This window comes from Brevundimonas vesicularis NBRC 12165 (assembly GCF_001592205.1).
In the GTDB taxonomy this organism is placed as follows: Bacteria; Pseudomonadota; Alphaproteobacteria; order Caulobacterales; family Caulobacteraceae; genus Brevundimonas; species Brevundimonas vesicularis.
This window is the reverse complement of record NZ_BCWM01000013.1, coordinates 1-106,406: the sequence shown is the minus strand read 5'-3', so window position 1 is coordinate 106,406 and position 106,406 is coordinate 1. Positions and strand designations below refer to the sequence as shown.

Here is a 106,406-nt window from a genome sequence, read left to right as displayed (position 1 = left end):
TGCTCTATCCGGTTGAGCTATGGGCGCTCTGGCAAGACGTCAGGCGTCAGTGCGTCCAGGACTGTTTGCGGTTGGTGGCGAAATTGTCGGCATAGGCCTTGATGATCACCGGCGGATCGTTCGGCTCGTGCAAACGGAAGGCGATGCCGTGACGTTCGGCATATTCGATCGCTTCTTCCTTCGATTCGAAGCTCAGCCGAACCTGGCCGTTCATGTCGGTGGAGCTGGTCCAGCCCATCAGCGGATCGATGGTGCGCGCCGACGCCGGTTCGAATTCCAGCCGCCAGTCGCGGCTCTTGGCCTTGCCCGACTGCATCGCAGTTTTGGCCGGGCGGTAGATGCGAGCCAACATGGCGAAATCCTCAGTGACGGCAGGGCCTGTGACCCTGCCATAACGCGCGCCGGACATATGATCCAGCGGCCTTCCGTTGGTCGGGGCGAGAGGATTCGAACCTCCGACCCTCTGGTCCCAAACCAGATGCGCTACCAGGCTGCGCTACACCCCGGACCGAACGGAGCGCTCTATTGGCACTTCGCGACGCGATCCGCAATCAAGGCTTGAAATAAGGATGCAAAACTTTGTCGCCGGGCTTGGCGTTGATTTCGGCCGCCCGCCCTGCCCGCAGTTCCAAGACGCCGTTGGCGGCGCCATTGGAAGGGATCGGCGCCTCGGAGAAAGGCGTGGCGTGCGAAGCGATGGAGACGATCCGGCCCTGTGGATCGATATACAGAATGTCCAGCGAACTGGGCGTGTTGCGCATCCAGAAGCTTTGCTCGCGCGGCGCTTCGCCCGGCCATTGGAACAGCATCCCGCGGTCGGCCTCGAGCGGCGGACGGAACATCAGCCCCCTTTGGCGTTCGGGCTCTTCGTCGGCGATCTCGACCCAGAACTGATGCTCGCCCGACGTCGTCACGACGGCCAGCTTCTGCAGCGGCTCGCCATTTGGGCCGACCGGCGCCTTGGCCGCGCATCCAGCGAGCGCGAGCATAATAAGCCCCGCCATTGCAAAACGTCTTGTCGCCTTGAACATACGCCTCTCCTGGGCGCTCGATCAGTCGCCCGTTCTGATGTCTGCAACCACCAGACCCTTGGGCCCGTTGGCGAATCGCACCCGCACCGCATCGCCAGGAATCAGATCATCCAGGCCGCAGCGACGCAGGGTTTCGATGTGGACGAAGATATCGCCCGGCTCACGATCACGCACGACGAATCCGTAGCCCTTGGTCCGATTGAACCATTTGACCAGGGCGGTCTCCAGCTGTTCGTCACTTTCGGCGACCGGCCGCGGCGGCGGCGAAGTCACGGGTCGACGCACGGCGGGCGTCGCTTCGCCCTCGCCCAGGTCATGGATCTCGATCGTCTGCCAACCCTTGGCGCGTTTGACGCAGTCGCAGGTGATGGTCGCACCTTCGTCGGCCGCATCACGGCCGAGATCCCGCAGGCTGCTGATGTGCAGCAGGACATCTCTCGTTTCGGTCAGGGTCGGATCGTCAGGGACGATGAAACCGTAGCCCTTGACGGCGTCGAACCACTTCACGCGCCCAGTGACGCGAACGGTCTGCGCCGTTTCCGTCTCTCTAAAGTCAGACACTTAAAAAACCCCCGCCCGCGCCTCCAGCGGACTCGTTTTATATTTAACACCGTTCCGCGAAATTTTGAAAAGCGGAAAATGCGCGCCTATGCAGAAGCTTGCGTTTGGGGGAATACAGACGCGCATCGTTGGCACCGGCGAATGACCGCCAGTTTCGTCCGCAATCTGAGTTAAGCCTTTTCTCGGGAGCCTCAAAGGCTCAACCATAATACTGCCCGCGTGGCAGTCCCTAGGGGAGTCGAACCCCTCTTTTCAGGTTGAAAACCTGACGTCCTAACCGATAGACGAAGGGACCGCTGCGCGGGAGAGCCGGCGATATAGCCGCGCCCTCGGAGCGGTGCAAGCGTGGATTTTCAGTTTTTTGGAGCCGCCGTCAGATCATTCGAGGATCGGCGACATCCTCGATCTCGAACTGCACGCCCTTGCGGCCATTCCAGTCATCAGCCTTCAGCCGGCCCACAATGCTCAGCCCGCCCTGCCCCGACAGCAAGGCCTGGCCCGTCGGCAGATCGGCGCAGCGCCAGGCGATGGCCTTGACCGAAGCGCCATCCGGACCGACCAGCCGGCACCGCACGTGACCGCCATTCATGGCGACGGGTTCGCGGGCTTGAACGCCGCTCAGGGCGAAGCTGGGTTCAGGGTTGGCGGGGCCGAATGGGGCCAGACGCTCGAACGATTCGAGCAGATCGCGCGTCGCCGCCGCCGGGTCGATCAGCGCGTCGATCTCCAGCACATCGTGTGCGACAGCTTCGACCCTTTCGGTGGCAAGTTTAGCGTTCAGGAAGGCGGTCAGCTCGGACACGCGCGCACCGTCCATCGTCAGGCCTGCCGCCATGGCATGACCGCCGCCAGCGAGAAGGATACCGCTCTCCCAGGCCGCCTGGATCGCGCGTCCCAAGTTCATGCCTGGCTGGGACCGGCCTGAGCCCTTTCCGAGACCGGTGACGGGATCGACGCCGATGACGATCACCGGCTTGCGCCAGCGTTCGCGAAGCCGGCCGGCGACGATCCCGACGACGCCTGGATGCCAGTCTTCGCCCGCGACCACGACGACGGCGCTTTCGTCGGCATGGGCGCCGGTCGCCTCGACCCGACGAACGGCGGCGTCGGTGACGGCCCGCTCCACATCGCGCCGCGAGAGATTCAGTGCATCGAGTTCGATCGCCAGGGCCTCCGCCTCGGCCGGGTCGTCCGTCGACAGCAGCCGTGCGCCGAGGTCGGAGCGACCGATGCGTCCTCCCGCATTGATGCGCGGTCCCAGGATGAAACCGGCGTGATTGCTCTTGGCCGGTCCCGGTTCGGCGCCGGCCGCCGCCAACAGCGCCCGCAGACCCGGATTGCGCCAGTCGCTCATGACCTTCAGACCAAGGCCGGTCAGCGCGCGATTGAAGCCGGTCAGGCCGGTCACGTCGCAGATGGCGCCCAGGGCCGCCAGATCCAGCCACTGACGAATGTCCGGCTCGACCCTCTCGGCGAACAGGCCCCGCCGCCGCCCCTCCCGGTTCAGCGCTGCTAGAAGCACGAAGACAACGCCCGCCGCCGCCAGATTTCCTTGACCCGAGTTGCAGCCCGGCCGGTTTGGGTTGACGACCGCCAACGCCGTCGGCGGCTCGCTGCGCATCAGGTGGTGATCGATAACGACGACGTTAAGGGCGATGGCGGCCGCATGGGCCAGGGCTTCGTTCGCCGCCGCGCCGCAATCCACGGTAATGACCAGATCGGCGCCCGACGCCTTCAACGTGTCGAAGGCCTTGGCGCTTGGGCCGTAACCTTCGGTCAGACGGTCGGGGACATAGATCGACAGTTCGTGGCCCATCGCCCGAAACCAACGCATCAGCAGCGCCGCGCTTGAGGCGCCGTCCACGTCGTAGTCGGCGAACACATGAATGTTCGCCTTGGCCTGTAACGCGTTCAGGATCGCATCGGCCGCTGCGTCCATACCCATAAAGCTGGACGGGTCGGGAAACAGGGCGCGCAGGGTCGGGGTAAGGAAATCTTGGCCCTGGTCGGCGCGTACGCCCCGCGAGGCCAAGGCTCGGGCCAGCGGTTCTTCCAGGTTCAGGGTTTGCATGTGCGCGCGCGTCGTTGCGGCGTCGGCCGGACGTTGACGCCAGGCGCGCCCGGACAGGGATCGAGACACGCCGAGGAATGCGTTCAGTGTCTTTGCGCCGCTGTCGTCTGCCATCAGCGTATTATCGCGGGATTCTGCCTCCCGCGCGACCGCTCATCGCGCCGGGCGACGGTCGAGCGGCGGCGGAGCCTTGGCCCTATCACGCAGGCTTTGAGCGAAGGCCTCGATATCCGCCTGGGTCCGGACGGCGTCGGGCGACACCGGAACGGCGTTCACGGCCGCGCGTGTTTCGGCGGCGAGCGCCTCGGCGTCGCCGAGCGTCCAGTAGATGCGTGCGATCTCGCTGGTCAGCGTCGCGCTGTCGCCTTGGAGACGCTGCACATTTGACGCGACCTGAGTGACCGGCGGCAGATCGGTCGGCGCTGCCGGAAAGTCTTCCCAGCGCGGATAGCGCCGATTGGCGTCGACCAGTTCCTGGATACGCGGCGCCAGCGGCGAGACAGCCTCCGTCTTCGAGCCGGATGCGCCGATACAGCCGCTCAATGGCGTCGCGATCGCGACTGCGGCGATCAGGATCATCTTTTTCGAGTGCGACGCGTTCATTTCCTTGATGGTCTTATGCCATCATCGCGGTGCGCGGAAGGGCGGATGAACCGCCCTCTGACGCCGGAAGCGCGAAGGACGATCATGGCCAAGACTCCCAGAACGCCGGCGGACGCCCCCGATCGCCCCGCACGCAAAGCCGGACGTCCGACGTCCGCCAAGCCCCGCCCGCCTCGCCAGCCCAGGTCGAAACCTGCCGAAACGCGGGAGGCCGCCTCTGAAACCCATGCGGAGCCGACGCCTGAACCGACCGCACCAGCGTCCAACCAGGCCGAGGTGATCGAAACCCTGTCGATGAATCTGGCCAAGGCGGCCATGATGGCCCAGAGCGCGATCGCCGAGGCGGCGCTGACCCAGGCCGATCGGCCGGCCGCCCTTTCCGCCGATCCCTTCAACGTCGCGCCGGCCATGACGTCAGTCATGACCAGCCTGGCCGCCCAGCCCGACAAGATGATTCAGGCCCAGGCCGACCTGTTTGGCCGCTATATGCAGCTCTGGTCATCGACGGCGCGTCAGGCGGCCGGCGAGGCGCCCGATCCCGCCCCGGTCGACAAGCGGTTCAAGGACCCGGCTTGGTCCGAAAACCCCATGTTCGACATGATGCGGCGATCCTATCTGCTGACGTCAGACTGGATGAACGGCCTGATCGCCGGGGTCGAGGACGTCGATCCGACGCTCAAACGTCGCGCGCAATTCTTCACCCGCCTGCTGACAGACGCCTTCTCGCCGTCGAACTTTTTGGCCTCCAACCCCGTCGCGCTGAAGGCCTTGGCGGAAACCAGCGGCGAATCGCTGGTGAAGGGCATGCAGAACTTCGCCGCGGATCTTGAACGTGGCGGCGGATCGCTGCGCATCAGCCAGGCCGATTACGGCAAGTTCGTCGTCGGCGAGAACGTCGCCACGGCGCCGGGCCAGGTCGTCTGGCGCGATGAGTTGTTCGAACTGATCCAATACGCGCCGACGACCGAGACCCAGCACGAAATCCCGCTGCTGATCTTCCCGCCCTGGATCAACAAATTCTACATCATGGATCTGCAGCCGGCGAACTCGCTGATCGGCTGGCTGTCGGCTCAGGGCTTCACGGTCTTCGTCTGTTCCTGGGTCAATCCGGACAAGGACAAGGCCGGCCTCGGCTTCGACGACTATCTGGAAAAGGGCATCTATCGCGCGGTCGAGAAGACTCTGGAGCAGGCGGGAACCAAGCAACTGAATGCCGTGGGATATTGCATCGGCGGCACCCTGCTTGGCGCTGGTCTGGCGCATATGGCGGCCAAGGGCGACAAGCGCATCGCCGCCGCCACCTTCTTCGCCGCTCAACATGACTTCGCCGAGGCCGGCGACCTGCTGCTGTTCACCGACGAACACTGGATCGCCGAGATCGAGCGTCAGATGGATGCGGCGGGCGGCGTCTTGCCGGGCGCAGCCATGGCGGAAACATTCAACGCGCTGCGGTCCAACGACCTGATCTGGTCCTTCTTCATCAGCAACTATCTGCTGGGCAAGGATCCGCCCGCCTTCGACCTGCTGTTCTGGAACGCCGACCAGACGCGCATGCCCAAGGCGCTGCATCTGGACTATCTGCGTCAGATGTATGGGGCCAACGCCCTGGCCAAGGGGCGGTTCGAGATCGGCGGCCTGACGGCGGACCTGTCGAAGGTCGAGATCCCGCTCTATTTCCAGGCCAGCCGAGAGGATCACATCGCGCCGATGAACTCGGTCTACCGGTCCGCCAAACTGTTTGGCGGCAAGGATGTGACCTTCACCTTGGCCGGGTCAGGTCACATCGCCGGCGTCATCAACGCCCCCGCCGCAAAGAAGTATCAGCACTGGACCAACCCTGCCCTGCCCGCAACCTTGGCCGAATGGCAGGCTGACGCCGTCGAACATCCCGGCAGCTGGTGGGAGCATTGGTCGGCCTGGCTCGGCGCGCGTTCCGGCGCTCAAATCCCCGCCCGCGACCCCGCCAAGGGCCCACTCAAGCCCATCGAGCCGGCGCCGGGCAGCTATGTGAAAGTGAAGTCTTGAACCGTCTCGAACCCAACGCCCTGCTCGCCCTCAGCACAGGCGTCGCCTTGATCCTGCTGATCATGACGGCCAGCCTGTTCGGAGAACCGGGCAATACGGTCAAATATGTGATCTCGGCCGTCATCTGCGCGGCCGCCTTTGTCCTGCTCAACGAACGGATGGCGCGCGTGATGAAACGACCAGTCGCCCAGCCGCTGATCCACGTCAGCGCGCCGGGCACGGCGGTCTGGGCCGGACTGTTTCCACTGATCGTCATCGCCATGGCCTGCGCGCCCGTATTCTTCGTCGGTCACGACTATGGGCTGCTGGTGATCATCGCCTCGGTCATCTTCGGCCTGACCGTCGATTCAGCCGTGCGCGCGCGTCGCGCCTAGGCCGAGACGAACTTCAGCGCCACGCCGTTGTTGCAGTAGCGCAGCCCCGTCGGACGCGGACCGTCATCGAACACATGCCCCTGGTGTCCCAGGCAGCGTGCGCAATGATATTCGGTGCGTGGAATGCCGATGGCCAGGTCACGCTTCTTGCCGACATTGGCGGCGATCACGTCATAGAAGCTGGGCCAGCCGGTGTGGGAATCGAACTTCCACTGCGATCGGAACAGCGGCAGATCGCAGCCCTTGCAGACGAAGGTCCCGCGAGCGTGCTGATCGTTCAGCGGGCTGGAATAGGGACGCTCCGTCCCCTCGTGCCGCATCACGCGCCAGGAGGCGTCGCCCAAGCGTCGTCGCCAATCCGCATCGGACACCCGACGATAGGGCGAGGCTGCATACTGCCCCTCCCCGGCTTCGGACGTCTCAGGCGAACAGGCGGACAGGGCGAGCGCGCCGGCGCCCATTAGAAGGCCCCGGCGATGCAGGATCAGGGACTGGGTCATGTCCCTGATACGACGAAGGTCGCGGAATGGTTTCAGGGCTCAGACCAGCCCGGTCGCCTCATCCAGGCCCAGCATGATATTCAGGTTCTGCACCGCCGCGCCCGACGCGCCCTTACCTAGATTGTCGAGCAAAGCGACCAGCCGAGCCTGCTCGCCATTGCGATCGCCGAAGACATGCAGACGCAGTCGGTTGGTGCCGTTCAGGCCTTGGGGCTCGATGCCGGTCATGGCTTCGGTCTCCTCCAGGTCGGCGACCTCGACGAACCGCTGGCCGTCATAGGCCTCGACCAGGGCGCCGTGCAGCCGTTCGACAGAGGGGGTTTCCGGCAGGGCCGCCAGATGCAGCGGAACCTCGACCAGCATGCCCTGGCGGTAGTTGCCGACCGCCGGCGTGAACAGTACGTCTCGGCTCAGACCTGTGTGTTTGGTCATTTCGGGCACATGCTTGTGCCTCAGCGTCAGACCATAGGCGCGATAGGCGGTCGTAGCGCCCCCGCTGTCTTTTGGGGCCGCCTCGAACTCGGCGATCATGGCCTTGCCGCCGCCAGAATAGCCTGACACCGCATTGACCGTGACCGGATAGTTGGCTGGAACCAGACCCGCCTTCACCAGCGGCCGCACCAAAGCGATGAAGCCCGTGGGATAGCAGCCGGGGTTTGACACGAACTGAGAGCGCGCGATCAGCGCACGCTGCCCGGCATCCATTTCAGGAAAGCCATAAGCCCAGCCCGGCGCGACCCGATAGGCGGTCGAGGCGTCGATCACCTTGACCGATGGGTTGTCGATCATGGACACGGCCTCTCGGGCCGCATCGTCGGGCAAACACAGGATAACCGCATCGGCGCCGTTCAGGGCCTCACGCCGTGCATCCGCATCCCGACGTCTGTCGCCCAGCAGGATCAGCTTCAGATCCGGGCGCGCTTCCAGCCGCTCGCGGATTTCCAGCCCCGTGGTGCCGGCCTCGCCGTCGATGAAGATGGTATGGGTCATTTGTCTCTCCCGTCCCTTCTCCGCTTAAGGAGCAAAGGCGCAAGAAAAAGGGCGCTCCGGGTCTCCCCGAAGCGCCCCAAATCCAAACCGCGTAAACGCGATTAGCGCTTCGAGAACTGGAAGCTGCGGCGAGCCTTGGCGCGGCCATACTTCTTGCGCTCGACGACGCGGCTGTCGCGGGTCAGGAAGCCATGCGGCTTCAGGACCTTGCGCAGTTCCGGTTCGAAGTGCGTCAGGGCGTGCGACAGGCCGTGGCGGATGGCGCCGGCCTGGCCCGACAGACCCGAACCTTCGACGGTGCAGATCACGTCATACTGCGTGGCGCGGTCCGAGACGGTCAGCGGCTGAGCGATCATCATGCGCAGCACGGGACGAGCGAAATACTGCTCTTGGTCCTTGCCGTTGATGGTGATCTTGCCGGTGCCGGGCTTCACCCAGACGCGAGCGATGGCGTTCTTGCGCTTGCCGGTCGAATAGGCGCGGCCTTGAGCGTCCAGCTTCTGGACATAGACGGGCGCGTCGTTCTCGACCGAAGAGCTCAGGCCCTTCAGGGCGTCGAAGCCGGTGGCGGTTTCGGTGTTGGTCACGTCGGTCATGCTCAGACGCTCCGGGTGTTCTTGGGCGACGCCGACTTGAAGTCGATCGTTTCCGGTTGCTGGGCTTCGTGGTCGTGCTGGTTGCCAGAGAACAGGCGCAGGTGCGTCATCTGCTTGCGGGCCAAGGGACTTTCCTTGGGCAGCATGCGCTCGACGGCCTTTTCAAGCACGCGCTCGGGGAAGCGGCCGCCCAGAACCTTCTCAGGCGTGGTCGACTTGACGCCGCCCGGGTGACCGGTGTGGCGATAGTAGATCTTGTCGGTGTTCTTCTTGCCGGTGAACACCACCTTATCGACGTTGGTGACGACGACATAGTCGCCGCAATCGACGTGCGGGGTGTAATCGCCGCGGTGCTTGCCGCGCAGACGGTTGGCGATGAAGGTCGCAAGGCGGCCCACCACGACGCCTTCGGCGTCGATGTGGATCCACTTCTTCTCGACCTCGGCCGGCTTCAACGAAGCCGTAGTGCTCTTCAGCATGAGGGGGTTCCTGGAGACGAAAATCGGGTCCGGCCCCCGAGGGAACCGAATGAAGGCGCGCTGATACAGGAGACGATTGGTCGCGTCAACGCACACGACAACGCCGCACTCACCTCAACGTATTGTTAAAACACAGTTTTTCAAATACGGTATTAAAATACCCAGCGCAACTGGTGTGAGAAGCGTTACGGCGTAACACAAAACGTCATCAAACCATGATTATAGGCGGGCATCGCAACGGCGACAGCTTTGGAGCCCTTCATGATCCTTCATCGTCGTGGTCTGATCGCCACGGGCGCAGCCGCCGCCTTCTCGGGACTGGCGCGTCACGCCGCCGCTCAGACGGCGGGCGAAGAGACGTACGTCAACGAGGTCCATGGCTACGGACCTCTGCTGCGCGATCCCAATCGTCTGCTCGATCTGCCCGAAGGCTTTTCCTATCAGGTCGTCGCCCAGAGCGGCGACACGATGGACGACGGCCTGTTCGCTCCGGGGCAGCCCGACGGCATGGCCTGTTTCCCGCTTGAAGGGTCTCGCGTGGCCCTTGTCGTCAATCACGAGCTGAAGGGCTCCAGCGGCCTGCATCGCAACTTGGGTCCTGGCGGCCTTCGTGAGGAACGGCTTGACCTGCTGGACGCCAGCCGAGGCTACGACACCTACAAGAATGGCCGCCCGCTGCCCGGCGGCTGCTCCACCGTCATCTATGATCTGGCGACCCGCCAGATGGTCAGCCGGCATCTGACGCTGGCCGGCACCTCGACCAATTGCTGCGGCGGCCCGACGCCTTGGGGCAGTTGGCTGACCTGCGAGGAGACGCTGGAGACGCCGGCCGACGCCGATGTGACCAAGAGCCACGGGTGGGTCTTCGAAGTGCCGGCTACCGCGACCGGCCTGGTTGATCCCGTGCCTCTCAAGGCGATGGGCCGGTTCGATCACGAGGCCGTCTGCGTCGATCCCCGCACCGGCGTCGTCTATCTGACCGAAGACGACAACGCCGGTCTCTTCTATCGCTTCATTCCCAATGCGCCCGGCAAGCTGATTGAGGGCGGCCGGCTTCAGGCGATGGCCTGGAAAGACGCGCCCTCGGCCGACACGCGCAATCAGGACGGTCGCACCTGGGCTGTCGGCGACTGGAGGGAGATCGAATGGATCGATCTGGACGACGTCGAATCTCCTAATGGCGACCTGGCCAAGCGCGGTCATGCAGCCGGCGCGGCCTGGGTGGCGCGGGGCGAAGGCGTCTGGTGGGGCGAAGACGAACTGTATTTCACCGCAACTTCGGGCGGACCCATCCGCCGCGGTCAGGTCATGCGGCTGGTTCCCGGTCTGAACGGCGCGGCAGACCGGCTGCAGTTGTTCGTGGAAAGCACTGATCCAAAGACGATGAACATGGCCGACAACATCACCGTCGCGCCCTGGGGACACCTGATCCTGTGCGAGGACAACTACTCCTCGGACGTCCGCAACCACCTGAAAGGCGTCACGCCAGAGGGCAAGGTCTATACGATCGGCCGCAACGTCTTCACCGGCAACTCGGAATTCGCCGGCGCCTGCTTCTCGCCGGATGGCGAGGTGTTGTTCGTCAACATCATGTACCCCGGCATGACTCTGGCGATCAGAGGCCCATGGTCCTCGGTCCGGACATGAAGATGCGCGGCTGAGCCCGCAGCACCAACCATAGGTTCACGGTAGCCGTCGCCAGCACGATCGCGGCGCCTGCCTGGTGCAGCACGCCCAGCCACACCGGAACCGCGTGCAGCAGGGTCACGATCCCCAGCAGAGCCTGGAACCAGATCACACCCGCAAGCATGAAGGCGCCGAGCCCCATTCCTTCCGCCACGCGCCAGCGCCAGGCCTGGAAAGCATAGATGCTGACGGCGATCAGCAGACCATAGGCGACCAGTCGGTGATTGAACTGCGTGAGCGCCTGATCATGCAGGAAGGCGGCCGCGCCCAGGCTCCAGTCGGCAGGCGGCAAAACGGCGCCGTTCATCAGCGGCCAGTCGGTATAGACCAGTCCCGCATGACCGCCCGCAACCAGAGCGCCCAGCAGACATTGCAGAAAGACCGCGCCCAGCAGCAGGCCGGCGCCCCTCGCCCAACCCGACGGCGGGCGGCCATGATCTTCGCCATTCCAGGCCTCTAGCCCCGTCCAGATCAGGGCGGCGAACAGGACGAACGCCAGACCCAGATGTGTGGCCAGACGCTCGGGCGCCACGCTGACACGCTCGGACAGGCCGCTGGACACCATCCACCATCCAATCAGGCCTTGAAGGCCGCCCAGCGCCAGAAGCAGGACACAACGCAAGATCAGGCGGTTGGGCATCGCCCACTGGTGGAATACCGACCGGGCCGGCGCCAGACGGCACAGCAGGAAGACGATCAGCGGCAGGGCGAACACCATACCCACCAGGCGCCCGATCAGCCGGTGCAGCCATTCCCACCAGAAGATGCCCTGAAACTCGCCCAGGCTCATGCCGGCGTTGACCTGCGCGTACTGCGGGATCTGCTTGTACTTCTCGAAGGCCTCGGCCCACTGCGCGTCGTTCAAAGGCGGAATGGCGCCCATGATGGGCTTCCACTCCGTGATCGACAGGCCAGAGCCCGTCAGCCGCGTGATGCCGCCGATCACCACCATCAGGAAGACGACGGCGGCCGTGGCGAACAGCCATACGGCGACGGCGCGGTTACGATCTGGATTTCCGAAACGGTTCATTCGACGCCTGACACTGACCCGGATATGGTGTCGCGTGGAAAGAAGACCAGACGCGACCGGTGCGGTATGCCCGCCCCAAGCGACAAGATCGAGTCGGATTGAGTTAACGGCGCTGTCGCCGCAGGAGATCAGGGTTGCAATACGCCGATATCGCCGCCGCCGTCGCAGGCGGCCTGCTGCTGGCCTGGATCGCGGACCTTCTGACGGGCCGGCGCGGCTTCGGCGGCACAAGCCTGGTGTCCGGGATCGGCCTGGCCTGCGGATGGTTTCTGGCGGTGCGGGTCTTCGCGGTCAGCACGATGGACAGTTGGGTCTGGGTGCCGTGGGCGCTCGTGGGATCGGGCATCTGTCTGGTCGCCTTCTTCCTATTCCGGAACAAGCGCTGATGCCGCCGCGTCTGCGTCGCTTCGTCGCCGCGATCGGCGTGTTGCTCTTTCTCGTTTTCTGGGTCTGGGGCCTGATCGCCCTGCGCGGAATGCTGCCGCCGTCGCAGTGGATTGACTTCCTGTTCTTCGGCATCGGCGGGACCGCCTGGGGCTTGCCCCTCATCCCGTTGCTGCGATGGGCCGAGCGGGGCTGAGCGCCGAACGTGCCCCCAGATACGGCGATGGGGCCGCCCGCAAGGACGACCCCACCATCATCATTCTTTTTCAAGAATGGTCGGAGCGACAGGATTCGAACCTGCGACCCCTTGACCCCCAGTCAAGTGCGCTACCAGGCTGCGCCACGCTCCGAAGGCGCTCCCTATAGACGGGGGGATCGCTGTCCGCAAACGCTAAAACGACTTTTCCACCTACCGTGAAAGAACGGCGTCCAGACGCGCTTTGGCCTGCTCCAGATCGGCTAGAACCTGATGCAATTTCGAGGTTTCAGCCTGCGCGACATCGGAAGGCGCCGTAGAGAACGTGACATCGCCGTTGTCGATCAGTGCGGCGGCCTCCGCTCCGATCAGCTTTTTCAGCCCCTGTTCCTTGTGCAAACGCTGGACGCCGCGAATCGTCAGCCCGTCGTCGTGCAGAAGACGTTTGACCGCCTTCAGCACCGCGATGTCCTGAGGCCGATAAAAGCGCCGACCGCCGGCTCGTTTGACCGGCGTGACGAAATCGAACTTTGTTTCCCAGAACCGCAGGACATGCTGCGGCGCACCGACCTCTTCGGCCGCTTCGGAAATGGTTCGGAAGGCGTCGGCGCTCTTGGCCACCGCGATCAGGCCTCGACGACGGCGTCGTGAACCCGGCTTTTCATGATCTGTGAGGCGCGGAAGCTGATGATCCGGCGCGGATTGATCGCCGCCGGTTCGCCCGTCTTGGGATTGCGGCCCATCCGTGCGCGCTTCTCACGCACCTGGAAGACGCCGAAGCCGGACAGTTTCACCGTCTCGCCGCGTTCCAGCGATTCGACGATCAGTTCCAGGGTGCGCTCGACGAGGCTGGAGCATTCCTGACGCGACAGGCCGACCTCTTCATGCACAGCTTCGCACAAGTCGGCGCGCGTCACGGTCTGTTGGCCTGCCATCGTATCCCCGCTGTCATGCGATCCGCTCGCATCCATAGGGGCGCAAAGCCCCCGAAAAATCAATGCCTCGATGTCGATTAGAGCCGAAGCGCGCAGGCGCCCCAGGTCAGGCCGCCACCCATGGCTTCAAGCAGCACCATATCGCCCTTCTTGATTCGCCCGTCCTGGATCGCAGCGTCCAGCGCGAGCGGGATCGAGGCGGCCGAGGTGTTGGCGTGGGTGGCGACGGTGGAGATCACCTTGTTCTCGTCCAGACCCAACCGGTCGCCGACACCCTTGATGATTCGCTGGTTGGCCTGGTGCGGCACGAACCAGTCGACATCCGCGATCTGGATGTTGGCGGCGGCGCAGGCGGCGGTGATGCCTTCTGCGATGTTCACGACGGCATGACGGAAGACCTGGTTTCCAGCCATGCGCAGGTGGCCAACGGTCCCCGTCGTCGCCGGGCCGCCGTCGACGTAGAGCAGATCGGTCTTGGATCCGTCAGCGCGCAAGGCGAAGCCCAGCATGCCCTGATCGTCCGATGTCCCCTGCCCTTCGCGCGGTTCCAGCACCACGGCGCCGGCCCCGTCGCCGAACAGGACGCAGGTGGTCCGGTCGGTCCAGTCCATCAACCGCGTCATCTCCTCGGCCCCGATCACCAGAGCGCATTTCGACAGACCGCGCGCCACGAAGCCGTCGGCGACGCTGAGCGCATAGACGAAACCGGAGCAGACGGCTTGAACATCGAAGGCGATGCCGACGCCCGCACCCAGCTTGGCCTGGACGATCGACGCGACCGCCGGGAAGGTCATGTCGGGCGTCGTGGTGGCCACGATAATCAGGTCGACGTCGGACGCTGCCTTGCCCGCGTCGGCGAGCGCCTTCTTGGCGGCCTCGACCGCCAGATCGCTGGTCGGCTGGTCGTCGCGCGCCTTGTGACGCTGTTTGATGCCGGTGCGCTCCTGGATCCATTCGTCGGAGGTGTCGACGAACTTGGCCAGGTCGGCGTTGGTGACGATCTCGTCCGGCAGATAAGAGCCGACGCCTGTCACGGCGCTGCGGGTGACGATCACTGGAGGGGTTCTCCCACGGCTGCGGCGGGCTTGGCGGCATGGTCGAACACCGCGTCCAGCTTGCCCAGGTTGTCCCCCACCTTGCTCATATAGTCGCTGCGGGCCAGATCGACAGCGATGCGGATCGCGTTGCCGAATCCCTTGGCGTCCGCGCCGCCATGGCTCTTCACCACGATGCCGTTCAGGCCCAACAGGGGGCCGCCGTTGATGGCGCTGGGGTCGATCTTCTGGCGCATTTTCTTCAACGCCGGCATGGCGATGACGGCGCCCAGCTTGGATTGCAGGTTCGAGGTCAGGGCCTCTTTCAGCAGGGCCGAAATATAGCGCGCCGTGCCTTCGGCGGTCTTCAACGCGATATTGCCTGTGAAACCGTCGGTCACCACCACGTCCACCGTGCCCTTGGCGATATCGTCGCCCTCGACGAAGCCGTGATAGTTCAGATCGAACGGCCCGTCGCGTAGGATGGCGTGCGCCTCCTTGACCTGTTCGTTGCCCTTCATGTCCTCGGACCCGACGTTTAGCAGGCCGATTGTCGGGCGGGCGATGCCGCGCACCGCGGATTGGAACGCCTCGCCCATGATGGCGAACTCGATCAGTTGCTCCGCATCGCTGCCGATGTTGGCACCGACGTCCAGAACCGCCGTATGGCCCTTGAAGGTGGGCCAACTGGCGACGATGGCCGGACGCTCAAGCCCGGGCGCAGACATCCGCAGAATCAGTTTCGAGATCGCCATCAGGGCGCCGGTGTTGCCGGCCGAGACGACGCCGCCGGCCTGACCCGTCTTCACCGCTTCGATGGCGTTCCACAGGCTGGAGCCCTTGCCGCGGCGCATGGCCTGGGCCGGCTTTTCGTCCATGGCCACGACCTTGTCGGTGTGGCGGATCTCGCAGAGGTCCGCCGGCAGCCCGCAACGCGCCAGTTCCGGAACAATCTTGGCCTCATCGCCATGCAGCAGGAAGCGAACTCCCTCCCCGTCATGGGTCCGGATATAGCTGCGGATGCCGGGAACGACGACGGAAGGCCCGTGATCGCCGCCCATGGCGTCAAGCGAGATCGTAACTGGGGCTGGCAAATGGACCTCTTGTGGCCGCGTCGTCTTGTCGCGCGACGCTTGGCAGGATGCGCTGGACGATAGCGCCGACGCCGGGGGATGCAACCACCCGGCCCCTACGTCAACCTCAGCCTTGGTCGTCTTTGGATTTGAGCGCCTTCAAGGCCGCGAACGGAGAAATCTCCGTCGGCTCCTCAGGTTGCACGAACTCCGCGCCGGGCTTGCGCGGGAACGGATCAAGCGACAGCACCAATTGCTCGACCGCATATTGACCCAGATCGATCTTGCCGTCCTCGATCACGTCGGCGTCTTCTTCATCCAGCGTGACCTCGATCTCGTCGGTTTCCTCGGGCTTGGCTTCGACAAGCTGAATGGAGAACCGGCGATCCACATCGACTGGCAAGGGCTCCAGCGTCAGGCCGCAGGTCTGCACCGCATGTGCCGTCACCCTGCCCTTCATCGTCCATTCGCTGGTCGACGGCGTCGGCTTGATCTCCAGATCGACGACGAAATCGTCCAGACCCTGAAGATCAAGGCTGCGGGCGATTCGCTTGCGTGTCTCCGCATCAGGTTCCAGCCGGCGGTTCAGGCTCGCGCCGATCTGATTGACCCGCACCGTTTCACTGTAGGGGAGCGTCGCGCTCATCTCTTTCAAACTTCCGCCCAGGCCGGCGTCGCCAGCACCTTGTTGAAATCCTGCGCCGCCAAGGCTGCGCGTGTCGTCAGCGCATAGCGCGCCAATGTGTCCGCATGGGGCGCTTGCGGATCCGCATAGACATTCTTCGCCATAGCCTCGGCCAGAACCGCCGCATCGCCGGCGCGCAGCGGCTGCTCATAGGCGTTCATCCGGCCATACAGGGCCTCTCCCAGTTTACGCATCTTCTTGCCGACGGCGACGTCGCCCACGCCTTCCTCCCGCAAGACGTGATCCAGCGCCGAGACATAGACGTCGAAGACCGCCTGAGCCGCATCCTGGCCCTGAGCCGTGTTCTCATCGCGCAGCCGCAGCACCAGCAACAGCACATGCAGCGTGTAGAGTTCGAATCGCGCGTCGATGCGGTCATCGACCGCCAGACGCGTGTAGAAGGCCGAATTGCGGGCCTGGCTGACGGCCTTGGCGTAGAGATCGTCGCCGAGACGGACGCCGGATTGGGGTTTGAACAGGTTTTTCAGCATGGGTTCCAACGGCCCCTTTTCCGCCGCGCCGTTGAACTAGGACGCAGGTCCGTCTAGGTCAAAGACCTTGTTCTCTCGCAGGCGCCCGACCATGTCCCGTTTCGTCCCGCTTTTCGTCGCTGTTTCGCTGGCCGGCCTGTCCGCCGCCTGCGCCCCGACCATCGGCTCCAACGGCTTCCAGGCCATCGACGCCAAGCCGCAAGACGTGGTCGCCGGCACCGACACCAAGGAAACCGTCCTCGCCAAGCTGGGTTCGCCTTCCACCACCTCGACGTTCGAGCCGGATCAGGTCTGGTACTACATCAGCCAGACGACCGAAAAATACACCTACAACCTGCCCAAGGTTTCGACGCGCACCGTGACAGAAATCACCTTCGTCCCGCAGGGCGATCAGGTGGCGTCGGTCCGCACCCTGGGCCTGACGGATGGCGAGCAGATCGCCATGAACCGCAACGAGACGCCGACGCGCGGTCGTGAGCTGACGGTCCTGGAACAACTGCTGGGCAACGTCGGTCGTGGTCAACTTCCCCGCACCGAGGACGATACACCCGGCCAGCGCCGCCCCGACTAAGGCGGCTCTTTCCCCAAAACACAGGCGCCCCGGAGATCGCTCTCCGGGGCGTTTTCGTAATGGCTGTGGTTTAGCCTAGCCGATGGTCCCGCTCGCCAGCACCGCCAGCAGCAGCAGGGCGACGATGTTGGTGATCTTGATCATCGGGTTCACCGCCGGACCCGACGTGTCCTTGTAGGGATCGCCGACCGTATCGCCGGTCACGGCCGCCTTGTGGGCTTCCGAGCCCTTGCCGTGGACGACGCCGTTCTTGTCGGTGAAGCCTTCCTCGATCACCTTCTTGGCGTTGTCCCAGGCGCCGCCGCCCGACGTCATCGAAATGGCGACGAACAGGCCGGTGACGATCACCCCCATCAGCATGGCGCCGAGAGCGGCAAAGGCGTTCGCCTTGTCCGAAATGCCCAGCACCGCGACGAACAGGACGATCGGCGACAGCACCGGCAACAACGACGGCACGATCATCTCGCGGATCGCCGCCTTGGTCAGGATGTCGACCGCCCGACCGTATTCCGGTTTCACCTGATAGGTCATGATGCCGGGATTCTCGCGAAACTGGCGCCGAACCTCCGCAACGACCGATTCGGCCGCCCGTCCCACCGCCATCATCGACATGCCGCCGAACAGGAAGGGCAGCAGTCCCCCGAACAGCAGGCCGACGACGACGTAGGGATTGGTCAGATCGAAGGCGATCTCCCCCATACCCGCGAAGAAGGGATAGTCCGCCGGGTTGGCCGAGAAATACTGCAGGTCCGACGTATAGGCGGCGAACAGCACCAGCGCGCCGAGGCCCGCCGAACCGATGGCGTAGCCCTTGGTCACGGCCTTGGTCGTGTTGCCCACGGCGTCCAGGGCATCCGTCGAATGCCGCACGTCGCTGGGCAGACCCGCCATCTCGGCGATGCCGCCGGCGTTGTCGGTCACGGGTCCAAAGGCGTCCAGCGCCACGATCATTCCGGCGACGCCCAGCATGGTCGTGGTGGCGATGGCGATGCCGAACAGGCCGGCCAGTTGGAAGCTGGCCACGATGCCGACGATGATCGTCAGCGCCGGCAGCGCCGTCGCCTCCAGCGAGACGGCCAAGCCCTGAATGACGTTGGTGCCGTGCCCGGACACCGACGCGTTGGCGACCGATCGCACCGGACGGAAGCCGGATCCGGTATAGTATTCGGTCACGACCACGATCGCCGCCGTAACGGCCAAGCCGACCATACCGGACCAGAACAGCGCCATCGGCTGGATTTCCAGACCGCTAGCCGTCACGATCGGCCCCGTCACCATCTGGTCGATCACCCACCAGACCGCACCGATGGACAGGACGCCGGTGACGATGAGCCCTTGATAGAGGGCGCCCATGATGTTGTTCGACTTGCCTAACCGCACGAAGAAGCTGCCGATGATTGAGGTGACGATGCACACCGCGCAGATCGCCAGCGGCAGCACCATCATCAGATTCACATAGGGCTGCCCCCTGAAGAAGATCGCGGCCAGCACCATGGTCGCGACAGTCGTCACGGCATAGGTCTCGAACAGGTCGGCCGCCATGCCGGCGCAGTCGCCGACGTTGTCGCCCACATTGTCGGCGATGGTCGCGGCGTTGCGAGGGTCGTCTTCGGGAATACCCGCTTCGACCTTGCCCACCATGTCGCCGCCCACGTCGGCGCCCTTGGTGAAGATGCCGCCGCCCAGTCGCGCGAAGATCGAGATCAGCGAGGCGCCGAAGCCCAACGCCACCAGCCCGTCGATCACCTCGCGGCCTGTCGAGGCCAACCCCAGATGCTGTGTCAGCACAATATAGTAGCCCGACACCCCGATAAGAGCGCCGCCTGCCACGAACATGCCGGTGATGGCGCCTGAGCGGAACGCCAGGTTCAATCCCTTGGCCAAGCTTTCTGACGCCGCCTGCGCCGTGCGCACATTCGCCCGCACCGAGATCAGCATCCCGGCATAACCGGCCGCGCCAGACAGGACGGCGCCGATCAGAAAGCCGATAGCGGCATAGATTCCGATCAGGAAATAGGCGGCGATCAGGATCACGATGCCGACGATGCCGATGGTCAGATATTGCCGCTTCAAATAGGCCGAGGCGCCTTCCTGGATCGCGGCGGCGATCTCTCGCATCTTGTCGTTGCCAGTGCTCGCCTTCATCAACACGGCGGTCTGCGCGGCGCCATACAGCACCGCCAGCACACCGGCCGCGAAGACCAGCGTAAGTGAGTTCGTCATTGGCGTTTCCATGCCCTTGCAAACAGGCGCGCAGGCCTTGGCGCGGTCGGGCGTTATCGCCTCTGTCCGCCTTCCGGTCCCCCCGCACGCGGCGAACGCGTCAGTGCGTTCTTTGGGATTTGCAAAGGGAGCCTGTCATGGCAGGCGGAGTGACGCAACAGCGGTCGGTCAGCCCGTTCAGCGGGCGGTCTGCATGCCCGTTCGGCGACGCGGCGACTGGCTGACGACCTCGACGCGCCGGACGGAGCCGCGACCCGAGATCGCCGCAGACGCCGCCACCAGCGAGGCGGACAGGGCCCGCTCGTCCAGCCGTGTCCAGTCGCCGGGCACGGTGAAGGGCGTCTTGTGGGCCGCGCGAACGACGGCGTCGCGGAAGAAGGCTTCCTTGGGCTTCATCTGCTCGACGGTCTTGCCGGCGCCCAGTTCGAGCCTGAGGGCGACGAATACGTAGTTCCGCAAACGCCCACCCTCGATGACGGGCAGGCCGAGGCCTGCGATGCTCAGGGCCGCAGGCGCAGAGTCCGTTTCGCTGCCGGAGGCGGCGGCGCGACTCGCCACGGTGCCGGTCAGGGCGGCGGTTCCGGCGGCGATCAGGGTTCTACGGTCCATGACGACATCCTGCCGGACGGGCGTTAGGATTCCCTTGCCGGGTCAGCCGTGGGTCCAGCCGTTTCTGGCCATCGGCACGGGCTGACCGTCGTAAAGGACCGTCAGGCCCTGACCTGCGGTGACTTCGCCGATGCGGGTCAGGCGAACCAGTCGCCGCTCGGCCTCGCGACGCAGGGCGTCTTCGTGGCGCGGATGGGCGGTGAACGTGATCTCATAGTCATCGCCGCCACTGGCCAAGTCTTCGAGCGACAACTGCGGATCGACCCGATCGTCGAACCAGGCCTGGGCGGCCGCAGACAGGGGCAGGACGTTCAGATTGAGCGCCACACCGACCCTGCTGGCCTGCGCGATATGGGCCAGGTCGGCAGCCAGGCCGTCCGACACATCGACGGATGCTGTAGCGAACTCGCGCACGATGTCGGCGAAGTCAGTCCGTGGCGTCGGCATCCGGTAGTGGCTGATCAAGGCTTCCATACGCTCGGGCGCCAGAGCCAGTTGTTCTTGCGCCGCCTTGAGCCCCAGAAGCCCGTCCCCGATCACGCCGGTGACGAAGACGAGGTCGCCGACCTGCGCGCCTGCGCGAGAAACGGTCTTGCCCGTCGCCGCCCATCCCAGGGCCGTCAGAGAGAAGGACAGCGGGCCGGGCGTCCTGACCGTGTCCCCGCCGAGCAGATGAACGCCGAACCGCGCCTGATCCTCGGCCAGCCCGGAAGCAAAGGCCTCGCGCTCGGGCCAGCCGCAGCGTTCCGACCAGAAGCAGGCCAGCAGATAGCCGAACGCCTCGGCGCCCTTGGCGGCGAGGTCCGACAGATTGACCCGCAGCAACTTCCTGGCGACCGTGTCCAGCGGATCGTCGGGCAGGAAATGCACGCCCTCGACGATGGCGTCCTTGGTCAGGACGAGGTCATAGCCGGGCCGTGACGGCAGCGCCGCCACATCGTCGGCCAGCCCCCTGCCCCACTCGGGATGGGCCAAGGGCTTGAACAGCCGCTCGATCGTCTCGAATTCGCCCGCGACGTCGAGCGCCGGCATTATTTGCGGGTGTCTTTGGCCACGCCGTCCAGCGCCGCGTTGACGAAGCGCGCCTCGGCGTCATCGAAGAAGGCCTTGGCCAGTTCGACATATTCGTCGATCACGACCTCGCGCGGGGTCTCGGGATGCTTGATCAGCTCCCAGGCGCCCGAGCGCAGCAGGGCGCGCAGGGTGGCATCGATCCGCTCCAGCTTCCAGTTGGAGGCCAGGCGGGCCTTGATGGCCGCGTCGATGTCGCGCTGGCTTTCGATCACGCCACGCACGATGTCGGCGAAATAGGCCTCGTCGGCCTCGGCCAGGGCTTCGCCCTCGATGTCCGTGTCGAAGCGGAAGTTGGAGAATTCGGTGATGACCGTCTCCACGCCCTCGCCCGCCAGTTCCATCTGATAGAGGGCCTGGACGGCGGCGAGACGCGACACGGTGCGGGCGCGACGCTGTTTGGAGCTCAGATTGGGCTCGGCGCGCTGCTTTTCGGCTTCGGCGAGTTGTTCGAGGACGGCTTTGACGCTGTTCGGTTCAGTCATGCGCCGACGCCATGACGCAACCGCTTCTTCAATGCAATGAGGTCCAGGCACGCCTTGGCGGCGCCGCCGCCCTTATCCCCTTCCGAAAGACGGGCCCGATACCAGGCCTGATCTTCGTCCTCGGTCGTCAGGATGCCGTTGCCGATGATGACGCCCTTGACGCCTAGCGCCATGATGCCGGCCGCCGACTGATCGGAGACGATCTCGAAATGGTAGGTCTCACCACGGATGACCGTCCCCAGCGCCACATAGCCGTCATAGCGGGGTGCGGTCGGGAAGCGGCCAGCCTCCTCGGCCAGGGCGATGGCCGGCGGCACCTCCAGCGCGCCGGGCACGGTGATGACGTCGAAGTCGGCGCCGCGCGCCTTCAGCGTCTCCTTGGCCCCTTCCAGCAGGGCGTCGGCCAGGTCGTCGTAGAAGCGCGCCTCAACGATCAGAATACGGGGGGCTTCGGTCACGCCTTTATTTCTCCATCCATGTCGCGCCAGCCGACGATGCGCAGGCCGTAGCCTTCAAGCGCAGTCGGCTCGGGTCGCGTCGAACTCATCACGATCATGTCCCTGACACCCAGGTCCAGCAGGATCTGGGCCCCCACGCCATAGGCGCGCAGCGATCGATCCATCGCCGCCGGCTTGTCCGCGCCCGCCAGCCGTTCGGCCAGCGAGGTCAGCGACGGATCGCGTAGGAAGACGACGACGCCGGGTCCGTCATGGTCGGTGATCTGTTTCAGGGCGCTGGGCACATAGTCCTGGCGCGCCTCGACGTGGCCCAGCAGGTCGCAGGCGAAGTCCACCTGGTGCATCCGCACCAAGGTCGGTTTGGCCGGATCGATGCGCCCCTTGACCAGGGCCACATGCTCGGCGCCCTCAATGGTGTTCTTGTACAGCATCAGGCGGAACGGTCCGCCGTGAACGCTCTCGAACGGCGTATCCATGATCCGTTCGACGAAGCGTTCGGTGCGGCGACGATAGGCGATCAGGTCGGCGATGGTGCCGATCTTCAGCCCATGCAGCTGGGCGAAGGCGACCAGATCAGGCATCCGTGCCATCTCGCCGTCGTCCTTGATGATCTCGCAGATCACCCCGGCGGGGGTCAGGCCGGCCATGCGGCTGATGTCCACGGCCGCCTCGGTGTGGCCGGCGCGGACCAGAACGCCGCCGTCGCGCGCGACCAGCGGGAAGATGTGTCCCGGCGAGACGATGTCGTCCATGCCCTTTGACGCGTCGGTCGCTACATGAATGGTGCGCGAGCGGTCGGCGGCGGAAATGCCGGTCGTCACGCCGTCCTTGGCCTCGATCGAGACGGTGAAGGCGGTCTTCATGCTCTCGCGGTTGTCGGCGGCCATTGGCGGCAGGCGCAGTTGCTGGGCGCGCTCGGCGGTCAGGGCCAGGCACACCAGCCCGCGCGCCTGGCGGATCATGAAATTGATCTGGTCCGGCGTCGCGAACTGGGCGGGGATGATGATGTCCCCTTCGTTCTCGCGATCCTCGGCGTCCACCAGGATGTAGGGACGGCCGTTGCGGGCGTCCTCCAGAATGTCCTCGATGGGACTGATCGGGCTGTCGTTCATGTTCGCGGCCAATTGCATCACGCGGTCTCCTGCCATCGCGCGAGGTATCGCGCCAGCATGTCGATCTCCAGATTGACGGGATCGCCCACTTTCAAGCGGCCCAGGGTCGTCACGTCCCAGGTGTGAGGGATAATGTTCAGCGAGAAGACCTGACCCTCGACGGCGTTTACGGTCAAGGACACGCCGTCCACGGTGATCGACCCCTTGGCGGCGATATAGCGATGCAGAGGCGTGGGGGCCTCGACCTCGATCCGGTGCGATCCGCCTTCGGGCGTGATCGAAACCACCCGCCCAAGACCATCGACGTGGCCGGACACGACATGGCCGCCCATCTCGTCGCCCAGCTTGGCGGCCCGCTCCAGATTGACGCCGTCGCCCGTCTTCCAGGCGCCCAGGGTGGTCTTCGACAGGGTCTCGTTCGACACCTCGACGGCGAACCAGCCGGGGCCCTTTTCGGTCACCGTCAAGCAGCAGCCCGCGTGGCTGATGGAAGCGCCCAGGTCGATGCCGTCGATGTTCCAGGCGGTCTCGATCTCGTAACGGCGGTCGCGATCGGTCTCGCGGACCTCGCGGACGCGGCCGATGTCGGTGACGATGCCGGTGAACATTTGGACTCTGGACCCCTTGGGAGAAAAATACCGTCTAATTCGTCTAATCGTCTAAATTGGACGGCGTCAGAGACGGGCGTAGCGTTCCCACAGATCGTCCCCGACGGGCTCGACGCCCAGGCGACGGAACTTGGGGGCGTCGGCCAGCTTTGCAAGAGCCAGGGCGGCGACGCAGGGCCGCCCCTCAACGCCCAGCAGGACTGGGGCGCGGAACCATTCCAGCACATCGACGGCATCGGCGCGCAGGAAAGACGCCGCGACCTGGCCGCCGCCTTCGATCAGAAGCGAGGTTGCGCCGGCGGCTTCCAAGGCTTTCAGCACGGCGGGGATGGTCGGACGACCGTCTTCGGCGGCGATCTGCACCACCTTGGCGGCGCCGATCGCGCGCGGTTCCGCGGCGGTCAGGATCAGGGTGTTTTCGCCCGCGACCTTCGCCGCCTGCGGCGTGCGCAGCCGGCTGTCCAGCACGACGCGCAAGGGCTGATCCACGCTGCGTCCCGGAAGGCGGGCGGTCAGTTCGGGATCGTCGTGCAGAACCGTCTCGACACCGACCAGGATCGCGTCGTAGGCGGCGCGCATGCGGTGACCCTCAAGCCGCGCCGCCTCGCCGGTAATCCACTGGCTTTCGCCCGAGGCCGTGGCGATCCGCCCGTCCAGGGAGGTCGCCAGTTTCAGCGTGACCCGCATCAGGCCTTGCCGGACGGTTCGTCGAACCCTTCGTCGCCCAAGAACTTGGCGAAGTCGCCGGTGTGGCGGAAATCCTTGTACACCGAGGCGTAGCGGACATAGGCCACCTCATCCACGCCCTTCAGCGCCTTCATGATGAAGTCGCCGACCGTGCTGGACGGGATTTCAGTCTCGCCCAGGCTTTCCAGCTGGCGGACGATCCGGTTGACCATCTGCTCGACCTGATCGGCCTGGACCGGGCGTTTGCGCAGGGCCACGCCCAGCGAGCGTTCCAGCTTGTCGCGATCGAAGGGCGTGCGCCGTCCATTGCGTTTCAGGATGACCAGTTCGCGCAGTTGCACACGCTCGAACGTCGTGAAGCGCCCGTTGCAGTTCGGGCAGGACCGGCGGCGTCGGATGGCCGATCCGTCGTCCGACGGCCGGCTGTCCTTCACCTGAGTGTCCTGATGACCGCAAAAAGGGCACTTCATCAGGCAGTTATCCGTAGATCGGGAAGCGGTGCGTCAACTCTCGCACCTGGGCCGCGACGCCTGCGACCACGGCCGGATCGGCTTCGTCGCCGCCGTTCATCGACGAGACGACGTCGGCGATCCAGTGACCGATCTGCTTGAACTCTTCCTCACCGAAGCCGCGCGTGGTGCCGGCCGGCGTGCCTAGGCGGACGCCCGAGGTGACGGTAAACGGGGCGGTGTCGAACGGCACGCCGTTCTTGTTGCAGGTCATCAGCGCCTTTTCGAGCTCATGCTCGGTCGCCTTGCCGGTCACGCCCTTGGGCCGCAGGTCGACCAGCGCCAGGTGGCTGTCGGTGCCGCCCGAGACGATGGCGAGGCCGCGCTCGATGAGGACGCCGGACAGGGCCTGTGCGTTCTTGACCACCTGTTGGGCATAGCCCTTGAACTCGGGCTTCAGCGCCTCGCCGAAGGCCACGGCCTTGGCCGCGATGACGTGTTCCAGCGGGCCGCCTTGCAGGCCGGGGAAGACGGCGGAGTTGATCTTCTTGCCCAGATCAACATCGTTGGACAGGATCATGCCGCCGCGCGGGCCGCGCAAGGTCTTGTGCGTGGTCGTGGTGACGACGTGGGCGTGCGGGATCGGGTCCGGATAGGCGCCGCCGGCGATCAGGCCGGCGTAGTGGGCCATGTCCACCATCAGATAGGCGCCGACGCTGTCGGCGATCTCGCGGAAGCGCTTGAAGTCGATGTGGCGGCTGTAGGCCGAGGCGCCGGCCAGAATCAGCTTGGGCTTCTCGCGCTCGGCCATTTCGGCGACGTGGTCGTAGTCGATCAGGTGGGTGTCTTCACGCACCTTGTAGGTCACAGGGCGGAACCACTTGCCCGACTGGTTCGCCGGCGAACCGTGCGTCAGGTGTCCGCCGCAGGCCAGATCCATGCCCAGGAAGGTGTCGCCGGGTTGCAGTAGGGTGAAGAAGACCGCCTGGTTGGCCTGGGCGCCCGAGTGGGGCTGGACGTTGGCGAAGGCGGCGCCGAACAGCTTTTTCGCCCGCTCGCGCGCCAGGTCCTCGGTGATGTCGACGAACTCGCAACCGCCATAGTAGCGGCGACCGGGATAGCCCTCGGCGTATTTGTTGGTCAGGACCGAACCCTGCGCGTCGAGCACCGCCTGGGAGACGATATTCTCGGAAGCGATCAGCTCGATCTGCTCGCGTTGACGGCCCAGCTCGCCCTGAATGCCCTTGAAGACATCCGGATCGGCGTCAGCGAGCGTCTTGGTGAAATAGGCGTCGTGGGTGAAGGCCGTCACGATGGAATCCCCGAAATCAGAAGCTGGCCTATCTATCCCCAGCCGGGCCCGACCACAACATCTTGTGGTCAGCCTTTGCCCAGTGCCCGCCTTAGCTTGGCGATCGCCACCCGTTCCACGGACTTGGGCTCGTTGACCGGCCCCATAGCGCTGACCTCCCGGCCTGTCGCGACATGGATGGCCGAGCATTTGAGGTAGGGGCCGTTGCGGGTGAACTCGACGATGACCTCTCCGAGGTCGTCGCCCGTCGTCATGCGGCGACGGGTCGGCGCGCCACGTTGCAGTGGGCGAACAGCTTGTCCATCGCCTGGACCAGATGATCCATCATGGCGTCGGTGTGGTTCGGCGACGGCGTGAAACGCAGGCGCTCGGTCCCCTTGGGCACAGTCGGATAGTTGATCGGCTGAACATAGACGCCGTACTCGTCCAGCAGCATGTCCGAGATCATCTTGCAGTGGACCGGATCACCGACGTGGACCGGCACGATATGGCTCTCGCTTTCCATCACGGGGATGCCGGCCGCGGCGAAGCGGGCCTTGAGCGTCGCGGCGCGCTCTTGATGCTGGACGCGCAGTTCGGGGTGGGCCTTCAGGTGACGAACAGAAGCCAAGGCGCCGGCGGTCAGGGCCGGCGGCAGCGAAGTGGTGAAGATGAAGCCCGAGGCCCAGCTGCGCACCGCATCGATGATCATGGCGTCGGCGGCGATATAGCCGCCCATCACGCCGATCGCCTTGCCCAGGGTGCATTCGATGATGTTGATCTGGTCCAGCACGCCGTCGCGCTCGGCGACACCCGCGCCGGTTTCGCCATACAGGCCAACCGCATGGACCTCGTCCAGATAGGTCAGGGCGCCGTATTTCTTGGCCAGGGCGATAGTGCCAGCCAGATCGGCGATGTCGCCGTCCATCGAATAGACGCTCTCAAACGCGATCAGCTTGGGCGCATCGGCCGGCGCCGCCGCCAGCAGGGCCTCCAGATGCGCCAGATCGTTGTGCATGAAGACGTGACGCTCGCCGCCGCCGTGGCGGATGCCGGCGATCATCGAGGCATGGTTCAGCGAATCGGAGAAGGTGATCAGGCCCGGCAAGATCTTCTGCAGGGTCGACAGCGTCGCTTCGTTGCCGACATAGCCCGAGGTGAACAGCAGAGCCGCTTCCTTCTGGTGCCAGTGGGCCAGCTCCGCTTCGAGATCGACGGCGGAGCGGGTCGTGCCGGAGATGTTGCGCGTGCCGCCGGCGCCGGCGCCCACCGCATCGATCTCATTGTGCATGGCGTCCAGCACGACGGGGTGCTGGCCCATGCCGAGATAGTCGTTGGAGCACCAGATGACGACGTCCTGCTCGGAGCCATCCTCGCGGCGACGCACAGCCTGCGGAAACTGGCCGCGCACGCGCTTCAGATCGGCGAAGACGCGATAGCGTCCTTCGCTGCGAACCTGCTCCACCGAGCTATTAAAGGCGGCCTTATAGTCAAACAAACTACGCGTTCTTTCGCTTATGGCGATGTCTTTGCGTTGTTTGCTCTCCCGAAGCGGGCTTGTCCATGTCCGCCGCATGGACAAAACGCCCCAAACCCTTAATTGATAACGGTTCTCAGTATCGAGATTGATCAGCCCGGCTTGCGGAAGCGATAGACGAACTGGTCTGTCTTGCCGCGGATCTTCTCGTCGAAGACGTTCAGGCTGTGGTCGTCTGCGGGATTGGCGACGGCCTGGCTCTCGCCCTCATAAACGAAGCCCGCCGCTTCGACCTCGCGCTTCAGATAGTCGCCTTCGATGCGGTGCAGGGTCTGGACCGCCGAGATGCCCGTGCCGGGCGCGGCTTCATGGTCGATCAGGATGTAGCGGCCGCCGGGCTTGAGCGCCGCAAACACCGCCGCGTTCATCTTAGCCACGTCGGTGTTGAAGCCGGGGATATGGAAGTCGTGATATTCCTGGCTCATGAAGATCATGTCCAGCGGCTCGGCGTAGGTCATGGAGTCCAGCAGGCCGTTGACCCGCGTCACGTTCGAATAGGCGGCGACAAGTGCATCGGCCCCGGCGTTCTCGCGCGCCATCGTCCGCTCGGGCACGAAGGCGTAGACGCGGCCGGTCGGGCCGACCACGTCGGAGAACAGACGCGTGAAATAGCCGGCGCCGGGGCGAATGTCGGCGACCTTGTCGCCCGGCTCGAGTTGAGCGAAGGCGAGAATCTCGGCCGGATGGCGCAGCGGATCACGCGCGACCTCTTCGGCCGGACGCTTGGGATCGGCGACCGCATCGGCATAGAGACTGGAATAGCCCGCCGGCTGCGCGTCGGCCGCCGGGGCGACGACGGTCCGCTCTCCGCCGTCCGAGTCGATGATGATGCAGCCGGACAGACCTGCCGCCAGAATCAGGGCCGTTGCACCCGCCGCCAATTTCCCGATCATCATCGTCTCCATCGATTTGTCGCGATAGGCTCGCATTTCGCCGATCCGCGCAAGCCGTCATCACGCACGAAACGATCCGACGCATCACGCGATTTGCGCATCGGTCGTTGCGGCGCTAGTCCGACGCTGGATTTTCCAAGGTCTCGCCATGCTTCCCTATCAGCCCGCCCCCTTCCCGCTCGCCCGTCCGCGCCGCCTGCGGTCCAGCCCGTGGGTGCGGCGGCTGGTGGCGGAAACGACCCTGACGCCGGCCGATCTGATCTGGCCGTTGATCGTCCATGACGGGGCCGAGGATCGCGTCCCTGTCGCCTCCATGCCCGCCGTGTTTCGGCTTTCCCCCAAGGCGGCGGCGACTGCGGCGGTCGAGGCGCGCGACCTCGGCATTCCGATGGTGGCCCTGTTTCCCAATGTCGATGGCGCGATCAAGGATGCGGTCGGCACCGGCGCGACCGACCCCGACGGCCTGATCCCCGACTGCATCAAGGCGATCAAGGACGCCGCGCCCGAGATCGGCGTCATGACCGACGTCGCCCTGGACTGCTACACCGACCATGGCCACGACGGAGTGATGGAAGGCGACCGGATCGCCAACGACGCCTCGCTGGACCGTCTGGCCGAACAGGCCTTCATCCACGCCCATGCCGGCGCCGATGTCGTGGCCCCGTCGGACATGATGGATGGCCGCATCCAGGCGGTGCGAGAGGCGCTGGAGGCCAACGGGTTTCAGGAAACGCTGATCCTGTCATACGCCGCCAAGTTCGCCTCGGCCTTCTATGGTCCCTATCGCGACGCCGTGGGCTCCTCGGCGATGCTGAAGGGCGACAAGAAGACCTATCAGATGGATTACGCCAACTCCGACGAGGCGCTGAAGGAGGTGGCGATGGACCTGTCGGAAGGCGCCGATGCGGTGATGGTCAAGCCGGGCATGCCGTATCTGGATATCGTCCGACGCGTGGCCGAGACCTTCCGCGTGCCGACCTTCGCCTATCAGGTGTCGGGCGAATATTCGATGATGCAGGCCTCCATCGCCAATGGCTGGCTGGACCAGGACCGTGCGATCCTCGAAACCCTGCACGGGTTCAAGCGCGCGGGTTGCGCTGGCGTGCTGACCTATTTCGCACCGCAGGCAGCACGGCTGCTGGGCTGATGGGCGTGGAGATTCGGCCGATCACGGAGGCCGACTGGCCGGGCCTTTGGCCGATCATCGAGACCGTCACCCGCGCGGGCGAGACCTATACCTATCCGCTGGACATGACCGAGGCGCAGGCGCGCGCCATGTGGACCTCGCCGGCGCCCGGCGGAACCTTGGTGGCGGTCGAGAATGGCCAGGTGCTGGGCGCCGCCAAGATCATTCCGAACCAGCAGGGAAACGGCGCCCACGTCGCCAACGGCAGCTTCATGGTCGCGCCCGAAGCGCGCGGGCGCGGCGTGGCCCGCAGTTTGGGCGAAGCCGCGCTTGCTTTTGCGCGGGATGCGGGCTTCCGATTCATGCAGTTCAACGCCGTGGTCGAGACCAATACCGTGGCCGTCACCCTTTGGAAGAAGCTGGGCTTCGAGATCGTGGGCACGGTTCCCGAAGCGTTCGATCACCCGATGCACGGCCTGGTCGGCCTGCACATCATGCACCGCCGGCTCTAGGCGTCAGTCGCGGAGTTGCAGTCGCGCCGCCAGACTGGACGTGTCCCAGCGGTTTCCGCCCATGGCCTGAACCTCGGCGTAGAACTGATCGACCAGGGCCGTCAGAGACAGGCGCGCGCCGTTCGTGCGCGCCTCGTCCAGCACCAGACCCAGGTCCTTGCGCATCCAGTCTACGGCGAAGCCGAAGTCGAACTCGCCCTTGGCCGCCGTCCTCCAGCGATTGTCCATCTGCCAGCTTTGCGCGGCGCCCTTGGACACGGCCTCATAGGCGGCGTCGGTGTCCAGTCCCGCGACCTGGGCGAAGTGGACCGCCTCGGCCAAGCCTTGGACGACGCCGGCGATGGCGATCTGGTTGACCATCTTGGTCAGCTGGCCTGACCCGGCCGGTCCCATATGTTTGATGGCCTTGGAATAGGCCTTCACCACGGGCTCGACCTTCGCCAGGGCGGCGGCGTCCCCGCCGGCCATGACACTGAGTTGTCCGTTCTCGGCTCCCGCCTGGCCGCCCGACACCGGTGCGTCAATGAACGACTTGCCCTGCTCGTTCGCCAGTTCGGCCATTTCGCGCGCCACCTTGGCCGAGGTCGTGGTGTGATCGACGATCACGGCGGCCTCCGACAGATGCGGCAAGGCCTCGGTCACCACGGCCCGCACGTCGTCGTCATTACCGACGCACAGGATGAACAGGTCGACGCCCCGGGCCGCCTCAGCCACCGTCGCCGCCGCCTTGCCGCCCGTCGCCGCAGCCCAGGCCTCGGCCTTTGACGCAGTACGATTGAAGCCGGTCACGTCGTGGCCCGCCTCGATCAGATGACGGGCCATCGGGGCGCCCATGACGCCCAGGCCGGCGAATGCGATCTTCATGACAGGCTCCTTGATCCTGCCGTCGGACTAGGCCCCGCCGCGCCGGGGTTCAAGGTCAACGCCCGGTTAACCTTGGCCAGCCCACAATGGGACACCATTCGTCGGGGTGCGCGTCCATGTCCGTGAGCGATCGTCCGATCCTCATCAAGAAGGTGAAGAAGGTCTCCGGCGGAGGCCACCACGGCGGTGCGTGGAAGGTGGCCTATGCGGACTTCGTGACCGCCATGATGGCCTTCTTCCTGCTGATGTGGCTGATCAACACCACCGACCCGGAGCAGAAGCGCGGCATCGCCGAGTATTTCGCGCCCGCCAGCGTGTCCGAGACGACCTCGGGCTCCGGCGGTATTCTGGGCGGCACATCGCTGGGCGACGACGGCGTCAAGAGCGCCGGCTCGCAGTCCGTGCTGGAAGAACTGGCGCCCGAGGCGCCCGCGACCGATCAGACCGGCTCCAGCCTGTCGTCCGCCAGCGACGCGGCTCTCCAGGCCGAGATCCAGAAGCGCGAGGCCGCCGAGTTCGCCAGCGCCGCCGAATCACTGCGCCAGGCCATGCAGTCGATGCCAGAACTGGCCGAACTGTCGAAACAGCTGATCGTAGACCAGACCCCCGAGGGGCTGCGCATCCAGCTGGTCGATCAGGAAGGCCGGTCGATGTTCGACAACAACTCTGCTCGCCCGAATGCCCGCGCCCAGGTGCTGCTGCGCGCCGTGGCCAAGGTGATCAACCAGTTGCCGAACCGCATCTCCATCACTGGACACACCAGCGCGGCGCCCGGCTCAAGCCGCGCCAGCGCCCCTGCGGACTGGAGCCTGTCGTCCGAACGTGCCAACGGTTCGCGTCTGGTGCTGCAAGGTTCGGGCGTCGATCCCGACCGGGTCTATTCGGTGGCGGGCAAGGCGGGGTCAGACCCCCTCTACCCCGACGATCCGACCCTGGCCGGTAACCGCCGCATCGCAATCGTCTTGTTGCGCGAGGCGCCGGTCCTGCCGTCGGACACCTCGCTGTGACGCGGCTCGGCTGCAACGCGAACAGGCTTGCAGCCGGAACACGGATGACGCCAAATCGAACGATGAGCGTTGTATCGTCGCAATATTGGCAAGATCGGATGCGGACCTGAGGCCGTGACCCAGCACGTACCGACCCGACAACTGCGCTTCTTCATGACCTCGGTCGCGCCCTGCCCCTATCTGCCGGGAAAGACGGAGCGGAAGGTTTTCGCCAACCTGCCCTTCTCGGACGGCGCGCACGTCAACGACGAACTGACGTTGGCGGGTTTTCGCCGCAGCCAGAACATCGCCTATCGCCCGGCCTGTGAGGCGTGCGACGCCTGCGTTTCGGTGCGGCTGCCGGTGCCGGAGTTCGCCTTCACCCGTTCGCAGCGCAAGGTTCTGGCCCGCAACGCCGACCTGTCGCGTGACCTGGTCGAAGCGGAGGCGACGACTGAGCAGTTCCAGCTTCTGCGCCGCTACCTGACCACGCGCCATCCGACCGGCGGCATGAGCGACATGGGCTGGCTGGATTACGTCGCCATGGTCGAGGATACGGCCGTGCGAACCCATCTGATCGAATACCGCCTGCCCTCTACAGACGGTGGGCCGGGCGATCTGGTCGCCGTAACGCTGACGGACCTGCTGAAAGACGGTCTGTCGATGGTCTACAGCTTCTATGATCCGACGATGGAGCGGCGCAGCCTGGGCCGGTTCGCCATCCTGGATCATGTGCGCCAGGCCGCCATCGTCGGCCTGCCGTTCGTCTATCTCGGCTATTGGGTCCAGGGCTCGGCCAAGATGGACTACAAGGCCGACTTCCGCCCGATGGAAACTCTCGGCAAGCTCGGCTGGTCACGCCGCGACGCCTGAGGCGCCCTTCGCCGCAGCCGGTTCAAATCATCATCGAAGCATCCTATGTGGGCGGCGACATTACGGAGCCGCGTCTTGCTGATTGTTCTTTCCCCGGCCAAGCGCCTCGATTTCACCGAAGCCGATGCGGCTATTCCCGGCAGTGACCGCCGGTTCGTCGAAGATACAGCCAGCCTGTCCAAGACCGCCAAGCGCCAGACCAAGGCGGACCTGCGTCGGCTGATGGGGATTTCCGACGATCTGGCGACCCTGAACGCCGCGCGCTTCAAGGCTTTCGATCCTGAATCGACCGAGGGTGTTCAGGCGGCCTTCGCCTTTGCCGGCGATGTGTATGAGGGTTTGAAAGCGCGTGAACTGGACGCCGACGCCTTGGCTTTCGCCCAGGACCATTTGCGCATCCTGTCCGGCTTCTATGGCCTGCTGCGTCCATTGGACCGGATTCAGCCCTATCGCCTGGAGATGGGCACGCGGCTGAAGACGCGTCGCGGCGCGAGCCTGTACGACTTCTGGGGCGACCGGATTTCCAAACAACTGAACGAAGACGCCGAAGGCCAGCCGGATCCGACGCTGGTGAATCTGGCCAGCCAGGAATATTTCGGGGCCGTCGATGCAAAGGCTCTGAAACTGCCGGTCGTCACGCCCCAGTTCCGGGAAGAGAAGAACGGCGAGAGCCGCATCATCTCCTTCTTCGCCAAGAAGGCGCGCGGGGCCATGGCGCGGTTCGCGATCGACGAGCGCGTGGAACGGGTCGCGGACCTGAAGGCTTTCGACCGCGACGGTTATGCGTTCGACAAGGCCGCCTCGACCGACGCCGAGTGGATATTCATCAGATCGGGAAATTCTTGATCCCGACATCGACCTCCCGCTAATCTCGCCAAAACAAACGAAGGGGCGGATTCATGTCGCAAGAGCCTAAGGACTCCACGGGCGCTGACGGTCGGGCGGCACGCGGTATCGGCGATCTGAAAGGGCAGGTCGCGGTCATTACGGGCTCGACCTCCGGCATCGGACTGGCTCTGGCGCGCGCCGTGGCGGAAGGCGGCGGTGAAGTCGTTCTGAACGGCCTGGGCGACCCCGCGGAGATCGAGCGCACCCGCGCCGATCTGGAGGCCTCATCCGGCGTTCGCGTCCTCTATCATCCGGCGGACATGACGCGCGGTGACGAAATCGCCGACATGATCGCCTTCGCTGAACGCGAACTGGGCCGCCTGGACATTCTGGTCAACAACGCCGGCATCCAACACGTCGAATCCGTCGAGAACTTCCCCACCAACCAGTGGGAGAAAATCATCGCCATCAACCTGTCGTCGGCCTTTTACGCCACGCGCGCGGCGATCCCGATCATGAAGGCGCAGGGGCGCGGCCGGATCATCAACATGGCCTCTGCGCACGGTCTGGTGGCAAGTCCGTTCAAGTCCGCCTATGTCGCGGCAAAGCACGGCGTCATCGGCTTCACCAAGACCGCAGCGCTGGAACTGGCGCGCGACAACATCACCTGCAACGCCATCTGCCCCGGCTTTGTCGAGACGCCGATCGTGACCAAACAGATCGCGGATCAGGCGCGCACGCGAAACATGACCGAGGAGCAGGTGCTGACGGACGTGATCCTGGCGGCCCAGCCCACAAAGCGGTTCGTCACAACGGAGGAACTGACCGGCATCTTCCTCTACCTGGTCAGCGACCTCGGCGCCTCGGCCAACGGGGCCAGCTTCTCCATCGACGGCGGCTGGACCGCTCAGTAGCGAAGGAAGACGGCGGTCATGGCGATTTTCAAGCGCAAGACCGCCGAAGCGGCGGACACCGTTCCCGCCTCTCCCGCCCGACGTCCCATCTGCCTTGCACTTCAGGGCGGCGGCGCACACGGCGCCTTCCAATGGGGCGTGCTGGATCGTCTGTTGGAAGACGATCGGCTTGATATTCGCGCGGTGTCCGGCGTCTCAGCGGGAGCGATGAACGGCACGGCCTTGGTGTCGGGCCTCGCGTCAGGGGATGGCCGCGCCGCGTTGGACAAGCTCTGGCGAGAGGTCAACCAGTCCGGCGGTCGCAACGTCTTTGGAGACAGCGCGATCTGGAATGCGGCGCGGACGCCCGACTGGATCAAGGATAGCCCATTCTGGCGCGCGGGCGAGACGCTGGCGATGTCGATGAGCCCGTATGAATTCAATCCGCTGAACCATAATCCTCTCAAACGAGTTTTGCAGGCCTCGGTCGATTTCGGCGCTGTTCAGGCTTCGGACATCCGGCTTTTCGTCGCCGCCACCGCTGTGCGCCAAGCGAAAGCGCGCATCTTCCAGACGAATGAGATCAACGCCAATGTCCTGATGGCGTCGGCCTGCCTCCCCCATCTGTTTCAAGCCGTAGAGATCGACGGGGAGCCCTATTGGGACGGCGGCTATCTGACCAATCCGCCGCTGTGGCCGTTGACCGGAGATGACACGCCGGACGACGTGCTGTTGATCACACTCAATCCGATGGTGCGCGACGAGACGCCTAAAAGCGCAGGCGACATCGTCGATCGGCTGAACGAGATCGTCTTCAACGCGCCGCTGGTCGCCGAACTGCGCGCCATCGCCCTGGCGGGTGAACTGATCGAACATGGGCAGTTGCGGGGCGGCGGTGCCGGGCCTTATCGGCACGTCCGACTGCACGCGATCGAGGCGGACGGCTGGCTCTCGGACCTGTCGCTGCGATCCAAGTTCAACACCGAATGGGGTTTCCTCAACGACCTGAAGGCGCGGGGACGTGCGGCCGCCGACGATTGGTTGAACGCGTGCGTGAGCAGCGTCGGACGGCAGTCCAGCGTCGATCTTCAGGCCCGCTTCGGCTAACCGACGAAGCCTGCGGCGCGTCGCAGACGGTCGTTGATGGCTTCACCCAGTCCCGTCGTCGGGATCGGCGACACGGCGATACCCGTCGGCCGTGTGCGGTCGGCCTCGCGCAGCAGTCGGAACAGATTGGCGGCGGCTTCGTGCAGGTCGCCCGACGGGCTCAGGCTCCAGCGTGGCTCGCCGGCTTCGGGGCCAAAGCCGAGCAGGATCTCGCCGTCACGCGCCGCGTCCGCCTCGATGCGAACCGGCGCATCCGGCGCGTAATGCAGGGTCAGTCGCCCGGGCGAACGATGCCCCTCTGCGCCCTCTTCAATGGGACCGACGACCGCCTCGATCTCGGATCGGGTGATGGCGCCTGGACGCAGCAGGGCGACCCGTCCCCCCAGCACCGACACGACCGTGCTTTCCAGACCGACCTGACAAGGCCCGCCATCGACAGCCGCTGAGACTGCAAAGCCCGTCTCCTCGACAGCATCTGTGAAGGTCGTCGGGCTCGGTCGGCCGGAACGATTGGCCGAGGGGGCCACGACTGGGCCGCCGAACGCCGCCAACACTTCCCTCGCCACCGGATGCGCCGGAACACGGATCGCGACGCTGTCCAGTCCGGCGCGCGCCAAGTCGCAGACGCTGCGCGTGTCCAGGATTGGCGTGATCAGGGTGAAGGGTCCGGGCCAGAAAACGTCCGCCAAGGCAAGTCCGAGCGGGCCGAGCTCGCCAATCTTGGCCGCCGCATCGACATCCGCGACATGCGAAATCAGCGGATTGAACTTCGGCCGCCCTTTCGCGGCGAAGATAGCGGCGACCGCCTCGGCATTGCTCGCGTCGGCGCCCAGTCCGTAAACGGTCTCGGTCGGCAGCAGGATCAGATCGCCATTCGCCAGCGCCTGAGCGGCTTGCAGCGGCGTTTGGCTCACGGTCGGCGCGGGATGATCGGGATCATCCGGTGCAGCACATTGTCCCGATCAATGAACTGGTGCTTCAGCGCCGCGATCACATGCAGGGCGATCAAGACATAGAGGCCCTTCACCGCCAGTTCGTGCAGCCCCATCAGGCTGCGCGCCGCTTCACGCCCGCCGCTGACGGGCAGCAGGGGCCAGGAGAAGAGGCCGAACCACTCGATCGCGCGCCCGCCCGCCGATGATGCGAGCCAACCGGTCATCGGAATGACGATCAGAGCCAGGTAAAACAGGACGTGCGTCGCGCGCGCCGCCACCTTCTGCCAGCGCGGCAAGGCGGATGGCAGAGGAATCGCCGGATGCGCCAGGCGCCATCCGATCCGCGCAAGGGTCAGCACCAGGATCGTCAGACCCAGCGACTTGTGCAGCATGACGAACTGGCCCGAAATCGGCCCTTCCGTATTCTCATGCGCAGTGATCAGCAGCACCTGAGCCAGAACGGCGGCGGCGATGCCCCAATGCATCAGCAAGGAAACGACCGAATATCGATTGCGGGGCTCGCCCATGTCTTCCCTTCCGCGACGGCACGGCGTCACCATGCATTCAGCCACTTTGCACTGAGACGGGGCGCGTCGCCAAGACGCTTGCAGCGACAGGCCCCGACGCGGCACTTAGGCCGCAAAGACGATTGAGGAAACCCATGACCTATCGCGCGCCCGTTCGAGACCTGGCCTTCACTCTGGAATCCGTCGCCGGCATGGCCGACTTGGCCGCAACCGGCGCCTTTCCCGACTATGACGCCGACGTCGCCGGCGCCGTTCTGGAGGCGGCGGGACAATTCTCTGAAGAGGTTTTGGCGCCGCTGAACCGGATTGGGGATCAGAAGGGCTCGACCTACGCCAACGGCGCCGTCACCGCCGCGCCCGGATTCGCCGACGCCTATCGCCAGTTCGCGGCCGGCGGCTGGACCGGACTGTCGGCTGCGACCGAAGCGGGCGGACAGGCCCTGCCCAAGGCGCTGGAACTGGCGGCCTACGAGACCGTCCATGCCGCCAACATGGCGTTCGGCCTGTGCCCGATGCTGTCGCTGGCCTCGATCGAGGCGTTGGAGCAGGTCGGGACGGAAGAGCAGAAGGCCAAATATCTGACCAAGCTGGTCAGCGGCGAATGGACCGGCGCCATGGTGCTGACCGAGCCGGGCGCCGGATCGGATCTGGGTTCGCTGATCACCACGGCGACGCCGAACGGCGACGGGACCTATGCGCTGAATGGGCAGAAGATCTACATCACCTGGGGCGACCACGACGCGACCGAAAATATCGTCCATCTGGTGCTGGCTCGCCTGCCGGACGCGCCCAAGGGGCCCAAGGGCATCAGCCTGTTCCTGGCGTCGAAGTTTGCAGTCAAGGAAGACGGCACGCTCGGCGACCGCAACGCCTTCCGCCCGGTCGGCGTCGAGCACAAGCTTGGCATCCACGCCTCGCCGACCTGCGTCATGAGCTATGAAGGGGCGACCGCCGAACTGGTCGGTCAGCCGAACCAGGGCCTGGCCCATATGTTCGTGATGATGAACGCGGCGCGCCTGGCCGTCGGCGTCGAGGGCGTCGGCATCGCCGAACGCGCCTACCAGCACGCCCTCGCCTATGCCTTGGACCGTCGTCAGGGTCGCTCGGTCTGGACCGGCGAGGCCAACGCTCCGATCTTTGACCATCCCGACGTGCGCCGGATGCTCAGCGTCATGAAGGCCAAGATTTCGGCGGCGCGCGCCGTGTGCCTGTCGACCGGCGTCGCCGCCGATCTGGCCAAGCACGCCGGGACCGAAGAGGAACGCCGCCGCTGGAAGGGCCGCGAAGACCTGTTCACTCCGATCGCCAAGGCCTGGTCCACCGATATCGGCTGCGAGGTCGCCTCGATGGGCGTCCAGATCCACGGCGGCATGGGCTTCATCGAGGAGACCGGCGCGGCGCAATACTATCGCGACGCCCGCATCGCCCCGATCTACGAAGGCACCAATGGCATTCAGGCCATGGATCTGGTGGGTCGCAAACTGTCGATGGACGGCGGCGATGCAGCCAAGGCGCTGATCGAGGACATGAAGGCGACGCTGGTCGATCTCGGCAAGCTCTACAGCGGCAAGCCGGTCGAACGGTTCGCTACTGCCATCGAGGCGGTCGAGGACGCGACCCTGTGGCTGCTGGATCAGAAGGCCGATCCCAACGCGGCGGCCGATGTGCTGGCGGCAGCCGACGCCTATCTGAAACTGCTGGGCGATGTGGCCGGTGGCTGGATGCTGGCCAAGGGCGCGCTTGCCGCCAAGGCGAAGCTGAACGTCAAGGACGGCGATCCGGTGTGGCTGCAGGGCAAGCTGGACCTCTACGAAGTCTATGCCGCCAATGTGCTGGGCCACGTCTCCAGCCGCCTGGCGGCCGTGGGTCAGGGCGGCGACCTGCTGCGGCGCATGACGGTGGACGCGCTGGCGGGGTGATCGGCGAAGCGTTTCTTCGTTTGACGTAGATGGGGCCGGACCTTCAAGGTCCGCCCTTCAAACAAGCAGGGAGCGTCCGATGAATCGTCGGCAACTGATCATGTCCACGGCGGCGACCGCCCTCGCCGTCTCGGCCTCCCCCGCGCTCGCCCGTCAGTCCACCGGATCCCCCATGCCTCAGCCGCCCGTCGCCAAGAAAATCCCTGTCGTCATCGAACAACTGGGCCGCACCCGGACCGACGACTATCAGTGGATGAAGGACGACAATTGGCAGGCGGTCCTGCGCGATCCGACCCTGATCAAGGCCGAGGTCAAGGAACACCTGACCGCCGAGAACGCCTACCGCGAGGCCATGATGGCCTCCACCCTGCCCTTGCAGGAGACGATGTTCGCGGAGATGCGCGGCCGCATCAAGGAAGACGACAGCTCAGTTCCCGCGCCGGATGGCGGCTGGAACTACTATGTCGAATACCAGACCGGCGATCAGCACCCCCGCTACATGCGCGTCGAGCGTCAGGGCATCTGGATGGTGGATGGTCAGCCGGTGACGAAAAACTTCGTCATGGCGCCCACGCCTCAACTGCTGCTGGACGCCAACGAGCTGGCCAAGGGCAAGGCCTATTCCGAAGTGTCGGCCGCAAGCCACAGCCCGGATCACAGTCTGTTCGCCTATGCCGAGGACGCCCAAGGTTCCGAGGTTCACAAGATCTACGTCAAGGATCTGGCGACCGGCGAGGTGCTGCCCGAGGTGATCGACAGCGCCACAGGCGACTTCGTTTTCTCGCCGGACAGCCAGTGGATCTTCTGGACCAACCGCGACGATAACGGCCGTCCGGACAAGATCTTCCGTCGCCCGGCGCGCGGCGGCGAGACCACTCTCGTCTATGAGGAAGACGACGACGGCATGTTCATCGGCGTCGGTCGCACCGCCGACGACCAGTTCATCGTTATCGGCATCCAAAATCAGGAAACGTCGGAGGCGCGCTACATCCCGGCTGCGACTCCGACGGCCGAACCCGTTGTGCTCGAGCCGCGCGTGGTGGCGACCCGCTATGACGTTGATCACTGGGGCGACCGCTGGGTGATCCGCACCAATGCGGACGACGCCATCGATTTCAAGATCGTCCAGGCCCCGACCGCAACGCCGGCCAAGGCGAACTGGACCGATCTGGTGCCGCACACGCCGGGCCGCTTCATCGAAGGCCTGGACCTGACCAACGCCCATCTGGCGCGCCAGGAGCGTGCCGACGCCAACACCCGCATCATCATTCGCGACCGCGAAGGCGCCGAGCATGAGATCGCGGTGGACGAACCGGCCTTCGCCCTGTCGCTGGCCGGCGCCTCCGAATACGAGACGACGACCACACGCTACACCTACAACTCGCCCTCGACGCCGACGCAGACGTTCGACTACGACATGGCGTCGCGCGAGCGGACCCTGCGCAAAACGCAGCAGATCCCGTCCGGTCACAACATCGAAGACTATGTGGTCGAGCGGCTGAACGCGCCGGCATCCGACGGTCAGTTGGTGCCGGTGACGGTGCTGCGCCGCAAATCGACGCCCGTCGATGGTTCGGCGCCCCTGCTGCTCTACGGTTACGGCTCCTACGGCATCCCCATGCCGGCCAGCTTCTCGACCAACCGGCTGTCGCTGGTCGATCGCGGCTGGATCTACGCCATCGCCCATATTCGCGGCGGTTCAGACAAGGGCTGGGGCTGGTTCCTCGATGCCCGGAAGATGACGAAGAAGAACACCTTCACCGACTACATCGCCTCCGCCGAACACCTGATCGACAAGAAATACGCCACGGCCGGCAACATCGTGGCCCAGGGCGGATCAGCCGGCGGTCTGCTGATGGGCGCGGTCAACAACATGCGGCCCGATCTGTGGGCCGGGATCATCGGTCAGGTGCCGTTCGTGGACGTGATCAACACCATGTCGGACACCTCCCTGCCGCTGACGCCGCCCGAATGGCCCGAGTGGGGCAATCCGATCGAGGACCCGGCCGCCTACGATTACATGATGAGCTACAGCCCCTACGATCAGGTCGAGCCGAAAGCCTATCCGGCGGTGCTGGCGACAGGCGGCCTGTCCGATCCGCGCGTCACCTACTGGGAGCCGGAGAAGTGGGTGGCCAAGCTTCGACCCGCGACCACCTCGGGCAAGCCTGTGCTGTTGAAGATCAATATGGAGGCCGGTCACGGGGGCGCGGCCGGGCGGTTCGATTATCTGAAGGAAGTCGCCCACGACTACGCCTTCGCCGTCTGGGCCATCGATAAGGGCTGGGAGCAGGCGTGAGCGCACTGACGGTTCGCGACGCTTGTTCCAACGACACCGCCGCAATCACGGCCATCTATGCCGAGAGCGTCGCGAATGGACGCGGCACCTTCGAACTGGAGGCGCCGGACGAGACCGAGATGGCGTCGCGTCTGGCCGCCGTCGCGGCCCTGGGCCTGCCGCGCCTTGTGGTCGAGATCGACGGCGCGGTCGCCGGATACGCCTATGCCGGGCCGTTTCGCACGCGTCAGGCCTATCGCTACATGGTTGAGGACTCGATCTACGTCGCGCCATGGGCCAGGGGACGCGGTGTCGCCGGCGCCCTGCTCGATGCGCTGATCGTTCGGTGCGAAGCGATGGGTCTTCGTCAGATGGTCGCGGTCATCGGTGATGCGGAGAACGTCGGATCAATCGCCCTGCACCGCACGCGCGGCTTCACCGACGCCGGCGTGTTCAAGGCGGCCGGCTGGAAGCACGACGACTGGCGCGACGTGGTGTTCATGCAGCGCGCGCTGAGCGACGGCGGCGCCACAGCGCCCGACGCATGGGGTCTGCCGCTTGTCGACAAGAAGTCGCTGCGCTGACGCATTGCGGCGTCATCACCCGACGCCTATCCTGACGCCGTGAAGATCGTTCAATCCCTGTTGCTGCTGATCGGCGCCCTGTCGGTGCTGGCGCTCGGCGCGGTCGGCGCCTCGGCGTCACCGGCAAACGCTGCGCCGTGCCATGAGACAGGCCAGTCTTCGCCCGACCAGACCCCGAACCATGCGCCCAAGGCCATGAAGGCGATGATCTGCTCCGTCGCCTGCGTTGCGGTACCGACGCTGGACCCCGCGCCGGTTTCCGGTCCGACCCTGTCGCCGTCGCGCATCGCCGCGCTTCCGGCCGCCTTGCCAGTCGGGCAACTGCTGTCGCCCGAACCCGGACCACCCCGCCTCCTGATCGTCTGACACACCTCGCGCCTCTCGCAAGGCGCACTCCGTCACGATCATCAGAGGAGGCCTTGAATGGCTATCCGTACTCTCGTCGGCGCTTGCGCCGGCGCTTCCCTGCTCGCCCTGGCTCAGGCTGCGGCGGCGCAGGATCATTCCCACCACGCGTCGAGCAAGCCCACTGCCGATCCGCACGCCGGTCACGACATGCCCATGTCATCGGCCGAACCGATGACCGATCACGCCAGCATGGGTCACACGATGACCAGCCCGTATGGCCCCTGGCCCATCAACCGCGACGCCTCCGGTACCGGCTGGCAACCGGATGCGGGCGAGCACGGCGGCATCCACACCGTCCGTGGCGACTGGATGGTGATGACCCACGCCATGCTGAACCTGGTCTATGACACCCAGTCCGGACCGCGCGGCGGCGACAAGACCTTCGTCGCCGGCATGCTGATGACCTCGGCGCGGCGCGGCTTCGACGACGGTTCGAAACTGAACCTGCGCGCGATGCTCAGTCCCGACCCGCTGATGGGCAAGTCCGGCTATCCGCTGCTTCTAGCGGCGGGCGAGACGGCGGACGGGGTCAATCCGCTGGTCGATCGACAGCATCCGCACGATCTGTTCATGGAGCTGTCGGCCAGCTATTCGAAGCGCCTGTCCGACAAGGACAGCGTCTATGGCTACATTGGCCTGCCCGGCGAGCCTGCCTTCGGCCCGCCCGCCTTCATGCACCGCATGAGCGCGATGGACAGTCCCGAGGCGCCGATCACCCACCACTGGCTCGACTCGACCCACATCGTCTTCGGCGTGACGACCCTGGGCTGGGCGCATGATCGCTTCAAGATCGAGACCTCGGCCTTCAAGGGACGCGAGCCGGACGAGGAACGCTGGGGCATCGATTCGCCACGGCTGGACAGTTGGTCGGTGCGGACCGCCTGGAATCCGAACGACGAATGGTCGCTGCAGGCGTCCTATGCCGATGTCTCCGCGCCGGAACAGCTGGAGCCCGACGAGGACGAGACGAAATGGTCGGCCAGCGTCATCCACACCCGCCGTCTGGGCGATGACGGCTGGTGGTCCTCGACCCTGGCTTGGGGCCGAAAGACCAACGATCACGGCGAATCGAAGGACGGCTGGTTGCTGGAAACGGCGGTCCATCCCAACGACCGCTGGACGGTATTCGCCCGCGCCGAACGGATCGAGACGGATGAACTGGTTCCCGGCGTCAGCGGCGGTCACGGCCCGCTCTATACGGTGGGTAAGGCATCGGTCGGCGTGGTCCGCGACTGGCGGATCGCCGAACACGTCCGGTTCGGCTTCGGCAGTCTCTATGCCATGAATCGCGTGCCGACGGCGTTGGAGGCGCTGTACGGCGGCGATCCCGACGGGGCGATGCTCTTCGTGCGGCTGAAGATCGACTGATCTAGCTCAAGGCCTGTCCGGCTTCGGCCGGGCGGGCCGGCGGCTGGTCCAGAAGCCGCAGCGCTTCATAGCCGACCAGGACCACGCCGAGCACGAGCATCAGCGCTCCGGCGATCAGCACCAAGCGCACGTGCCGGTGCAGGTGATAAAGCAACTCGCCGATCATCGACGGTCCCGCCGCATTCGGATCGTGCCAATTCGATCCGTTCCGGACAGTCTACTGCAAAACGCGGACCCGATGGAGTCTGTGAGAACCGCGTTCCGTCAGACCAGGCGGCTTTGCACCACCGCCGCGCCGATGAAGCTGGCGAACAGGGGGTGCGGCGCGAACGGACGGCTCTTCAGCTCGGGGTGATACTGAACGCCGATAAACCAGGGGTGGTCCGGGCGTTCAACCGTCTCGGGCAGGACGCCGTCAGGCGAGAGACCGGCGAAGACCAGCCCGCCCTTCTGCTCGATCGCCTCGCGATAGTTGATGTTGACCTCGTAGCGGTGGCGGTGACGCTCGCTGATCGCGGTTGAGCCGTAGATCTCGGCGATCTTGGACCCGGCTGTCAGGGTCGAGTCATAGGCGCCCAGCCGCATGGTGCCGCCCAGGTCGCCGCCCTGCTGACGCAGGACGCGTTGGTTGCCTTGGGTCCATTCGGTCATCAGGCCGACGACCGGCTCGGCGGTCGGGCCGAACTCGGTGGACGAGGCCTTAGGATAGCCGGCCAGGTTCCGCGCCGCCTCAATCACCGCCATCTGCATGCCGAAGCAAATCCCGAAATAAGGGATGTTGCGCTCGCGGGCGAAGCGGGCCGCCTCGATCTTGCCTTCCGAGCCGCGCTCGCCAAAGCCGCCCGGCACCAGGACGGCGTGCGCGCCCTGCAGCCGCTCCTCGCAGGCCTCGGGATCGCCTTCGAAGGTGTCGGCCTCGACCCAGTCGATGTTGACCTTGACGTTGTTGGCCACGCCGCCGTGATGCAGGGCCTCGATCAGGGACTTATAGGCGTCCTTGAGGACCGTGTATTTGCCGACCACAGCGATGGTGACCTCGCCGTCGGGCTGCAGGCGGCGACGCGCGATCTCTTGCCAGCCGGTCAGATCCGGCTCGGGCGCATCGTTGATGCCGAAATGCGCCAGGACTTCGCGGTCCAGACCCTCGCGGTGATAGTCCAGCGGCACGGCATAGATGTCGGCGGAGTCCATCGCCTGGATGACGCCGCTTTCGCGCACGTTGCAGAACTGGCCGATCTTGCGCTTTTCCTCGGCCGGGATCGGCTGCTCGCAGCGGCACAGCAGGATGTCCGGCTGGATGCCGATGGAGCGCAGTTCCTTGACCGAGTGCTGGGTCGGCTTGGTCTTCATCTCGCCGGCCGTCTTGATGAACGGCAGCAACGTCAGATGGACGAAGCAGCTCTGGCCGCGCGGCAGGTCCTGCCCCAGCTGCCGGATCGCCTCGAAGAAGGGCAGGCCCTCGATGTCGCCGACCGTGCCGCCGATCTCGACCAAAACGAAATCGACGTCTTCGCCCGCGTCCGTCAGGGCAGGCGTCAGGCAAAACGATTTGATCTGGTCGGTCACGTGCGGAATGACCTGGACGGTGGCGCCCAGATAGTCGCCGCGACGCTCCTTCTCCAGAATGGTCGAATAGATGCGGCCGGTCGTGATGTTGTCGGACTTGGCCGCCGACACGCCGGTGAACCGCTCGTAGTGGCCCAGGTCCAGGTCGGTCTCGGCGCCGTCGTCGGTCACGAAGACCTCGCCGTGCTGATACGGGCTCATCGTGCCCGGATCGACGTTCAGATAGGGGTCGAGCTTGCGCAGGCGGACCTTATAGCCGCGCGCCTGCAAAAGAGCGCCGAGAGCGGCGGAGGCGAGGCCTTTTCCTAGCGAGGAAACCACGCCGCCGGTGATGAACACATAGCGAGCCATGGGGGGACACCTTACTCCATGATTCGCGGCTCGGTCATGCCGCCGTCGAATCGAACTGTTGATCAAAAGAAGAAAGCGCGCCCTGCGGCGCGCTTTCGGAAACTCGGGTCTCTGTCGGAGCCCTATTGGGCGGGCTGTTGAGCCGGCGCCGGAGCGGTGGAGGCCGACGGCAGGCTGGCTTCCAGATCATCCAGCGAGGGCGTCGCCGGTTTGGCCGGCGCAGCGGGCTGCTGCTGGGCGGGTTGCTGCGTCTGGGTCTGCGGCGTCGTGGCCAACGAACCCACAGCGTCGGCGTCGATGCCGGACACCGAGGCGCGATCCATATTGCCGACAACGGTCAGAATGATCGTCAGGGCGAACAGCGCGGCCGCAAGCCACCAGGTGGTGACGGTCAGAAGATTGCCTGCCCCGCGTGCGGTCATGAAGCCCGACGGACCGCCGCCCATGCCCAAGGCGCCGCCCTCGGACTTTTGAAGCAGGACGATGCCCGTCAGCGCGATGGCGACGATGATGATGGCGACGAGCAGGATGGTCTGGAGCATGGCGTCATTCATGTGGGCGCGGATCTGCGCCGATTAAGCGGCGGCCTCTATCATCGAAGCGCGCCAGGGGCAAACGTCACGCGGCGGCGTTGACGATCGGCATGAACTCCTCGGCCTTCAAGGATGCGCCACCGACCAGCGCGCCGCCGACTTCCGGCGTAGCCAGAATGTCGCGCGCATTGTCCGGTTTGACCGAACCGCCATACAGAATGGGCGCGGTGCGAGCGCCGTCTCCCAGCTTTGCGACGATGGCGGCGCGCACGGCGGCATGGACCTCGGCGATCTGATCAAGCGTCGGGGTCAGGCCTGTCCCGATGGCCCAAACGGGTTCGTAGGCCACTGCGAAATCGCGCTCGGCCAGGCTGGACGGCAGCGAACCCGCGACCTGGCCCGACACGACGGCGATGGCGTCGCCCGATTCCCGCTGCTGCAGGGTTTCTCCCACGCATACGATGGGCTCCAGCCCGGCAGCGATGGCGGCCTCGACCTTGGCGGCGACGTCCGCATCAGTCTCGCCGAACGCCGAGCGGCGTTCGGAATGCCCCAGAATCACCACGGTCGCGCCGGCGTCGGCCAGCATTTCGGCCGACACCGAGCCGGTGAAGGCGCCGGCGGGCTTCTCATGGCAATCCTGACCGCCCACGGCCACGCCGCTGCCCGTCAGGGCGGACTGCATACGGTCGATCAGCGTCGCCGGCGGGCATAGAACCACACGGCATCCCTGCTCCGTCGTTCCGACGGCGTCCCTGATCGCCTCAGCCTGCGCCAAGGCGGCCGAAACGCCGTTCATCTTCCAATTGCCGACGATCATCTTCACGGATTGTTTCATGGCCGCCTGTCTAGAAGGCGAAAACCGCCAAGCCAAGAGGCGCCGCCGCAATCCGGACACGAAGCCATCCTTGCAGCGGCGGCCCCGGCCCGACTATACGCGACGATTGACGCCAATATCGGCCAGTCCCGGGTTTTCGAATGCTAACCGCCTTCCGCGCCTTCTCTCGATCCAAATGGGCGGCCGCCCTGCTTGTCCTGATCGCGATCAGCTTCGTGATCGTCGGCGCGCGGATGGATGTCTTCTCCAACCTGGGACCAAAACACGTCATCGACGCGGGCGACCGCTCGATGAACGAAGTCGAGTTCCGCACCGCCTTCGATCAGGTACGTGAACGGCTGCAGCAGCAGGTCGGCCGTCCCCTGACGAACCAGGAGCTGGTCGCGGAAAACATTCACGTTCGCTTCCTGACCGAGCAGACGCAGCAGCTGGGCTTCCTGAACTGGGCCTACAAGGCGGGCATACGCCCGGGCAAGGAACTGATCGTCAAGCAGATCCGCCAGATCCCGGCCTTCTTCAACTCGGTCACCGGACAGTTCGACCAGCAGGCTTATGAGGCGGCTCTGGCGCAGCAGAACCTGACCCCCGCCATGCTGGAGCAGGACCTGCGCGACCAATACGCCACGGAGCATTTCGGCGCCGCCGTCTTCGCCGGCGCCCGCGTGCCGCGCATCTATGGCGCGCTGCTGGCCGGTTCCGCCTTCGAAAGCCGCGACGGGCGCTGGTTCGAGGTGACCCCGGCGATGGCCGGTCAGATCCCCGCCCCGACTGACGCCCAGTTGAACGCCTTCATCCAGGAGAACGCCGACCGCCTGCGCGCGCCCGAGTTCCGCATGGTGTCGGTGGTTCTGTTTACGCCTGAGGCTTCGGCCAATGCGCCGATCTCGGAAGACCGCATCCGCGAGCGCTTCGAGTTCAAGAAGGACACGCTGAGCAAGCCCGAAACGCGCTCGTTCGTCACCCTGACCGCGCCGAACCGCGAGACGGCCCAGAAGATCGCCGCCGCCCTGCGCGCGGGCCAATCGCCCGCCGACGTCGGTCGCACCAACAACATCACCCCGGCCGCCTTCAACGAGACCCCTCGCTCGGCCATCGGCGACGCCGCGACCGCAGCCGCCGTCTTCGGCCTGCAAGCCAACCAAGTGTCCAATCCGGTCCAGGCCGGCGTCGGCTTCGCCGTCGCCAAGGTCACCGCGGTTCAACCCGCTGCGCCCGCCACGCTGGACAGCGCTCGCGAGGAACTGATCCAGGAACTGCGCGCCGAGGACGTGAAGACCCAGACCTACGCCAAGGTCGAGAAGTACGAAGCCGCCCGCACGGCCGGTAAGAACCTGGCTGACGCGGCGCGTGAGGCCGGCGGTCGCGTCGTCGATCTGCCGCCCTTCACCAAGGACGGCAAACTGCCGAACGGTCAGGCGCTTAACGCTCCGCCGCAAATCTTCGAGACGGCCTGGAGCCTGACCAAGGGCGGCGAAAGTGACGTCATCGACGCCGGTCAGGGTCAGTATTTCGCCGTGCGTGTCAACGACATCCGCCCGTCGGCCCTGCCGACCTTGGCCGAGATTCGCGAGCCGCTGGCGGCCCAATGGATCCAGCGGGAGACAATGCGTCGCCTGTCGGCCAAGGCTGAAGAACTGACGACCCGCGTGCGCAATGGCGAGGACATCGCCGCGGTCGCCCGCTCGGTCAATGCGCCGCTGACCGTGCGCACCGGCGTCATCCGCAATCAGCAAACCCAGGAAGCCCTGGGTCAGGGTGTGCTTCAAGGGCTGTTCGGCCAATCCAAGGGCCAGGCCTTCTCGCAGCCCGCGTCGCAGACCGCCTATGTGGTCGGCCGCGTCGACAACGTTCGCGCCGCCAATCCGGCCGTAGCCGGTCCGCTGGCCGAGCAGGTCCGCCCGCGCCTGACCCAGGAGTTGGTGCAGGCGATGGTCGAATCGTCGGTCTCGGCGGGCGCTCAGCGCTCCAAGGCCAAGAACGACCCGGCCGAGGCGCTGTCGGCCCTGGGTCTGTCGGGTGGCGCAACGCCCGCCGCACCGGCGCAATGACCGACGACGCTTCGCGCGACATCACGTTCGACGCCTTCGCCACCGGCCTTTCGGCGGGTCGGCCGCAGGTCCTGGTTCGACGGGTCATCGACGACCTGGAAACCCCGGTCTCGGCCTATCTGAAGCTGGGGCGTGATCGGCCGTACGCCTGTCTGCTGGAATCGGTCGAGGGCGGCGCGGTCAAGGGTCGCTACTCCATCCTCACGCTGGATCCTGATGTGGTCTGGCGTTGTCGATCCAACTCGGCCGAAATGTCGCGCGGCTCAGCCATAATCGAGGGTCGCTTTACGGCCGAACCCCTGCCGGCGCTGCAATCCCTGCGCGCGCTGATCGCGGCGTCGAAGTTCGATCTGCCGGAGGGATTGCCGCCGATGGCCGCCGGCCTGTTCGGCGTCTTCGGCTATGACATGGTGCGACTGCTTGAGCCGCTGGGCGCGCCAAACCCCGATCCGCTCGATCTGCCCGACGCCGTGCTGACACGGCCGTCGCTGGTGGCCATCTTCGATTCGGTGCGCCATGAGATCGTTCTGGTATCGGCCGCCTATCCCGACGCCGGCATCTCCCCGCAAGAGGCGTTCGACGCCGCGACGGCGCGGCTGGATGCGTTCGAGACGGCCTTGCGCGAACCCCTGCCCGTTCGCGCCGCTCCGCAGCAAACGCGGGCTCCCGTCTTCACTTCGCCGGTGGACGAGCCAGCCTTCGGCGAGATGGTCGCCAAAGCCAAGGACTATATCGGCGCCGGCGACATCTTCCAGGTCGTGCTCAGCCACCGATTCTCCGCGCCTTGGACTGACGATCCGTTCGCCTTCTATCGCTCGCTGCGTCGCCAGAACCCGTCGCCCTATCTGTTCTATCTGAACTTCGAAGGCTTCCAGCTCGCCGGCTCCAGCCCCGAGATCCTGGTTCGGCTGAAGGACGGCGAGGTCACGATCCGGCCGCTGGCCGGCACCCGCATGCGCGGCGCGACGCCAGAAGCGGACAAGGCGCTGGAAGTCGAGCTGCTAGCTGATCCCAAGGAGCTGGCCGAGCACCTGATGCTGCTGGACCTCGGCCGCAACGATGTGGGCCGCGTCGCGGCGCCCGGCACGGTTGAAGTCACCGAGAGCTTCGTCGTCGAGCGCTACAGCCAAGTCATGCACATCGTTTCCAACGTGCGCGGCAAGGCTGACCCCAGGCTGGATGCGGTGGACACGCTGCTGGCCGCCCTGCCCGCCGGGACCCTGTCGGGCGCGCCCAAGGTGCGCGCGATGGAGATCATCGACGAACTGGAAAGCGAAAAGCGCGGCGTCGGTTATGGCGGCGGCGTCGGCTATATTTCGGCTGGCGGCGAGGCGGACATCTGCATCACCCTGCGCACCGCCCTTTTCGCCGACGATCGGATCTTCGTTCAGGCCGGGGCCGGCGTCGTCGCCGACAGCGATCCTGCGGCCGAATATGCCGAGACCCAGCACAAGGCGCGGGCGCCGATGCGGGCGGCGGAAGACGCCTGGCGCTTTCGCACCGGCAATCGCTAGCGCGAAATCGTCATTACCGGGTCGTTGAACTGCACGCCCGGCCCGATGATGACGACGCCCGCCATCAAAACCGCCGCAGTCGCTGCGAGCGCGGCTGCGCCAAGCGCGGCGACGGGGTTGGGCTTGGTTTCGACCACGACGAGCTTCGCCTTGGCGGCGGCGATCTTGGCGGCGATGTCTTGTTCAGCGGCGAGTTTCACCCGCTCAGTCCTAGTCCCGTCGAGTTAAAATGCGCTTTAAGGCCGCGCCCGCTTGGCGCGGACGCGCGTCACGCCTAGAAGCCAAGCCATGATCCTCGTCGTCGATAACTACGACAGCTTCACCTACAATCTCGTCCACTACCTCGCGGAGTTGGGCGCGCCGACGCATGTGGTGCGCAACGACGACCTGACGGTGGACGAGGCGTGGGCGCTGGACCCCGCCGCCGTTCTGCTGTCGCCCGGCCCTTGCGCGCCGGATCAGGCGGGCATCTGCCTGCCGTTGATCACGACAGCGCCAGAGTCCATGCCGATCCTGGGCGTTTGTCTGGGTCATCAGGCCATCGGTCAGGCCTTCGGCGGCGACGTCATCCGCGCCAAAACCCTGATGCACGGCAAGACCTCGCCGATCCTGCATGAGGGCCAGAGCGTCTTCGCCAGCCTGCCGTCGCCCTTCACCGCCACACGCTATCACTCGCTGGCGGTCAAGCGCGAAACCCTGCCCGACGACCTGGAGGTCACCGCCTGGACCGCTGACGGCGAGATCATGGGTTTGCAGCATCGCACGCGCCCGATCCACGGCGTGCAGTTCCACCCGGAATCCATCGCCACCGAGCACGGTCACGACATGCTCGCCAACTTCCTCGAGATCGCCGGCGTAAAGCGCCTCGCGGCCGCCTGACCATGGGCGACGGGTTCAAGCCGATCCTCGCCCGGCTGGTCGAGGGCCATCCCCTGACGTCCCAGCAGGCGCACGACTTCTTCGCCGCCTGCCTGCGGGGCGAGCCGACCCCGTCGCAGGTCGCCGCCGCCATCACCGCCATGCGGATGCGTGGCGAGACCGTGGACGAGATCGCCGCCTTCGCGGGCGCCATGCGTGAAGCCGCCCTGACGCTGGATCATCCCTATGAGGTGATCGACACCTGCGGCACCGGGGGCGACGGTCAGCACACCTACAATATCTCGACCGCCGCCGCCTTGGTTCTGGCTGGCGCCGGTCTGAAGGTCGCCAAGCATGGCAATCGAGCGATGTCATCGAAATCAGGATCTTCCGACGTCTTGTCGATCCTGGGCGTGAACCTGATGGCGTCGCAGGCGCAGCAGAAAAAGGCGCTGGACGAGGCCGGGATCTGCTTCCTGTTCGCGCCCGCCTATCATGGGGCGATGCGTCACGTCGGACCGGTGCGGGCCGAGATCGGTTTTCGCACCGTCTTCAACCTGTTGGGACCGCTTTCCAATCCAGCGTCTGCAAAGCGACAGGTGATGGGCGTCTATGATCCGCGCCTGCTTGAGCCCTTGGCGGAAGTGCTGGGCCGGCTCGGCGCCACACGCGCCTGGACCGTTCACGGCCAAGGCCTGGACGAACTGGCGACTTCCGGCCCCACAGACGTCGCCGAGTGGAGGGGCGGCGCGGTTCGCCGCTTTCAGGTCACGCCCGAGGACGCCGGCTTGCCGCGCGCCTCTATCGCAGACATCCGTGGCGGCGACGCCGAGGAGAACGCCGTCGCCCTGCGCGCGCTTCTGGCCGGCGCGGCCGGACCCTATCGCGACATCGTGCTGCTGAACGCCGCCGCCGCCCTTGTTGTGTCAGACCGCGCGGCCGATCTGGCCGACGGCGCCGCGCTCGCCGCTGCCGCAATCGACGACGGTCGAGCCGCCGAGGCGCTGGATCGCTTGGCCCGCATCACCTCCACGCCGCAGGAAAGCGAAGAGCCCGCATGACCGACGTTCTGGACCGTATCGCCACCTACAAGCGCGAGGACGTCGCCGCCCGCAAGACGGCGACCTCACAGGACGCGATCGAAGCCCTGGCCCGCGCCGCATCGGCCCCGCGCGGCTTTCGCGCCGCCCTGGAGCGGGTCGGAGAGGAAACCGGTCGTCCCGCCCTGATCGCCGAGATCAAGAAGGCCAGCCCGTCCAAGGGCCTGATCCGGCCCGATTTCGATCCGCCGGCCCTGGCCCGCGCCTATGAGGCCGGCGGTGCGGCCTGTCTGTCGGTGCTGACCGATGGCCCCAGCTTCCAGGGCGACGACGCCTATCTGGGCCAGGCCCGCGAGGCCGTCGCCCTGCCCTGCCTGCGCAAGGATTTCCTGGTCGATCCTTGGCAGGTCGCCGAAAGCCGCGCCCTGGGCGCCGACTGCATCCTGATCATCCTCGCCATGATCGACGACACCTTGGCGGCTGAACTGCTGTCGGAAGCCGAACGCTTTGGCATGGACGCGCTGATCGAGACGCACGAAGAGGAAGAAATGGCGCGCGCCTGCGCCCTCGGCGGCGATCTTGTGGGGGTCAATAATCGCTCTCTTCGCACGTTCGAGGTCGATCTGGAAACCACGGAGCGGCTGTCGATGCTCAGCCCCGTTCGCGCTCTGCTGGTTGCGGAGAGCGGCATTTTCACGCCCGACGACGTGGCGCGCGTTTCGGCCGCGCATGCCCAGGCGATCCTGGTCGGCGAGAGCCTGATGCGGCAGGCCGATGTCGAGGCGGCGACCCGTCAGTTGCTAGCGGTCTGAGCCGAGACGCGGCTGCAAGCCTCGCCGTTAAGTTGACATTAGCAAGGAACACTTACAGAACATCGACAAATGTTCACGGCCCGTTCCGATTCGTCGGCGGGCGCATGAGGGCCTGGCGATGCTCACGCGCAAACAGCACGAACTGCTGATGTTCATCCACGAACGCATCCAGGAGACCGGCGTCTCCCCTTCGTTCGACGAGATGAAGGAGGCGCTCGATCTGGCCTCCAAGTCCGGCATTCACCGGCTGATCACGGCGCTGGAGGAACGCGGCTTCATCCGCCGTCTCGCTCACCGCGCCCGCGCGTTGGAAGTCACGAAGCTGCCCGAACAGGCGACGGCCGGTGCGCCGCGCGGTCGCGCCGGGTTCAAGCCCGACGTCATCGAGGGCGGCGGCGGTGTTCGCGCTTCGGCGCCGCTCGCGGCCAACGACACCCGCGAGTTGCCGCTGATGGGCAAGATCGCCGCCGGCACGCCGATCGATGCGATCGAGCATGAAACCGCCCGCTACCCGGTTCCGGAATCCATGCTGGGCTCGGGCGAGCACTATCTGCTGGAGATCGAAGGCGACTCCATGATCGAGGCCGGCATCCTGAACGGCGACATGGTGGTGATCAAATCGACCGATAACGCCGCCTCTGGTGAGATCGTTGTGGCTCTGGTCGAGGGCGAGCAGGCGACGCTGAAGCGCCTTCGCAAGAAGGGCGCCTCGATCGCGCTGGAACCTGCCAACCGCAACTATGAAACCAAGATCTACGGCTCGGATCAGGTCGCGGTTCAGGGCAAGCTGGTCGGCCTCATGCGCCGGTATCACTGACGTCCGGATCAGACTGACGCGTCCAGGGGCGGTCGCCGCGAACGTCGGCCGTCCACACCGCGCGCCATCGATTCGGCTCGTCAGAGCTGGCCTGCCACAACTCCACGGCTCCGCCCCGCGCAAAGTCCACGCCGTCCAGGACAAGACGATCCTGACAGGCGCTTGGGATTGACGAGACGACGGCGCGTACGCTGACAACGGGCGCTGCGCGGCATAAAGTCTCCATCTGATCTGAGCTCGGCGACTTTCGCCCCCACCAGATCGCCACGGGACCAGCCTCATCAGTGTCCGGCCGACAGGAAAAGCGGTCGCAGACCCAACCCGTCCCTGATCGATCCGCCATGGTCAGCCCCCGTCGTCGCGACCAGAGATCCACGGCAAACTCGCGCACGCCGGGCCGCACGACGACGGCTGCCTGATCACGTTGGAAGGCGGCGTTGGTTCCGCCGTCGCCGATCCAGAGGTCCGGCGTCGGCGCACGTGGCCAGATCAGGACGGCGGCTGCGAACGGCAGTCCCAACCATCGCAGGCGGCCTTGCCACAAACAGACGAACAACACGCCCAGGAACGCTACCGGCAGGACATAATTTGGTGCGCTGGCGACCGTTCTGACCGCGCCGGGCAATCCCGCCGTCCAGGCGCCGATGGCCAGCATCAGATCCACGCCCCATCCCGCAACCGCCAGGAACGGTCCCCCCAGCCCCAAGGGCTCAAGCGCTGCGCCCAAGGCCAGCGCGGGCATCAGGATAAAGTCGGCCACGGGCGACGTGCCGAGATTGGCCAGCAGTCCGTACATGGCGGTGCGGTTGAAATGCTGCATGGCGAACGGGCCCGTCGCCAATCCGGCGACGACGCTGGCCGCCACAGCCGCCGTCAACCAACCGCCCAGCCGCTGCACGGCCAGGATCGGCCAGGGCGCGGATATTTCGCGCGAGCGCTTCGGCCAGGCCTCGACCAGGGCGACCAAGGCCGCCGTCGCCGCGAACGACATTTGGAAACCCGGCGTGACGATGGCTTCAGGCTGTATGGCCAGAACGATGAAGGCCGCCACAGCCAGGCCATGCATCGTCACCGCCTGTCGATCCAGCAGGATGGCGAGAAAGGCGATGGAGGCGGTGATCGCCGCCCGCTCGGCCGGCGGCGGCGCGCCCGAAACCACCAGATAGACCCCGACCGCCGTGAGGCCCGCCAAGGCCGCGACCTTCTTGCCGTGAACCCGCAGGGCCAACCAGGCCCAGGCCGCCACGCCCAGACGCACCGCGAAGAAGACGAAACCGCCGACGATGGCCATGTGCAGTCCGGACACCGACAGGATATGCGCCAAGCCCGAATCGCGCATCACATCCATGTCATCCTGACTGATCCAGGTTTCATGGCTGGTCGTCATGGCGGCAGCGATTCCGCCCGTCCTTTCGCCCAGGCGCGCCACGATTCGCTCCGCCAAGGCATAGCGCGCGCCGTTCACGGCCATCGTCAGCCTCAATCGCCACGGCGGGGGCGCCAGATCGGCCGCGCGTGTTTCGCCCAGTGCGAACGCCACGCCGCCCAAACCCTGGAAGAAGGCGTTGCGGCCGAAATCATAGGCGCCGGGGCTGGCCGGGGCCGGCGGCGGATTGAGGATACCGAAGAGACGGATCGCCTCGCCTGGTTTGGGCGGTTCGCCCCGCACCGTCGCTCGCAAGCGCACCGGCGTCTGCTCGGGCGTCAGTCCCCGGATCCAGACCGGCGCGATCACGACCCGCGCGCCTCGCTGCCCCGGGCTGTCGACATCGACGACCCAGGCTTCGATCACGGTCGGTTCGCTGAGCACGGGCGCGATCGGCGCGGCGACGGCTTCGGTGCGCACCTTGGCCGCCGCCAGCCCGCCTGAAACGCAGGCCACCATCAACAGCAGCCAGGTCAGACGCCGCGACCAGCCGCGCCTACGCGCCACGACCCACAGCCCAAAGGTCAAGGCGGCCCCCAGCACCAAGGGCCACAAGACCGGCTCGGCTCGCAGGGCGAAATAGACCCCCCCACCCGCGCCGAATGCGACCGGCGCCCATAGCCGCCATCTCAGGGTCTGAGCGGCGACTTCGGCGTGCAGCCAAGCGCGCAATCGCGCAGCAGGGGTGGGTTTTGCCGCATCGGGGCGTATAAGGGCCTCGCTTACGGACCCTTCCCCAATGACCTCACCTTCCTCGACTGTCGTCACCCGCTTCGCCCCCTCGCCGACAGGCTATCTGCATATCGGCGGAGCGAGAACCGCTTTGTTCAACTGGCTGTACGCCAAGAGACACGCTGGACGTTTCCTGATCCGTGTCGAGGACACCGACCGTGAACGCTCGACGGATGAGGCGGTGAAGGCCATTTTCGACGGCCTGAGCTGGCTGGAGCTGTTCGCCGACGACGAGCCGGTGTTTCAGTTCAGCCGGGCCGACCGCCACCGCGAGTTGGTCGATCAACTGCTCGAAACCGGCCACGCCTACCGCGACTTCACCTCGGCCGAGGAGACCGGTCGCCTGCGTGACGAGGCCAAGGCGGAAAAGCGCACTTTCGAATCGCCCTGGCGCGACCGTCAGCCGACTGTGGACGATCTGGCCCTGCCGCACGTCGTGCGCTTCCGGCGCCCAAAGGCGACGACGGTCACGGTGGCCGATGAGGTCCAGGGCGACGTGAACTGGTCGACCGACGACCTGGACGATCTGGTTCTGCTGCGTTCGGACGGCGCGCCGACCTATAATCTCGCCGTCGTCGTGGACGACCACGACATGGGGGTGACCCACGTCATTCGCGGCGACGACCATCTGAATAACGCCGCGCGACAGAGCCTGATCTACGATGCGCTGGGCTGGACGCGGCCGACCTTCGCCCACATCCCCCTGATCCACGGACCGGACGGCGCCAAGCTGTCGAAGCGCCACGGCGCCCAGGCGGTGCATGAATACGCCGAGATGGGCTACTTGCCCGAGGCCATGCGCAACTATCTGGCTCGCCTTGGCTGGGCGCACGGTGACGACGAACTGTTCAGCGACGCCCAGGCCATCGAATGGTTCGATCTCGCCGGCATCGGCAAGGCGCCGGCCCGCCTGGATTTCGACAAGCTGGCGCACGTCAACTCGCACTGGCTGCGTCTGGCCGACGACGAGCGGCTCGCCAAGCTGACGCTGGATGCGCACCTGCAGAAGGGCCACGCCTTGGCAGAGGCGGATGAAGCCCGGCTTCAGCGCGCCATGCCTTTCGTCAAGGATCGCGCCAAGACGATCCTCGATCTGGCCGACCAAACCGCCTTCGTCCTGAAATCGCGCCCGCTGACCCTGGACGATAAGGCGAAGGCGCTGCTGTCCGGGGAGACGCTGGATCGCCTCGGCCGCCTGCGCGAGCGGCTGTCCCTGTTCCAATCTTGGGATGTCTTCGCGCTGGAAGCCGAGCTCAAGGCCTTTGCGGAATCCGAGGGCGTTGGGTTTGGGAAAATCGGCCCGCCGATACGCGCGGCGCTTACCGCAGGGTCAACATCACCTGATATTGCACGAACTTTGTCGGCTCTTGGGCGCGACGAAAGTCTCGGGCGCTTGGATGATGCGCTGCAACAGACTAAGTGATCACCCACAAACCAAAAAGCGGCCGACGCCTCCCCGCGCCTGGACGTGTGATGCAAAGGGGCATTCATGACTGAACAAGCCAAACCCGCCGGCTCGGCGACCCTGTCCTTCGAGGACAAGACGATCGAGTTGCCGGTCCTTTCGGGCTCCACCGGCCCGGACGTCATCGACATCCGCAAACTCTATGCGGGAACGGGCGCCTTCACCTTCGATCCCGGCTTCACCTCGACGGCGGCCTGTGAATCGGCCCTGACCTATATCGACGGCGACGCTGGCGTGCTGCTGCACCGCGGCTATCCGATCGACCAGCTGGCGTCGAAGTCGAACTTCGTCGAGGTCTGCCATCTGCTGCTGCACGGCGAACTGCCGACCGCCGCTCAGTACGAGAAGTTCGAGAACAGCATCACCACCCACACGATGCTGCACAGCCAGTTCGATCGCTTCTTCGAAGGCTTCCGCCGCGACGCCCACCCGATGGCGATCATGGTCGGCACTGTCGGCGCCCTGTCGGCCTTCTATCACGACAGCCTGGACATCCACGATCCGATCCAGCGTGACATCTCGGCCATCCGCCTGATCGCCAAGATGCCCACGATCGCGGCCCGCGCCTATAAATACCACATCGGCCAGCCGTTCGTGTCGCCGCGCAACGACCTGTCCTACGCCGAAAACTTCCTGCGCATGTGCTTCGCCGTTCCGGCCGAGGACTATCATGTCGATCCGGCCCTGGTTCGCGCCATGGACCGCATCTTCACCCTGCACGCCGACCACGAACAGAACGCCTCGACCTCAACCGTGCGTCTGGCCGGTTCGTCGGGCGCCAATCCGTTCGCCTGTATCGCCGCCGGCATCGCCTGCCTGTGGGGCCCGTCGCACGGCGGCGCCAACGAAGAGGCGCTGACGATGCTCAAGGAAATCGGCACCCCGGACAAGATCCCGGAGTTCATCCAGGGCGTGAAGGACCGCAAGTACAAGCTGATGGGCTTTGGCCACCGCGTGTACAAGAACTACGACCCGCGCGCGAAGGTCATGCAGCAGTCGGCCTATGAAGTGCTGGCCGCCACGGGCCGCGAAAACGATCCGCTGTTCCTGGTCGCCAAGGAGTTGGAGAAGGTCGCCCTGTCGGACGAATACTTCACCTCGCGCAAGCTGTTCCCGAACGTCGACTTCTATTCGGGCATCACCCTGTCGGCGATGGGCTTCCCGACCACTATGTTCACCGTCCTGTTCGCCCTGGCCCGTACCGTGGGCTGGATCTCGCAGTGGCAGGAAATGATGGCCGATCCGTCCCAGAAGATCGGTCGCCCGCGTCAGCTCTACACGGGCCCGACCCAGCGCGATTACGTGCCGATCGAACAGCGCGGCTGAGACGAAAGCTGAAATGCAAAACGCCGGGGAGACATCCCCGGCGTTTTTCTTTGTCGTCAGACCAGCTTCAGATCCGCGAAACGGGCAGCCAGGTCATCCAGATCGCGGTGCATATGCGCCACGCCGATCGCAGCAGCCCCCAAAGCTACGTCGTCGCCCTCGACGGCCATGGACAGGGCCAGGCTTTGGTCGATCGCGCCCATGGGTTGGGCGGCCCTGCCTTGAGACAGCGCCTTGAGTTGCTCCACCGCCCGCTCCGCGTCCTGCGACCAGGGATCCAGCCGTGCGCCTGCACCCTCGGCCTGGAAACCGCGCCCCAGGATGACGATGTCGCTGCGCACGCGCCAGAAGGCGCGCACGAGCGCAGCCCGATCCGCCGTTTCGCGTTGCGGGCCGGGCAGATCGATGACGTTCTTGGCGGACTGACCCAATGCATCCAGCCGCCGCTTCAGATCGGCATGACGGCGCGAAATCTCGGACGCATCCTCCGGGGCGGCCTTTGAGACCAAGGCCAGCAGCACCGCCGCTTCGCCCGCCGCCTCGCGCGCCTGAAGCTTGAAGGACTGCCTGGAATGGCGCGGAAACAGGGCCAGTATCGCCAGAACCCCCACGCCGCTGCCGACCAGGATTTCCATCACCCGATCCAGCGCGAGGGACGCCGGCCCCTCTGCGCCGGTCCCGCCGGCGATGACGATGGTCGCCGTCACGGGCGCGACCTTCAGCCATGGCCGCCCGGTTGCAAAGAAGGCCATCAGCCCCGCCGAGACGGCGATGCTCAGGGCCATGCTTTCCAAGCCCGGCGGGCGAAGGAAGGCGAAGACCGCCCCGGCCAGCGCTCCGGTCGCCGTGCCGATGGCCCGGTCACGCGCAACGGTGAGGACGCCGCCGCCGACGCTCGCCTGGATGACGACGATGGCGGAAATCACGCTCCAGTAAGGGTGCGGCAGGTTCAGCCAGGTCGCGAGGTAGAGCGCGGCCATCGCGCCCACCGCCATCTGCAGCGCGGCGCGGACCTCGGCCGCACGTCGCGGACTGAGCGCCCGCGCCATCGTCAGCTCCCCGACTTCTCGGCGATGACCTTGAGCACGGCGTCGGCAGCCAACTCCGACGGGTCCGGTCCTCCGCGCCCCATCAAGTCCAATGCCGCCATCTGGCGACGCGCCTGTTCGGCCGCCAGCGCTGGGTCGGCCAGCAGCCGCCCGACCGCCGCCGTCAGAATGGCCGGGGTCGCCTCCTGCTGGATGAATTCAGGCGCGATCCGGTCGTCAGCCGCGACATTGAACAGGGTGATATGTTTGGCGGTCACGAACCGCTTCATCAGCTGATAGCTGAGCCCGTCGATCTTGTAGGCGATGACCATCGGCGCGCCCGCCAGCGCCAGTTCGGTCGACACGGTGCCGCTGGTGGCCAGGGCGACGGTCGCGGCGCGCATGGCGTCATACTTTTCGGCTTCGTCGACCAGGTGAACGCGGAAGGGCCAGGCGGCGACGCGGCCTGCAACATCGTGAGCGACGGTTCCCGCGGCGACCACGGCGACTTCCAGGCCGGGGTTCGTGGTCTTCAGTTTTCTGACCGTGGCCTCATAGACGGGGCCCATTCGGGTGATCTCGCTGGGCCGGCTGCCGGGCAGCACCAAGAGAAGCTGCGCATCGGCGGCGATCCCACGACGCGCGCGGAACGCTGCGCCGTCCGCAGCATCGACATTCACATGAAGCGCCGACGAACCGACGACGGTCGTCGGCAGGCCCTCGCGCTCGAACCAGGGCGCATCAAAGCCATAGAGGGCAAGAAGATGATCGACTGCGCCCGCCAAGGTCTTGGCCCGGCCCGGCCGCGAGGCCCAGACCTGAGGCCCGACATATTTGATCAGCGGCAGGTCCGGGCGCGCGGCCCGGATCGCCTTGGCCACACGGATGGTGAAGCCCCAACTGTCGATCAGCACCACGGCGTCGGGCTTTTCCCGCTCGGCCAGCGCCGCCGTCTGCTCGACGCGCCGCTTGACCTTGCCATAGGCGCGCAAACCCTCGATCCAGCCCAGGATCGAGAGTTCGGCGATGTCGAACGGGCTGACCACGCCTTCGGCCGCCATCTTTGGCCCGCCGACGCCGACAAAGGCCACATCGTCTCCTAACCGCGCCTTCAACGCCTTGGCCAGACCGGCGCCCAGCGCATCGCCAGAAGCCTCCGCCGCCACGAGCATGATCTTCAGCGGGCGGCTCACCGGTCGTCGCCCCAGACGAACAGTCCCAGACGGTTCGCCGTCTCGACGACGGCTGCGCGATCAATCAGGATTAAACGTCCGGCCACCCCGCCGATGCCCGCCAAACCCGCCGCCGCCGCCATTTCGACGGTGCGTGGCCCGATCACGGGCATATCGACGCGCAGATCCTGAATGGGCTTGGGCGCCTTGCCGAGCGCGCCCCTAGGGCTATCAACCGCTCCACGTAAATCGGCGGACAGGCCAGCGACGCGGGTCAGCATCGCGTCCGTGCCTTCCTGCGCCTCAACCGCAAGGACAAGGCCGTCACAGACCACGGCGCCCTGACCGATGTCCAGTTCGCCTGACTTTTCTGCGACATGCAGCGCCTTCTTCAGATCGTCTAGCTGCTCCTCGGTCGGCGAGACGGCGCCCAGCGCGCCTGCGCCAAGCGTGTCGCCGCCCAGAATGTCGTCGGCGCCCTCGACGGCGAAGCCTTCGGCCTCGAACACCGACAGGATCTTGCGCAGCAGGGCGTCATCGCCTTTGGAGGCGGCGGCGACGATGCCCGGCAACAGGGTCGCCCCTTTGAAATCAGGCTTGAGCGTCTTGAAATCCGGCCGATTGACGATGCCCGCCAGACACACGGTCGTGCAGCGCTCGGCCTTCAACGCCTTCAGGATCGCGCCGATCTGCGCCATGCCGAACTCGGCGCCGGGCCAGCGCGCCAGATGCTCGTCAGCAAACCCCGCCAGACGGATCACGAAAACCGGCCGTCCCAGCGCGTCGCAACGCGCCGCTACGGCCGCCGGCAGATCGCCGCCGCCTGCGATCAGACCCAGCTTTCCAGCCGCGCTCATTCCGCGTTCGGCAGGCACAGCGGACGCCGCCCGCCGTCACGGATGAAGGCGATGATCTCCGCGATCTCGGGCAGGTCGGCATAGCGTTCCGCCACGCCATCGATCCGACCGGCGAACTCGCCCTCACCCTCGAACAGATCGCGATAGGCCGCGAGCAGACGCCGCACCTGATCCTTGCCGTATCCCTTGCGCTTCAACCCGATCAAGTTCAGCCCGCGCAGCCGCGCATGATTGCCCCAGGCCGAGCCATAAGGGATGACGTCGCGCGTCACCGCCGCCAAGCCCCCAATGATCGCGCCTTGCCCGACGCGACCATTCTGGTGCACCGCGCACAGGCCGCCCAGGAACACCTTGTCACCGACCTGAGCATGACCGCCGAGAGTCGCGTTGTTGGCCATGACCACATTGTCGCCGACGACGCAGTCGTGACCGATATGGGCGCCGGTCATGAACAGATTGTTCGAACCCACGACCGTCACGCCCGTCCCCTGCGGCGTGCCTCGATTGAAGGTGCAGTGCTCGCGGATCAGGTTGTTCTCGCCGATCTCCAGCCGAACCGTCTCACCCTTGTAACCATTGTGCTGCGGGTCGCCGCCAATGACGGCGAAGGGATGGATGACCGTCCCGGCCCCGACCGTCGTGTCCTGCTGGACCACGACATGGCTGACCAGACGCACATTGTCGCCCAGCACAACATTCGGCCCGACCGCGCACCAAGGGCCGACCTCGACCCCCTCGCCCAGGGTCGCCGTCGCGTCGATCAGAGCCGTGGGATGAACGGTCATCAGGCCGCCGGCCCAGGCGCCGGAGCAGGCACAGTCACGACCATCGCCATGAACTCGGCTTCGGCCGCCAGCTTGCCGTCGATGAAGGTCTCGCCCCGGAACTTGTAGGCGTCGCCCCGCGCGCGGATCACCTTGACCTCCATGCGCAGTTGGTCGCCGGGCCGCGCGGGCTTTCTGAAGCGAACCCCGTCAATCGACATGAACATGATGACCTTGTCGGCCACGGCCACATCCAGCGTCTTGGACATCAGCAGGGCGCCGGTCTGGGCCATGGCCTCGACGATCAGCACGCCGGGCATGACGGGATCGATCGGGAAGTGACCGGGGAAGAAGGGCTCGTTGTGGGTGACGTTCTTGATGCCGACGATCGACGTCGCGGGCACGAAGTCTTCGGCCTTGTCCACCAGCAGGAAGGGATAACGGTGCGGCAGCCGCCGCATCACCTCGGCGTAATCGATCTTGCCTTCGACGGCAGTCGTGTCGCTCATCCCTATGATTCCTTCGGAGCCTTCTTCGATGAGGCCTGTTTGGCGAGCCAGACCGTCTCGCGCAAGAACTGTCGGATCGGACGCGCCGGATAACCCGACCAGGTCTCGCCGGCGGGAACATCGGCCAGCACACCGGCCCCGGCCGCGACGCGCGCACCCTCGCCGATCGTGATGTGGTCCCCGATCCCCGCCTTGCCGCCGAAGATGACGTTGTCGCCCACGGTCACCGAGCCCGAGATGCCGGTATTGGCGACCAGCAGGCAATTGCGACCGATGACGCAGTTGTGGCCGACCATGACCAAATTATCGATCTTGGTGTTTTCGCCGATGACCGTGTCGTCATAGGCGCCGCGGTCGATGCAGGAGTTGGCGCCCACCGTCACGCCGTCCTGAAGGATCACGCGGCCCAGTTGGGGAATATCCATGACGCCCGCCGCTGTCCCCGTGGCGCCAAAGCCCGCTTCGCCGATCCGGGCGCCGGCATACAGCTTCACCCGGTCGCCGATCAGCGCGAAGGCCACGCTGACGTTGGCGCCGATCACGCAATCCCGGCCGATTTGCACGCCGGGCGCGATGACGCTGTTGGCGCCGATGCGGGACCCTCGACCGATGCGGACGCCCTGCCCCAGGATCGCGCCGGGTTCGACCACGACGCTGTCGTCCTCGCCCGCCTCGTCGCGGGTGATCGCTTTGTCCAGAAGTATGGGCCGATGCAGCGCCAACGACGCCTTGGCCCAGGCGGCTTGAGGCGTGCGCGAGATGATGACAGCGGCGGACGAAGGCGCGGCGTCCTTGGCCTCAGCCGGCACGATGACGCAACCGGCCTGTGTCGTCGCCAGCGCGGCGGCGAACTTGCGGTCGCCCAAGAACGCGATCGCGCCCCCGTCCGCAGAGGACAAGGGCGCGACGGAGGCGATCATGCGATCCCCGCCCCGCTCGAGCTCGCCGCCGATCTGCGCCGCCAGTTCGGCGACGCTGAGGGGCGGCAGGGTTTCGAAAAAGCGGAGATCGGGCATTGACGACTTAGTTGGCGGCGGCCGGTTGAGCCTGTGTCTGAGCCGGCACGGCCATACGGTTGAAGCTCAGGGTCGGCAGGGCCGTGTTCAGGCGCTGGATCGCCAGGTCAGTGACATCCATGGCCGGGTTCATCATGAAGACGCTCTCGCGGTCCAGCAGCAGGCCGCAGCCCTTTTCCTGATACAGGGCGGTCAGGATCGGCGAGACGGCCTCGGTGATGGCCTGACGCTGCATGCCCAGGGTGTAGCGCAGCTCGTTTTCACGGGTGGCTTCCAGCTGTTGGGCTTCTTGGGCGCGCTGCTGCAGGGCCTGACGGCGCTGTTGCAGTTGGTCGGCCGGCAGGCTCGAACCCGAGGCTTGCAGTTGCTGCGCGTCCGACTGGATGGACGTGGCGTAAGGCTGCAATTCGCCCTGAACTTCCTGAGCCAACTGTTGCATGCGGGCTTCGACGGCCTGACCGGCCGACGACTGGGCTAGCAGACGCGCGTTGTAATAGACGCAGACGCCGGGGATGACCGGGCCGGGGTTGGCGGGCGCGCCGGCCTGTTGCGCCGAGGCGGCGGTGGCGATGAGCGAAGCAGCGGCGGTCGCCGCGATGATCAGAGCTTTCATGGTGTTTCCTCGTGCGGTCGAAAAAGCCGCGATTAGAACTGAGTGGAGGTCGAGAAGCGGAAGGATTCCGTCTTGTCGTATTCTTCCTTGGACAGAACCTTGGAGATGTCGAAGCGGATCGGACCCATCGGCGACTTCCAGTGGATGCTGATGCCGGCCGATGCACGCAGCGACAGCTCATCGGCGATATTGGTATTCACCGTTCCGGTGGATGTCAGCTTGTAGCGGTCGTCCAGCACGCCCAGCGTACCCACATCGGCGAACAGCGAGGTCTTGATGCCGTATTGCTCGGGCAGATAGTTCGGCAGGGTCAGCTCCACCGTGCCGATGGCGTAGAAGTTGCCGCCGAGGGCGTCGGTCGTATTCAGATCGCGCGGCCCCATACCGGCTGTCTCGAAGCCGCGGAAGCTGTTGCCGCCCTTGAAGAAGCGGTCGTTGATGCGGATCGGGTCACCGTTCCAGCCGCTGACGTAGCCAGTCGAGCCCTGAACACTGACGACCCAGGCTGGGGTGATGCCGTAGTACCAGCTCGCATCGGCCTCGGTCTTCACATAGTTCACGTCGCCGCCCAGACCCGCGAGGTCCTGACGCAGCGACCCGGCCCAGCCGCGTGTCGGACGGATCGGATCGTTGGTGTAGTTGACCTGCAGCGTGTAGCCCGCCGACGAGTTGATGAAGCTGCCGATCTGATCGCACAGCGCCGAGGATCCCTGCCCCACGCCCGAGCAAAAGCCCGTCGGCACGATGATTTCGTCAGACTTCAGGAAATAGCGCGTGCTGAGCAGCATATTGCCGTTCAGAGGATAGGACAGACGCAGGCCCGCGCCGGTCGAACGATAGTCGTATGACGAATACTGGCTCAGGTCGTAGCGCGAGTGGAACAGGTCGAAGCCGGCCCGCAAATCGCGACCGAGGAACTTCGGCTCCGTGAAGCGGAAGTCGACCTGCTGGCGCAGCGAGCCCCACTCCAGACGGGCGACCACGTTCTGACCGCGCCCGCGGAAGTTCCGCTCCGAGATGCCCAGGTTGACCGTGAAGGAGTCGACGGAGCTGAAGCCCGCGCCGACGGACAGTTCGCCAGTCGGCTGTTCCTGAACGTTGACGTTGATGACCGAACGGTCCGGCGCGCTGCCGCGCGTCTCCTCGACCGTGACGTCCTTGAAGAAGCCCAGGGCGCGCAGGTTGTTGCGCGAGCGCTCCATCAAGGCGCGGTTGAAGGCATCACCCTCGGTCAGCAGCAATTCGCGGCGAATGACCGGGTCGATCGTGCGCGTGTTGCCGACCACATTGATGCGATCGATATAGACGCGCTGGCCCTCGGACACGTTGAAGGTCACATCAACCGTGTCCGTCTCGGGATTGGCCTTGTAGGTCGGATTGATCTCGACGAAGGCGTAACCGGCCGAACCGGCTGCGAACGTCAGAGCGTCGACCGCCTGCTCGATCTTGTCGCTTTCATACAGCTGGCCTTCCCTGATCGGCACCAGGGCCTTCAGGAAGTCGGCGTTGAGACGGTCGTTCTGGGTGACGACCTTGATCTCACCGAAGTTGTACTTGTCGCCTTCGTTCAGCGTCAGGGTCAGCTGGAACGCCTGATCGTCGGGCTGCAGTTCGGCAACCGAGGACACCACGCGGAAGTCGTAATAGCCGCGATTCGTGTAGAACTTCCGCAACTGCTCTTGATCGTATTCCAGGCGGTTGGGATCGTAGTTGTCGTTGTTGGAGAAGAACTTCCACCAGGTCGACTTCTCGGTGACCATCACGCCGCGCACGTCACGATCGGAAAACGCCTCGTTGCCGAGCACGTTGATGGCGCTGATCCCGGTCTGTGGTCCTTCATTGATCTCGAAGATCACATCGACGCGGTTCTGTTCCAGCTGGACCAGCTTGGGCGTCACAGTCGCAGAGATGCGGCCTTGCAGGCGATACAGTTCGACGATGGCGCCGACGTCTTCCTGAACCTTGGCGCGGGTATAGATGCCGCGCGGCGCCAGGGTCACTTCCTTGGTCAGCTTGTCCTTAGACAGCGCCTTGTTTCCCTCAAACACCACCTGGTTGATGATCGGGTTCTCGACGATCTGGACGATCAGATCGCCATTCTGGATGCCCAGTTGCACATCAGCGAACAAACCAGTGCGCGACAGGGTGCGCACCGCGACGTCCAGCACCGAGGCGTCGACAGCATCACCGGGACGGATCGGCAGATAGGACAGGACCGTCGTCTGGTCGATCCGCTGCGCGCCCTGAACGATGATGCGGTTGATCGTGATCGTCTGCGGCGCAGCGATCTCGACGCGCGGCTCGGCGGCGCTCGCCGCCGCCTGAGGCGCGGCCGTCGGAGCGGGGGTCTGGGCGGGCGTTTGAGCCGGCGCAGCAGGCGTCGTCACGGGCGCGGTCTGCGCCAGCGCGGGTGCGCCCAGACCGGCGGCGACCGCCAGAGCCAGCAGGCTGGAGCGGGCGCTCAGTCGAACGGCGGCGCGAGAGGTCATGTCATTCATTCGGGAAACCGTCGGGGGCTGGCGTCGGCTCACGAGACGAGCCCGCCGAGGAATTGGAAGATATTGAGCTTCTGTAGGTCGTTCCACGTTGCGAACAACATAAATCCCGCCAAAAGCGCAAGGCCTGCACGATAGCCCATCTCCTGGAACCGCGCCGACACAGGCTGTTTCGCCACAGCCTCATAGCCGTAGAAAAGCAGATGCCCGCCGTCGAGGACCGGAATGGGAAGCAGATTTAGAAAGCCGATTCCGATCGAAAGTATGGCGGCCAAGGTTGTCAGCGTCAGGATCAGGTTGATCGCCATGGCGCCCGGCGCTGGATTGGCCTCAACCGCAGCCGTGGTCAGAGAGCCCGTCGCCTTGGCCATACCCAGCGGACCGCTGAACTGATCGCCAGACTCGCGGCCCGTCGCCAGGCGTCCGAGGTAGGTCAGGGTCGAGCCGATGACGTCGGCCGTTTGGCGCGCTCCCTCGGCGACAGCCTCGACGGGGCCATAGCGCACGTGGCGGACATCGCCGGCCGACGAGCCCAGCCCCAGGCCGATGCGGCCGACCTTGACGCGTCCGGCGATGGGGTCGTTTTCCTCGCGGCGTTCCGGCGTCGCGACCAGTTCGACGGGACGCCCGGCGCGCTCGACCGTGAAACGCACAGGATCGCCGGTCGAGAGCATCACGGTGCGGGTGACCGCGCTTCCGTCCTTGACGGCCTTGCCGTTCACCTCGGTGATCAGGTCGCCGACCCGGAAACCGGCGGCGGCGGCTGGCGATCCCGCCTGGACCTGAGCGACACGCGCCGGGCGCAAGGACACGCCGACCGCCATAAAGACGACGGCGAAGATGGTGATGGCCAGAATGAAGTTCGCGATGGGTCCGGCCGCGACGATCAGGGCGCGCTGCCACACCGGCTTGAAGTGGAAATAGTCACGTTCGGCGCCGGGCCCGCGCTCGGCGACCACGCGGCGGCGCAGTTCGTCCAGTCCGGCCCGATCAGGCACGCTGGACGCATCCAGATCGCCCGAGAACTTCACATAGCCGCCCAGCGGCAGCCAGCCGAGACGCCATTCGATGCCGTGACGATCTGTGCGGCTGGCCACGGCCTTGCCGAAGCCGACCGCGAACCGATCCACCTTCACGCCAAAGGCGCGCGCGACAAGGAAGTGACCCAGTTCGTGGATGGTGACGATGAAGGTCAGCACCAGCAGGAACGAGGCGATGGAGATCAGGACCTGACCCAGGACGCCCAGCATTCGAAAATCGTCTCCCCTGGCCTGCTGTCAGGCCGCATTCGCAAGGCCGGCGATGACGCTCTCGGCCATTCGACGCGTCTCGGCGTCGACCGAAAGGGCCGCGCCGCAGGCGTCTCCAGAACCGAAAGCCATCCCCGCTTTCGTCGCACGCTCAAGGGTTTCGGCGACGACTGCGGCAATATTGAGAAACGCCAGCTTGCGGTCAAGGAAGGCGAAGGCGGCGACCTCATTGGCGGCATTGAACACGGCCGGCGTCGCGCCGCCCGCCTTCAGGGCCTGACGCGCCAGATCGAGGGCGGGAAAGCGCGTCAGATCGGGCGCTTCGAACGTCAGCCGACCTAGCTGAGCCAGATCCAGCTTGGGGGCCAGCCACGCGATCCGATCGGGCCAGGCCAGGGCGCAGGCGATCGGCGTACGCATATCCGGCGGTCCCATCTGGGCCAGCGTCGAACCATCCACATATTCCACAAGGCTGTGGATGATCGATTCGGGGTGCACCACGACGTCGATCCGATCCTGCGGCATATCGAACAGATAAGCCGCCTCGATCATCTCCAGGCCCTTGTTGGCCATGGTGGCGCTATCGACTGAAATCTTGGCGCCCATGCTCCAGTTGGGGTGGGCGACGGCCTGTTCCGGCGTGATGGCGACCATCTGCTCGCGCGGCGTATTGCGAAAAGGCCCGCCCGATGCGGTCAGGATCAGCTTGGCCACCCGCTCAGGCGCTTCGGCCGGAAACACCTGGAAGATGGCGGAGTGCTCGGAATCGACGGGGATCAAGCGCCCCCCTGCCCGCTTAACCCGTTCGATCAGGGCGGGGCCGCAGCAGACCAGGCTTTCCTTGTTGGCCAGCGCCAGGGTCGCGCCCGTTCCCGCCGCCGCCCAGGCGGACTTCAAACCCGCCGCTCCGACGATGGACGCCATGATCCAGTCGACAGGTCGCGTCGCCGCCTCAACGATGGCGGCGTCGCCGGCGGCGACAGCGACGTCCGTGCCGGACAAGGCGTCGCGCAGTTCGTCCAACCGCGCAGGATCCGCCGTCACGGCCAGCTTGGGCCGCCAGCGTTTGGCCTGCTCTGCCAGTTTGGCGATATTGGCGCCGCCCGTCAGAGCCTCGACCTCGAACGCGCCCGTGCCCGTCGCCTCGGCTTGAGCCATCAGGTCCAGTGTGGAGGCGCCGACCGATCCGGTCGCGCCAAGCACAGTGATGCGACGCCGGATCACGCCCCACGCTCCAGCATCAGGACGATCAGTCGGCCCGCCGCGACGACGACGACCGCGAACATCAAACCATCGACACGGTCCAGCAGGCCGCCGTGGCCGGGAATGGTGTTGCCCGCATCCTTGACCCCGAACCGTCGCTTCAGCGCCGATTCCCACAGATCGCCCGCCATGGTCGCCAAGGCCGCGGCAAAGCCCAGCACCGCCCCCCAGACGACGCTCAAGGCGCCCATATTGACCCAGGCCGTCATTACGGCGCCCGCAACCGCGCCGGCCGCAACGCCGCCGATGAACCCCGACCAGGTCTTGTTCGGCGAGAAGCGCGGCCACAGCTTGGGTCCGCCAAAGGTGGATCCCGCCAGATAGGCCACGATGTCGGCCGACCAGGCGACGGCGAAGACCAGCACGGTCCAGTGCAGCCCGATCAAACTGTCGACGTCGCGCAGCCAGATCAGCAGGACCGAAGGCCAGCCGAGATAGAGCACGCCATAGGCGGCATCCAGCGCCTCCTGCCCTCGACTACGGGCATAGACCCCGGCCGCGACCGCGCCGAACACCAGCATGATGAAGGCGACGGACATGGCGCCGAAATGGGCGCTGATCACCGCCGCCACGACGCCGAAGCTGACCGCTCCGCCCATGACGCGGCGCGCATGGGGCGCACTCATCGCCGCCCATTCGAACGCCAGGACGACGCTGGCGACGATCATCAGCGCCAGGAACCACACGCCGCCGCCCCACGTCGCAGCAACGGCGGCGGGCGCCAGCACGACGGCGGACGCAGCCCTGAGGGCGATATCCCGACCCTTGACCGCCATCAGGCTGTCGCGCGCTCAGGCGCGATCACGCGTCCGCCGAAACGGCGATCGCGCTGACCAAAGGCCGAGATCGCCTCAGCCAGCGCCTTGGGGCCATAGTCGGGCCACAGAATGTCTTGGAAGACGAGCTCGGCGTAGGCGGCCTCCCACAACAGGAAGTTCGAAAGCCGCTGCTCGCCCGACGTGCGCACGATCAGATCAAGCGGCGGCGAGCCCGCCGTGGCCAGGCCTGAGGTCAGGATCGCCTCGTTGAAAGGCTCGACCGTCTCGCCCGCCAGCACCCGCTCCATATGGCGACGCGCCGCGTCCACGAGATCCGCGCGACCGCCGTAGTTGAAGGCGACCTGCAACAGGAACCGGTCGTTATGGGCGGTCTGGGCCTCGGCCCGTTCGATGATGGCGGCGATGTCGGCCGGAAGTCCTTCGCGTCGTCCCAGAATCTTCAGCCGGACGCCGGCCTTGGTCAGCCGGGCCAGATCGCTGGCGACGTAGGACCGCACCAGTCCCATCAGGTCCGACACCTCGTCCTCAGGCCGGCTCCAGTTTTCGGTCGAGAAGCCGAACACCGTCAGGCAATCGATGCCCAGATCTGGCGCCGCCTGGATCGTGCGCTTCAGCGCCTGGACGCCCTCACGGTGGCCCAGGGCCCGCGGCAGGCCGCGCGCCTTCGCCCAGCGTCCATTGCCGTCCATGATGATGGCGACGTGGCGCGGGCCGTCCTGACCCTGCTTGTCTGGGCTTTGGCCTGAAGGCGCGGCGCGGTCTGCCGTCATCTGTCGTGCGATCCCTTCCGGACCCAGCCGTTTCGCCTCAGACCTGCATGATCTCTTGTTCCTTGGTCTTCAAGGTCTCGTCGATGCGCTTGATGGCCGCGTCGGTGTCCTTCTGGACCTCGGTCTCCATCTTCTTTTGCTCGTCCTGGCTGATCTCGCCGGCCTTCTCGGCCTTCTTCAGGTCGTCGTTGGCATCGCGGCGAACGTTGCGAACCGAGATCTTCTGCTGCTCGGCGTATTTGCCGGCCAGCTTGACCAGGTCCTTGCGGCGTTCCTCGGTCAGGGGCGGGACCGGAATGCGCAGGGTCTGGCCGTCCACGATCGGGTTCAGGCCCAGATTGGCGTTGCGGATCGCCTTTTCGACGGCGACCACCATGCCCTTGTCCCAAACGCTGACGCTGATCATGCGCGGCTCGGGCACGCTGATGGCGGCGACTGCGGTCAGGGGCGAGGCCGAGCCATAGGCTTCGACCCGCACGGGCTCCAGCAGACCGGCGTTGGCGCGGCCGGTGCGCAGACCGCTGAACTCTTCCTTCAGTGCGGCGACGGAGCGATCCATGCGGTCGCGATAGGTCTTGAGGTCAGGCTTTGCCATGGTCTTGGTCTCTCTTGTCTTTCCTGGTCAGGCGAACGTTCAGGCGACGTCCTGAATGACCGTGAACGTGCCTTCGCCGGTCAGGGTCCGGCGCAGCGAATTGTCTTCTCGAATGGAGAAGACCACGATCGGGATGCCCGTGTCGCGCATCATGGCGATGGCCGAGGCGTCCATGACGCGGAGATCTTTGGCCAGCACATCCTGATAGGACAGGGTCTCGTAACGCGTCGCGTCGGGATCCTTCTTCGGGTCGGCGGTATAGACCCCGTCCACGCTGGTGCCCTTCAGCAGGGCGTCGCAACCCATTTCGGCCGCACGCAGCGCTGCGCCCGAGTCCGTGGTGAAGAACGGTGCGCCCACGCCGGCGGCGAAGATCACGACCCGGCCCTTTTCCAGATGACGTAAGGCGCGACGGCGGATGTAGGGTTCGGCGATGGCCGCCATCGGAATGGCGCTCTGCACGCGGGTCGAGACGCCGATCTTCTCCAGCGCCGACTGCATGGCCAGGGCGTTCATGATCGTCGCCAGCATGCCCATATAGTCGGCCTGGGCGCGCTCCATACCGGCCGCCGCCTTGGACAGGCCGCGGAAGATGTTGCCGCCGCCGATGACCAGACAGATTTCCACGCCCTCGGCCGCGACGTCCGCGACGGCCTTGGCCACCGCATCGACCGTCTTCATATCGACGCCGAACGACTGGTCGCCCATCAGCACCTCGCCCGACACCTTCAGCAGGACGCGTTTGTAGCGGAAGGTCGAGGGGGCGTCGGGCATGCGGGAAGGTCCGTTTGACTGCGGCGCCATTGAATCAGGCGGCTTCTTATAGACGAAAGGCGCGCCGGCCATCAAAGCCGAACGCGCCCTTCTGATACAAAACCCTCACGAATGAGGGGAATGTTTTTTAGTTGCCGCCCATCATGGAGGCGACTTCCGACGCGAAGTCGGGGCCTTCGACCTTCTCGACGCCTTCACCCAGCGCCAGGCGGACGAAGCCGGCCAGGTGCAGGTTGGAGGAGCCCAGTTCCTTGGCCGAGTTGGCGACCAGTTGTTCGATGGTCACGTCCGGATCCATGACGAACGGCTGCTTGGACAGCACCACGTCCTTCTGGAACTTGTTGATCTGACCTTCCACGATCTTGGCGATCATGGCTTCCGGGCGACCTTCTTCCTTGGCCTTTTCGGTCAGAACGGTGCGTTCCTTCTCGATGGCAGCGGGGTCCAGGTCGTCGGTGTTAAGCGACAGCGGCGCGGTGGCGGCGACGTGCATGGCGATCTTGCGGCCCAGTTCGCGAAGCGCGGTCTTGTCGCCCTCGCCTTCCAGCGCGACCAGCACGCCAATACGGCCGACGCCCGGCGAAACCGCGTTGTGGACGTAGGTCGAGACGACGCCTTCCGACACCGACAGGCGGGCGGCGCGGCGCAGTTGCATGTTTTCGCCGATGGTGGCGATCATGTTGGTCACTTCGTCCTGGACCGTCTTGCCGGCTTCCAGTTCGGCGCCGTGCAGGGCCTCGACCGAGTGGTGCTCCAGACCCAATTGGGCGAACGACTTAGCAGCGTTCTGGAACAGCTCGTTACGGGCGACGAAGTCGGTTTCGGCGTTGAACTCGATGGCGGCGGCGACTTCGCCCTTGCCGTCTTCCTTCGACGCGACGGCGACCAGACCTTCAGCGGCGACGCGGTCGGCCTTTTTAGCGGCCTTGGACAGGCCCTTGGCGCGCAGCCAGTCGATTGCTGCTTCGATGTTGCCGTCGTTTTCGACCAGCGCCTTCTTGCAGTCCATCATGCCGACGCCCGAACGCTCGCGAAGCTCCTTCACGAGGGCGGCAGTGATCTCGGCCATGTTCTTCTCCTTGGGGGATTTCGTATGTGGGAACGGCCGGACTGATTTAGCCCGGCCGTGTGTCAGTTCGTCAGGCGGCGCTCAAGAACGCGAACGCCGCCCGGCGGGCGATCAGCCCTCGGCCTTCTCGGTTTCGGCAGCCGGTTCAGCAGCGGCTTCCAGTTCGGCGGCGGCGCCTTCCGTGCCGGCCGGCGCGGCTTCGGCTTCAGCCTTGGGGGCCGAGGCTTCACGCAGCATCGGCTCGACCGGAGCTTCCGAAGCGCCCAGGTCGATGCCCGAGGCCGAAGCGCCAGCAGCCAGACCGTCCAGGACGGCGTCGGCGATCAGGTCGCAGTAGGTCTGGATGGCGCGGGCGGCGTCGTCGTTGCCGGGGACCGGATAGGTGATGCCGTCCGGGTCCGAGTTGGTGTCCAGGATGGCGATGATCGGGATGTTCAGCTTGCGGGCTTCCTGGATCGCGATCGCTTCCTTGTTGGTGTCGATCACGAACATGATGTCCGGGATCGAACCCATGTCCTTGATGCCGCCCAGCGACAGCTCGAGCTTGTCCTTCTCGCGCTGCAGGTTCAGCAGCTCTTTCTTGACGCGGCCTTCGCCGCCGTTTTCCAGAATGCCTTCCAGCTCACGCAGACGAGCGATCGAGCCCGACACGGTGCGCCAGTTGGTCAGCGTGCCGCCGAGCCAACGGTTGTTCATGTAGTACTGGGCGCAGCGCTTGGCGGCTTCGGCGACCGGCTCTGCGGCTTGGCGCTTGGTGCCGACGAACAGAACGCGACCGCCCTTGGCGGCGACTTCGCGCACGGCCACCAGAGCCTGGTGGAACAGCGGCATCGTCTGCGACAGGTCGATGATGTGGATGTTCGAGCGCGAGCCGAAGATGTAGCGGTCCATCTTCGGGTTCCAGCGGTGCGTCTGGTGGCCGAAGTGGGCGCCGGCTTCAAGCAGGGTGCGCATCGAGAATTCAGGCAGAGCCATGATCGTTCAGTCCTTTTTCCGATCAAACGTGGCGCGGGGGATTAAAGGTCTGAAAGACCCTCGGAATGGTGCGGATCGAGATGTCTCCCCGAAGCGCGCCTCTCCCGCGTTGCGAAATGCGGGGGCCATGTAGGCCGGATGGGCCGCAATAGCAAGCGCAGCCCTGCAAATGCGAAAAGGCGGACCCTTTCGGGACCGCCTTTGGTCAGCAACGCGACGGCTGCGTTTACTTCATCGCGTCCAGCAGGGTCCGGGCGCGGTCGCGGTGTGCAGTGACGGGCGTCACCAGCTCGCGCGCGAGGGTGGCCAGGGCGGGCGCTTCGGTGTTGTCGGCAAAGCCGTTCAGCAGCGTCAGCGTCTCGTTGTGGGCGGCGACTTGTTGGTCCAGATAGACCTTGTCGAAGTCGTCCGGCGTGGCGGCGTTCAGATTGTCGATCAGGCCCTTGCGGCGTTCGTCCAACGTCGTGGGGATGGCGACGTTGGGCGCGGCGGTCGCCTGAGCGGCGGCCAGCTTCTCGCCGGCGGCGGTGTGATCCTTGGTGATCATGGCGGCCAGGGCCTTCACGTCCGCATTCTTGGACTTGGCGGCGGCGATCTTGGCGGCTTCCAACTCATACATGTTGCCGGTGCCTAAGCCGGTGACGAAACCGTCGACGGTGTTGGCGCCCATGGTCATGGCCGAGGTCTGGCCCACGACGCCGGACGTGGCGTCCTGGGTGGCGTTGACCGCCTCGCCGGTGTTCTGGGCGGCGCTGTCGCCACCCTGGTTGCAGGCGGCGAGAAGGGCCAGCGAGGCGACGCTGGCGATGGCGAGATATTTCATTGGAACAGTCTCCCTATGGACTGACCAAACCCATCACGCGTCCGTGAGGTTCCGAAAAATCAAAAGCTTGACCATATCCGAGAGGGCTTAGGCGTCCTCCAGCATCACGACGCCCGGCGCTGACTTCAACGCGCCGCGCAGGGCGCCGTCCAGGCGGTAGCGGCCGGGAATCTTGACCTCGACCTCGCGCCCCTGCTCGAGGCCCGCAATCATCAGCGACACCTCGCCCCCCTTGCCGATCGCGCCCGATCGCGCGCGTTCCAGCCGCGCCTTCAGCGCCTCCGCGTCAGCGCTGCGAGCCGAGACATGGATACGAAGGCCGATGTTGGCGTCGTCCAGCAGATTGTCCATTTGCGAGGCGTCGTCGCCGAAGAAGCGCACCTCCCCTTCCGACGACTTGGCGCGCACCCGCACCATGACCGAGGCGCCGGGCTCCAGCACCTCGCGGCATTTGCGCAGTTGTTCGGGCGGGAACAGGCATTCGAACTCGCCGGTCGGGTCCGAGAAGGTCACGAAGGCGAACTTCTCGCCCGTCCGCGCGCTGGCCCGCTCCTGTTTGCGACGCACGACGCCGGCCATCTGGAACGCCTCGTGGCCGGACTCAGCCAGCGGAATCGCTTCGGCGACGAAGGTGACGCGCTTGCGCTTCAGGGCTGAGGTCATCTCGTCCAGCGGGTGGCCCGACAGATAGAAGCCGACCGCCGACAGTTCGTGATCCAGCCTCTCCGGCCCGACCCAGGGTTCGACGCTCTTCAGACGCGGCCGAGCGGCATGGGCCTGGTCGCCGCCGAACAGCGACACCTGCGACGAGGCGCGCTCGGCCGCCACGCTCTGGCAATAGGCCATCAGCACGTCGGCCTGTTCCAGCAACTGACGCCGGTTGGGGTGGATGCTGTCGAAGGCGCCGGCCTTGGCCAGACCTTCCAGCGCGCGCTTGTTGACGCTGCGCGGATCGACGCGCTCGAGGAAGTCGAAGATGTCGGCGAAGCGGCCGCCCGTCTCGCGCACCTCGATGACGTGTTTCATCGCCTCGAGACCCACGTTTCGGATCGCGCCCAAAGCGTAGAGCACCGCCCCCTTGTCGTCGTCCCAGGCTACGTCGAAGTCGGCCGATGAGCGATTGATGTCGGGCGCCAGGACCGGCACGTCGAACCGTTTGGCGTCCTGATAGAAGACCGCCAGCTTGTCGGTGTTCGACAAGTCCAGGCTCATGGAGGCCGCGAAGAACTCGACCGGCTGATTGGCCTTCAGCCAACCCGTCTGGAACGAGATCAGGGCGTAGGCGGCGGCGTGAGACTTGTTGAAGCCGTATCCGGCGAACTTGGCGACGAGGTCGAAGATGGAGCCGGACTGGGTCTCCGGCACGGCCTTCTCGGCGGCGCCCTTGACGAAGCGGAGGCGCTGGAAATCCATCTCCTCCTTCTTCTTCTTGCCCATGGCCCGGCGCAGCAGGTCGGCCTCGCCCAGGCTGTAGCCCGCCAGGATCTGGGCGATCTTCATCACCTGTTCTTGGTAGATGATGACGCCGTAGGTCTCGGTCAGCACCTCTTTCAGGCTGGGGTGCAGATAGTCGACCTCGGCGCGCCCGAACTTGCGGTCGATATAGGTGTCGATCATCTCCATCGGCCCCGGCCGATAGAGCGAAATCAGGGCGGTGATCTCTTCGATGGAGCCGCAGCGCATCTTGCGCAGAGTGTCGCGCATGCCTTGGGATTCCAGCTGGAACACCCCGACCGTCTGGCCAGAGGCCATCAGCTCATAGGTGCGCGCGTCATCCAGCGGCAGGCTGTTCCAGTCTTTCGCTGCGCCGCGCCGTTCGAGATAGCCGCGCGCCCGATCCAGCACCGTCAGCGTCTTCAGGCCCAGGAAGTCGAACTTCACCAGGCCCGCCGGCTCGACCCATTTCATGTTGAACTGGGACGCCGGAATGGTGGAGCGCGGATCCTGATACAGCGGCACCAGTTCCGTCAGAGGCCGGTCACCAATTACGATGCCGGCTGCGTGGGTGGAGGCGTTGCGGTATAGCCCCTCCAGCTCAAGCGCGGTCTCCAACAGGGTCTTCACCGCCGGCTCGGCGTCGCGCGCCTCCTTCAGGCGCGGTTCGATGTCGATGGCCTGGGCCAGGGTGACCGGCGCGGCCGGATTGTTCGGCACCATCTTGCAGAGCCGGTCGACCTGACCCAGCGGCATCTGCAGCACACGACCCACGTCGCGCAGCACGGCCCGCGCCTGCAAGGTGCCGAAGGTGATGATCTGGGCCACCCGGTCCTTGCCGTAGCGGTCCTGAACATAGTCGATCACCTCTTCGCGCCGCTCCTGGCAGAAGTCGATGTCGAAATCGGGCATGGAGACGCGTTCGGGGTTCAGGAACCGCTCGAACAGCAGGCCGAACCGCAGCGGGTCCAGATCGGTAATGGTCAGGGACCAGGCGACCAGCGAGCCGGCGCCGGAGCCCCGCCCCGGCCCCACGGGAATGCCGTGGGTCTTGGCCCATTTGATGAAGTCCGACACGATGAGGAAGTAGCCGGGGAAGCCCATCTGCTGGATGATCCCGACCTCCCATTCCAGGCGGGTCCAGTATTCCTCTTCGGGCACGGCCGGCGTGACCTCCGTCAGGCGGACCTTCAGCCCCTCGCGCGCCTGGTGGGCCAGTTCGTCGGCTTCGGAGCGCCCGGCCCCGGTGTCGAAGCGCGGCAGGATGGGCGCGTGCGTATTGACCAAAAAGGCGCAGCGGCGCGCGATGTCGATGGTGTTGTCGCAAGCCTCGGGCAGGTCGGCGAACAGCTCGCGCATGACGGCGGCGGGCTTGAACCAGTGTTCGCCGGTGATGCGGCGGCGATCCTCCTGGCCGGTGAAGGCGCCGTCGGCGATGCACAGCAGGGCGTCGTGGGATTTGGCCTGCGCCGCCTTGGCGTAATAGACGTCGTTGGTGGCGACCAGCGGCACGTCGTTGGCGTAGGCCCATTCGACCAGCCCCGGCTCGGCGCGCTTGTCGTCCTCCAGCCCGTGGCGTTGCAGCTCGACGTAGAAGCGGTCGCCGAACGCCGCCTTCATTGCCGCCAGAGCAGCGGCGCCATCGGCCTTCTTGCCTTGGGCGAGCAGCGGATCGACCGGGCCGTCCGGGCCTCCGGACAGCAGGATCAGGCCTTCGGAGCGGGCGACGACCTGCTCCCAGGCCACGCCCGGCTCGGCCATTTCTCCGGCGTCCAGATAGGCGGATGACGACAGGGCGCACAGGTTCAACCACCCGGCCGTATCCTGGGCCAGCAGAACGACGGTCGGCACCTTGGCCCAGCGGGCGTTGATCTGGCCGCCGATCCCGAAGACCGGCAGGGCGCAGGCCACGATCGGTTGAACACCTGCATCCTTCGCCGTCTGGCTGAACTCCAGCGCGCCGAACAGGTTAGCCCGGTCCGCCACCCCGACCGCCGGCATTCCGGAGTCGGCCGCCAGCTTGCCGACCTTGGCCGCCTTGATCGCGCCTTCCAGCAGCGAATAGGCCGAGCGGACCCGCAGATGGACAAAACCCTGACTGTTCACCGGCTCGTTCACACCTTCTTCGACCCTGGCCCGCTGAAGAGCCCTACTCTACCCTGAGTCTCATATCGGGCGGCGCGCGGCCATTGCAAACCGGTCACCCCACGGATCGGCTGTGGATCGCTGGCTTCAGACGGTCCTCGAAAAAACACCGTCTAAAGTGTCTAATTCGTCTGATCTCAGGCGGTGACGCTGATCGCCACGGTCCAGACCATCCAGACGAAACCGCCGCACGACGCCAGCGACAGCATATCCCTCATCAAACGCGGCATGACCTTGGCTCCGAGACATCCGATATGTTCTGCTAATGTTCTATGTTGGCGTTTTGTTCCGGTCAAGTCGTTCTCGGTGAAACCGTTTGCGCGTCGCCGTCGTAGTCATTGCAACAGGAGATGAGACCATGTCCCTTCGCACGACCGCCCTCGCCGCCGTTGCATCCTTGACCGTCGCTACGCTGGCGATCGGCGCGCCCCTGGCCCGTCGGGCCGAGGCGCAGACGGCGTTTCAGACCGCGATCTTCGCCGGCGGCTGCTTCTGGTCGGAAGAAAAAGCATTCGACGACGTGCAGGGGGTGCGCTCGGCCGTATCGGGCTTCGTCGGCGGCCATACCGCAAACCCGACCTATGAGCAGGTGGTGCGCGGCGGCACCGGCCATATGGAGGCGGTGCAGGTGACCTTCGATCCGCGTGTGGTCAGCTATCGCACCCTGGTCGATCGCTATTGGCGCACCATCGACCCGACCGATCCTAACGGGCAGTTCTGCGACCAGGGGCCGTCCTATCGATCCGCCGTCTTTGCGACAGCGGCCCAACGCGCGGACGCCGTCGCCTCGCGCGATGCGGCGATGCGGGTGCTGAGAAAGAGCTTCACGACGCCAGTCGTCGGCGCCCAGCGGTTCTGGCCAGCGGGCGAGGAGCATCAGAACTACGCCAAGCGCCACGCCGCCAGCTATCAGGCTTACCGAATCGGGTGCCGCCGCCCCGAACGTCTGCGAGCGATCTGGGGCAACGCCGCCGTCAGCTGAGCGATAGGCGTGGCTCAGTAGGCGTGGCTCTGGGCCTCGCGCTGTTCCAGATGACCGTCTTTCAGGGCGAAGACGCGGTCCATATGGCCGGCCAACTCCATATTGTGGGTGGCGATCAGGGCGGCGACGCCCGTGGTCTTGGCCAGGTCGCGCAGGGATTCGAACACCGACTGGCTGGTGGTCGGATCCAGATTGCCGGTCGGCTCGTCGGCGAGCAGCAGGCGTGGGCCGTTGGCCAGCGCGCGGCCGATCGCGACGCGCTGCTGTTCACCGCCAGACAGTTGCGCCGGCTGGTGCGTCAGACGTTCGCCTAGCCCCAGGGCCGTCAGTGTGACCTCGGCGCGTTTGCGCGCCTCGTCCTGGGCCACCCCGGCGATCCGCATTGGCAGGGCGACATTGTCGCGTGCGTCGAACTCGGGCAGCAGGTGGTGGAACTGATAGACGAAGCCGATCCGGCCCAGGCGCAGTCGCGTGCGGGCGCGCTCGTCCAGATCACCGACCTGTTCGCTGTCGATGGCGACCGTGCCGCTGGTGGGTTTCTCTAACAATCCGGCGGCGTGCAGCAGCGACGACTTGCCCGAGCCCGACGGTCCGATCAGTCCGACCAGTTCGCCGGGATAGACGTCCAGATCGACGCCCTTCAGCACGGTCAGGCCGCCCTGGGCGGTGTCATAGGTGCGGGTCAGGCCGCGCACCGAAAGGATGGGAGCCTTACTCATAGCGCAGCGCCTCCACGGGATCGATGCGAGACGCGTTCCAGGACGGCGGCAGGCTGGCGATACAGCTCATCAACAGGGACCAGAAGGCCACCCAAGTCACGTCCACCGGATCGACCAGGGCCGGGATGGCGTCCAGCATATAGACGTCGGAATCGAACAGCTTGGTCTGCAGCACGAACTCCAGGAAATGCTGGATCGAGCCGATGTTCCAGCAGAACAGCAGACCCAGGATCAGCCCCGCGATCGTGCCCGCGACCCCGATCATGGCGCCGGCCATGAAGAAGACGCGCAGGATCGCCGAGGGGCTGGCGCCGATGGTGCGCAGGATGGCGATGTCGCGGCCCTTGTTCTTCACCAGCATGACGATGCCGGAGATGATGTTCATGGCGGCGATGGCGACGACGAGGCCCAGGATGATGCTCATGGCCACGCGTTCGACCTTCAGCGCGCCGTAGAAGGCGGCGAGGCGCTCGCGCCAGTCGCTAACGACCGAGCCGGGACCGGCCGCGTCGCGGATGGCGGCGGTCAGGGCGCCGACCTGATCGGGATCGTCGACCTTGATTTCGATCGCGTCCCAGACCCCTTCCTTGCCGAAGAAGAGCTGCTGCTGCTCCAGAGGCATGAAGATGAATGCGCGGTCGTAATCGGCGGCGCCCGAGCGGAACAGGCCGCCGACGAAGTAGGTCTTCTCAAGTCCGCCGAGGTTGCCGAAAGCGCTGTCGGCCCCGGTCGGCGAATACAGGGTCACCGGATCGCCGACGCGCAGGCCCATGGAGTTGGCCAGGGCCGCGCCGACCAGAATGCGGTCGCCGCCATAGGGCCCCTTGCCGAAGCTGGCGCGCTCCTGCGGGCTTAAGCTGTCGAAGACATACTGGGTCTTGGCCAGATCCTCAGGGCGGATGCCCTTGGCGATGGCGCCAGTCGTATAGCTGCCGACGCGGATCAGGCTTTGCGCCTCGTTCAGCGGGCTGGCGCTGGCCACGCCCGGCACGGCCTGAATGCGCTTTAGCGCGGCTTCGCGATCGGGCGAGGTCAGGACCTGCCCCTGCACATACATATGACCGTTGAACGCCAGCATGCGGCCCAGCAGTTCGCTGCGGAAGCCGGACATGATGCTCATCACGCTAATCAGGACGGCCACGGCCAGCATGATGCCGATGAAGCTGATGACGGCGATGGTGGCGACGCCGCCTTCCTTGCGCTTGGCGCGCAGGTAGCGCAGGGCCAGGCCGATCTCCCACGAGGAGAAGGCGCCGGACGGACGAGACGGCAGGCTCAAGCGGTCAGCCTTTCAATAGCTTCGGCGAGCGGCACGGAGACCTTCTCGCCGGTGGCGCGGCGTTTCAGCTCGACCACGCCGTCCGACAGTCCCTTGGGACCGATGGTCAGCTGCCACGGCACGCCGATCAGGTCAGCGGTGGCGAACTTGCCGCCGGGACGTTCGTCGGTGTCGTCGTAGAGGACGTCCTTGCCGAGCTTTTCAAGCTGGGCCACCGCGTCTTCGCAGGCGGCCGAGACGGCCTCGTCATTGGCGCGCAGATTGATCACGACCACGTCGAAAGGCGCGACCGCGTCGGGCCAGATGATGCCGCCGGCGTCGTGGCTGGCCTCGATGATGGCGCCCAGCAGGCGCGACACGCCGACGCCATAGCTGCCCATGTGGACCTCGGCGTCCTGACCGTCCGGACCGGCGACCTTGGCCTTCATCGGGGCGGAGTATTTGGTCCCGAAGTAGAAGATGTGGCCGACCTCGATCCCGCGCGCCGACAGGCGGTCGCCCTCGGCGGTCTTGGCCTCGAACTGCGCCGGATCGTGCATCTCTTCGGTGGCGGCGTAGAGGGCGGTGCGTTCGTCGAACACGGCCTGGACGGCCTCCGCGCTGAAATCGTCGCCAGGCGCGGGCATCTCGACCAGCTTGCGGTCGCAGAAGACCTCGCTTTCGCCGGTTTCGGCCAGGACGATGAACTCGTGGCTCAGATCGCCGCCGATGGGGCCGGTGTCGGCGCGCATCGGCACGGCCTTCAGGCCCATGCGGGCGAAGGTGTTCAGATAGGCGACGAACATGCGGTTGTAGGCGACGCGGGCCGCGGCCTCGTCCACGTCGAAGGAATAGGCGTCCTTCATCAGGAACTCGCGGCCGCGCATCACGCCAAAGCGCGGACGGCGCTCGTCGCGGAACTTCCACTGGATGTGAAACAGGTTCAGCGGCAGCGACTTGTAGGACTTCACATAAGCCCGGAAGATGTCGGTGATCATCTCCTCGTTGGTCGGTCCGTACAGCAGCTCGCGCTCATGCCGGTCGGTGATGCGGAGCATCTCGGGGCCGTAGGCGTCATAGCGGCCGCTCTCGCGCCACAGGTCGGCCAGTTGCAGCGTCGGCATCAGCAGTTCGACGGCCCCGGCCCTCATCTGTTCCTCGCGCACGATCTGCTCGATCTTGCGCAGCACCTTCAGACCGAGCGGCAGCCAGGCGTAGATGCCGGCGGCCTCCTGCTTGATCATGCCGGCGCGCAGCATCAGCTGGTGCGAGACGATCTGGGCGTCCGAAGGAGCTTCCTTCAGCGTGGGCAGGAAAAAGCGCGACAGGCGCATGGTCGGGAATCCTAGGCGTAGAGACGGAACAAGGCTTTAGCCGCTCGGACGGGGCGAAAGCTAGGCCGATGCGTCGTTTAGACAGCGGGGCCGCTGGCGAAGTTCGGCAGGGGCAGCCAGCCCGTGAAGATCAGCACCATCACGAACACCCAGACCAAGGCTGAGACCCAGGTGGTCGTCAGGAACTTCTTCTTCAGATTGGGCGTCTTGGGCGCGCCCCATTGTGAGCCGTCGGTCGGCGGCTCGTGCGTCTCGCTGGCCGTGCCCAGCGGCAGCACGGCGAACAGCACTGTCCACCAGGCGATGATGTAGATGCCGACCATGGTGAAGACGCCGATGGGCATGACTGACCTCTAGGGATGGGGCCGGCCGACGCCGTAGCGGGCCGCCAGATAGGGAGCGATGGCGTGATCCTGAAGAAACCGCCGGCCGGTCGTTTCGCTGACCTCGGCCTCGGGCCAATCCAGCTCGCCGTCCAGGATCAGGATGGGGCAGCTTTGATGCGCCTCGCCGACCTGTTCGATGACCGGTTGGCGTGGGCGCGGATGGTCCAGATAGACGACGTCCAGCGCGTCGCGAAGCTGAGGATAGAAGGCCAGGACACCCTCGATATAGGCGCCAGGCGGGCAGAACCACGGACCGCCCTGATCGTCGTGCCAGTCGGGGTTCAACAGGAAGAGTCGCTCGGTCATCGGCGTGGATATATCCGAGTTGAGGCCGTCGGCGCGACCGCTATTCGCATTCCGCCCCGAACCCCGGCGCCCGTAGCGCCAGAAGGATCGAAGAGCGCTCCTGCTGCGTGATCGCCCCGGCGCCTTGCAGCACGCAGCCGACGGCGGTGTTCGAGTTGGGCGCCAGAAGGCCGTAGGTCAGACCTTCCTGCGCCAGGCGAGCCTGGGCGCCCTTCAACGTCTCGACGGCCGTCGCGACGCGCGCCGGGTCATTGGTGATGCGGGTCATCTCGTGCAGCGCCTCGCCCGAGCTTGGAAAGTCATAGGCGTTCGGATCGAACGGCGCGATCTCGGCCGATAGGCGTTCGGGATGAATGTCGATGCCGAACTTGGCGTTCTGGCTGGCGGAGAAGGCGATGGCCGGCCCGCTTTTCGGCACGACCAGAATGTAGGCATGGCGCGGAAACAGCAGATACTGCGCCATGAACTTGGTCACCGGCACCAGCGGCATCCCGTCCGGTCCCAGGGCATGGGCGCCGACATAGACGCCCGACGGCACGCTGCGCGCATCGATCCGACCGTTCAGCTTCAGGATACGATCGACCATGACGTGGTCGAGCAGAAAGACGCCGTCCTCCGCCTCGCGCTCCAGATAGGCATGGATGGCGGCGGTGTCGGGCGCCGAACCCAGATCGCGACCATAGACGGTCGGAAAGGCGGTCGGCGACATCGGCTGGCCGTCGGGTGGGCTGAACCACAGAACGCGCAGCTCGTGAACCGTCCGCGCCAGGGGGTCTTCGCCCCGGAACGTCGACAGGCTGAGCACCAGATTGACCACGGCGAACAGGGCGACGAAGCCGACCAGCCCCTGCCCCGCAATCACCGCCCACCGCCGCCACCCACGCAGCGGATGACGGGCGTGCCGGATCCGCTCCAGCAGGCGGCGCGCACGGGCAGGCTTTTTCGACATGCGTTTCCCTGACCGTTCAGGCGCACGACCAATGCGCCCAAACGGTCAAGGTTGCATCAGACGCGCAGGACGACCGTCTCGACGATGGGACGACGATCCCAGATTTGCTGGCTGGCCTTTTTCAGCACGCGAGCGACAGCCTGTTCGATGACCATTTCATCGTCCAGCGCATCGCCCTTCAGGCCCTTGACCACCTGTTCGACACGCTCGGCCAGCTTGTCCAGCGCATCGCCGAGCGGCGTGGCCGTGTCGCCGGGCAGGCCGACACTGCGGATGTCGATGTCGCTGGCGATCCGTCCGCGCTTGTCCAGGGCGAAGCTGACGATCAGCACGCCGTTGGTCGAGGCGTGACGACGTTCCTTCAGGGCCTCGCCCTGTTCCGTGACCAGCATGCCGCCGTCGACGTACAGGCGGCCGTTCGGCACCTCGTCGATGATCTTGGCCGGGCCAGGGGCCAGGCGGACCATGTCGCCGTTGCGCGGCGTCACCGTTTCGGGAACGCCCATGTCCTTGGCCAGGTTGGCGTGTTCCAGCAGGAAGCGGCGCACGCCGTGGGTCGGCACCGCAATTTGCGGCCGGGCCCATTCGTACATCTGCTTCAGCTCGTCACGGCAGGGGTGGCCCGAGACGTGGATGCCGGGGTGATCCTTCTCGGTGTAGAGACGCACACCGCGATCCGCGAGGCGGTCTTGCAGATTGCCGATCGCCAGTTCGTTGCCGGGGATCTGGCGCGACGAGAAGATGCAGTGGTCGCCCAGACCCAATTTCACGACCGGATGGGTGCCGTCAGCGACGCGCGACAGGGCCGCCCTCGCCTCACCCTGGCTGCCGGTGCACAGATACAGGATCTGATCGGCGGGCCAGACGCGGGCCTCCTCGTCCGACAGGAAAGGCTTAACGTCCTTCAGCATGCCGACGTGCTTGGCCGCCGCCGTGATCCGGTGCATCGACCGGCCGGCCAGGGCCACGCGACGCCCGCAGGCCTCCGCGGCGCGGATCACGCTGTCCATCCGGGCGACGTTGGAGGCGAAGCAGCCGACGGCGACGCGCCCCTTCAGGCTGGCGATCAGCTTGGAGATGGCGACGGCGACATCGCCCTCGGACCCGGCGACGCCCGGCACGAAGACGTTGGTCGAATCGCAGACCATGGCCAGCACGCCTTCGTCGCCCAGGGCGCGGATGACGGGCGCGTCGGTCTTGGTCCCGATCACCGGCTGGTCGTCGATCTTCCAGTCGCCGGTGTGGAACACCATTCCCAGCGGCGTATCGATGGCCAGGCCGCTGGGCTCGGCGATCGAGTGGGTCATGTTGACGAAGGTCACGCCGAACGTGCCGATGTCGACGGTCCCGCCCAGCGGCACCTCGATCAGTTCGACCTCGTCCAGAATGCCGCGCTCGCGCAGCTTGTCGCGGATCAGATAGGCGGTGAAGGGCGTGGCGTAGATCGGCGCCTTGATGCGCGGCCACAGCCAGCCCAGAGCGCCGATGTGATCTTCGTGCGCGTGGGTCAGCACGATGCCCTTGATATTCTCACCCTCCAGGAAGGTGGGATCGGGCACGATCACATCCACGCCGGGCGTAGACAGGTCACCGAAGGTGACGCCGACATCGACGATCAGCCATTCACGGTTCGCCTCTGGGCCGAAGCCATAGGCGTTCAGGTTCATACCGACCTCGTCCGAGCCGCCCAGCGGCAGGAAAACGAGTTCGTCTTGGGTTTGCTTTTTCATTCAATCAGTCAAATGGGCGTTACGACGCCAGATTTCGAGGAGGCCGCGAATAGTCAGGTCGGGATCGAAGTGATCGATGCTGTCGGTCGCGCCTTCGAACAGGCTGGCGACCCCGCCAGTGCCGACGACGGTCATGGGCTTGCCCCACTCCGCCTTGATGCGCCCGACCAGGCCTTCGATCAACGAGATATAGCCCCAGAAAACGCCGGACTGCATGGCCTCGACCGTGCCCTTGCCGATGACGTTCTCGGGTTTCTGGATGGCGATGCGCGGCAGTTTGGCGGCTGCTTCATGCAGCGCCTGAAGCGACAGATTGATGCCGGGCGCGATCAGACCGCCCTCAAAGGCGCCGTCGCCCGCAACGATATCAAAGGTCGTCGCCGTGCCGCTGTCGATCAGCAGAAGGTCGCCGGGATACATCAGCGAGGCGCCCACAGCGTTCACCAGACGATCCGCGCCCGCCTCGCTGGGCTTGGCGATCCGCACCTCGATGCCCAGTTCGGCGTTCTCGCCGATGACCAGAGGTTCGATATTCAGATAACGCCGCGCCAGGTTGCGCAGGTTGAAAATCGACTGGGGCACGACGCTCGAGATGATGCAGCCGCCGAGCGCGTCGAACTTGAGCCCCTTCATCACCATCAGCTGGTTCAGCCAGACGGCGTATTCGTCGGCCGTGCGACTGGCCTCGGTCGCGGCCCGCCATTGGGCGATCCAGTCCGAACCGTCGTGGACGGCGAACAGCGTATTGGTGTTGCCCTGCTCAATGGCGAGAAGCATCAGGCGGCTTTCCCGAAGAAGACGTCGCCGGCGGAAATCAAACGCACGGAGCCGTCGGCCAGACGCAGGCGCAGGGCGCCATCCTGCTCCACGCCCTCGGCCTGTCCCTCGATCGTCTCGTTATCTAGTCGCGCGACGCACGGTCCGTTCAGGCCCGTCAGGCGGCTGGTCCAGGCGTCCAGCACAGGCTCAAATCCCATCGTCTGCCAACGCCCCCACCAGACGGCGAAGGTCTCGGCCAGGATTTCGGCAGCGGCCTCGATCGGCGGGACATAAGCCAGGTCGGCGCGCAGTCGTTCGGCAACCGAGGTCGCCCCCCGTTCGGTGCCCTCGGGCGCATGGGCAAGGTTCACGCCGATGCCGACCGCCAGCCAGAGGTCGCCGTTCGCGTGCCGGCCGGATTCGACCAGGATGCCCGACACCTTGACCCCGTCCAGCAGGACGTCGTTGGGCCATTTGATCGAAACGAACGCGGGCGAGACGAAGACGTCCAGCAGGTCTGCGACGGCCAGGGCCGCGATGAAGGTGGCCTGGGCCGCCTCGGCCGCCGACTTGGGCGTGGTGATCAGAAGGGTGGCGGCCAGATTGCCCTGATCGGTGTCCCACTTGCGACCCCGCCGACCGCGGCCAGCGGTCTGACGGCGCGCCACAATCCAGCGCGGGCCCGCCTCTCCGGCCTCGGCAAGACGGCGCGCCTCGGCGTTGGTCGAGTCGATCTCGTCGAGGATGACCAGTGGGACGGGCGCCAACGCCCTACCCGTTCCCGAAGCCGGCGCTCGCAGCCTTGGTCAGCGGCTCCAGCCACGTCAGACCGACGATGACCAACGGGAAGGCGAAGGCGGCGCAGGCCCAGCCGATCCACTTCGCCTCGACCGGGGCGGCGTCTGTGGCGATGTCATCCACCGGCGCATCAAACCACATCAGCTTGAGGATGCGCAGATAGTAGAAGGCGGCGACGACCGAGGCGACCAGACCGGCGGCCGCGACGGGCCACAGTCCTGCATCAGCGGCGGCCCCGAACACATAATATTTGCCCCAGAAGCCCGAGAACGGCGGCATGCCCAGGACCGACAGCGACAGGATGGTCAGGGCCACGGCGGTCAGCGGCCGATCCTTCTTCAATCCGGCCAGATCGGCGATGCGGCGGATAGGACGGCCCGACTTGGACAGGCTGAGCAGGATGGCGAAGAAGCCCAGTTGGTCGATGACATACAGCGTCATAAACATCAGCATGGCCTGCAAACCCTCGGCCGTGCCCGCCGCAATACCCAGCAGCGCGTAACCGATGTTGGCGATCGAGGAATAGGCCAGCAGGCGCTGGATGTCCTTCTGCGCCAGGCCGCCAAAGGCGCCGACGACAAAGCTGATCAGCGAGATGGCGATCAGGACCTGCGACCATTGAGCGTGGGCGTCGCCGAAACCGTTTTCCAGCGCGCGGGCGATCAGCACCATGGCAGCGACCTTGGGCGCCGTGGCGAACAGGGCCACGACCGGCGTCGGCGCGCCTTCATAGACGTCGGGCGTCCACATGTGGAACGGCGCGGCCGAAACCTTGAACGCCAGGCCGCAGATCAGGAAGACAAGGCCGAAGACCAGGCCCGGGCCGGGATTGTCGGCGGCGACGGCGGCGATGTCCTCGAACCGCATCGAGCCGGCGAAGCCGTAGATGAGGCTGGCGCCATACAGCAGCAGGCCCGACGACAGCGCGCCCAGGACGAAATACTTCAGGCCCGCTTCGGACGCCTTGACGTCGTTGCGATGGAAGGCGGCCAAAACATACAGGGCCAGCGAGTGCAACTCGATCCCGACATACATGGAGATCAGGTCGCCCGAGGACGCCATCATCCCCATGCCGGCCGAGGCCAGCACTATCAGGACCGGATATTCGAACTTAGCGATGCGCGTGCGCTTCATCCAGCCGTCACCCAGCACGACCGCAACGGCGGCCGACAGATAGATCAGGCTCTTGGCGTAGATGGCCAGCGGATCGGCGACATAGGCGCCGTTGAAGGCGACGCCCCACGGTCCGACGATCGAGATGACCGACGCGGCGATCAGCAGCAGGACCGACAGGATCGAGACCAGACGGGCGCTCTTGTCGCCCACGAAGGCGCCGACCATCAGCAGGACCAGGGCGCCGACCGCGAGGGTGACTTCCGAGGCGGCGAGATGCAGGGCGGAGGATAGATCAGGCATCTGTAAGTCTCACCCGCCGATCGCGGCGCGATACGCGCTGGTCAGGGCCTCGACGGCAGGCCCGGTGTAATCGAGGACGGAGGCCGGATGGACCCCCAGCCAGATGGTGCCGACGATCAGCGGCACGAACAGCAGCAGTTCGCGCTTGTCGATGTCGGTGATGGTCTCAAGCTTCGGATTGGTGATCTCGCCGAACATGACCGCGCGGTACAGGGTCAGGGCATAGACCGCCGAGAAGATGACGCCCGAGGCTGCAACCAGCGCCGCCCAGGTCGAGGCGTTGTAGGCGCCCGTCATGGTCAGAACTTCGCCGATGAAGCCCGAGGTGCCCGGCAGACCGACGTTGGCCATGGTGAACATCAGGAAGATGGCGGCGTACCACGGCATCTTCGACGTCAGGCCGCCGTAGAAGGCGATCTCGCGGGTGTGCATCCGGTCATAGACGACGCCGACGCACAGGAACAACGCGCCCGAGATCAGGCCGTGGCTGATCATCTGGAAGATGGCGCCCTGCATGCCGATGTTGTTGCCGGCGAAGATGCCCAGGGTCACAAAGCCCATGTGGGCCACGGACGAATAGGCGATCAGCTTCTTGATGTCTGTCTGACGCCAGGCGACCAGCGACGTATAGACGATGGCGATCACCGACAGGGTGAAGACCAGCGGCCGGAACATCTCCGACGCCATCGGGAACATCGGCACGTTGAACAGGATGAAGCCGTATCCGCCCAGCTTCAGCAGAATACCTGCCAGGATGACCGAACCAGCCGTGGGCGCCTGAACGTGGGCGTCGGGCAGCCAGGTGTGAACCGGCCACATCGGCATCTTGACCGCGAACGAGGCGAAGAAGGCCAGCCACAGGATCGGCTGGACAGCCGGATCGAAGGCGAAACGCTTCAGCTCGGGAATGCTGGTGGTGCCCGCCTCATGCGCCATCCACAGCATGGCCAGCAGCATCAGGACGGACCCCAGCAGGGTGTAGAGGAAGAACTTGTAGGCCGCATAGATGCGGTTCTGACCGCCCCAGATGCCGATGATCAGGAACATCGGAACCAGGGTGCCTTCGAAGAAGATGTAGAAGAGGAACAGGTCCAGCGAGGTGAACACCCCGATGACCAGCGTCTCCAGCACCAGGAAGGCGATCATGTATTCGACGACGCGCGTTTCGACCGACTTCCAGCTGGCCAGGATGCAGATCGGCATCAGGAAGGCCGTCAGGAGCACCAACAGGATCGAAATCCCATCGACGCCCAGGTGATAGCTGGCGCCCGCGAACCACGGGACCATCTCCACGAACTGATAGCCGGTGTTAGCCGGATCGAAGCCGGCGACCAGCACGACCGACACCGCCAGGGTCACCAGGGTGGTGATCAACGCGATCCAGCGCGCGGCCGGCGCGGTCGCGTCGGCCGACTTTGACGTCAGCCGGGCGGCGAAGATCGCCAGGGCCCCGACCAAGGGCAGGAATGTAACGAGGCTCAGGATGTAGGGCACGAGATCAGGCTCCCCACGCGAGGATGGCGAAGGTGAGCAGACCAGCCACCCCGAGCAGCATCACGAAGGCGTAGTGATAGACATAGCCGGACTGGATCTTGCCCAGTCGAGCGGCGGATTTCAGCGACACCCAGGCGGCGCCGTTCGGGCCGAGACCGTCGATGATCTTCACGTCGCAGATCTTCCAGAAGAAGTTCCCGATGGCGCGGAAGCCGCGCACGAAGACGAAGTCGTACAGCTCGTCGAAGTACCACTTGTTGTAGAGGAAGCGGTAGATGACGCCGTTCCGCTCGGCCATGCGACGGCCCATGCCCTCGCGAGCGACGTAGATCCAATAGGCGAAGGCGGTGCCGATCAGCGTCAGGATCAGCGGCGACCATTTCACCCAGGTCGGAACGTCGTGGCTTTCGTGCAGGACGTGGTTGTTTGCACCGGTGAAGATCGCGCCGCGCCAGAACTCGCCCTCATGGTGGCCGATAAAGTGCGGCGCGAAGACGAAGCCGGCGGCGACGGCGCCGACCGACAGCAGGATCAGCGGAACCAGCATGACCAGCGGGCTCTCATGCGGCTTCAGCGGACCATGATGACCGTGGTCATCATGCGCATGATCGTCGTGATGATCGCCGACCGGCTCGGAATGGGTTTCCAGCTGGGCGTGGGAAGCGTGGTCGTCAGCATGATGGGCGTCGCCCTCTTCCTTCCACACCGGCTTATTGTGGAAGGTCATGAAGACCAGGCGCCACGAATAGTAGGCCGTCAGACCGGCGGCGATGATGCCGACGAAGAAGGCGAACAGGCCGATGGCCGAGTGACCCGAGGCCGCCGAGGCATAGGCGCTCTCGATGATTGAATCCTTGGAGTAGAAGCCGGCAAAGCCGCCGACGCCGGGGATGCCCAGGCCGGTGATGGCGATGGTGCCGATGGTCATCACCGCATAGGTGACCGGCAGCAGCTTCCACAGGCCGCCCATCTTCCGCATGTCCTGCTCGTGGTGCATGCCGTGGATCACCGAACCGGCGCCCAGGAACAGCAAGGCCTTGAAGAAGGCGTGCGTGAACAGGTGGAACATGGCCGCCTGATAGGCGCCGACGCCCGCCGCGAAGAACATGTAGCCCAGTTGCGAACAGGTCGAATAGGCGATGACCCGCTTGATGTCGTTCTGGGTCAGGCCGACCGTGGCGGCGAACAGGGCCGTGATGGCGCCGATGATGGCGATGATCTGCGACGCGCCCGGCGCATATTCATAGATCGGGCTCAGCAGGCAGACCATATAGACGCCGGCGGTGACCATGGTCGCGGCGTGGATCAGCGCCGACACCGGGGTCGGGCCTTCCATCGCGTCCGGCAACCAGGTGTGCAGGAAGAACTGGGCCGACTTGCCCATGGCGCCGATGAACAGCAGGAAACCGGCCAGATCCAGGGCAGACCACTGGACGCCCAGGAACTCCCACGTCGTGCCGGCCTTGGTGGCGATCAGCGGGAACAGCTCGGCGAAGTTGATGGTGCCGTACATCCAGAAGATCGTCATGATCCCCAGCACGAACCCGAAGTCGCCGACGCGGTTGACGACGAAGGCCTTGATGGCGGCGGCGCTGGCCGTCGGCTTCTTGAACCAGAAGCCGATGAGCAGATACGACGCCAGGCCCACGCCTTCCCAGCCGAAGAAGATCTGCATGAAGTCGGCCGCCGTCACCAGCGCCAGCATCATGAAGGTGAACAGCGACAGATAGGCGAAGAAGCGCGGCCGACTGTCGTCCTCGGCCATATAGCCCCAGGAGTACAGGTGAACCAGCGACGACACGCTGGTGACCACGATCAGCATGGTCGCCGACAGGGCGTCGATGCGGATCGACCAGGCCGACTGGAAGTCGCCCACGTTGATGAAGGGCGCCAGGCGGATCGTGAAGGGCTCAAGATGGCCCCAGGTCCACTGGCCGAACACCGTCCAGGCCACGGCGCACGAGAAGAACAACAGGCCGGTCGTGACGGCTTGCGACGGGATGTTGCCGATCCGGCGTCCGAAGAAGCCGGCGATGGCCGCGCCCAGCAGCGGGGCGAAGATCCCGAGAATGACGAGGGTATGGAAGGTCACGCTCAGCCCTTCATCACGGAGGCGTCGTCCACGGCGATGTCGCCGCGGTTACGGAAGAAGGTCACCAGGATCGCCAGGCCGACGGCGGCCTCGGCTGCGGCGACGGTCAGGACGAACATCGCCATGATCTGCCCGCTGATCTCGTTCAGATAGGCCGAGAAGGCGACGAAGTTGATGTTCACCGCCAGCAGGATCAGCTCGATCGACATCAGGATGATGATGACGTTCTTGCGGTTCACGAAGATGCCGAACACGCCGATGGTGAACAGGATCGCGGCGACCGTCAGATAGTGGGTCAGACCGATCATCAGAGAAGCTCCTCGGCGCTGACGCCTTCGCCCGTGGCGGCGGACTTGATCTCGACCGACTTGCGACGGTCGCGGTTCACCTGGTCGCCGGGGTTTTGGCGTTTGATGTGCGGCTTGTGGCGCAGGGTCAGGGTGATGGCCCCGATCATCGCGATCAGCAGCACGATCCCGGCCGCCTGGAAGAAGTAGACATAGTCCGTGTAGAGCACGCGGCCGATGGCCTCGACATTCGTCACGCTGGCGTCCGGCGCGCCCGGCGCCGGCAGGCTCGCAGCGGCCCCGCCCTGAACCACGGCGACCGAGACGATGATCATCTCGACCAGAAGCACGGCGGCGATGATGGCGCCCAGCGGCAGATAGCGCGCATAACCTTCGCGCAGCTTCAGGAAGTCCACGTCCAGCATCATGACGACGAACAGGAACAGCACCGCGACCGCGCCCACATAGACGACGACCAGCAGCATCGCTAGGAACTCGGCGCCCAGCAGGACGAACAGACCCGCCGACGAGAAGAAGGCCAGGATCAACCACAGCACGCTGTGCACCGGGTTGCGCGCGGTCACGACCAGAAGGCCGGAAACCGTGGCGACCGCCGCCAGCAGATAGAAGGCTATGCCTTGCAGCATGTCGGGACGAAGCCCCTTTCGTATCGGCCGCGACCCCGTTCAGGAATCGCCGACCCGTTTAGCGAGATGCGCCTTAGCGGTAAGGCGCGTCGAGTTCCAGATTCTTGGCGATCTGCCGTTCCCAGCGGTCGCCGTTATCGAGCAGGCGTTGCTTGTCGTAGAGCAGCTCTTCGCGCGTCTCGACGGCGAACTCCGAGTTCGGCCCTTCTACGATGGCGTCCACCGGGCAGGCCTCCTGGCACAGGCCGCAGTAGATGCATTTGACCATGTCGATGTCGTAGCGGGTCGTGCGGCGGCTGCCGTCGGCGCGCGGCTCGGCCTCGATGGTGATGGCCTGGGCGGGGCAGATGGCCTCGCACAGCTTGCAGGCGATGCAGCGTTCCTCGCCGTTGGCATAGCGACGCAGCGCATGCTCGCCACGGAAGCGCGGCGACTGCGGATTGCGCTCGAACGGATAGTTCACCGTCATCTTGGGACGGGCCATATATTTCAGCGACAGACCGATGGCGCCGATGACGTCCAGCATCATCGCGCCCTTGGTCGCCTGGACGATACGGGTGAACATCAGGGCTTATCCTTGGGGGCGGGCGTCGTCTTGGAAGCGGTCTGGCTGGCGCGCCAGTCCTGTTCGATGCGGTCCTGGCGTTGCTGCCATTGATAGCTCGACTCGGGCATGCGCGACGCGTCAGGCGCGCAGGCGGCGATCATCGTCAAAAGACCCAGGCCGATGATGAGGCCGCCCATCACGACCCCACAACGAAGACGCGCCAGGCCGACACGATCACGACCGCGACCAGCGACGTCGGCAGGAAGATCTTCCAGCCCAGACGCATCAGTTGGTCATAGCGATAGCGCGGCACGAAGGCCTTCACCATCGAGATCATGATGAACCAGAAGACCGTCTTGGCCATGAAGGTCAGCAGATAGATCGTATAGGCGATCCAGGCCGGCAGCCCATCCATCCAGGCCTGCGGCACGCCGGGGTTCCAGCCGCCGAAAAACAGCAGGCTGATCATCGCCGACATGAAGACGATGTTGACGTACTCGCCCATCATGAACAGCAGATACGGCGTCGAGCTGTATTCGACCTGATAACCGGCGACCAGTTCGGACTCGGCCTCGGGCAGGTCGAACGGCGGGCGGTTGGTCTCGGCTAGGGCCGAGATGAAGAAGATGATCGACATAGGGAACAGGATCACCACCAGCGGCCAGGTGTCGGCGCCGCCGCCGAAGCCGTACCAGTTCCAGAACATGCCCTTCTGGCTGTCGACGATCGCCGACAGGTTCATGGTGCCGGCCAGCAGGATCACATTGATGATGATCAGGCCCAGCGAGACTTCATAGGACACCATCTGCGCCGCCGAACGCAGCGAACCCAGGAACGGATACTTCGAGTTCGAAGCCCAGCCGCCCATGATGATGCCGTATACGCCCAGCGACGACACCGCGAAGATGTACAGGATGCCGACGTTCAGGTCCGACACGACCCAACCGGGCGCGAATGGAATGACCGCCCAGGCCATGAAGGCCAGGATGACGGTGATGATCGGGGCGATGATGAAGACCGCCTTGTCCGCGCCGGCCGGGATCACGACCTCCTTCAGCACGAACTTGATCATGTCCGCGAAGGATTGAAGCAGGCCGAAGGGGCCGACGACGTTCGGACCCTTGCGCATCTGCACGCCTGCCCAGACCTTGCGGTCGGCCAGCAGCAGGAAGGCGACGGCGATCAGCACGCCGACCGTGATCAGCAGGACCTGGCCGACCGTGATCAGCGTCCAGCCCAGAGGCGTGGCCCAGAAGGAAACGGGGTCCATGGCTTACTCCGCCGCCATTGCGACCGGCTGGGTCCGCAGGGCGGACAGCTCGGCCATCGTCGCGCTGGCGCGCGCTATCGGATTGGAAAGATACGGGTCGGTCACGGCCGACACGAAGGCCCGGTCGCCCAGATCGCCCTTGGCGCCCAGGGCCGCCACGTCGAACGTCGCCGGCGCGGGCAGATAGTCGATCCGGCCAAAGGTCGGGTGATCGCCCATCAGCTTGGCGCGCAGTTGCTCCAGCGTGTCATAAGGCAGCGTCTGATCGACGCGCGCCGACAGGGCCCGAATGATGGCCCAGTCTTCCTTGGCCTCGCCTTTGGGGAAGACGACGCGTTCGGCCATCTGCACCCGGCCCTCGGTGTTGACGTACAGGCCGGCCTTCTCGGTATAGGCCGCGCCCGGCAGGATCACGTCCGCGCCGTGCGCGCCGCGGTCGCCGTGGCTGCCCAAATAGACGCGGAAGGCGTTCGAGCCAGTCGGATCGACCTCGTCTGCGCCCAGCAGGAACAGCACTTCCAGCGCATCCGGCTTCAGCATTTCGGCGACGGTCAGGCCGCCCTCAGCCGGCACGAAGCCCATGTCCAGACCGGCGACGCGCGACGCGGCGTTGTGCAGGACGTTGAAGCCGTTCCAGCCTTCAGCGACGACCCCGACCTTCTTGGCCAGGGCGCCGAGCGCGTTCAGGACGGCCGGACCGCCCTCCCCGCCCAGCGCGCCGGAGCCGACGATAATCGCCGGGCGCTCGGCCTTGGTCAGGAAGTCCAGCGCCGACTTCGGCAGCTTGGCCAGAGTCTGCGTGCCTGCGCCCAGATAGGCGTAGTCGAACGTCAGGTCGGCCTGTTCGCCGATCAGACCGATCTCCATGTCGCCCTTCAGCCAGGCCTTGCGAAGGCGGGCGTTCAGCAGCGGCGCCTCGGTGCGCGGATTGGCGCCGACGATCAGAACGGCGTCAGCCTTTTCAATGCCTTCCAGGCCGGAGTTGAACAGCCATCCCTCACGCGGGCCATAGCCCAGGGCGGCGCCGTCCTGGCGGCAGTCGGTGTTGTTCGAGCCAAGCGCGCGGAACAGGTCCAGCGTCGCCTTCATCGACTCGGCGTCCTGCAGATCGCCGGCGATCACACCGATGCGGTCGGCCGGCGCGGCCTTCAGCTTGGCGGCGACGGCGTCCAGCGCCTCGTTCCACGAGGCGGCGCGCAACCTGCCGTTCTCACGGATCCACGGACGGTCCAGACGACGCGCGGTCAGGCCGTCGACGACGTAGCGGCTCTTGTCCGACAGCCACTCCTCGTTGATGCCCTCATTGACGCGCGGCAGCACGCGCATGACTTCGGACCCGCGATAATCGGCGCGGATGTTCGAGCCCAGGGCGTCCATGACGTCGATGGTCTCGGTCTTCTTCAGTTCCCACGGACGATAGTGGTACTGCCACGGGCGGTGCGTCAGGGCGCCGACCGGGCACAGGTCGTTGACGTTGCCCGACAGTTCCGAGGCGACCGACTTCTCCAGATAGGTCGTGATCTCGGCGTCCTCGCCGCGCGAGATCATGCCGATGTCCGGCACGCCGGCGACTTCGGTGATGAAGCGGACGCAGCGCGTGCACTGAATGCAGCGCGTCATGAAGGTCTTGATGGTCGGACCCATCGCCTTTTCTTCGACCGCGCGCTTGTTCTCCGAATAGCGCGAGCCGTCGCGGCCATAGCCGACCGACTGGTCCTGCAGGTCGCACTCACCGCCCTGGTCGCAGATCGGGCAATCCAGCGGGTGGTTGATGAGCAGGAACTCCATCACCCCTTCGCGAGCCTTCTTGACCATCGGCGTGTCAGTGAAGATTTCCTGACCGTCGGCAGCCGGAAGCGCGCACGAAGCCTGCGGCTTCGGCGGTCCAGGCTTCACTTCAACCAGGCACATGCGGCAGTTGCCGGCGATGGACAGGCGCTCGTGATAGCAGAAGCGCGGAATCTCTTGTCCGGCGCGTTCGGCGACCTGGAGCACGGTCATGCCGGGCTCGAACTCGGTTTCGACGCCGTTGACCTTGGCGATAGGCATCAGCGGGCCTCTTGCTTGGCGGCGGGAGCCGCCATTTGTACATCCACGGACATCGGCTGACCGTCGCGGAACAGGCCCGCGCCGTCGGCTTCCGCCCGGCATTCGAATTCCAGCCTGCCGCCATCGACCGGCGCGCGCCACGACACCTGGGCCGTGCGTTCGCCGGTGGCGGTGAAGACGACGGCGTCGTCTTCCTGGCCATACATGCGGTTCACCACGTCGCGGCAGGCCGCTTCGAGGTTCGCCGGAGCCGCCGCCGTCGCGACAGGCGCTACTTCAGCAGGAGTCGCCGTCGCAGGCTTGGTCGATGCTTCAGGCGCAGCCTTTTCCCCCTCGCCGCAAGCGGCGAGGATCGGAAGCGTCAGCAACAGGGCGACGGCGAGGCGCATCTCTACTCCGCCGCGATCGCGTGGCCGGCGAAGTTCGCGCGGCGGCTGCGATAGTTGGCGATACGCTCTTCGATCTCGTGACGGAAGTGACGGATCAGGCCCTGAACCGGCCATGCGGCGGCGTCGCCCAGGGCGCAGATCGTGTGCCCCTCGACCTGTCCGGCGACGTCCAGCAGCAGGTCGATTTCCGACGGATCGGCCTCGCCCACGGCCATCCGCTCCAGCACGCGCCACATCCAGCCGGTGCCTTCGCGGCACGGCGTGCACTGGCCGCAGCTCTCGTGTTTGAAGAAGTAGCTGATGCGGGCGATCGCCTTCACGATGTCGGTGGACTCGTCCATCACCGTCACGCCGGCGGTGCCCAGCGAAGAGCGAACCTCGCGCATGGAATCGAAGTCCATCAAGACCGTCTCGGCCTGTTCGCGCGTGATCACCGGGCAGGACGCGCCGCCCGGAATGATGGCCTTCAGATTGCTCCAGCCGCCACGCACGCCGCCGCCGTGATCCTCGATCAGCTGACGCAACGGGATCGACATGGCCTCTTCGACCACGCAGGGCGTGTTCACGTGGCCGGACAGGGACATCAGCTTGGTGCCGGTGTTGTTCGGACGGCCGAAACTGGCGAACCAGTCGGCGCCGCGACGCAGGATCGTACCGACGACGGCGATCGACTCGACGTTGTTCACCGTGGTCGGGCAGCCGTACAGGCCCGCACCGGCCGGGAACGGCGGCTTCAGGCGCGGCTGGCCCTTCTTGCCTTCCAGCGATTCCAGCAGCGCCGTCTCTTCGCCGCAGATGTAGGCGCCCGCGCCGTGGTGGATATAGACGTGGAAGTCCCAGCCGTGGACGTTGCCGTCGCCGATCAGCTTAGCCTCATAGGCCTGCTTGACGGCGGCTTCCATGCGCTCGCGCTCCAGCACGTATTCGCCGCGCAGATAGATGTAGCAGGCATGGGCCTGCATTGCGAAGCTGGCGATCAGCGCGCCTTCGATCAGCAGGTGCGGATCATGGCGCATGATCTCGCGGTCCTTGCAGGTCGCGGGCTCGGATTCGTCGGCGTTGATGACCAGGTAGTGAGGACGATCCTTCACTTCCTTGGGCATGAACGACCATTTCAGGCCGGTCGAGAAACCGGCGCCGCCCCGGCCGCGCAGACCCGAGGCCTTGACGTTGTTGATGATCCAGTCGCGGCCAAGGTCCAGCATGTCCTTGGTGGCGTTCCAGGCGCCGCGGTTCTTCGCCCCGTCCAGCGTCCAGTCGTGGAAGCCGTACAGGTTGGTGAAGATGCGATCCTTGTCTTCGAGAATGCCGACCATCTTCAGTTCCGATCTCCGCGGGTGTCCGCGCGCTTCATCATGCTACGTCCCCACAGCGCGATCCCGACGCCCATGACCGCTATCAGCGCGCCCACGGGTATCATGACGTCCAGATCGACCGGGATGACACCCATCAGCGTCAATACGATCAGTCCCAACCCCATGACCACATCGGCGAGGCCGAGGAGGTAAAAGGTTTTGAAATCAACAGGCTTGGCTTGCTTCGCCATCACAGCCCCTCCGCCAGACGGCGCTTGTGGTGGCGCGTGCGCATCCAGATGGCCGCGATGACCATCACCCAGCCCGCCGCCAGCATGAAGTAGGAGAGATTGACCGCCCACGGTCCAACTGCGCCCTGACGCGAGATCAGGATCAGAACGGCCGCGCCGACGACCATGGCAAGGCCGCCCGCGCGCAGCGGACGCCCGACGTTGCGCAACTCCTTGCGGTAGGCTGCGCGGCCCTCCTCGGTGTTCAGATCCGGCGGCGACATCAGGCCGGCGCCTTCTCGACCGGCGCGGGGTCGCTGTTCGGCAGCTTCTTGATCGGCTTGGCGGCCGAGCCGTCATACAGCGTCGCGTCGAGCAGGGTCTTGGCCCCGCCCTCCGGCGCCGCATTGGTGCGACCGATGTAGGAGCCCGGCTCGGGCGTCTTTCCGGCGGCGAAGTCGTCGATGATCCGGCCGATCGTCTCGGGCGTCAGATCCTCAAAATAGTAGTCGTTGATCTGGGCCATCGGCGCGTTGGAGCAGGCGCCCAGGCACTCGACTTCCTGCCATGTGAAGCGGCCGTCGGCGGACAGATGATCCTTGGGACCGATCTTCTCCTTGCAGACGCGCATCAGCTCATTGGCGCCGCGCAGCATGCAAGGCGTGGTGCCGCACACCTGGATCAGCGCCGTCTTGCCGACCGGCTCCAGCATGAACATGGTGTAGAAGGTCGCGACCTCCAGCACCCGGATGTAGGCCATGTCCAGCAGCTCGGCGATGGCGCGGATGGCGGGTTCGGACACCCAGCCTTCCTGCTTCTGCACCAGCCACAGGATCGGGATCACCGCCGACTGACGACGGCCTTCCGGATACTTCTTGATCCACCATTCGGCCTTGGCGGTCGTATCGGCCGAGAAGGCGAACGAGGCGGGCTGTTCCTTGGCGAGACGACGAACGCTCATCGGTCCACTTCTCCGAAAACGATGTCGAGCGAGCCCAGGATGGCGGACACGTCGGCCAGTTGGTGGCCGCGGTTCATCCAGTCCATCGCCTGCAGCGAGCGGAAGCCCGGCGCCGAGATCTTCACGCGATAGGGTTTGTTGGTGCCGTCCGACACCAGATAGATGCCGAACTCGCCCTTGGGCGCCTCGACCGAGGCATAGACCTCGCCCTCGGGCGTCTTGAAGCCTTCGGTGTAGAGCTTGAAGTGGTGGATCAGCGACTCCATCGAGCGCTTCATCTCGCCACGGCGCGGCGGGACGATCTTGTTGTCCTCGACCATCACCGGCTCGCCGGGGCAGTTGCGCAGCTTGTGGATGCACTGCTCCATGATCCGCACCGACTGCTTCATCTCCTCGATGCGCACCAGATAGCGGTCCCAGCAGTCGCCGTTCTTGCCGACGACCACGTCGAAGTCGAGCTCGGCATAGCACTCATAGGGCTGCGACTTGCGCAGGTCCCAAGCGATGTTCGAGCCGCGCAGCATCACGCCGGTGAAGCCCCATTCCAGGGCCTGCTGCTTGGACACCACGCCGATGTCCACGTTGCGCTGCTTGAAGATGCGGTTCTCGGTGACCAGGCTTTCGATGTCCTTCAGCGCCGGCGGGAACTCGTGGCACCAGCGGCCGATGTCGTCGATCAGATCCATCGGCAGGTCCTGGTGGACGCCGCCGGGACGGAAGTAGTTGGCGTGCAGACGGGCGCCGCAGGCGCGCTCGTAGAACACCATCAGCTTTTCGCGTTCCTCGAAGCCCCAGAGCGGCGGCGTCAGGGCGCCGACGTCCATGGCCTGGGTCGTCACGTTCAGCATGTGCGACAGGATGCGGCCGATTTCCGAATACAGGACGCGGATCAGCTGCGCCCGGTACGGAACCTCGATGCCGAGCAGCTTCTCGATGGCCAGGCAGAAGGCGTGCTCCTGGTTCATCGGCGAGACGTAGTCCAACCGGTCCAGATACGGCACGTTCTGAAGGTAGGTGCGCGCCTCCATCAGCTTTTCGGTGCCGCGGTGCAGCAGGCCGATGTGCGGATCGACGCGCTCGACGATCTCGCCGTCCAGCTCCAGCACCAGGCGCAGCACGCCGTGCGCGGCAGGGTGTTGCGGACCGAAGTTGATGGTGAACTTGCGGTCTTCCATCTCGCGCGCATGGGCGGTGCGGGTGTCGAGGTCGTCCTCAAACACATCGACGCCCAGCGGCGGCAGGGTGGGGTTTCCGTCAGCCATTACGCCTGGCCTCCCGCCTTCTCGTCGCCGGGCAGGACCGGCGCGGGGTATTCGGCGCCCTCCCAGGGCGACAGGAAATCGAAGGTGCGGAATTCTTGGGTTAGCTTGACCGGCTCATAGACCACGCGGCGCTGTTCCTCGTCGTAGCGGACCTCGACATAGCCCGTCATCGGGAAGTCCTTGCGCAGCGGATGGCCTTCAAAGCCGTAGTCCGTCAGCAGGCGACGCATGTCCGGGTGGCCCGAGAACAGCATGCCGTACATGTCGTAGGCTTCACGCTCGAACCAGTTGGCGGCCGGATAGGCCGAGATGACCGAGGGCACCGGCTGGGTCTCATCGGTCGAGACCTTGACCCGCAGGCGTGCGTTCCGCGTCATCGACAGCAGGTGATAGACCACCTCGAACCGCTCCTTGCGATCCGGATAGTCCACGCCGCACAGGTCGAGCAGCTGCTGGAAGCCGAATTGATCGCGCAGGGCCGTCAGCACCTCGACGATCCGCTCGCGCGGCGCGACCAGCGTCAGTTCACCGAACGCCACCTGAGCCTCGACGCCCAGGGCGCCGACCATCTCGGCGCCCAGCGGCGTCAGGGCGGCTTCGTGTTGCGCTTGAACAGCCAGAGAGGTCATCGGTCGATGGTCCCCGTGCGACGGATCTTCTTCTGCAGTTGCAGCAGGCCGTACAGCAGCGCCTCGGCCGTCGGCGGACAGCCGGGCACATAGACATCCACCGGCACCACGCGGTCGCAACCGCGCACGACGCTGTAACTATAGTGGTAGTAGCCGCCGCCGTTGGCGCAGCTACCCATCGACACGACGTAGCGCGGATCGGGCATCTGGTCGTAGACCTTGCGGATGGCGGGGGCCATCTTGTTGGTCAGGGTGCCCGCGACGATCATCAGATCCGACTGACGCGGGCTGGCGCGCGGCGCCATGCCGAAGCGCTCGACATCGAAGCGCGGCATCGACATCTGGATCATCTCGACCGCGCAGCAGGCCAGGCCGAAGGTCATCCACATCAGCGAGCCCGTGCGGGCCCAGTTGATGACGTCGTCGGCGGCAGCGACCAGATAGCCGCGCTCGCCGAGCTCCATGTTCACGGCCTCGAAGAACTTGTCGTGGACCTTGGGGTCATAACCCTCGACGGTCGAACGCGCGCCGGCGCCGGCCGGAACCAGCGGCGCGCCCGATGCGGACACCAGGCCTGCGGGCTTGGAAGCGGCGACTACTCCCATTCCAGGGCTCCCTTCTTCCATTCGTAGATGAAGCCGATGGTCAGCACGCCCAGGAAGACCATCATCGACCAGAAGGCGAAGACCATGCCGGCGTGCGACAGGTCGAACATCGACACCGCCCACGGGAACAGGAAGGCGACTTCCAGGTCGAAGATGATGAACAGGATCGACACCAGATAGAAGCGGATGTCGAACTTCATCCGGGCATCGTCGAAGGCGTTGAAGCCGCACTCATAGGCCGACAGCTTCTCGCTATCGGGGCTCTTCGGCGCCAGCAGCAGCGGCAGCACGATGAAAAGAATGCCGATGAAGGCGGCTACGCCGGCGAAGACCAGGACCGGAAGATATTCGAGAAGGAATGCGTTCATTCGAAGAACCTCGTCCGCCGGGGAGAGGCGGGATTCGGCGCTTCTTAGACCCAAGACCGCCGCCGTTCAAACCCCTGCGGCCATTGGATTTTTATTGAGAACGGCTCGCAACTTTGCGCGCCATATGTCGCAGGGCCGACGCTTGCGCGTCGCCGGGCTGCAAAGGCCTATTGGCGAGCCGATCGCGTAACCGAAAGTCATCCGAATGAGCCTAGCCAGCCGCGCCCTGAACGCTGTCGAACGGATCGGCAATCGACTTCCAGATCCCGTCTTCCTGTTCCTGTGGCTGATCGGCGGTCTGATCGTGCTCAGCATGGTCGGCGCCGGCCTGGGCTGGTCCGCCGTCAATCCGGTCACCGGCGATCAACTGGTCGCCAAGAGCCTGCTGTCGGCCGAGAATCTGGAACAGTTGATCATCGGCATGCCCCGCACCCTGGCGGACTTCCCGCCCCTCGGGATCGTCATCACCATCATCTATGGCGCTTCGGTCGCCGAACGCACGGGGATGTTCGCCACCGCCATTCGCGGCGCCCTGCTGAACGCCCCGCGTTCCATACTGACGCCTGTCGTCGTGATCACAGGCATGGTGTCCCATCACGCGTCGGACGCCTCCTATGTGGTGGTCATCCCGCTGGCGGCCGTCATCTTCGCCGCAGCGGGCCGCCATCCGCTGGCGGGCCTCGCCGCAGGCTTCGCCGCCGTGTCCGGCGGATACGCCGGCAACCTGTTTCCCGGCGCCAGCGACGCCTTGATCCTAGGCATCACCGAGCCGGCCGCCCGCCTGATCGATCCGTCCTATTCGGTCAACATCGCCGGCAACTGGTTCTTCATCGTCGGCGTCGTCTTCGTCTTCACCCCCATCGTCTGGTTCCTGACCGACCGGGTGATCGAGCCGCGCCTCGGCGTCTGGAAGCCGTCAGAGGGCGTCGCCGCACCGAACGCTTCGGAAAAACAGCCCCTGACCGCCGCCGAAAAGCGCGGCCTGAAGTTCGCCGGCCTGGCGCTTCTCGGCATGATCTCGCTCTGGGCCATGCTGACCTTCATACCGGGCTCGCCGTTCGTCGATCCCGAGGTGGACCCGGAGCAGAAGTTCAATCCGCTCTACAAGTCCCTGGTCGCCTTCTTCGCCATCACCTTCTTCGTCACCGGCGGCGCCTATGGTGCGGGAGCCGGCACGATCCAGTCGCATCGCGACATGGTCACGATGATGCGCGACGGCATCGCCCAGTTGGCGCCCTATATCGTGCTGGCCTTCTTCGCCGCCCACTTCGTGGCCATGTTCAACTGGTCGGGCCTGGGGCCGATCCTGGCGGTCAATGCGGCGGCGGGTCTGAAGACCCTGGCCCTGCCCGCCCCGCTGCTGCTGATCTGCGTCGTCTTCGTCTCCTGCTTCTTCGACCTGTTCATCGGCTCGGCCTCGGCCAAGTGGTCGGCCCTGGCGCCCATTGTGGTGCCGATGTTCATGCTGCTGGGCATTTCGCCGGAGATGACGACCGCCGCTTATCGCATGGGCGATTCCGTCACCAACATCGCCACGCCGTTGATGAGCTACTTCCCGCTGATCCTGACCTTCGCGCAGCGCTGGGATCCACGATTCGGTTTGGGATCGCTGATGGCGACTATGCTGCCGTATGCCGGAGCCTTCCTGGTCGCGGGTCTAGCGATGGTGGCGGCCTGGGTCGCCTTCGACCTGCCGCTGGGGCCGGGCGTCGGCGTCCACTACGAGCCGCCGTCTCCCGCCGAGGCGGCCCATGAGCCGGCCGACGGCGGCGTAGCGGGCCCGCACAGCCCGCCCCAGGCGGCGATGGTCGCACCGTCCACAGCCCCGTCGCGCTGAGGGGCGCGTTTCTCCGAAAAGGTCGCTTGACGCGATGTGTCAGCCCGCCTAAACGACGCCCCTCGCCGGGGCGCACAGCCGCTTCGGCCGGGAAACGCGGGTGTAGCTCAGTTGGTTAGAGTGCCGGCCTGTCACGCCGGAGGTCGCGGGTTCGAGCCCCGTCACTCGCGCCACTCTTTCTAGAAATAGAAGAGTGGCGCACAC

111 protein-coding genes and 4 tRNA genes are annotated in these 106,406 nt (G+C 65.6%); 29 read left to right on the top strand and 86 right to left on the bottom strand.

Translation table 11 applies throughout. The features are described 5' to 3' along the window. Window positions 1-46 precede the first annotated feature (46 nt). From BVE01S_RS11855 to BVE01S_RS11825, 7 genes are all read right to left on the bottom strand, one after another. Complete coding sequence (locus BVE01S_RS11855; protein ID WP_039245189.1) at window positions 47-352, bottom strand: ETC complex I subunit; 306 nt, start codon at window positions 350-352, stop codon at window positions 47-49. A 77-nt stretch (window positions 353-429) separates the two neighbouring features. Then, window positions 430-506 (bottom strand) — tRNA-Pro (locus tag BVE01S_RS11850). Window positions 507-551: 45 nt separating this feature from the next. Beyond that, entirely contained in the window at window positions 552-1,031 is a 480-nt protein-coding gene (locus BVE01S_RS11845) for a DUF192 domain-containing protein (protein ID WP_066627783.1), read from the bottom strand. A gap of 21 nt (window positions 1,032-1,052) precedes the next feature. After that, window positions 1,053-1,592 (bottom strand): cold-shock protein, encoded by a 540-nt coding sequence (locus BVE01S_RS11840; RefSeq protein WP_045811719.1) that lies wholly within the window; start codon window positions 1,590-1,592, stop codon window positions 1,053-1,055. Between the two features lie 220 nt (window positions 1,593-1,812). Beyond that, window positions 1,813-1,887 (bottom strand) — tRNA-Glu (locus BVE01S_RS11835). A gap of 78 nt (window positions 1,888-1,965) precedes the next feature. Further along, window positions 1,966-3,777 (bottom strand): single-stranded-DNA-specific exonuclease RecJ, encoded by a 1,812-nt coding sequence (recJ, locus tag BVE01S_RS11830; RefSeq protein WP_066627780.1) that lies wholly within the window; start codon window positions 3,775-3,777, stop codon window positions 1,966-1,968. Window positions 3,778-3,816: 39 nt separating this feature from the next. Beyond that, window positions 3,817-4,266 (bottom strand): hypothetical protein, encoded by a 450-nt coding sequence (locus BVE01S_RS11825; protein ID WP_066627771.1) that lies wholly within the window; start codon window positions 4,264-4,266, stop codon window positions 3,817-3,819. Between the two features lie 84 nt (window positions 4,267-4,350). Here BVE01S_RS11825 and phaC point away from each other — a divergent pair, with 84 nt between their 5' ends. Both phaC and BVE01S_RS11815 read left to right on the top strand, forming a co-directional pair. Beyond that, entirely contained in the window at window positions 4,351-6,291 is a 1,941-nt protein-coding gene (gene phaC / locus BVE01S_RS11820) for a class I poly(R)-hydroxyalkanoic acid synthase (RefSeq protein ID WP_088582954.1), read from the top strand. Next, entirely contained in the window at window positions 6,288-6,665 is a 378-nt protein-coding gene (locus BVE01S_RS11815) for a hypothetical protein (protein ID WP_066627767.1), read from the top strand. Before phaC ends, BVE01S_RS11815 begins: the two co-directional genes overlap by 4 nt. On the opposite strand, the gene msrB is transcribed toward BVE01S_RS11815, so the two are convergent. The 4 genes from msrB to rplM all read right to left on the bottom strand — a co-directional run bounded on the left by msrB (window position 6,662) and on the right by rplM (window position 9,230). Continuing rightward, complete coding sequence (gene msrB / locus BVE01S_RS11810) at window positions 6,662-7,165, bottom strand: peptide-methionine (R)-S-oxide reductase MsrB (protein ID WP_066627765.1); 504 nt, start codon at window positions 7,163-7,165, stop codon at window positions 6,662-6,664. The two genes, BVE01S_RS11815 and msrB, sit on opposite strands and share 4 nt — an antisense overlap. Window positions 7,166-7,204: 39 nt before the next feature. Next, on the bottom strand, window positions 7,205-8,155 hold the full coding sequence (argC, locus tag BVE01S_RS11805; protein ID WP_066627763.1) for an N-acetyl-gamma-glutamyl-phosphate reductase: 951 nt from the start codon (window positions 8,153-8,155) through the stop codon (window positions 7,205-7,207). A 101-nt stretch (window positions 8,156-8,256) separates the two neighbouring features. Next, the gene (gene rpsI / locus BVE01S_RS11800; protein ID WP_017503896.1) at window positions 8,257-8,751 is read right to left on the bottom strand and encodes a 30S ribosomal protein S9; all 495 of its coding nucleotides are present in this window, start codon (window positions 8,749-8,751) and stop codon (window positions 8,257-8,259) included. Window positions 8,752-8,753: 2 nt separating this feature from the next. After that, a complete protein-coding gene (gene rplM / locus BVE01S_RS11795) occupies window positions 8,754-9,230 on the bottom strand; it encodes a 50S ribosomal protein L13 (RefSeq protein WP_055809236.1) in 477 nt (158 codons plus the stop codon). A 261-nt stretch (window positions 9,231-9,491) separates the two neighbouring features. Between rplM and BVE01S_RS11790 the strand changes: the two genes are divergently transcribed. Further along, entirely contained in the window at window positions 9,492-10,877 is a 1,386-nt protein-coding gene (locus tag BVE01S_RS11790; RefSeq protein WP_066627803.1) for an alkaline phosphatase PhoX, read from the top strand. Here BVE01S_RS11790 and BVE01S_RS11785 read toward each other — a convergent pair. Next, complete coding sequence (locus BVE01S_RS11785; RefSeq protein ID WP_066627761.1) at window positions 10,846-11,946, bottom strand: COX15/CtaA family protein; 1,101 nt, start codon at window positions 11,944-11,946, stop codon at window positions 10,846-10,848. The genes BVE01S_RS11790 and BVE01S_RS11785 overlap by 32 nt on opposite strands. 134 nt (window positions 11,947-12,080) lie before the next feature. Between BVE01S_RS11785 and BVE01S_RS11780 the strand changes: the two genes are divergently transcribed. Then, window positions 12,081-12,332: a hypothetical protein gene (locus BVE01S_RS11780; RefSeq protein ID WP_017503900.1), complete on the top strand. Its 252-nt coding sequence runs from the start codon at window positions 12,081-12,083 to the stop codon at window positions 12,330-12,332. After that, complete coding sequence (locus BVE01S_RS11775; protein WP_017503901.1) at window positions 12,332-12,526, top strand: DUF2842 domain-containing protein; 195 nt, start codon at window positions 12,332-12,334, stop codon at window positions 12,524-12,526. Before BVE01S_RS11780 ends, BVE01S_RS11775 begins: the two co-directional genes overlap by 1 nt. Window positions 12,527-12,603: 77 nt before the next feature. Here BVE01S_RS11775 and BVE01S_RS11770 read toward each other — a convergent pair. The 7 genes from BVE01S_RS11770 to BVE01S_RS11740 all read right to left on the bottom strand — a co-directional run bounded on the left by BVE01S_RS11770 (window position 12,604) and on the right by BVE01S_RS11740 (window position 16,744). Continuing rightward, window positions 12,604-12,680: transfer RNA gene (locus BVE01S_RS11770), tRNA-Pro, on the bottom strand. Window positions 12,681-12,739: 59 nt separating this feature from the next. Beyond that, entirely contained in the window at window positions 12,740-13,147 is a 408-nt protein-coding gene (locus BVE01S_RS11765) for a MerR family transcriptional regulator (RefSeq protein WP_066627759.1), read from the bottom strand. A 5-nt stretch (window positions 13,148-13,152) separates the two neighbouring features. Continuing rightward, window positions 13,153-13,461, bottom strand: a complete 309-nt coding sequence (locus BVE01S_RS11760) for an integration host factor subunit alpha (protein ID WP_066627800.1) — start codon at window positions 13,459-13,461, stop codon at window positions 13,153-13,155. Window positions 13,462-13,538: 77 nt separating this feature from the next. Continuing rightward, complete coding sequence (locus BVE01S_RS11755; RefSeq protein WP_066627757.1) at window positions 13,539-14,516, bottom strand: beta-ketoacyl-ACP synthase III; 978 nt, start codon at window positions 14,514-14,516, stop codon at window positions 13,539-13,541. Continuing rightward, window positions 14,513-15,556 carry a phosphate acyltransferase PlsX gene (gene plsX / locus BVE01S_RS11750; protein WP_066627755.1) on the bottom strand — a complete coding sequence of 348 codons (1,044 nt, stop codon included), beginning with the start codon at window positions 15,554-15,556 and terminating at the stop codon, window positions 14,513-14,515. The genes BVE01S_RS11755 and plsX overlap by 4 nt, the downstream gene beginning before the upstream one ends. A gap of 139 nt (window positions 15,557-15,695) precedes the next feature. Next, entirely contained in the window at window positions 15,696-16,214 is a 519-nt protein-coding gene (locus BVE01S_RS11745) for a YceD family protein (RefSeq protein WP_066627746.1), read from the bottom strand. Between the two features lie 5 nt (window positions 16,215-16,219). Further along, window positions 16,220-16,744, bottom strand: a complete 525-nt coding sequence (locus BVE01S_RS11740) for a ubiquinol-cytochrome C chaperone family protein (protein WP_066627743.1) — start codon at window positions 16,742-16,744, stop codon at window positions 16,220-16,222. A gap of 91 nt (window positions 16,745-16,835) precedes the next feature. Between BVE01S_RS11740 and BVE01S_RS11735 the strand changes: the two genes are divergently transcribed. Then, entirely contained in the window at window positions 16,836-17,315 is a 480-nt protein-coding gene (locus tag BVE01S_RS11735; protein WP_017503908.1) for an outer membrane protein assembly factor BamE, read from the top strand. A 75-nt stretch (window positions 17,316-17,390) separates the two neighbouring features. Here BVE01S_RS11735 and BVE01S_RS11730 read toward each other — a convergent pair whose 3' ends face one another. The 13 genes from BVE01S_RS11730 to BVE01S_RS11670 form a co-directional block, all read right to left on the bottom strand. Continuing rightward, window positions 17,391-19,538, bottom strand: coding sequence for a sodium-translocating pyrophosphatase (locus BVE01S_RS11730; protein WP_066627741.1), 2,148 nt, complete (start codon window positions 19,536-19,538; stop codon window positions 17,391-17,393). A gap of 177 nt (window positions 19,539-19,715) precedes the next feature. After that, window positions 19,716-20,147, bottom strand: coding sequence for a hypothetical protein (locus BVE01S_RS11725; protein ID WP_066627738.1), 432 nt, complete (start codon window positions 20,145-20,147; stop codon window positions 19,716-19,718). Window positions 20,148-20,189: 42 nt separating this feature from the next. Then, entirely contained in the window at window positions 20,190-21,179 is a 990-nt protein-coding gene (thiL, locus tag BVE01S_RS11720; RefSeq protein WP_066627736.1) for a thiamine-phosphate kinase, read from the bottom strand. Beyond that, entirely contained in the window at window positions 21,179-21,703 is a 525-nt protein-coding gene (nusB, locus tag BVE01S_RS11715; RefSeq protein ID WP_066627734.1) for a transcription antitermination factor NusB, read from the bottom strand. The genes thiL and nusB overlap by 1 nt, the downstream gene beginning before the upstream one ends. Continuing rightward, window positions 21,700-22,161, bottom strand: coding sequence for a 6,7-dimethyl-8-ribityllumazine synthase (gene ribH, locus BVE01S_RS11710; RefSeq protein WP_017503913.1), 462 nt, complete (start codon window positions 22,159-22,161; stop codon window positions 21,700-21,702). The genes nusB and ribH overlap by 4 nt, the downstream gene beginning before the upstream one ends. Further along, complete coding sequence (gene ribB / locus BVE01S_RS11705; protein WP_205678501.1) at window positions 22,158-23,291, bottom strand: 3,4-dihydroxy-2-butanone-4-phosphate synthase; 1,134 nt, start codon at window positions 23,289-23,291, stop codon at window positions 22,158-22,160. Before ribB ends, ribH begins: the two co-directional genes overlap by 4 nt. Continuing rightward, complete coding sequence (locus tag BVE01S_RS11700; RefSeq protein ID WP_066627732.1) at window positions 23,291-23,881, bottom strand: riboflavin synthase; 591 nt, start codon at window positions 23,879-23,881, stop codon at window positions 23,291-23,293. The genes ribB and BVE01S_RS11700 overlap by 1 nt, the downstream gene beginning before the upstream one ends. 66 nt (window positions 23,882-23,947) lie before the next feature. After that, the gene (locus tag BVE01S_RS11695) at window positions 23,948-24,568 is read right to left on the bottom strand and encodes a RibD family protein (protein ID WP_066627730.1); all 621 of its coding nucleotides are present in this window, start codon (window positions 24,566-24,568) and stop codon (window positions 23,948-23,950) included. Next, window positions 24,568-25,038 carry a transcriptional regulator NrdR gene (gene nrdR / locus BVE01S_RS11690; RefSeq protein ID WP_039245113.1) on the bottom strand — a complete coding sequence of 157 codons (471 nt, stop codon included), beginning with the start codon at window positions 25,036-25,038 and terminating at the stop codon, window positions 24,568-24,570. Before nrdR ends, BVE01S_RS11695 begins: the two co-directional genes overlap by 1 nt. Before the next feature lie 7 nt (window positions 25,039-25,045). Beyond that, on the bottom strand, window positions 25,046-26,329 hold the full coding sequence (gene glyA, locus BVE01S_RS11685; protein ID WP_066627727.1) for a serine hydroxymethyltransferase: 1,284 nt from the start codon (window positions 26,327-26,329) through the stop codon (window positions 25,046-25,048). Window positions 26,330-26,397: 68 nt separating this feature from the next. Beyond that, window positions 26,398-26,583 (bottom strand): DUF6898 family protein, encoded by a 186-nt coding sequence (locus tag BVE01S_RS11680; RefSeq protein WP_055753617.1) that lies wholly within the window; start codon window positions 26,581-26,583, stop codon window positions 26,398-26,400. Next, complete coding sequence (hemA, locus tag BVE01S_RS11675; protein ID WP_066627725.1) at window positions 26,580-27,806, bottom strand: 5-aminolevulinate synthase; 1,227 nt, start codon at window positions 27,804-27,806, stop codon at window positions 26,580-26,582. The genes BVE01S_RS11680 and hemA overlap by 4 nt, the downstream gene beginning before the upstream one ends. A 131-nt stretch (window positions 27,807-27,937) precedes the next feature. After that, on the bottom strand, window positions 27,938-28,738 hold the full coding sequence (locus tag BVE01S_RS11670; protein ID WP_244878378.1) for a class I SAM-dependent methyltransferase: 801 nt from the start codon (window positions 28,736-28,738) through the stop codon (window positions 27,938-27,940). Between the two features lie 148 nt (window positions 28,739-28,886). Between BVE01S_RS11670 and hemB the strand changes: the two genes are divergently transcribed. Beyond that, window positions 28,887-29,885 (top strand): porphobilinogen synthase, encoded by a 999-nt coding sequence (hemB, locus tag BVE01S_RS11665; RefSeq protein WP_066627719.1) that lies wholly within the window; start codon window positions 28,887-28,889, stop codon window positions 29,883-29,885. Continuing rightward, a complete protein-coding gene (locus tag BVE01S_RS11660) occupies window positions 29,885-30,376 on the top strand; it encodes a GNAT family N-acetyltransferase (RefSeq protein WP_066627716.1) in 492 nt (163 codons plus the stop codon). The genes hemB and BVE01S_RS11660 overlap by 1 nt, the downstream gene beginning before the upstream one ends. Window positions 30,377-30,379: 3 nt before the next feature. Here the strand turns inward: BVE01S_RS11660 and BVE01S_RS11655 are convergent, their stop codons facing one another. Next, the gene (locus BVE01S_RS11655) at window positions 30,380-31,240 is read right to left on the bottom strand and encodes an NAD(P)-dependent oxidoreductase (protein ID WP_066627713.1); all 861 of its coding nucleotides are present in this window, start codon (window positions 31,238-31,240) and stop codon (window positions 30,380-30,382) included. A 116-nt stretch (window positions 31,241-31,356) separates the two neighbouring features. Between BVE01S_RS11655 and BVE01S_RS11650 the strand changes: the two genes are divergently transcribed. The 5 genes from BVE01S_RS11650 to BVE01S_RS11630 all read left to right on the top strand — a co-directional run bounded on the left by BVE01S_RS11650 (window position 31,357) and on the right by BVE01S_RS11630 (window position 35,927). Next, window positions 31,357-32,247 (top strand): flagellar motor protein MotB, encoded by an 891-nt coding sequence (locus tag BVE01S_RS11650; protein WP_045811177.1) that lies wholly within the window; start codon window positions 31,357-31,359, stop codon window positions 32,245-32,247. 114 nt (window positions 32,248-32,361) lie between these two features. Continuing rightward, window positions 32,362-33,099, top strand: coding sequence for an arginyltransferase (locus BVE01S_RS11645; RefSeq protein WP_066551582.1), 738 nt, complete (start codon window positions 32,362-32,364; stop codon window positions 33,097-33,099). Window positions 33,100-33,174: 75 nt separating this feature from the next. Then, on the top strand, window positions 33,175-33,945 hold the full coding sequence (yaaA, locus tag BVE01S_RS11640; RefSeq protein WP_066627710.1) for a peroxide stress protein YaaA: 771 nt from the start codon (window positions 33,175-33,177) through the stop codon (window positions 33,943-33,945). Between the two features lie 53 nt (window positions 33,946-33,998). Continuing rightward, complete coding sequence (locus tag BVE01S_RS11635; RefSeq protein WP_066627707.1) at window positions 33,999-34,841, top strand: 3-hydroxybutyrate dehydrogenase; 843 nt, start codon at window positions 33,999-34,001, stop codon at window positions 34,839-34,841. A gap of 18 nt (window positions 34,842-34,859) precedes the next feature. Further along, window positions 34,860-35,927, top strand: coding sequence for a patatin-like phospholipase family protein (locus tag BVE01S_RS11630; protein ID WP_084375390.1), 1,068 nt, complete (start codon window positions 34,860-34,862; stop codon window positions 35,925-35,927). Here the strand turns inward: BVE01S_RS11630 and BVE01S_RS11625 are convergent. Beyond that, window positions 35,924-36,841 (bottom strand): L-threonylcarbamoyladenylate synthase, encoded by a 918-nt coding sequence (locus BVE01S_RS11625; protein ID WP_066627704.1) that lies wholly within the window; start codon window positions 36,839-36,841, stop codon window positions 35,924-35,926. The genes BVE01S_RS11630 and BVE01S_RS11625 overlap by 4 nt on opposite strands. Continuing rightward, window positions 36,838-37,389 (bottom strand): cytochrome b, encoded by a 552-nt coding sequence (locus BVE01S_RS11620; RefSeq protein WP_017503932.1) that lies wholly within the window; start codon window positions 37,387-37,389, stop codon window positions 36,838-36,840. Before BVE01S_RS11620 ends, BVE01S_RS11625 begins: the two co-directional genes overlap by 4 nt. Before the next feature lie 134 nt (window positions 37,390-37,523). On the opposite strand from BVE01S_RS11620, the gene BVE01S_RS11615 reads away from it, so the two are divergent. The 5 genes from BVE01S_RS11615 (at window position 37,524) to BVE01S_RS11595 (ending at window position 43,946) form a co-directional block, all read left to right on the top strand. Continuing rightward, entirely contained in the window at window positions 37,524-39,308 is a 1,785-nt protein-coding gene (locus BVE01S_RS11615; protein WP_066627701.1) for an acyl-CoA dehydrogenase, read from the top strand. 79 nt (window positions 39,309-39,387) lie between these two features. Next, window positions 39,388-41,607, top strand: a complete 2,220-nt coding sequence (locus BVE01S_RS11610) for a S9 family peptidase (protein ID WP_066627699.1) — start codon at window positions 39,388-39,390, stop codon at window positions 41,605-41,607. A gap of 5 nt (window positions 41,608-41,612) precedes the next feature. Further along, window positions 41,613-42,170: a GNAT family N-acetyltransferase gene (locus tag BVE01S_RS11605; protein WP_084375394.1), complete on the top strand. Its 558-nt coding sequence runs from the start codon at window positions 41,613-41,615 to the stop codon at window positions 42,168-42,170. 39 nt (window positions 42,171-42,209) lie between these two features. Beyond that, a complete protein-coding gene (locus BVE01S_RS11600; RefSeq protein ID WP_066627692.1) occupies window positions 42,210-42,536 on the top strand; it encodes a hypothetical protein in 327 nt (108 codons plus the stop codon). Between the two features lie 57 nt (window positions 42,537-42,593). Further along, a complete protein-coding gene (locus tag BVE01S_RS11595; protein WP_066627688.1) occupies window positions 42,594-43,946 on the top strand; it encodes a hypothetical protein in 1,353 nt (450 codons plus the stop codon). 1 nt (window position 43,947) lies between these two features. Here BVE01S_RS11595 and BVE01S_RS17050 read toward each other — a convergent pair whose 3' ends face one another. From BVE01S_RS17050 to tpiA, 4 genes are all read right to left on the bottom strand, one after another. Next, complete coding sequence (locus BVE01S_RS17050) at window positions 43,948-44,112, bottom strand: hypothetical protein (protein WP_165116665.1); 165 nt, start codon at window positions 44,110-44,112, stop codon at window positions 43,948-43,950. 98 nt (window positions 44,113-44,210) lie between these two features. Then, on the bottom strand, window positions 44,211-45,863 hold the full coding sequence (pyrG, locus tag BVE01S_RS11590) for a CTP synthase (RefSeq protein ID WP_066551592.1): 1,653 nt from the start codon (window positions 45,861-45,863) through the stop codon (window positions 44,211-44,213). Between the two features lie 122 nt (window positions 45,864-45,985). After that, the gene (gene secG / locus BVE01S_RS11585; protein ID WP_017503940.1) at window positions 45,986-46,417 is read right to left on the bottom strand and encodes a preprotein translocase subunit SecG; all 432 of its coding nucleotides are present in this window, start codon (window positions 46,415-46,417) and stop codon (window positions 45,986-45,988) included. 64 nt (window positions 46,418-46,481) lie between these two features. After that, on the bottom strand, window positions 46,482-47,234 hold the full coding sequence (gene tpiA / locus BVE01S_RS11580) for a triose-phosphate isomerase (RefSeq protein ID WP_066627685.1): 753 nt from the start codon (window positions 47,232-47,234) through the stop codon (window positions 46,482-46,484). A gap of 140 nt (window positions 47,235-47,374) precedes the next feature. Between tpiA and BVE01S_RS11575 the strand changes: the two genes are divergently transcribed. Together BVE01S_RS11575 and trpE are read left to right on the top strand one after the other, a co-directional pair. Then, window positions 47,375-49,282, top strand: a complete 1,908-nt coding sequence (locus tag BVE01S_RS11575) for a peptidylprolyl isomerase (RefSeq protein WP_066627680.1) — start codon at window positions 47,375-47,377, stop codon at window positions 49,280-49,282. Further along, the gene (gene trpE, locus BVE01S_RS11570) at window positions 49,279-50,796 is read left to right on the top strand and encodes an anthranilate synthase component I (RefSeq protein WP_066627673.1); all 1,518 of its coding nucleotides are present in this window, start codon (window positions 49,279-49,281) and stop codon (window positions 50,794-50,796) included. The genes BVE01S_RS11575 and trpE overlap by 4 nt, the downstream gene beginning before the upstream one ends. Here trpE and BVE01S_RS11565 read toward each other — a convergent pair. Beyond that, window positions 50,793-50,996: a peptidoglycan-binding protein gene (locus BVE01S_RS11565; RefSeq protein ID WP_066627670.1), complete on the bottom strand. Its 204-nt coding sequence runs from the start codon at window positions 50,994-50,996 to the stop codon at window positions 50,793-50,795. The genes trpE and BVE01S_RS11565 overlap by 4 nt on opposite strands. Window positions 50,997-51,084: 88 nt before the next feature. Here BVE01S_RS11565 and BVE01S_RS11560 point away from each other — a divergent pair, with 88 nt between their 5' ends. From BVE01S_RS11560 to lexA, 4 genes are all read left to right on the top strand, one after another. Beyond that, entirely contained in the window at window positions 51,085-51,675 is a 591-nt protein-coding gene (locus BVE01S_RS11560) for an anthranilate synthase component II (protein WP_066627667.1), read from the top strand. A gap of 2 nt (window positions 51,676-51,677) precedes the next feature. After that, on the top strand, window positions 51,678-52,715 hold the full coding sequence (gene trpD / locus BVE01S_RS11555) for an anthranilate phosphoribosyltransferase (RefSeq protein WP_066627663.1): 1,038 nt from the start codon (window positions 51,678-51,680) through the stop codon (window positions 52,713-52,715). Further along, window positions 52,712-53,506, top strand: a complete 795-nt coding sequence (trpC, locus tag BVE01S_RS11550; RefSeq protein WP_066627660.1) for an indole-3-glycerol phosphate synthase TrpC — start codon at window positions 52,712-52,714, stop codon at window positions 53,504-53,506. The genes trpD and trpC overlap by 4 nt, the downstream gene beginning before the upstream one ends. A 118-nt stretch (window positions 53,507-53,624) precedes the next feature. After that, window positions 53,625-54,323 (top strand): transcriptional repressor LexA, encoded by a 699-nt coding sequence (gene lexA / locus BVE01S_RS11545; protein WP_066627658.1) that lies wholly within the window; start codon window positions 53,625-53,627, stop codon window positions 54,321-54,323. On the opposite strand, the gene BVE01S_RS11540 is transcribed toward lexA, so the two are convergent. Continuing rightward, window positions 54,304-56,421: a ComEC/Rec2 family competence protein gene (locus BVE01S_RS11540; RefSeq protein WP_088582130.1), complete on the bottom strand. Its 2,118-nt coding sequence runs from the start codon at window positions 56,419-56,421 to the stop codon at window positions 54,304-54,306. The genes lexA and BVE01S_RS11540 overlap by 20 nt on opposite strands. Before the next feature lie 67 nt (window positions 56,422-56,488). Between BVE01S_RS11540 and gltX the strand changes: the two genes are divergently transcribed. Together gltX and gltA are read left to right on the top strand one after the other, a co-directional pair. Beyond that, window positions 56,489-57,904, top strand: a complete 1,416-nt coding sequence (gene gltX, locus BVE01S_RS11535) for a glutamate--tRNA ligase (RefSeq protein ID WP_066627791.1) — start codon at window positions 56,489-56,491, stop codon at window positions 57,902-57,904. A gap of 66 nt (window positions 57,905-57,970) precedes the next feature. After that, the gene (gene gltA, locus BVE01S_RS11530) at window positions 57,971-59,272 is read left to right on the top strand and encodes a citrate synthase (protein WP_045811199.1); all 1,302 of its coding nucleotides are present in this window, start codon (window positions 57,971-57,973) and stop codon (window positions 59,270-59,272) included. 56 nt (window positions 59,273-59,328) lie between these two features. Here gltA and BVE01S_RS11525 read toward each other — a convergent pair whose 3' ends face one another. The 18 genes from BVE01S_RS11525 to dnaE all read right to left on the bottom strand — a co-directional run bounded on the left by BVE01S_RS11525 (window position 59,329) and on the right by dnaE (window position 79,576). Next, entirely contained in the window at window positions 59,329-60,321 is a 993-nt protein-coding gene (locus BVE01S_RS11525) for an FUSC family protein (RefSeq protein ID WP_066627656.1), read from the bottom strand. Between the two features lie 2 nt (window positions 60,322-60,323). Further along, window positions 60,324-61,493 (bottom strand): lipid-A-disaccharide synthase, encoded by a 1,170-nt coding sequence (lpxB, locus tag BVE01S_RS11520; protein WP_066627654.1) that lies wholly within the window; start codon window positions 61,491-61,493, stop codon window positions 60,324-60,326. Next, the gene (gene lpxI / locus BVE01S_RS11515) at window positions 61,490-62,329 is read right to left on the bottom strand and encodes a UDP-2,3-diacylglucosamine diphosphatase (protein ID WP_066627651.1); all 840 of its coding nucleotides are present in this window, start codon (window positions 62,327-62,329) and stop codon (window positions 61,490-61,492) included. Before lpxI ends, lpxB begins: the two co-directional genes overlap by 4 nt. Continuing rightward, window positions 62,326-63,114, bottom strand: a complete 789-nt coding sequence (gene lpxA, locus BVE01S_RS11510) for an acyl-ACP--UDP-N-acetylglucosamine O-acyltransferase (protein WP_066627647.1) — start codon at window positions 63,112-63,114, stop codon at window positions 62,326-62,328. The genes lpxI and lpxA overlap by 4 nt, the downstream gene beginning before the upstream one ends. Further along, window positions 63,114-63,608, bottom strand: coding sequence for a 3-hydroxyacyl-ACP dehydratase FabZ (fabZ, locus tag BVE01S_RS11505; RefSeq protein ID WP_045811203.1), 495 nt, complete (start codon window positions 63,606-63,608; stop codon window positions 63,114-63,116). Before fabZ ends, lpxA begins: the two co-directional genes overlap by 1 nt. After that, window positions 63,605-64,618 carry a UDP-3-O-(3-hydroxymyristoyl)glucosamine N-acyltransferase gene (lpxD, locus tag BVE01S_RS11500; RefSeq protein ID WP_066627644.1) on the bottom strand — a complete coding sequence of 338 codons (1,014 nt, stop codon included), beginning with the start codon at window positions 64,616-64,618 and terminating at the stop codon, window positions 63,605-63,607. The genes fabZ and lpxD overlap by 4 nt, the downstream gene beginning before the upstream one ends. A gap of 7 nt (window positions 64,619-64,625) precedes the next feature. Then, complete coding sequence (locus BVE01S_RS11495; RefSeq protein WP_055753512.1) at window positions 64,626-65,231, bottom strand: OmpH/Skp family outer membrane protein; 606 nt, start codon at window positions 65,229-65,231, stop codon at window positions 64,626-64,628. Window positions 65,232-65,263: 32 nt separating this feature from the next. Further along, on the bottom strand, window positions 65,264-67,729 hold the full coding sequence (gene bamA, locus BVE01S_RS11490; protein WP_084375389.1) for an outer membrane protein assembly factor BamA: 2,466 nt from the start codon (window positions 67,727-67,729) through the stop codon (window positions 65,264-65,266). A 29-nt stretch (window positions 67,730-67,758) separates the two neighbouring features. Beyond that, window positions 67,759-68,976, bottom strand: coding sequence for a M50 family metallopeptidase (locus BVE01S_RS11485; RefSeq protein ID WP_066627641.1), 1,218 nt, complete (start codon window positions 68,974-68,976; stop codon window positions 67,759-67,761). Window positions 68,977-69,003: 27 nt separating this feature from the next. Further along, window positions 69,004-70,200: a 1-deoxy-D-xylulose-5-phosphate reductoisomerase gene (dxr, locus tag BVE01S_RS11480; protein WP_066627638.1), complete on the bottom strand. Its 1,197-nt coding sequence runs from the start codon at window positions 70,198-70,200 to the stop codon at window positions 69,004-69,006. Further along, on the bottom strand, window positions 70,197-71,015 hold the full coding sequence (locus tag BVE01S_RS11475; RefSeq protein WP_039247425.1) for a phosphatidate cytidylyltransferase: 819 nt from the start codon (window positions 71,013-71,015) through the stop codon (window positions 70,197-70,199). Before BVE01S_RS11475 ends, dxr begins: the two co-directional genes overlap by 4 nt. After that, window positions 71,015-71,788 (bottom strand): polyprenyl diphosphate synthase, encoded by a 774-nt coding sequence (gene uppS / locus BVE01S_RS11470; protein ID WP_017503963.1) that lies wholly within the window; start codon window positions 71,786-71,788, stop codon window positions 71,015-71,017. The genes BVE01S_RS11475 and uppS overlap by 1 nt, the downstream gene beginning before the upstream one ends. Window positions 71,789-71,825: 37 nt before the next feature. Then, a complete protein-coding gene (frr, locus tag BVE01S_RS11465) occupies window positions 71,826-72,383 on the bottom strand; it encodes a ribosome recycling factor (protein ID WP_055809105.1) in 558 nt (185 codons plus the stop codon). Window positions 72,384-72,422: 39 nt separating this feature from the next. Next, window positions 72,423-73,157: a UMP kinase gene (gene pyrH / locus BVE01S_RS11460; protein WP_045811327.1), complete on the bottom strand. Its 735-nt coding sequence runs from the start codon at window positions 73,155-73,157 to the stop codon at window positions 72,423-72,425. A 127-nt stretch (window positions 73,158-73,284) separates the two neighbouring features. Continuing rightward, window positions 73,285-74,226: a translation elongation factor Ts gene (gene tsf / locus BVE01S_RS11455; protein WP_055753506.1), complete on the bottom strand. Its 942-nt coding sequence runs from the start codon at window positions 74,224-74,226 to the stop codon at window positions 73,285-73,287. A gap of 111 nt (window positions 74,227-74,337) precedes the next feature. Next, entirely contained in the window at window positions 74,338-75,201 is an 864-nt protein-coding gene (gene rpsB / locus BVE01S_RS11450; protein ID WP_017503967.1) for a 30S ribosomal protein S2, read from the bottom strand. 226 nt (window positions 75,202-75,427) lie between these two features. Continuing rightward, a complete protein-coding gene (locus BVE01S_RS11445) occupies window positions 75,428-76,024 on the bottom strand; it encodes a DUF4142 domain-containing protein (RefSeq protein WP_055809100.1) in 597 nt (198 codons plus the stop codon). Between the two features lie 87 nt (window positions 76,025-76,111). Next, a complete protein-coding gene (gene dnaE, locus BVE01S_RS11440) occupies window positions 76,112-79,576 on the bottom strand; it encodes a DNA polymerase III subunit alpha (protein ID WP_084375388.1) in 3,465 nt (1,154 codons plus the stop codon). 385 nt (window positions 79,577-79,961) lie between these two features. On the opposite strand from dnaE, the gene msrA reads away from it, so the two are divergent. Next, the gene (gene msrA, locus BVE01S_RS11435) at window positions 79,962-80,585 is read left to right on the top strand and encodes a peptide-methionine (S)-S-oxide reductase MsrA (RefSeq protein WP_066627635.1); all 624 of its coding nucleotides are present in this window, start codon (window positions 79,962-79,964) and stop codon (window positions 80,583-80,585) included. Window positions 80,586-80,599: 14 nt separating this feature from the next. Here msrA and BVE01S_RS11430 read toward each other — a convergent pair whose 3' ends face one another. The 27 genes from BVE01S_RS11430 to BVE01S_RS11300 form a co-directional block, all read right to left on the bottom strand. Beyond that, on the bottom strand, window positions 80,600-81,304 hold the full coding sequence (locus BVE01S_RS11430) for an ABC transporter ATP-binding protein (RefSeq protein ID WP_066627632.1): 705 nt from the start codon (window positions 81,302-81,304) through the stop codon (window positions 80,600-80,602). Next, complete coding sequence (locus BVE01S_RS11425; RefSeq protein WP_082465008.1) at window positions 81,297-82,583, bottom strand: lipoprotein-releasing ABC transporter permease subunit; 1,287 nt, start codon at window positions 82,581-82,583, stop codon at window positions 81,297-81,299. Before BVE01S_RS11425 ends, BVE01S_RS11430 begins: the two co-directional genes overlap by 8 nt. Beyond that, window positions 82,580-83,896: a proline--tRNA ligase gene (proS, locus tag BVE01S_RS11420; RefSeq protein ID WP_066627628.1), complete on the bottom strand. Its 1,317-nt coding sequence runs from the start codon at window positions 83,894-83,896 to the stop codon at window positions 82,580-82,582. Before proS ends, BVE01S_RS11425 begins: the two co-directional genes overlap by 4 nt. Before the next feature lie 77 nt (window positions 83,897-83,973). Beyond that, window positions 83,974-84,240, bottom strand: coding sequence for a DUF1467 family protein (locus BVE01S_RS11415; protein WP_055753501.1), 267 nt, complete (start codon window positions 84,238-84,240; stop codon window positions 83,974-83,976). Window positions 84,241-84,249: 9 nt separating this feature from the next. Further along, window positions 84,250-84,588, bottom strand: coding sequence for a DUF3088 family protein (locus BVE01S_RS11410; protein WP_066627625.1), 339 nt, complete (start codon window positions 84,586-84,588; stop codon window positions 84,250-84,252). 40 nt (window positions 84,589-84,628) lie between these two features. After that, a complete protein-coding gene (locus tag BVE01S_RS11405; protein WP_066627623.1) occupies window positions 84,629-85,537 on the bottom strand; it encodes a hypothetical protein in 909 nt (302 codons plus the stop codon). Window positions 85,538-85,593: 56 nt separating this feature from the next. Further along, entirely contained in the window at window positions 85,594-87,267 is a 1,674-nt protein-coding gene (locus BVE01S_RS11400; RefSeq protein WP_055753498.1) for a ribonuclease J, read from the bottom strand. Beyond that, window positions 87,268-88,047, bottom strand: a complete 780-nt coding sequence (locus tag BVE01S_RS11395; protein ID WP_066627621.1) for a type III pantothenate kinase — start codon at window positions 88,045-88,047, stop codon at window positions 87,268-87,270. Continuing rightward, a complete protein-coding gene (locus BVE01S_RS11390) occupies window positions 88,044-88,793 on the bottom strand; it encodes a biotin--[acetyl-CoA-carboxylase] ligase (RefSeq protein WP_084375387.1) in 750 nt (249 codons plus the stop codon). The genes BVE01S_RS11395 and BVE01S_RS11390 overlap by 4 nt, the downstream gene beginning before the upstream one ends. Window positions 88,794-88,797: 4 nt before the next feature. Further along, complete coding sequence (nuoN, locus tag BVE01S_RS11385) at window positions 88,798-90,240, bottom strand: NADH-quinone oxidoreductase subunit NuoN (protein ID WP_066627613.1); 1,443 nt, start codon at window positions 90,238-90,240, stop codon at window positions 88,798-88,800. Between the two features lie 9 nt (window positions 90,241-90,249). Then, the gene (locus tag BVE01S_RS11380; protein ID WP_066627610.1) at window positions 90,250-91,734 is read right to left on the bottom strand and encodes an NADH-quinone oxidoreductase subunit M; all 1,485 of its coding nucleotides are present in this window, start codon (window positions 91,732-91,734) and stop codon (window positions 90,250-90,252) included. 4 nt (window positions 91,735-91,738) lie between these two features. Beyond that, the gene (gene nuoL, locus BVE01S_RS11375) at window positions 91,739-93,826 is read right to left on the bottom strand and encodes an NADH-quinone oxidoreductase subunit L (protein ID WP_066627607.1); all 2,088 of its coding nucleotides are present in this window, start codon (window positions 93,824-93,826) and stop codon (window positions 91,739-91,741) included. Between the two features lie 2 nt (window positions 93,827-93,828). After that, entirely contained in the window at window positions 93,829-94,134 is a 306-nt protein-coding gene (gene nuoK / locus BVE01S_RS11370) for an NADH-quinone oxidoreductase subunit NuoK (protein ID WP_039247409.1), read from the bottom strand. After that, a complete protein-coding gene (locus BVE01S_RS11365; RefSeq protein WP_066627604.1) occupies window positions 94,134-94,760 on the bottom strand; it encodes an NADH-quinone oxidoreductase subunit J in 627 nt (208 codons plus the stop codon). The genes nuoK and BVE01S_RS11365 overlap by 1 nt, the downstream gene beginning before the upstream one ends. A gap of 73 nt (window positions 94,761-94,833) precedes the next feature. Continuing rightward, window positions 94,834-95,325: an NADH-quinone oxidoreductase subunit NuoI gene (gene nuoI, locus BVE01S_RS11360; RefSeq protein ID WP_017503987.1), complete on the bottom strand. Its 492-nt coding sequence runs from the start codon at window positions 95,323-95,325 to the stop codon at window positions 94,834-94,836. Then, the gene (locus BVE01S_RS11355; protein WP_066627601.1) at window positions 95,325-95,504 is read right to left on the bottom strand and encodes a hypothetical protein; all 180 of its coding nucleotides are present in this window, start codon (window positions 95,502-95,504) and stop codon (window positions 95,325-95,327) included. The genes nuoI and BVE01S_RS11355 overlap by 1 nt, the downstream gene beginning before the upstream one ends. Next, on the bottom strand, window positions 95,504-96,577 hold the full coding sequence (nuoH, locus tag BVE01S_RS11350; protein WP_039247406.1) for an NADH-quinone oxidoreductase subunit NuoH: 1,074 nt from the start codon (window positions 96,575-96,577) through the stop codon (window positions 95,504-95,506). Before nuoH ends, BVE01S_RS11355 begins: the two co-directional genes overlap by 1 nt. Window positions 96,578-96,580: 3 nt before the next feature. Beyond that, entirely contained in the window at window positions 96,581-98,626 is a 2,046-nt protein-coding gene (gene nuoG / locus BVE01S_RS11345) for an NADH-quinone oxidoreductase subunit NuoG (protein WP_066627597.1), read from the bottom strand. Beyond that, on the bottom strand, window positions 98,626-99,015 hold the full coding sequence (locus BVE01S_RS11340) for a hypothetical protein (protein WP_066627594.1): 390 nt from the start codon (window positions 99,013-99,015) through the stop codon (window positions 98,626-98,628). The genes nuoG and BVE01S_RS11340 overlap by 1 nt, the downstream gene beginning before the upstream one ends. Window positions 99,016-99,017: 2 nt before the next feature. After that, window positions 99,018-100,331, bottom strand: a complete 1,314-nt coding sequence (gene nuoF, locus BVE01S_RS11335) for an NADH-quinone oxidoreductase subunit NuoF (protein ID WP_039247403.1) — start codon at window positions 100,329-100,331, stop codon at window positions 99,018-99,020. A 2-nt stretch (window positions 100,332-100,333) separates the two neighbouring features. Beyond that, the gene (locus tag BVE01S_RS11330) at window positions 100,334-100,561 is read right to left on the bottom strand and encodes a hypothetical protein (RefSeq protein WP_066627592.1); all 228 of its coding nucleotides are present in this window, start codon (window positions 100,559-100,561) and stop codon (window positions 100,334-100,336) included. Continuing rightward, the gene (locus BVE01S_RS11325) at window positions 100,561-100,824 is read right to left on the bottom strand and encodes a hypothetical protein (protein ID WP_017503994.1); all 264 of its coding nucleotides are present in this window, start codon (window positions 100,822-100,824) and stop codon (window positions 100,561-100,563) included. The genes BVE01S_RS11330 and BVE01S_RS11325 overlap by 1 nt, the downstream gene beginning before the upstream one ends. Further along, window positions 100,824-101,501 carry an NADH-quinone oxidoreductase subunit NuoE gene (gene nuoE, locus BVE01S_RS11320; protein WP_066627590.1) on the bottom strand — a complete coding sequence of 226 codons (678 nt, stop codon included), beginning with the start codon at window positions 101,499-101,501 and terminating at the stop codon, window positions 100,824-100,826. The genes BVE01S_RS11325 and nuoE overlap by 1 nt, the downstream gene beginning before the upstream one ends. Continuing rightward, window positions 101,498-102,676, bottom strand: coding sequence for an NADH-quinone oxidoreductase subunit D (locus tag BVE01S_RS11315; RefSeq protein ID WP_088582886.1), 1,179 nt, complete (start codon window positions 102,674-102,676; stop codon window positions 101,498-101,500). Before BVE01S_RS11315 ends, nuoE begins: the two co-directional genes overlap by 4 nt. 86 nt (window positions 102,677-102,762) lie before the next feature. Next, window positions 102,763-103,392 carry an NADH-quinone oxidoreductase subunit C gene (locus tag BVE01S_RS11310; protein ID WP_055809080.1) on the bottom strand — a complete coding sequence of 210 codons (630 nt, stop codon included), beginning with the start codon at window positions 103,390-103,392 and terminating at the stop codon, window positions 102,763-102,765. Continuing rightward, on the bottom strand, window positions 103,389-104,018 hold the full coding sequence (locus tag BVE01S_RS11305; RefSeq protein ID WP_087119131.1) for a NuoB/complex I 20 kDa subunit family protein: 630 nt from the start codon (window positions 104,016-104,018) through the stop codon (window positions 103,389-103,391). Before BVE01S_RS11305 ends, BVE01S_RS11310 begins: the two co-directional genes overlap by 4 nt. Further along, window positions 103,988-104,365 (bottom strand): NADH-quinone oxidoreductase subunit A, encoded by a 378-nt coding sequence (locus tag BVE01S_RS11300; RefSeq protein ID WP_017503999.1) that lies wholly within the window; start codon window positions 104,363-104,365, stop codon window positions 103,988-103,990. The genes BVE01S_RS11305 and BVE01S_RS11300 overlap by 31 nt, the downstream gene beginning before the upstream one ends. Window positions 104,366-104,570: 205 nt before the next feature. Between BVE01S_RS11300 and BVE01S_RS11295 the strand changes: the two genes are divergently transcribed. Both BVE01S_RS11295 and BVE01S_RS11290 read left to right on the top strand, forming a co-directional pair. After that, on the top strand, window positions 104,571-106,202 hold the full coding sequence (locus BVE01S_RS11295; RefSeq protein ID WP_066627582.1) for an AbgT family transporter: 1,632 nt from the start codon (window positions 104,571-104,573) through the stop codon (window positions 106,200-106,202). 96 nt (window positions 106,203-106,298) lie between these two features. After that, window positions 106,299-106,375: transfer RNA gene (locus tag BVE01S_RS11290), tRNA-Asp, on the top strand. Window positions 106,376-106,406 lie beyond the last annotated feature (31 nt).

Coding starts and splice junctions, on each gene's coding strand:
- BVE01S_RS11855 (WP_039245189.1), bottom strand. CDS start 352: ATGTTGGCTCGCATCTACCGCCCGGCCAAAACTGCGATGCAGTCGGGC.
- BVE01S_RS11845 (WP_066627783.1), bottom strand. CDS start 1,031: ATGTTCAAGGCGACAAGACGTTTTGCAATGGCGGGGCTTATTATGCTC.
- recJ (WP_066627780.1), bottom strand. CDS start 3,777: ATGGCAGACGACAGCGGCGCAAAGACACTGAACGCATTCCTCGGCGTG.
- BVE01S_RS11825 (WP_066627771.1), bottom strand. CDS start 4,266: ATGAACGCGTCGCACTCGAAAAAGATGATCCTGATCGCCGCAGTCGCG.
- phaC (WP_088582954.1), top strand. CDS start 4,351: ATGGCCAAGACTCCCAGAACGCCGGCGGACGCCCCCGATCGCCCCGCA.
- msrB (WP_066627765.1), bottom strand. CDS start 7,165: ATGACCCAGTCCCTGATCCTGCATCGCCGGGGCCTTCTAATGGGCGCC.
- argC (WP_066627763.1), bottom strand. CDS start 8,155: ATGACCCATACCATCTTCATCGACGGCGAGGCCGGCACCACGGGGCTG.
- rpsI (WP_017503896.1), bottom strand. CDS start 8,751: ATGACCGACGTGACCAACACCGAAACCGCCACCGGCTTCGACGCCCTG.
- rplM (WP_055809236.1), bottom strand. CDS start 9,230: ATGCTGAAGAGCACTACGGCTTCGTTGAAGCCGGCCGAGGTCGAGAAG.
- BVE01S_RS11790 (WP_066627803.1), top strand. CDS start 9,492: ATGATCCTTCATCGTCGTGGTCTGATCGCCACGGGCGCAGCCGCCGCC.
- BVE01S_RS11785 (WP_066627761.1), bottom strand. CDS start 11,946: ATGAACCGTTTCGGAAATCCAGATCGTAACCGCGCCGTCGCCGTATGG.
- BVE01S_RS11775 (WP_017503901.1), top strand. CDS start 12,332: ATGCCGCCGCGTCTGCGTCGCTTCGTCGCCGCGATCGGCGTGTTGCTC.
- BVE01S_RS11760 (WP_066627800.1), bottom strand. CDS start 13,461: ATGGCAGGCCAACAGACCGTGACGCGCGCCGACTTGTGCGAAGCTGTG.
- plsX (WP_066627755.1), bottom strand. CDS start 15,556: ATGGGCGGCGATCACGGGCCTTCCGTCGTCGTTCCCGGCATCCGCAGC.
- BVE01S_RS11745 (WP_066627746.1), bottom strand. CDS start 16,214: ATGAGCGCGACGCTCCCCTACAGTGAAACGGTGCGGGTCAATCAGATC.
- BVE01S_RS11740 (WP_066627743.1), bottom strand. CDS start 16,744: ATGCTGAAAAACCTGTTCAAACCCCAATCCGGCGTCCGTCTCGGCGAC.
- BVE01S_RS11735 (WP_017503908.1), top strand. CDS start 16,836: ATGTCCCGTTTCGTCCCGCTTTTCGTCGCTGTTTCGCTGGCCGGCCTG.
- BVE01S_RS11730 (WP_066627741.1), bottom strand. CDS start 19,538: ATGACGAACTCACTTACGCTGGTCTTCGCGGCCGGTGTGCTGGCGGTG.
- BVE01S_RS11725 (WP_066627738.1), bottom strand. CDS start 20,147: ATGGACCGTAGAACCCTGATCGCCGCCGGAACCGCCGCCCTGACCGGC.
- thiL (WP_066627736.1), bottom strand. CDS start 21,179: ATGCCGGCGCTCGACGTCGCGGGCGAATTCGAGACGATCGAGCGGCTG.
- nusB (WP_066627734.1), bottom strand. CDS start 21,703: ATGACTGAACCGAACAGCGTCAAAGCCGTCCTCGAACAACTCGCCGAA.
- ribB (WP_205678501.1), bottom strand. CDS start 23,291: ATGCAATTGGCCGCGAACATGAACGACAGCCCGATCAGTCCCATCGAG.
- BVE01S_RS11700 (WP_066627732.1), bottom strand. CDS start 23,881: ATGTTCACCGGCATCGTCACCGACATCGGCCGCGTCCGCGAGGTCCGC.
- BVE01S_RS11695 (WP_066627730.1), bottom strand. CDS start 24,568: ATGCGGGTCACGCTGAAACTGGCGACCTCCCTGGACGGGCGGATCGCC.
- nrdR (WP_039245113.1), bottom strand. CDS start 25,038: ATGAAGTGCCCTTTTTGCGGTCATCAGGACACTCAGGTGAAGGACAGC.
- BVE01S_RS11680 (WP_055753617.1), bottom strand. CDS start 26,583: ATGACGACGGGCGACGACCTCGGAGAGGTCATCGTCGAGTTCACCCGC.
- BVE01S_RS11670 (WP_244878378.1), bottom strand. CDS start 28,738: ATGATCGGGAAATTGGCGGCGGGTGCAACGGCCCTGATTCTGGCGGCA.
- hemB (WP_066627719.1), top strand. CDS start 28,887: ATGCTTCCCTATCAGCCCGCCCCCTTCCCGCTCGCCCGTCCGCGCCGC.
- BVE01S_RS11660 (WP_066627716.1), top strand. CDS start 29,885: ATGGGCGTGGAGATTCGGCCGATCACGGAGGCCGACTGGCCGGGCCTT.
- BVE01S_RS11655 (WP_066627713.1), bottom strand. CDS start 31,240: ATGAAGATCGCATTCGCCGGCCTGGGCGTCATGGGCGCCCCGATGGCC.
- BVE01S_RS11650 (WP_045811177.1), top strand. CDS start 31,357: ATGTCCGTGAGCGATCGTCCGATCCTCATCAAGAAGGTGAAGAAGGTC.
- BVE01S_RS11635 (WP_066627707.1), top strand. CDS start 33,999: ATGTCGCAAGAGCCTAAGGACTCCACGGGCGCTGACGGTCGGGCGGCA.
- BVE01S_RS11630 (WP_084375390.1), top strand. CDS start 34,860: ATGGCGATTTTCAAGCGCAAGACCGCCGAAGCGGCGGACACCGTTCCC.
- BVE01S_RS11620 (WP_017503932.1), bottom strand. CDS start 37,389: ATGGGCGAGCCCCGCAATCGATATTCGGTCGTTTCCTTGCTGATGCAT.
- BVE01S_RS11615 (WP_066627701.1), top strand. CDS start 37,524: ATGACCTATCGCGCGCCCGTTCGAGACCTGGCCTTCACTCTGGAATCC.
- BVE01S_RS11610 (WP_066627699.1), top strand. CDS start 39,388: ATGAATCGTCGGCAACTGATCATGTCCACGGCGGCGACCGCCCTCGCC.
- BVE01S_RS11595 (WP_066627688.1), top strand. CDS start 42,594: ATGGCTATCCGTACTCTCGTCGGCGCTTGCGCCGGCGCTTCCCTGCTC.
- BVE01S_RS17050 (WP_165116665.1), bottom strand. CDS start 44,112: ATGATCGGCGAGTTGCTTTATCACCTGCACCGGCACGTGCGCTTGGTG.
- pyrG (WP_066551592.1), bottom strand. CDS start 45,863: ATGGCTCGCTATGTGTTCATCACCGGCGGCGTGGTTTCCTCGCTAGGA.
- secG (WP_017503940.1), bottom strand. CDS start 46,417: ATGAATGACGCCATGCTCCAGACCATCCTGCTCGTCGCCATCATCATC.
- tpiA (WP_066627685.1), bottom strand. CDS start 47,234: ATGAAACAATCCGTGAAGATGATCGTCGGCAATTGGAAGATGAACGGC.
- BVE01S_RS11575 (WP_066627680.1), top strand. CDS start 47,375: ATGCTAACCGCCTTCCGCGCCTTCTCTCGATCCAAATGGGCGGCCGCC.
- trpE (WP_066627673.1), top strand. CDS start 49,279: ATGACCGACGACGCTTCGCGCGACATCACGTTCGACGCCTTCGCCACC.
- BVE01S_RS11560 (WP_066627667.1), top strand. CDS start 51,085: ATGATCCTCGTCGTCGATAACTACGACAGCTTCACCTACAATCTCGTC.
- trpD (WP_066627663.1), top strand. CDS start 51,678: ATGGGCGACGGGTTCAAGCCGATCCTCGCCCGGCTGGTCGAGGGCCAT.
- trpC (WP_066627660.1), top strand. CDS start 52,712: ATGACCGACGTTCTGGACCGTATCGCCACCTACAAGCGCGAGGACGTC.
- lexA (WP_066627658.1), top strand. CDS start 53,625: ATGCTCACGCGCAAACAGCACGAACTGCTGATGTTCATCCACGAACGC.
- gltX (WP_066627791.1), top strand. CDS start 56,489: ATGACCTCACCTTCCTCGACTGTCGTCACCCGCTTCGCCCCCTCGCCG.
- gltA (WP_045811199.1), top strand. CDS start 57,971: ATGACTGAACAAGCCAAACCCGCCGGCTCGGCGACCCTGTCCTTCGAG.
- BVE01S_RS11525 (WP_066627656.1), bottom strand. CDS start 60,321: ATGGCGCGGGCGCTCAGTCCGCGACGTGCGGCCGAGGTCCGCGCCGCG.
- lpxI (WP_066627651.1), bottom strand. CDS start 62,329: ATGAGCGCGGCTGGAAAGCTGGGTCTGATCGCAGGCGGCGGCGATCTG.
- lpxA (WP_066627647.1), bottom strand. CDS start 63,114: ATGACCGTTCATCCCACGGCTCTGATCGACGCGACGGCGACCCTGGGC.
- lpxD (WP_066627644.1), bottom strand. CDS start 64,618: ATGCCCGATCTCCGCTTTTTCGAAACCCTGCCGCCCCTCAGCGTCGCC.
- BVE01S_RS11495 (WP_055753512.1), bottom strand. CDS start 65,231: ATGAAAGCTCTGATCATCGCGGCGACCGCCGCTGCTTCGCTCATCGCC.
- bamA (WP_084375389.1), bottom strand. CDS start 67,729: ATGAATGACATGACCTCTCGCGCCGCCGTTCGACTGAGCGCCCGCTCC.
- BVE01S_RS11485 (WP_066627641.1), bottom strand. CDS start 68,976: ATGCTGGGCGTCCTGGGTCAGGTCCTGATCTCCATCGCCTCGTTCCTG.
- BVE01S_RS11475 (WP_039247425.1), bottom strand. CDS start 71,015: ATGGCGGTCAAGGGTCGGGATATCGCCCTCAGGGCTGCGTCCGCCGTC.
- uppS (WP_017503963.1), bottom strand. CDS start 71,788: ATGACGGCAGACCGCGCCGCGCCTTCAGGCCAAAGCCCAGACAAGCAG.
- frr (WP_055809105.1), bottom strand. CDS start 72,383: ATGGCAAAGCCTGACCTCAAGACCTATCGCGACCGCATGGATCGCTCC.
- pyrH (WP_045811327.1), bottom strand. CDS start 73,157: ATGCCCGACGCCCCCTCGACCTTCCGCTACAAACGCGTCCTGCTGAAG.
- tsf (WP_055753506.1), bottom strand. CDS start 74,226: ATGGCCGAGATCACTGCCGCCCTCGTGAAGGAGCTTCGCGAGCGTTCG.
- rpsB (WP_017503967.1), bottom strand. CDS start 75,201: ATGGCTCTGCCTGAATTCTCGATGCGCACCCTGCTTGAAGCCGGCGCC.
- BVE01S_RS11445 (WP_055809100.1), bottom strand. CDS start 76,024: ATGAAATATCTCGCCATCGCCAGCGTCGCCTCGCTGGCCCTTCTCGCC.
- msrA (WP_066627635.1), top strand. CDS start 79,962: ATGTCCCTTCGCACGACCGCCCTCGCCGCCGTTGCATCCTTGACCGTC.
- BVE01S_RS11430 (WP_066627632.1), bottom strand. CDS start 81,304: ATGAGTAAGGCTCCCATCCTTTCGGTGCGCGGCCTGACCCGCACCTAT.
- proS (WP_066627628.1), bottom strand. CDS start 83,896: ATGCGCCTGTCGCGCTTTTTCCTGCCCACGCTGAAGGAAGCTCCTTCG.
- BVE01S_RS11415 (WP_055753501.1), bottom strand. CDS start 84,240: ATGCCCATCGGCGTCTTCACCATGGTCGGCATCTACATCATCGCCTGG.
- BVE01S_RS11410 (WP_066627625.1), bottom strand. CDS start 84,588: ATGACCGAGCGACTCTTCCTGTTGAACCCCGACTGGCACGACGATCAG.
- BVE01S_RS11405 (WP_066627623.1), bottom strand. CDS start 85,537: ATGTCGAAAAAGCCTGCCCGTGCGCGCCGCCTGCTGGAGCGGATCCGG.
- BVE01S_RS11400 (WP_055753498.1), bottom strand. CDS start 87,267: ATGAAAAAGCAAACCCAAGACGAACTCGTTTTCCTGCCGCTGGGCGGC.
- nuoN (WP_066627613.1), bottom strand. CDS start 90,240: ATGCCTGATCTATCCTCCGCCCTGCATCTCGCCGCCTCGGAAGTCACC.
- nuoK (WP_039247409.1), bottom strand. CDS start 94,134: ATGATCGGTCTGACCCACTATCTGACGGTCGCCGCGATCCTGTTCACC.
- BVE01S_RS11365 (WP_066627604.1), bottom strand. CDS start 94,760: ATGCTGCAAGGCATAGCCTTCTATCTGCTGGCGGCGGTCGCCACGGTT.
- nuoI (WP_017503987.1), bottom strand. CDS start 95,325: ATGTTCACCCGTATCGTCCAGGCGACCAAGGGCGCGATGATGCTGGAC.
- BVE01S_RS11355 (WP_066627601.1), bottom strand. CDS start 95,504: ATGGGCGGCCTCATCATCGGCCTGGGTCTTTTGACGATGATCGCCGCC.
- nuoH (WP_039247406.1), bottom strand. CDS start 96,577: ATGGACCCCGTTTCCTTCTGGGCCACGCCTCTGGGCTGGACGCTGATC.
- nuoG (WP_066627597.1), bottom strand. CDS start 98,626: ATGCCTATCGCCAAGGTCAACGGCGTCGAAACCGAGTTCGAGCCCGGC.
- BVE01S_RS11340 (WP_066627594.1), bottom strand. CDS start 99,015: ATGCGCCTCGCCGTCGCCCTGTTGCTGACGCTTCCGATCCTCGCCGCT.
- nuoF (WP_039247403.1), bottom strand. CDS start 100,331: ATGGTCGGCATTCTCGAAGACAAGGATCGCATCTTCACCAACCTGTAC.
- BVE01S_RS11330 (WP_066627592.1), bottom strand. CDS start 100,561: ATGGCGAAGCAAGCCAAGCCTGTTGATTTCAAAACCTTTTACCTCCTC.
- BVE01S_RS11325 (WP_017503994.1), bottom strand. CDS start 100,824: ATGTCGCCGCCGGATCTGAACACCGAGGAGGGCCGCGCAGCCTACCGC.
- nuoE (WP_066627590.1), bottom strand. CDS start 101,501: ATGAGCGTTCGTCGTCTCGCCAAGGAACAGCCCGCCTCGTTCGCCTTC.
- BVE01S_RS11315 (WP_088582886.1), bottom strand. CDS start 102,676: ATGGAAGACCGCAAGTTCACCATCAACTTCGGTCCGCAACACCCTGCC.
- BVE01S_RS11310 (WP_055809080.1), bottom strand. CDS start 103,392: ATGACCTCTCTGGCTGTTCAAGCGCAACACGAAGCCGCCCTGACGCCG.
- BVE01S_RS11305 (WP_087119131.1), bottom strand. CDS start 104,018: ATGGAAGAAGGGAGCCCTGGAATGGGAGTAGTCGCCGCTTCCAAGCCC.
- BVE01S_RS11300 (WP_017503999.1), bottom strand. CDS start 104,365: ATGAACGCATTCCTTCTCGAATATCTTCCGGTCCTGGTCTTCGCCGGC.
- BVE01S_RS11295 (WP_066627582.1), top strand. CDS start 104,571: ATGAGCCTAGCCAGCCGCGCCCTGAACGCTGTCGAACGGATCGGCAAT.